Origin of the sequence: Streptomyces sp. 1222.5, assembly GCF_900105245.1 — a bacterium.
GTDB classification, from domain to species: Bacteria; Actinomycetota; Actinomycetes; order Streptomycetales; family Streptomycetaceae; genus Streptomyces; species Streptomyces albidocamelliae.
On sequence record NZ_FNSZ01000001.1, the window covers coordinates 6922778 to 7038120 of the forward strand.

Annotated in this window: 106 protein-coding genes and 7 tRNA genes (2 of these 113 running past the window's edge); 90 read left to right on the forward strand and 23 right to left on the reverse strand. The window is 71.9% G+C overall.

The window, feature by feature from the left end; translation table 11 throughout:
• The 4 genes from argH to BLW57_RS31395 form a co-directional block, all read left to right on the forward strand.
• Window positions 1-1377 carry the 3' portion of an argininosuccinate lyase gene (argH, locus tag BLW57_RS31380; RefSeq protein ID WP_093479126.1) on the forward strand. The gene continues 57 nt to the left of window position 1, outside the view, so only the last 1377 of its 1434 coding nucleotides appear in the window; its start codon lies off the left edge, out of view; its stop codon occupies window positions 1375-1377.
• 83 nt (window positions 1378-1460) lie between these two features.
• Entirely contained in the window at window positions 1461-2432 is a 972-nt protein-coding gene (locus BLW57_RS31385) for an aldo/keto reductase (RefSeq protein WP_093479127.1), read from the forward strand.
• A gap of 83 nt (window positions 2433-2515) precedes the next feature.
• On the forward strand, window positions 2516-3064 hold the full coding sequence (locus BLW57_RS31390) for a TetR/AcrR family transcriptional regulator (RefSeq protein WP_256339628.1): 549 nt from the start codon (window positions 2516-2518) through the stop codon (window positions 3062-3064).
• A gap of 63 nt (window positions 3065-3127) precedes the next feature.
• On the forward strand, window positions 3128-4651 hold the full coding sequence (locus tag BLW57_RS31395; RefSeq protein ID WP_093479129.1) for an MFS transporter: 1524 nt from the start codon (window positions 3128-3130) through the stop codon (window positions 4649-4651).
• Window positions 4652-4724: 73 nt separating this feature from the next.
• On the opposite strand, the gene BLW57_RS31400 is transcribed toward BLW57_RS31395, so the two are convergent.
• Both BLW57_RS31400 and BLW57_RS31405 read right to left on the reverse strand, forming a co-directional pair.
• A complete protein-coding gene (locus tag BLW57_RS31400; protein WP_093479130.1) occupies window positions 4725-6368 on the reverse strand; it encodes a multicopper oxidase family protein in 1644 nt (547 codons plus the stop codon).
• 125 nt (window positions 6369-6493) lie between these two features.
• The gene (locus tag BLW57_RS31405; RefSeq protein WP_093479131.1) at window positions 6494-7165 is read right to left on the reverse strand and encodes a lysophospholipid acyltransferase family protein; all 672 of its coding nucleotides are present in this window, start codon (window positions 7163-7165) and stop codon (window positions 6494-6496) included.
• A 424-nt stretch (window positions 7166-7589) separates the two neighbouring features.
• Between BLW57_RS31405 and BLW57_RS31410 the strand changes: the two genes are divergently transcribed.
• The 3 genes from BLW57_RS31410 (at window position 7590) to BLW57_RS31420 (ending at window position 9910) form a co-directional block, all read left to right on the forward strand.
• The gene (locus BLW57_RS31410; protein WP_093479132.1) at window positions 7590-8768 is read left to right on the forward strand and encodes a glycerophosphodiester phosphodiesterase; all 1179 of its coding nucleotides are present in this window, start codon (window positions 7590-7592) and stop codon (window positions 8766-8768) included.
• 93 nt (window positions 8769-8861) lie between these two features.
• On the forward strand, window positions 8862-9368 hold the full coding sequence (locus BLW57_RS31415; RefSeq protein WP_093479133.1) for an RNA polymerase sigma factor: 507 nt from the start codon (window positions 8862-8864) through the stop codon (window positions 9366-9368).
• Window positions 9369-9412: 44 nt separating this feature from the next.
• Window positions 9413-9910 carry a GNAT family N-acetyltransferase gene (locus tag BLW57_RS31420; RefSeq protein ID WP_093479134.1) on the forward strand — a complete coding sequence of 166 codons (498 nt, stop codon included), beginning with the start codon at window positions 9413-9415 and terminating at the stop codon, window positions 9908-9910.
• 70 nt (window positions 9911-9980) lie between these two features.
• Here the strand turns inward: BLW57_RS31420 and BLW57_RS31425 are convergent, their stop codons facing one another.
• Complete coding sequence (locus BLW57_RS31425) at window positions 9981-10400, reverse strand: hypothetical protein (RefSeq protein ID WP_093479135.1); 420 nt, start codon at window positions 10398-10400, stop codon at window positions 9981-9983.
• Window position 10401: 1 nt separating this feature from the next.
• Window positions 10402-10761, reverse strand: coding sequence for a hypothetical protein (locus BLW57_RS31430; protein ID WP_093479136.1), 360 nt, complete (start codon window positions 10759-10761; stop codon window positions 10402-10404).
• A gap of 69 nt (window positions 10762-10830) precedes the next feature.
• Between BLW57_RS31430 and BLW57_RS31435 the strand changes: the two genes are divergently transcribed.
• From BLW57_RS31435 to BLW57_RS31475, 9 genes are all read left to right on the forward strand, one after another.
• Complete coding sequence (locus BLW57_RS31435) at window positions 10831-11481, forward strand: HAD family hydrolase (protein WP_093479137.1); 651 nt, start codon at window positions 10831-10833, stop codon at window positions 11479-11481.
• Between the two features lie 396 nt (window positions 11482-11877).
• Window positions 11878-12921, forward strand: coding sequence for a methionine ABC transporter ATP-binding protein (locus tag BLW57_RS31440; protein WP_093479138.1), 1044 nt, complete (start codon window positions 11878-11880; stop codon window positions 12919-12921).
• On the forward strand, window positions 12918-13661 hold the full coding sequence (locus tag BLW57_RS31445) for a methionine ABC transporter permease (RefSeq protein WP_093479139.1): 744 nt from the start codon (window positions 12918-12920) through the stop codon (window positions 13659-13661). Before BLW57_RS31440 ends, BLW57_RS31445 begins: the two co-directional genes overlap by 4 nt.
• 72 nt (window positions 13662-13733) lie before the next feature.
• Window positions 13734-14567 (forward strand): MetQ/NlpA family ABC transporter substrate-binding protein, encoded by an 834-nt coding sequence (locus BLW57_RS31450; RefSeq protein WP_093479140.1) that lies wholly within the window; start codon window positions 13734-13736, stop codon window positions 14565-14567.
• 201 nt (window positions 14568-14768) lie between these two features.
• Complete coding sequence (locus BLW57_RS31455) at window positions 14769-15407, forward strand: GNAT family N-acetyltransferase (protein ID WP_093479141.1); 639 nt, start codon at window positions 14769-14771, stop codon at window positions 15405-15407.
• A gap of 122 nt (window positions 15408-15529) precedes the next feature.
• Window positions 15530-16750, forward strand: a complete 1221-nt coding sequence (gene cbiE / locus BLW57_RS31460) for a precorrin-6y C5,15-methyltransferase (decarboxylating) subunit CbiE (protein WP_093479142.1) — start codon at window positions 15530-15532, stop codon at window positions 16748-16750.
• Window positions 16751-17094: 344 nt separating this feature from the next.
• The gene (cobT, locus tag BLW57_RS31465; RefSeq protein WP_093479143.1) at window positions 17095-21129 is read left to right on the forward strand and encodes a nicotinate-nucleotide--dimethylbenzimidazole phosphoribosyltransferase; all 4035 of its coding nucleotides are present in this window, start codon (window positions 17095-17097) and stop codon (window positions 21127-21129) included.
• 158 nt (window positions 21130-21287) lie between these two features.
• The gene (gene cobA, locus BLW57_RS31470) at window positions 21288-22520 is read left to right on the forward strand and encodes a uroporphyrinogen-III C-methyltransferase (RefSeq protein ID WP_093479144.1); all 1233 of its coding nucleotides are present in this window, start codon (window positions 21288-21290) and stop codon (window positions 22518-22520) included.
• 96 nt (window positions 22521-22616) lie between these two features.
• Window positions 22617-23435, forward strand: a complete 819-nt coding sequence (locus BLW57_RS31475) for a TrmH family RNA methyltransferase (protein WP_073899513.1) — start codon at window positions 22617-22619, stop codon at window positions 23433-23435.
• Window positions 23436-23451: 16 nt separating this feature from the next.
• On the opposite strand, the gene BLW57_RS31480 is transcribed toward BLW57_RS31475, so the two are convergent.
• Window positions 23452-24882 (reverse strand): serine/threonine-protein kinase, encoded by a 1431-nt coding sequence (locus BLW57_RS31480; RefSeq protein ID WP_176985791.1) that lies wholly within the window; start codon window positions 24880-24882, stop codon window positions 23452-23454.
• A 604-nt stretch (window positions 24883-25486) separates the two neighbouring features.
• Here BLW57_RS31480 and BLW57_RS41575 point away from each other — a divergent pair.
• From BLW57_RS41575 to BLW57_RS31495, 3 genes are all read left to right on the forward strand, one after another.
• Window positions 25487-25663, forward strand: a complete 177-nt coding sequence (locus tag BLW57_RS41575) for a hypothetical protein (RefSeq protein ID WP_023552040.1) — start codon at window positions 25487-25489, stop codon at window positions 25661-25663.
• A 531-nt stretch (window positions 25664-26194) separates the two neighbouring features.
• Window positions 26195-27202 carry a phosphotransferase family protein gene (locus tag BLW57_RS31490; RefSeq protein ID WP_218138119.1) on the forward strand — a complete coding sequence of 336 codons (1008 nt, stop codon included), beginning with the start codon at window positions 26195-26197 and terminating at the stop codon, window positions 27200-27202.
• Window positions 27203-27282: 80 nt separating this feature from the next.
• A complete protein-coding gene (locus BLW57_RS31495; protein ID WP_073899509.1) occupies window positions 27283-27585 on the forward strand; it encodes a TFIIB-type zinc ribbon-containing protein in 303 nt (100 codons plus the stop codon).
• 52 nt (window positions 27586-27637) lie between these two features.
• Here the strand turns inward: BLW57_RS31495 and BLW57_RS31500 are convergent.
• The 5 genes from BLW57_RS31500 to BLW57_RS31520 form a co-directional block, all read right to left on the reverse strand.
• Window positions 27638-27709: transfer RNA gene (locus BLW57_RS31500), tRNA-Val, on the reverse strand.
• A gap of 29 nt (window positions 27710-27738) precedes the next feature.
• Window positions 27739-27810: transfer RNA gene (locus tag BLW57_RS31505), tRNA-Val, on the reverse strand.
• Window positions 27811-27858: 48 nt separating this feature from the next.
• Window positions 27859-27930, reverse strand: a tRNA-Val gene (locus tag BLW57_RS31510).
• 1 nt (window position 27931) lies between these two features.
• A tRNA-Cys gene (locus BLW57_RS31515) sits at window positions 27932-28005 on the reverse strand.
• Window positions 28006-28043: 38 nt separating this feature from the next.
• Window positions 28044-28116 (reverse strand) — tRNA-Gly (locus tag BLW57_RS31520).
• Between the two features lie 178 nt (window positions 28117-28294).
• Between BLW57_RS31520 and BLW57_RS31525 the strand changes: the two genes are divergently transcribed.
• The 3 genes from BLW57_RS31525 (at window position 28295) to BLW57_RS31535 (ending at window position 31124) form a co-directional block, all read left to right on the forward strand.
• Window positions 28295-29362, forward strand: a complete 1068-nt coding sequence (locus BLW57_RS31525) for a chorismate-binding protein (protein ID WP_093479147.1) — start codon at window positions 28295-28297, stop codon at window positions 29360-29362.
• On the forward strand, window positions 29359-30180 hold the full coding sequence (locus BLW57_RS31530) for an aminotransferase class IV (RefSeq protein ID WP_093479148.1): 822 nt from the start codon (window positions 29359-29361) through the stop codon (window positions 30178-30180). The genes BLW57_RS31525 and BLW57_RS31530 overlap by 4 nt, the downstream gene beginning before the upstream one ends.
• Before the next feature lie 119 nt (window positions 30181-30299).
• Entirely contained in the window at window positions 30300-31124 is an 825-nt protein-coding gene (locus BLW57_RS31535; RefSeq protein ID WP_093480983.1) for a GNAT family N-acetyltransferase, read from the forward strand.
• A 62-nt stretch (window positions 31125-31186) separates the two neighbouring features.
• Here the strand turns inward: BLW57_RS31535 and BLW57_RS31540 are convergent, their stop codons facing one another.
• The gene (locus BLW57_RS31540) at window positions 31187-31711 is read right to left on the reverse strand and encodes a DsbA family protein (protein ID WP_176985792.1); all 525 of its coding nucleotides are present in this window, start codon (window positions 31709-31711) and stop codon (window positions 31187-31189) included.
• 245 nt (window positions 31712-31956) lie between these two features.
• Here BLW57_RS31540 and BLW57_RS31545 point away from each other — a divergent pair, with 245 nt between their 5' ends.
• Both BLW57_RS31545 and BLW57_RS41580 read left to right on the forward strand, forming a co-directional pair.
• The gene (locus tag BLW57_RS31545) at window positions 31957-32400 is read left to right on the forward strand and encodes a hypothetical protein (RefSeq protein WP_093479150.1); all 444 of its coding nucleotides are present in this window, start codon (window positions 31957-31959) and stop codon (window positions 32398-32400) included.
• A gap of 154 nt (window positions 32401-32554) precedes the next feature.
• Entirely contained in the window at window positions 32555-32707 is a 153-nt protein-coding gene (locus tag BLW57_RS41580) for a hypothetical protein (RefSeq protein WP_167345734.1), read from the forward strand.
• Window positions 32708-32789: 82 nt separating this feature from the next.
• On the opposite strand, the gene BLW57_RS31550 is transcribed toward BLW57_RS41580, so the two are convergent.
• A complete protein-coding gene (locus tag BLW57_RS31550; protein WP_093479151.1) occupies window positions 32790-33350 on the reverse strand; it encodes a CGNR zinc finger domain-containing protein in 561 nt (186 codons plus the stop codon).
• A gap of 309 nt (window positions 33351-33659) precedes the next feature.
• Window positions 33660-34073, reverse strand: coding sequence for an SsgA family sporulation/cell division regulator (locus BLW57_RS31555; RefSeq protein ID WP_004002642.1), 414 nt, complete (start codon window positions 34071-34073; stop codon window positions 33660-33662).
• Between the two features lie 191 nt (window positions 34074-34264).
• Here BLW57_RS31555 and BLW57_RS31560 point away from each other — a divergent pair, with 191 nt between their 5' ends.
• The 4 genes from BLW57_RS31560 (at window position 34265) to BLW57_RS31575 (ending at window position 35860) form a co-directional block, all read left to right on the forward strand.
• Window positions 34265-34729, forward strand: coding sequence for a TIGR02611 family protein (locus BLW57_RS31560; protein WP_093479152.1), 465 nt, complete (start codon window positions 34265-34267; stop codon window positions 34727-34729).
• Between the two features lie 84 nt (window positions 34730-34813).
• Window positions 34814-34885: transfer RNA gene (locus BLW57_RS31565), tRNA-Val, on the forward strand.
• 417 nt (window positions 34886-35302) lie between these two features.
• Window positions 35303-35749, forward strand: a complete 447-nt coding sequence (locus BLW57_RS31570) for an SRPBCC family protein (RefSeq protein WP_093479153.1) — start codon at window positions 35303-35305, stop codon at window positions 35747-35749.
• Between the two features lie 39 nt (window positions 35750-35788).
• A tRNA-Val gene (locus tag BLW57_RS31575) sits at window positions 35789-35860 on the forward strand.
• Between the two features lie 63 nt (window positions 35861-35923).
• Here BLW57_RS31575 and BLW57_RS31580 read toward each other — a convergent pair.
• The gene (locus BLW57_RS31580) at window positions 35924-36649 is read right to left on the reverse strand and encodes a 3'-5' exonuclease (protein ID WP_093479154.1); all 726 of its coding nucleotides are present in this window, start codon (window positions 36647-36649) and stop codon (window positions 35924-35926) included.
• A 168-nt stretch (window positions 36650-36817) separates the two neighbouring features.
• Between BLW57_RS31580 and BLW57_RS31585 the strand changes: the two genes are divergently transcribed.
• The 3 genes from BLW57_RS31585 (at window position 36818) to thrS (ending at window position 40701) form a co-directional block, all read left to right on the forward strand.
• Window positions 36818-37384, forward strand: a complete 567-nt coding sequence (locus BLW57_RS31585) for a DUF4365 domain-containing protein (RefSeq protein ID WP_093479155.1) — start codon at window positions 36818-36820, stop codon at window positions 37382-37384.
• Window positions 37381-38625, forward strand: coding sequence for a hypothetical protein (locus BLW57_RS31590; protein ID WP_093479156.1), 1245 nt, complete (start codon window positions 37381-37383; stop codon window positions 38623-38625). Before BLW57_RS31585 ends, BLW57_RS31590 begins: the two co-directional genes overlap by 4 nt.
• Window positions 38626-38724: 99 nt before the next feature.
• The gene (gene thrS, locus BLW57_RS31595) at window positions 38725-40701 is read left to right on the forward strand and encodes a threonine--tRNA ligase (protein ID WP_093479157.1); all 1977 of its coding nucleotides are present in this window, start codon (window positions 38725-38727) and stop codon (window positions 40699-40701) included.
• Window positions 40702-40729: 28 nt separating this feature from the next.
• Here thrS and BLW57_RS31600 read toward each other — a convergent pair whose 3' ends face one another.
• Window positions 40730-41389, reverse strand: coding sequence for a potassium channel family protein (locus BLW57_RS31600; RefSeq protein WP_093479158.1), 660 nt, complete (start codon window positions 41387-41389; stop codon window positions 40730-40732).
• A gap of 67 nt (window positions 41390-41456) precedes the next feature.
• Here BLW57_RS31600 and BLW57_RS31605 point away from each other — a divergent pair, with 67 nt between their 5' ends.
• Window positions 41457-42014, forward strand: coding sequence for an HIT family protein (locus tag BLW57_RS31605; RefSeq protein ID WP_093479159.1), 558 nt, complete (start codon window positions 41457-41459; stop codon window positions 42012-42014).
• 97 nt (window positions 42015-42111) lie between these two features.
• Here BLW57_RS31605 and BLW57_RS31610 read toward each other — a convergent pair whose 3' ends face one another.
• Complete coding sequence (locus BLW57_RS31610; protein ID WP_093479160.1) at window positions 42112-43758, reverse strand: DUF412 family protein; 1647 nt, start codon at window positions 43756-43758, stop codon at window positions 42112-42114.
• A 210-nt stretch (window positions 43759-43968) separates the two neighbouring features.
• Entirely contained in the window at window positions 43969-46167 is a 2199-nt protein-coding gene (locus BLW57_RS31615; RefSeq protein WP_093479161.1) for an elongation factor G-like protein EF-G2, read from the reverse strand.
• A gap of 251 nt (window positions 46168-46418) precedes the next feature.
• Here BLW57_RS31615 and pgsA point away from each other — a divergent pair, with 251 nt between their 5' ends.
• From pgsA to BLW57_RS31695, 15 genes are all read left to right on the forward strand, one after another.
• Window positions 46419-47147 carry a phosphatidylinositol phosphate synthase gene (gene pgsA / locus BLW57_RS31620; RefSeq protein ID WP_093479162.1) on the forward strand — a complete coding sequence of 243 codons (729 nt, stop codon included), beginning with the start codon at window positions 46419-46421 and terminating at the stop codon, window positions 47145-47147.
• Complete coding sequence (locus BLW57_RS31625) at window positions 47144-48052, forward strand: phosphatidylinositol mannoside acyltransferase (RefSeq protein ID WP_093479163.1); 909 nt, start codon at window positions 47144-47146, stop codon at window positions 48050-48052. The genes pgsA and BLW57_RS31625 overlap by 4 nt, the downstream gene beginning before the upstream one ends.
• On the forward strand, window positions 48049-49212 hold the full coding sequence (locus tag BLW57_RS31630; RefSeq protein ID WP_093479164.1) for a glycosyltransferase family 4 protein: 1164 nt from the start codon (window positions 48049-48051) through the stop codon (window positions 49210-49212). Before BLW57_RS31625 ends, BLW57_RS31630 begins: the two co-directional genes overlap by 4 nt.
• Window positions 49213-49580: 368 nt before the next feature.
• On the forward strand, window positions 49581-50123 hold the full coding sequence (locus tag BLW57_RS31635; RefSeq protein WP_093479165.1) for a hypothetical protein: 543 nt from the start codon (window positions 49581-49583) through the stop codon (window positions 50121-50123).
• Window positions 50124-50250: 127 nt separating this feature from the next.
• Window positions 50251-51156 (forward strand): pyridoxal 5'-phosphate synthase lyase subunit PdxS, encoded by a 906-nt coding sequence (gene pdxS / locus BLW57_RS31640; RefSeq protein WP_093479166.1) that lies wholly within the window; start codon window positions 50251-50253, stop codon window positions 51154-51156.
• A gap of 26 nt (window positions 51157-51182) precedes the next feature.
• Window positions 51183-51788 (forward strand): pyridoxal 5'-phosphate synthase glutaminase subunit PdxT, encoded by a 606-nt coding sequence (gene pdxT, locus BLW57_RS31645; RefSeq protein ID WP_093479167.1) that lies wholly within the window; start codon window positions 51183-51185, stop codon window positions 51786-51788.
• 49 nt (window positions 51789-51837) lie between these two features.
• Entirely contained in the window at window positions 51838-52590 is a 753-nt protein-coding gene (locus BLW57_RS31650) for a YebC/PmpR family DNA-binding transcriptional regulator (protein WP_020938873.1), read from the forward strand.
• Between the two features lie 130 nt (window positions 52591-52720).
• A complete protein-coding gene (gene ruvC, locus BLW57_RS31655) occupies window positions 52721-53260 on the forward strand; it encodes a crossover junction endodeoxyribonuclease RuvC (protein ID WP_093479168.1) in 540 nt (179 codons plus the stop codon).
• The gene (gene ruvA / locus BLW57_RS31660) at window positions 53257-53862 is read left to right on the forward strand and encodes a Holliday junction branch migration protein RuvA (protein ID WP_073899460.1); all 606 of its coding nucleotides are present in this window, start codon (window positions 53257-53259) and stop codon (window positions 53860-53862) included. The genes ruvC and ruvA overlap by 4 nt, the downstream gene beginning before the upstream one ends.
• Window positions 53863-53888: 26 nt before the next feature.
• On the forward strand, window positions 53889-54959 hold the full coding sequence (gene ruvB, locus BLW57_RS31665) for a Holliday junction branch migration DNA helicase RuvB (RefSeq protein WP_073899458.1): 1071 nt from the start codon (window positions 53889-53891) through the stop codon (window positions 54957-54959).
• A 189-nt stretch (window positions 54960-55148) separates the two neighbouring features.
• On the forward strand, window positions 55149-55682 hold the full coding sequence (gene yajC / locus BLW57_RS31670; protein ID WP_093479169.1) for a preprotein translocase subunit YajC: 534 nt from the start codon (window positions 55149-55151) through the stop codon (window positions 55680-55682).
• Window positions 55683-55819: 137 nt separating this feature from the next.
• Window positions 55820-57607 carry a protein translocase subunit SecD gene (secD, locus tag BLW57_RS31675; protein ID WP_176985794.1) on the forward strand — a complete coding sequence of 596 codons (1788 nt, stop codon included), beginning with the start codon at window positions 55820-55822 and terminating at the stop codon, window positions 57605-57607.
• A 3-nt stretch (window positions 57608-57610) separates the two neighbouring features.
• Window positions 57611-58717 carry a protein translocase subunit SecF gene (gene secF / locus BLW57_RS31680; RefSeq protein WP_093479171.1) on the forward strand — a complete coding sequence of 369 codons (1107 nt, stop codon included), beginning with the start codon at window positions 57611-57613 and terminating at the stop codon, window positions 58715-58717.
• A complete protein-coding gene (locus BLW57_RS31685; protein WP_093479172.1) occupies window positions 58714-59253 on the forward strand; it encodes an adenine phosphoribosyltransferase in 540 nt (179 codons plus the stop codon). Before secF ends, BLW57_RS31685 begins: the two co-directional genes overlap by 4 nt.
• 268 nt (window positions 59254-59521) lie before the next feature.
• Window positions 59522-62089, forward strand: a complete 2568-nt coding sequence (locus tag BLW57_RS31695; RefSeq protein ID WP_093479173.1) for a RelA/SpoT family protein — start codon at window positions 59522-59524, stop codon at window positions 62087-62089.
• A 68-nt stretch (window positions 62090-62157) separates the two neighbouring features.
• Here BLW57_RS31695 and BLW57_RS31700 read toward each other — a convergent pair whose 3' ends face one another.
• Together BLW57_RS31700 and BLW57_RS31705 are read right to left on the reverse strand one after the other, a co-directional pair.
• Window positions 62158-63387: a DUF349 domain-containing protein gene (locus BLW57_RS31700; RefSeq protein WP_093479174.1), complete on the reverse strand. Its 1230-nt coding sequence runs from the start codon at window positions 63385-63387 to the stop codon at window positions 62158-62160.
• A gap of 153 nt (window positions 63388-63540) precedes the next feature.
• Window positions 63541-64374: a peptidylprolyl isomerase gene (locus BLW57_RS31705; RefSeq protein ID WP_093479175.1), complete on the reverse strand. Its 834-nt coding sequence runs from the start codon at window positions 64372-64374 to the stop codon at window positions 63541-63543.
• A 166-nt stretch (window positions 64375-64540) separates the two neighbouring features.
• On the opposite strand from BLW57_RS31705, the gene BLW57_RS31710 reads away from it, so the two are divergent.
• The 5 genes from BLW57_RS31710 to rpsD all read left to right on the forward strand — a co-directional run bounded on the left by BLW57_RS31710 (window position 64541) and on the right by rpsD (window position 69826).
• The gene (locus BLW57_RS31710) at window positions 64541-65251 is read left to right on the forward strand and encodes an MBL fold metallo-hydrolase (RefSeq protein WP_093479176.1); all 711 of its coding nucleotides are present in this window, start codon (window positions 64541-64543) and stop codon (window positions 65249-65251) included.
• Window positions 65252-65262: 11 nt separating this feature from the next.
• Entirely contained in the window at window positions 65263-66525 is a 1263-nt protein-coding gene (gene hisS / locus BLW57_RS31715; protein ID WP_093479177.1) for a histidine--tRNA ligase, read from the forward strand.
• A 316-nt stretch (window positions 66526-66841) separates the two neighbouring features.
• The gene (locus BLW57_RS31720; protein ID WP_093479178.1) at window positions 66842-67498 is read left to right on the forward strand and encodes a vitamin K epoxide reductase family protein; all 657 of its coding nucleotides are present in this window, start codon (window positions 66842-66844) and stop codon (window positions 67496-67498) included.
• 56 nt (window positions 67499-67554) lie between these two features.
• Window positions 67555-68910, forward strand: coding sequence for a replication-associated recombination protein A (locus tag BLW57_RS31725; RefSeq protein WP_093479179.1), 1356 nt, complete (start codon window positions 67555-67557; stop codon window positions 68908-68910).
• A gap of 301 nt (window positions 68911-69211) precedes the next feature.
• Complete coding sequence (rpsD, locus tag BLW57_RS31730) at window positions 69212-69826, forward strand: 30S ribosomal protein S4 (RefSeq protein WP_018570215.1); 615 nt, start codon at window positions 69212-69214, stop codon at window positions 69824-69826.
• A gap of 20 nt (window positions 69827-69846) precedes the next feature.
• Here the strand turns inward: rpsD and BLW57_RS31735 are convergent, their stop codons facing one another.
• Entirely contained in the window at window positions 69847-72027 is a 2181-nt protein-coding gene (locus tag BLW57_RS31735) for an ATP-binding protein (protein ID WP_176985795.1), read from the reverse strand.
• Between the two features lie 154 nt (window positions 72028-72181).
• Here BLW57_RS31735 and BLW57_RS31740 point away from each other — a divergent pair, with 154 nt between their 5' ends.
• From BLW57_RS31740 to nusB, 13 genes are all read left to right on the forward strand, one after another.
• A complete protein-coding gene (locus BLW57_RS31740) occupies window positions 72182-72616 on the forward strand; it encodes a DUF948 domain-containing protein (RefSeq protein WP_093479181.1) in 435 nt (144 codons plus the stop codon).
• 16 nt (window positions 72617-72632) lie between these two features.
• Window positions 72633-72980, forward strand: coding sequence for a hypothetical protein (locus tag BLW57_RS31745; RefSeq protein WP_093479182.1), 348 nt, complete (start codon window positions 72633-72635; stop codon window positions 72978-72980).
• The gene (gene alaS / locus BLW57_RS31750; RefSeq protein ID WP_093479183.1) at window positions 72980-75652 is read left to right on the forward strand and encodes an alanine--tRNA ligase; all 2673 of its coding nucleotides are present in this window, start codon (window positions 72980-72982) and stop codon (window positions 75650-75652) included. Before BLW57_RS31745 ends, alaS begins: the two co-directional genes overlap by 1 nt.
• A 43-nt stretch (window positions 75653-75695) precedes the next feature.
• Window positions 75696-76160, forward strand: a complete 465-nt coding sequence (gene ruvX, locus BLW57_RS31755) for a Holliday junction resolvase RuvX (protein ID WP_093479184.1) — start codon at window positions 75696-75698, stop codon at window positions 76158-76160.
• A 122-nt stretch (window positions 76161-76282) separates the two neighbouring features.
• The gene (mltG, locus tag BLW57_RS31760; protein ID WP_176985796.1) at window positions 76283-77953 is read left to right on the forward strand and encodes an endolytic transglycosylase MltG; all 1671 of its coding nucleotides are present in this window, start codon (window positions 76283-76285) and stop codon (window positions 77951-77953) included.
• Window positions 77953-78780 carry a shikimate dehydrogenase gene (locus tag BLW57_RS31765; protein WP_093479186.1) on the forward strand — a complete coding sequence of 276 codons (828 nt, stop codon included), beginning with the start codon at window positions 77953-77955 and terminating at the stop codon, window positions 78778-78780. The genes mltG and BLW57_RS31765 overlap by 1 nt, the downstream gene beginning before the upstream one ends.
• A 164-nt stretch (window positions 78781-78944) precedes the next feature.
• Window positions 78945-80129 (forward strand): chorismate synthase, encoded by a 1185-nt coding sequence (gene aroC / locus BLW57_RS31770; RefSeq protein ID WP_093479187.1) that lies wholly within the window; start codon window positions 78945-78947, stop codon window positions 80127-80129.
• A gap of 32 nt (window positions 80130-80161) precedes the next feature.
• The gene (locus BLW57_RS31775) at window positions 80162-80644 is read left to right on the forward strand and encodes a shikimate kinase (RefSeq protein ID WP_093479188.1); all 483 of its coding nucleotides are present in this window, start codon (window positions 80162-80164) and stop codon (window positions 80642-80644) included.
• Complete coding sequence (gene aroB / locus BLW57_RS31780) at window positions 80641-81732, forward strand: 3-dehydroquinate synthase (RefSeq protein ID WP_093479189.1); 1092 nt, start codon at window positions 80641-80643, stop codon at window positions 81730-81732. The genes BLW57_RS31775 and aroB overlap by 4 nt, the downstream gene beginning before the upstream one ends.
• Before the next feature lie 241 nt (window positions 81733-81973).
• Window positions 81974-82834: a Pro-rich N-terminal domain-containing protein gene (locus BLW57_RS31785; RefSeq protein ID WP_093480985.1), complete on the forward strand. Its 861-nt coding sequence runs from the start codon at window positions 81974-81976 to the stop codon at window positions 82832-82834.
• An 82-nt stretch (window positions 82835-82916) separates the two neighbouring features.
• Window positions 82917-84023 carry an aminopeptidase P family protein gene (locus tag BLW57_RS31790; protein WP_093479190.1) on the forward strand — a complete coding sequence of 369 codons (1107 nt, stop codon included), beginning with the start codon at window positions 82917-82919 and terminating at the stop codon, window positions 84021-84023.
• A 56-nt stretch (window positions 84024-84079) separates the two neighbouring features.
• On the forward strand, window positions 84080-84646 hold the full coding sequence (efp, locus tag BLW57_RS31795; protein WP_093479191.1) for an elongation factor P: 567 nt from the start codon (window positions 84080-84082) through the stop codon (window positions 84644-84646).
• 2 nt (window positions 84647-84648) lie between these two features.
• Window positions 84649-85077, forward strand: coding sequence for a transcription antitermination factor NusB (gene nusB / locus BLW57_RS31800; RefSeq protein ID WP_073899409.1), 429 nt, complete (start codon window positions 84649-84651; stop codon window positions 85075-85077).
• A gap of 283 nt (window positions 85078-85360) precedes the next feature.
• Here the strand turns inward: nusB and bldD are convergent, their stop codons facing one another.
• Window positions 85361-85864, reverse strand: coding sequence for a transcriptional regulator BldD (gene bldD / locus BLW57_RS31805; protein WP_020938842.1), 504 nt, complete (start codon window positions 85862-85864; stop codon window positions 85361-85363).
• Between the two features lie 251 nt (window positions 85865-86115).
• Here bldD and pyrR point away from each other — a divergent pair, with 251 nt between their 5' ends.
• The 14 genes from pyrR (at window position 86116) to BLW57_RS31875 (ending at window position 102771) form a co-directional block, all read left to right on the forward strand.
• Window positions 86116-86685, forward strand: coding sequence for a bifunctional pyr operon transcriptional regulator/uracil phosphoribosyltransferase PyrR (pyrR, locus tag BLW57_RS31810; RefSeq protein WP_073899407.1), 570 nt, complete (start codon window positions 86116-86118; stop codon window positions 86683-86685).
• A 90-nt stretch (window positions 86686-86775) separates the two neighbouring features.
• Entirely contained in the window at window positions 86776-87756 is a 981-nt protein-coding gene (locus BLW57_RS31815) for an aspartate carbamoyltransferase catalytic subunit (protein ID WP_093479192.1), read from the forward strand.
• A gap of 5 nt (window positions 87757-87761) precedes the next feature.
• A complete protein-coding gene (locus BLW57_RS31820; protein WP_093479193.1) occupies window positions 87762-89048 on the forward strand; it encodes a dihydroorotase in 1287 nt (428 codons plus the stop codon).
• Window positions 89045-89605 (forward strand): PH-like domain-containing protein, encoded by a 561-nt coding sequence (locus BLW57_RS31825; RefSeq protein ID WP_093479194.1) that lies wholly within the window; start codon window positions 89045-89047, stop codon window positions 89603-89605. The genes BLW57_RS31820 and BLW57_RS31825 overlap by 4 nt, the downstream gene beginning before the upstream one ends.
• Window positions 89602-90744: a glutamine-hydrolyzing carbamoyl-phosphate synthase small subunit gene (gene carA / locus BLW57_RS31830; protein WP_093479195.1), complete on the forward strand. Its 1143-nt coding sequence runs from the start codon at window positions 89602-89604 to the stop codon at window positions 90742-90744. Before BLW57_RS31825 ends, carA begins: the two co-directional genes overlap by 4 nt.
• Window positions 90737-94045 carry a carbamoyl-phosphate synthase large subunit gene (gene carB / locus BLW57_RS31835; RefSeq protein ID WP_093479196.1) on the forward strand — a complete coding sequence of 1103 codons (3309 nt, stop codon included), beginning with the start codon at window positions 90737-90739 and terminating at the stop codon, window positions 94043-94045. Before carA ends, carB begins: the two co-directional genes overlap by 8 nt.
• Window positions 94046-94097: 52 nt before the next feature.
• On the forward strand, window positions 94098-95204 hold the full coding sequence (locus tag BLW57_RS31840; RefSeq protein WP_093479197.1) for a quinone-dependent dihydroorotate dehydrogenase: 1107 nt from the start codon (window positions 94098-94100) through the stop codon (window positions 95202-95204).
• Window positions 95201-96046: an orotidine-5'-phosphate decarboxylase gene (pyrF, locus tag BLW57_RS31845; RefSeq protein WP_073899391.1), complete on the forward strand. Its 846-nt coding sequence runs from the start codon at window positions 95201-95203 to the stop codon at window positions 96044-96046. Before BLW57_RS31840 ends, pyrF begins: the two co-directional genes overlap by 4 nt.
• 300 nt (window positions 96047-96346) lie before the next feature.
• Window positions 96347-96670 carry an integration host factor gene (locus BLW57_RS31850; protein ID WP_003977346.1) on the forward strand — a complete coding sequence of 108 codons (324 nt, stop codon included), beginning with the start codon at window positions 96347-96349 and terminating at the stop codon, window positions 96668-96670.
• Window positions 96671-96730: 60 nt separating this feature from the next.
• Window positions 96731-97288, forward strand: coding sequence for a guanylate kinase (gene gmk, locus BLW57_RS31855; protein WP_093479198.1), 558 nt, complete (start codon window positions 96731-96733; stop codon window positions 97286-97288).
• Window positions 97289-97340: 52 nt separating this feature from the next.
• On the forward strand, window positions 97341-97613 hold the full coding sequence (gene rpoZ, locus BLW57_RS31860; RefSeq protein ID WP_030810584.1) for a DNA-directed RNA polymerase subunit omega: 273 nt from the start codon (window positions 97341-97343) through the stop codon (window positions 97611-97613).
• Window positions 97614-97744: 131 nt separating this feature from the next.
• A complete protein-coding gene (gene coaBC / locus BLW57_RS31865) occupies window positions 97745-98947 on the forward strand; it encodes a bifunctional phosphopantothenoylcysteine decarboxylase/phosphopantothenate--cysteine ligase CoaBC (protein ID WP_093479199.1) in 1203 nt (400 codons plus the stop codon).
• 332 nt (window positions 98948-99279) lie between these two features.
• Window positions 99280-100488, forward strand: coding sequence for a methionine adenosyltransferase (metK, locus tag BLW57_RS31870; RefSeq protein ID WP_093479200.1), 1209 nt, complete (start codon window positions 99280-99282; stop codon window positions 100486-100488).
• Window positions 100489-100611: 123 nt separating this feature from the next.
• Window positions 100612-102771, forward strand: coding sequence for a primosomal protein N' (locus BLW57_RS31875; protein ID WP_093479201.1), 2160 nt, complete (start codon window positions 100612-100614; stop codon window positions 102769-102771).
• Window positions 102772-102874: 103 nt separating this feature from the next.
• On the opposite strand, the gene BLW57_RS31880 is transcribed toward BLW57_RS31875, so the two are convergent.
• The gene (locus tag BLW57_RS31880) at window positions 102875-103417 is read right to left on the reverse strand and encodes a hypothetical protein (RefSeq protein ID WP_093479202.1); all 543 of its coding nucleotides are present in this window, start codon (window positions 103415-103417) and stop codon (window positions 102875-102877) included.
• 264 nt (window positions 103418-103681) lie between these two features.
• Between BLW57_RS31880 and fmt the strand changes: the two genes are divergently transcribed.
• From fmt to BLW57_RS31925, 9 genes are all read left to right on the forward strand, one after another.
• Entirely contained in the window at window positions 103682-104614 is a 933-nt protein-coding gene (gene fmt / locus BLW57_RS31885; RefSeq protein WP_093479203.1) for a methionyl-tRNA formyltransferase, read from the forward strand.
• A 179-nt stretch (window positions 104615-104793) separates the two neighbouring features.
• Window positions 104794-106212: an RsmB/NOP family class I SAM-dependent RNA methyltransferase gene (locus BLW57_RS31890; RefSeq protein WP_093479204.1), complete on the forward strand. Its 1419-nt coding sequence runs from the start codon at window positions 104794-104796 to the stop codon at window positions 106210-106212.
• Between the two features lie 211 nt (window positions 106213-106423).
• Window positions 106424-107110 (forward strand): ribulose-phosphate 3-epimerase, encoded by a 687-nt coding sequence (rpe, locus tag BLW57_RS31895; RefSeq protein ID WP_093479205.1) that lies wholly within the window; start codon window positions 106424-106426, stop codon window positions 107108-107110.
• Between the two features lie 89 nt (window positions 107111-107199).
• Window positions 107200-108243, forward strand: a complete 1044-nt coding sequence (locus BLW57_RS31900) for a sugar-binding transcriptional regulator (protein WP_073899375.1) — start codon at window positions 107200-107202, stop codon at window positions 108241-108243.
• 51 nt (window positions 108244-108294) lie between these two features.
• On the forward strand, window positions 108295-108702 hold the full coding sequence (locus BLW57_RS31905; protein WP_093479206.1) for a guanyl-specific ribonuclease: 408 nt from the start codon (window positions 108295-108297) through the stop codon (window positions 108700-108702).
• A complete protein-coding gene (locus tag BLW57_RS31910; protein WP_093479207.1) occupies window positions 108699-109028 on the forward strand; it encodes a barstar family protein in 330 nt (109 codons plus the stop codon). The genes BLW57_RS31905 and BLW57_RS31910 overlap by 4 nt, the downstream gene beginning before the upstream one ends.
• Before the next feature lie 123 nt (window positions 109029-109151).
• Window positions 109152-110603 carry a GuaB1 family IMP dehydrogenase-related protein gene (locus BLW57_RS31915; protein WP_093479208.1) on the forward strand — a complete coding sequence of 484 codons (1452 nt, stop codon included), beginning with the start codon at window positions 109152-109154 and terminating at the stop codon, window positions 110601-110603.
• 364 nt (window positions 110604-110967) lie between these two features.
• Window positions 110968-112455: an amino acid permease gene (locus BLW57_RS31920; RefSeq protein ID WP_093479209.1), complete on the forward strand. Its 1488-nt coding sequence runs from the start codon at window positions 110968-110970 to the stop codon at window positions 112453-112455.
• Window positions 112456-112482: 27 nt separating this feature from the next.
• Entirely contained in the window at window positions 112483-112935 is a 453-nt protein-coding gene (locus BLW57_RS31925; RefSeq protein WP_073899367.1) for an Lrp/AsnC family transcriptional regulator, read from the forward strand.
• Between the two features lie 90 nt (window positions 112936-113025).
• Here BLW57_RS31925 and BLW57_RS31930 read toward each other — a convergent pair whose 3' ends face one another.
• Window positions 113026-113766, reverse strand: coding sequence for a GntR family transcriptional regulator (locus BLW57_RS31930; RefSeq protein ID WP_093479210.1), 741 nt, complete (start codon window positions 113764-113766; stop codon window positions 113026-113028).
• 210 nt (window positions 113767-113976) lie between these two features.
• On the opposite strand from BLW57_RS31930, the gene BLW57_RS31935 reads away from it, so the two are divergent.
• Together BLW57_RS31935 and BLW57_RS31940 are read left to right on the forward strand one after the other, a co-directional pair.
• Window positions 113977-115137 carry an ABC transporter substrate-binding protein gene (locus tag BLW57_RS31935; protein ID WP_093479211.1) on the forward strand — a complete coding sequence of 387 codons (1161 nt, stop codon included), beginning with the start codon at window positions 113977-113979 and terminating at the stop codon, window positions 115135-115137.
• A protein-coding gene (locus BLW57_RS31940) for an ABC transporter permease (protein ID WP_093479212.1) crosses the window boundary here: on the forward strand, window positions 115134-115343 show its 5' end (the start). It continues 690 nt past the right edge of the window; the window shows 210 of its 900 coding nt (coding positions 1-210); it begins with the start codon at window positions 115134-115136; its stop codon lies beyond the right edge, outside the window. Before BLW57_RS31935 ends, BLW57_RS31940 begins: the two co-directional genes overlap by 4 nt.

The window sequence follows — 115343 nt, forward strand, 5'->3', positions numbered from 1 at the left end:
GCCGAGGCCCTGGCCAAGCTGTCCGCGTCCGTCCACTTCGACTGGCGGCTCGCGCCCTACGACATCGCCGGTTCGCGTGCCCACGCGCGCGTGCTGCACAAGGCGGGCCTGCTCACCGAGGACGAGCTGACGCGCATGATCGCCGGGCTCGACCGGCTGGAGGCGGACGTCGCCGACGGCTCCTTCGTGGGCACGATCGCCGACGAGGACGTCCACACCGCCCTGGAGCGCGGCCTGCTGGAGCGGCTCGGCCCGGACCTCGGCGGCAAGCTGCGCGCCGGCCGCTCCCGCAACGACCAGGTCGCGACGCTCTTCCGGATGTACCTGCGGGACCACGCCCGGATCGTCGGCGGCCTCGTCGCCGACCTCCAGGACGCGCTGATCGGCCTCGCCGAGGCCCACCCGGACGTGGCCATGCCCGGCCGCACCCACCTCCAGCACGCCCAGCCGGTGCTCTTCGCCCACCACGTCCTCGCCCATGTGCAGTCCCTGTCCCGGGACGCCGAGCGGCTGCGCCAGTGGGACGAGCGGACGGCCGTCTCGCCGTACGGCTCGGGCGCGCTGGCCGGCTCGTCCCTCGGCCTGGACCCGGAGGCGGTGGCCAGGGACCTCGGCTTCGAGCACGGCAGCGTCGGGAACTCCATCGACGGCACGGCGTCCCGGGACTTCGTGGCCGAGTTCGCCTTCATCACCGCGATGATCGGCGTGAACCTCTCCCGGATCGCCGAGGAGATCATCATCTGGAACACGAAGGAGTTCTCCTTCGTGACCCTGCACGACGCCTTCTCCACGGGCTCGTCGATCATGCCGCAGAAGAAGAACCCGGACATCGCCGAGCTGGCGCGCGGCAAGTCCGGCCGGCTGATCGGGAACCTCACCGGGCTCATGGCGACCCTCAAGGCCCTGCCGCTCGCCTACAACCGCGACCTCCAGGAGGACAAGGAGCCGGTCTTCGACTCCTGCGACCAGCTGGAGGTGCTGCTGCCCGCCTTCACCGGCATGGTCGCCACCCTCACGGTCCACCGCGAGCGCATGGAGGAACTGGCCCCGGCCGGGTTCTCGCTCGCCACCGACATCGCCGAGTGGCTGGTCAAGCAGGGCGTGCCGTTCCGCGTGGCCCACGAGGTCGCCGGCGAGTGCGTGAAGGCCGCCGAGGCCGAGGGCAAGGAACTGGACGACCTCACGGACGAGCAGTTCGCGAAGATCTCCGCGCACCTCACGCCCGAGGTCCGTACCGTCCTGAACGTCCCGGGCGCCCTCGCCTCCCGCAACGGCCGCGGCGGCACGGCCCCGAGCGCCGTCGCGATCCAGCTGGCGGAGGTCAAGGCGGACGTGGCCGGCCAGCACACCTGGGCGACGGCCCGGCAGCAGGCCTGACCTCCCTCCGCACCCTGAGGCGAAGGGCGTCACGGGTTACGTTGGTCGCGAGCCGTACCGTGCCCGACCGAACGGAGCCCGCGATGCCCTTCGCCCGCCTGGCCGCAGCGACGACCCCCACCTGTCACATCGGACTGGGCCTCGCCGCGGTGGGCCGTCCCGGCTACATCAACCTCGGCCGGGACCGCGACCTCGGGGACAACCGCAGCGCGGACGCCCTGCGCGCCCGCACCCACGAACTCCTCGACGCCGCCTACGCCCAGGGCGTCCGCTACTTCGACGTCGCCCGCTCCTACGGCCGTTCGGAGGAGTTCCTCGCCGACTGGCTCCACGCCCGCCCCGACGTCGACGACGTGGTCGTCGGCAGCAAGTGGGGCTACACCTACACGGCGGGCTGGTCCACCGACGCCGACAAACACGAGGTCAAGGACCACGGCCTGGCGACCTACGAGCGCCAGCGCGCCGAGTCCGACACCCTGCTCGGCGACCGGCTCGACCTCTACCAGATCCACTCGGTGACCCCGGACAGCCCCGCGCTCACCGACAAGGAACTCCATGCCAGGCTCGCGGAGGCCGCCGCCGGAGGCCTGACCGTCGGCTTCTCCACCAGCGGCCCCGCCCAGGCCGAGGCCGTCCGCGCCGCCCTCGCCGTCACGGTCGGCGGCGAACCGCTCTTCCGGACCGTGCAGTCGACGTACAACGCTCTGGAGACCTCCGTGGCCCCGGCGCTCGCCGAGGCGTACGACGCCGGCCTCACCGTGATCGTCAAGGAGGGCATGGCCAACGGCCGGCTGGCAGCACCGCATGCCCCGCAGGCGCTGCGGGCCGTGGCCGAGGAGTCCGGGCTCGGCTGCGACGCCGTCGCCCTCGCGTGGATCCTGCGCCGGCCGTGGACCGGTGTCGTCCTCTCCGGCGCCGCGACCGTCGGCCAGCTCGTCTCCAACCTGCACGCCCCGGCGGTCGACCTCGACGAGGAGCAGCTGGACCGCCTCGACGCGCTGGCCGAGGAGCCGCGCGTCTACTGGGAGCGGCGCGGACAGCTGCCCTGGCACTGACGAGAACCGCCGATCACCAGCGGCGATGATTCACGCATGCCTATTGTGAGACAAAGATGTCTCACATGGGCTACGCTTGTCTCATGGCCCTCGATCGTGACCACGTGCTGCGCAGCGCAGCCGCCCTGCTGACCCGCAAGTCCACCGCCACCATGGACGAGGTCGCCAAGGCCGCGGGCATCAGCCGGGCCACGCTTCACCGCCACTTCGCCGGCCGCGACGCGCTCGTACGGGCGCTGGAGGCGCTCGGCATCGCCGAGTGCGAGGCGGCGCTGGACGCGGCCCGCCCGGACGAGGGCCCGGCGGGCGAGGCCGTCCGCCGCCTGGTCCGCGCGATCGAACCCTCGGCGGCCCTGCTGGCCTTCCTCTACACCGAGAACCAGCTGTTCGAGGGCGAGGGGCAGAACCAGGGCTGGGCCCGCATGGACGAACGCCTCATGGCCCTGTTCCGGCGCGGCCAGGAGAGCGGCGAGTTCCGCATCGACCTCACGCCGGCCTGGCTCACCGAGGCGCTGTACGGCCTGCTGGCCTCCGCCGCCTGGGCCGTGTGCGAGGGCCGCGTGGCCCCCAAGGACTTCACCCACTCGATCGTCGAGCTGCTGCTCGGCGGCGCCCGCCGCCCGAACGCCTGAGGCGACGCACGGCGCGGGAACAGCACAGGCGACAAGCGCAGCGCACGCAAGAAGAGAGGAATCATGACCAGCACCCTGCAGCCGGCTCGCGCGGCGGAGGTGGAGAAGCGCCCGGGCCGCTGGCTCGCGCTCTCCGTCCTCGTCCTCGCCGTGCTGCTGGTGGCCGTCGACGCCACCGTCCTCGGCCTGGCGACCCCCTACATCAGCGAAGACCTGAACCCCTCCGGCACCCAGCTGCTGTGGATCGGTGACGTCTACTCCTTCGTCATCGCCGGCCTGCTGGTCTCCATGGGCAGCCTCGGCGACCGCATCGGACGCAAGCGGATCCTGCTCGGCGGTGCCACCGCGTTCGGCGCCGTGTCCGTGCTGAACGCGTACGCGACGACCCCGGAACTCTTGATCCTGGCCCGGGCGTTGCTGGGCGTCGCGGGTGCGACCCTGATGCCCGCCACCCTCGCCCTGATCCGCAACCTCTTCCACGACGCGCGCGAGCGCAGCCTCGCCGTCGGCATCTGGGGCGCCACCGCCTCCGCCGGTACGGCCGTCGGGCCCATCGCGGGCGGATTCCTGCTCGAGCACTTCTGGTGGGGGTCGGTCTTCCTGATCAACCTGCCGGTCATGGCGGTCCTGGTCCTCGTGGGCATCCGCACCCTGCCCGAGTCCCGCAATCCGAACCCCGGCCCCTGGGATCTGCCGAGCGTGCTGCTGTCGCTGGTCGGCATGATCGGCATCGTGTACGCGGTCAAGGAGCTGGCCACGCACGGCCTCACCTGGTCCACCGTCGCGGCGGCCCTGCTGGGCGCCGCAGCGCTGTACGGGTTCGTCCACCGCCAGCTCACGATGCCGACGCCGCTGCTGGACATGCGGTTGTTCCGGCGCCGGGGCTTCAGCGGGGCGGTCCTCGCCGACCTGCTGACCGTGCTCGGCATGTCCGGCCTGGTGTTCTTCCTCTCCCAGTACCTGCAACTCGTCCAGGGCAGGCGCCCGTTCGAGGCGGGCCTCGCGGAACTGCCCGCGGCCGTCGGCGCGGTCGCGGCCGGTCTGGTCGCCGGCCGCGCGGCCCGGCGCTTCTCGGTCCGCGCCGTGGTCGCGGGCGGTCTGGCGGCCGTCGGCCTGGCCCTGGCCGTGCTGACCATGCTCGGCCGGACCACCGGCTACCCGGTCCTCGGCGCCGCCCTGCTCGTCGTCGGTGTCGGCGCGGGCTTCTCCTTCACGGTCACCGCCGACGTGATCCTCTCCAGCGTGCCGAAGGACCAGGCGGGCGCCGCCTCGGCGGTCTCCGAGACGGCGTACGAACTGGGCGCGGCCCTGGGCATCGCCCTGCTGGGCTCGATCGTGACCGGCGTCTACCGCGGCTTCGCCGGCCCGGCCGGCACCCCGGCCCAGGCCCACGAGTCCCTGGGCGCGGCGGTGGAGTCGTCGGCCCACCTGCCCCCGCACTCGGCGGAGGCACTGCTGACGGCGGCCCGCGACTCCTTCGTCCACGGCCTGCAACTGGCCTCGGGCGCCGGAGCGGCGGTCCTGCTGGGCACGGCGGTCGCGGCCTGGTTCCTGCTGAAGGGCCAGAAGCTGGAGGGCGCGGAGTAGGCCGGACACCTCAGGGGCGCGGGAAGCAGCGTGCGCGAGCACGCCGCACCCGCGCCCTGTCGTGCCCCGCTCCTCAGCGCTTGTAACCCAGCACCGTCATCATCCCGCTCTCCGAGTGGTACTGGTTGTGGCAGTGCAGCATCCACAGCCCGGGGTTGTCGGCGTCGAAGTCGACGACCAGCTTGCGGTGCGGCAGCACGATCGCGGTGTCCTTGCGGGCGCCGACCGCGTCCAGACCGGTCATCGCGAAGGTGTGCCCGTGCAGGTGCAGGGGATGCCACATGTCCGTGGCGTTGATGAGGGTGAGCCGTACCCGCTCACCGGCGCGGACCGGGTGGCGCTGCCGCACCGAGTAGGGCTCGTGGTCGAAGGCCCAGTCGAACTTCTTCATGCCGCCGGTGAGCCTGATGCGCATCTCCCGGTCGGGGCGGCGGTCGTGGAGGGCCACGGAGTCGTGGGGCAGCAGGCGGCGGGCGGGCACGGTGTTCCCGTCGAGTTCGTCCGGGTGGACGTCGGCCGGCGGGAGGTTCTTGTTCCCCTTCGAGGTGCGCAGGACCGCCACGGCCCTGCCGTTCTTGCCCTCGGGAAGGGCGACCAGCGGGAACACACCGTCCTTGGCGGTGATCAGCACGTCGTAGCGCTCGGCCATGCCGACGAGGAGGGCGTCCGTCGTCTTGTGCTTCACGGGGTAGCCGTCGGTGTGCGTGACCGTCATCCGGTGACCGCCCAGGGCGACCCGGAAGGCGGTCTCGGAGCCGGCGTTGATGATGCGCAGCCGGACCCGGTCGCCGGGACGGCAGCGGAACACCGACGGGTCCTTGGGCAGCCGCCCGTTGACGAGGTAGTGCGGGTAGGCGACGCTGCCGCCCTCGCCGTGCAGCATGCGGCTGTGCGAGTCGTGCAGCACCCGGGAGGGACCCGTGGGCTTCTTGGGCTTCTTGGCCTTCTTGGACGGTGCGGGATGCGCGGAGTGCCCGCCCGGGCTCGGGCTGCCGTGACCGGGACCCATCGCCATGCCGCCCATGTCCATGGCGCCACCGGGCTTGAGCTGCTCCAGGACCTGCTCGGGGGTGGAGCCCTCCACTCCGTCCAGCCAGTCGTCGAGGACCAGGACCCACTCCTTGTCGTAGGAGAGGGGCTCCTTGGGGTCGTCGACGACGAGCGGCGCGTACAGCGCCCGGTCGGCCTGCATGCCGACGTGGGAGTGCAGCAGGTAGGTCCCCGGATGCGGGACGGTGAACCGGTAGCCGAACTCGTCCCCGGGCCGGATGGCCGCCTGGGTCAGGTCCGGGACGCCGTCCATGTCGCAGCGCAGCCGCACCCCGTGCGAGTGCAGGGTGGTGGTGGCGGGCAGCCGGTTGGCGAACGTCAGGTCGAGCACGTCACCGGCGGTGACCCGGACCAGCGGGCCCGGAACCGTCTCGTTGTACGCCCAGGTGTGGACCGACCGCCCGCCCAGGTCCAGCTCGGCCTCGGCGGCGGTGAACCGGTAGGTGCGCACGCGGCCCGTCCCGCGCTTCCGTTCGGCGGCGAGGACCTCGGGATCCGACGGATTGACGTACCCCCGTGGCCCCTCTGGGACGAACGCCTTCTCGCCACCCGTGTGTTGGGGGCCGGAGCTGGGCTCGGATCCGGAGCCGGTGCAGGAGGCGAGGAGTCCTGCGCCGGCGGCGGCGATCGGGGCACGGAGAAGGGTACGCCGAGAAGGTTTGTACATGTCTGAATCAGACATGTTATGTGGTCATATGGCTTGTAGATGCGGCCGAATGCCCGATGTGTCGGCGACAGATTCCACCGGCAGGCGGACGGTCCGGGCCGTCGCGTCCGTCCGGGCGGACGATCTCAGGCGGCCTTGGCCTTCGTGGCGTACATGTCGACGTACTCCTGGCCCGACAGCCGCATGACCTCGGCCATGACCGAGTCGGTCACGGCCCGCAGCACGTAGCGGTCCCGGTCCATGCCGTCGTACCGGGAGAACTCCATGGCCTCGCCGAACCGGACGGTCACCCGGCCGGGCCGCGGGATGCCCCGCCCGCCCGGCTGCAGCTTGTCGGTGCCGATCATGGCGAACGGGACGACCGGCGCGCCGGTCATCAGGGTCAGCCGGGCGATACCGGTGCGCCCGCGGTAGAGCCGGCCGTCGGGGGAGCGGGTGCCCTCGGGGTAGATCCCGAAGACCTTGCCCTCCTCCAGGATCCGGCGCCCGGTCATCAGCGCGGCCACGCCGCCGTTGGCGCCGTCCCGGTCCACCGGGATCATGCCGACGCCGGTGAAGAACCACGCCATCAGCCGGCCCTTCACGCCCTTGCCGGTGACGTACTCGTCCTTGCCGATGAAGAGCACCTGCCGCTTGGTGACGATCGGCAGCACGATCGAGTCGATGAACGTGAGGTGATTACCGGCCAGGATCACCGGACCGTCCCCCGGGATGTTCTCCACGCCCTCCACCTGTGGGCGGAACATCAGGCGCATGATCGGTGCGAGCACTGCCTTGATGAGCGCGAAGCGGGACAACGGTCCTCCGATGTCGAGGGGAGCGATATGAGTCTGTGCAGGTGAGGACATTACTCGCGGCGCGTGGCCGAACGCACATCGGGTGCGGCCGGTTCACCGAGGTCTTACGTACTGTTGACACGGGTTTACCTGCGGTGACGCCTCGGGGACGGCCCGTCACCTCGTGAAGAGGATGTGACGGACATCGCGCCGGGTCCTCACTCTTCCGGCTACCCGGCCCCCGCCCGGCGATGCCGACGGGCCGTCATGTTCCGCCGCACGGCGGACACACGGCGGCACCCGGGTGTTCCGGTCGAGGACTCCCGTCCGTCATGTGCACACCCCTACGATCGGCCCGCACGAAAGGCGCGAGCCGTACCGCACGGTGCGGACCGCGAAGGGTGCGCCGACGGTACGGCGCGGCGCGGACGGCAGGAGGACGCCCATGGGCGGCGACCAGGCGAACGAGCGGACACAGGGCATCACGGGGCGGCGGGCGATCCTCGGCGCTGCGGTGCTCGGCGCGGGCGGAGCGGTCCTCGGACTGCCGGGTGCGGCCAGAGCCGCCGAGTCCCGTACGGCCGGGCACGGCGGCCGCGGACTGAAGGGCCTGCCGGTGCCGACGATCATCGGCCACCGGGGAGCCAGCGGCTACCGCCCCGAGCACACCTTCGGTTCGTACGAGCTGGCCCTCGACCTCGGCGCCGACATCGTCGAGGCGGGCGACCTGGTCCCGACGAAGGACGGGCACCTGGTGTGCCGGCACGAGCCGGAGATCGGCGGCACCACGGACGTCGCCTCCCACCCCGAGTTCGCCGGCCGCAGGACCACCAAGGTCCTCGACGGTGTCTCCACGACCGGCTGGTTCACCGAGGACTTCACGCTCGCCGAGCTGAAGACGCTGCGTGCGGTCGAGCGGATCCCCGCCAACCGGCCGCACAACACCCTCTACAACGGGCGCTGGGAGATCCCCACGTTCGAAGAGGTCCTCGCATGGCAGGACGAGCAGACCCGCAAGCGCGGCCGGCAGGTGTGGATCTACCCCGAGACCAAGCACCCCACCTACTTCCGCAAGCTCGGCCTCGGCCTGGAGGAGCGGGTCGCCAAGCTGCTGCGCAAGCACGGCAAGGACGGCCGGAAGTCGCCGGTCATCCTGCAGTCCTTCGAGCCCACCAGCATCCAGAAGCTGAACCAGCTGGTCGACAACCCGCTCGTCGTCCTGCTCTCCTCGGCCGGCAGCCGCCCCTACGACTTCGTCGAGACGGGTGACCCGCGCACGGTCGCCGACCTGATCACGCCCAAGGGTCTCCGGGAGATCGCCGGCTACGCCCAGGGCATCGGCCCGACCCTGGACCTGGTCATCCCGAAGAACGCGGACGGCACCCTGGCGCAGCCGACCACCCTGGTCGCCGACGCGCACAAGGTGGGCCTGATCCTGCACCCGTACACCATGCGCAACGAGAACCCCTTCCTGCCGGCCGAGTACCGCAAGGGCAGCGCGGCCGACGCCTACGGCGATGCCTTCGGTGCCTTCAAGACGTACTTCGCCACCGGGATCGACGGCGTCTTCACCGACAACGCCGACACCGGCCTGCTCGCCCGGACCGACTTCCTCAACGGCTGATCCGCGTCAACCGGCCGCCATGCCGGCACCCCGTTCGGGGTGACTACGGGCCGTCCCGGCAACCCGCCGCCGGGGCGGTTCGTCGTTTCGCACATGACACACGAACTGGTAGCCGACCTGCGTCCGCTGCTCACCGCCGAGGCCCTGGCCGAGGCGCATGCCTCCGGGGGCGAGCCGGACGATCTGGAGCAGGCCGTCTGGCTCCGTCTGCTGGAGCGGCTGGAGAGCGACGGGCCGCCGCCGGACCCCCAGGGCTGGCTGCGCAAGGCCGTCCGCGCCGAGGCCCGCCGCACCCGCCGCACCACCCGCCTCGAACGTCCCTACGGCGCCGAGCCGGTGGACGACGACCGGCCCGGTCCCGAGCAGCTCGCCCTCAGGGCCGCCCGGCACCGCGCGCTGCGGGACGCGGTGCGCCGGCTGCCCGGCCGCTGCCCCCGTCTCCTGGAGGCCCTGCTCTCCCCACAGGACCTCACATACCGGGAGATCGCGGGGGAGTTGGGTATCTCACAGGGCGGTCTCGGCCCGGAACGCTCCAGATGTCTTGGTTGTCTGCGTCGTTTGCTCACCCCGGAGGTTGCTTCCCGCGAAGCGCGGGGATAGGAGTGGGGACGACAGGTGATCAGGTGAGCGGGAGGCGTGCGCACATGGGCATGAGCGTGACCATCTCGGTGGCGACCGAGCAGGACACGGAGCAGATCTTCAAGCTCCAATACCTGTGCTTCCAGAGCGAAGCGGCGCTGTACGGCAACTACCGCATCGACCCGCTCGTCCAGACGCTGGACTCCGTCCGTCAGGAGGTCGCCGCCGACTGCGTCTTCGTCGCCCGGCTCGGCGACGAGGTGGTCGGCTCCGTGCGCGGCAAGGTCACCGAGGACGGCGCGGCCGCCATCGGCAAGCTCTGCGTCCACCCGCGCCTCCAGGGCCACGGCATCGGCGCCCGGCTGCTGCGCGCGGCCGAGACGGCCCTGTCCGAGCAGCGCGGCGCCACCCGGTTCCGCCTCCACACCGGCCACCGCAGCGAGGGCAACCTCCGCCTGTACCGCCGCTCCGGCTACCAGACGGTGGGCCGGTCGCAGGGCGCCGACGGCGTGGAGATGATCGTGCTGGAGAAGCAGGCCGGTACGTACGCCCAGACCGCCTGAGCCGAACGCCTGGAAGCGGCGCGGGACGGCGCGCGGAGAGCGCGGCGCGTCCGCGCCCGGCCGGACCTCCTCAGCCGGCCCGGCGCTCCCGCGCCTTCCGCAGCCAGTACAGGGCGGAGAGCGGCAGGAGCACGGGGATGAACACGTAGCCCATGCCGTAGTCCGACCACACGGTGGCGTCGGGGAACGCGGACGGCTCGACCAGGGTCCACGTGCCCACGACCAGCACGCCCACGAGCTCCGCCGCGCAGCAGACCAGGGCCGCCCGGCGGGCCGTCTCGCCGCCGCGGACCAGCGTGTACGTGATGAAGCCGTACACCACGCCGGCCATCGCCGACAGGGAGTACGCCAGCGGCGCCCGGCCGAAGTCCGTCGCGATCTGGTAGGCCGACCGCGACACCGCGCCGACCACCATCACGCCGTAGAACCAGACGAGCAGCATGCCCGGCCCGCCGATCAGCCGGGCCGGCTTCTCCTCCACCGCCGTCACCTCAGCCTCCCCAGATGTCGTAGAGCCGTACTTCGAGCACCGCGAGGACCACGCCGCCCGCCGCGGCCGTCACCGAGCCCCAGCGCGTGCGCTCGGACAGGGACATGAACCCGGCCGCGGGGACGCACGCGAAGGCGCCGAGCAGATAGGCCACGAAGATCACCGTGCCCTGGTCCGGCTTCTCGCCCCGCGCCAGCTGCACGATCCCGACGACCAGCTGGATCACCGCCAGCAGCGACACCACGGCCATGCCGATGAAGTGCCAGTCCTTGGTCGGCTGGTCCCGGTGGGCGGCCCAGCCGCACCAGGCGGCGAGCAGCAGCGCGGCGACACCGGTCACCAGCGTCAGGGCATTGAGCATGCGGTGACCTTATTACGGCGGAATCGGGCCCCCGCCGCCGCCCCCGTCGTACGCCGTAGGGTCTAGACCATGACGATCCACGCACACGCCCTCCTGTTCGACAACGACGGCACCCTGGTCTCCTCCCTCGACTCCGTCGAGCGCTGCTGGACCCGCTGGGCCGGCGAGTACGGGATCACCGCCGAGCAGTTCGGGCGCGTGGAGCTGCACGGACGCACCGCGGTGGAGATAGTCGGCGACCTGCTGCCCGCCCACCTGGTCCCCGAGGCCGTCGCCCGCGTCGAGCAACTGGAGGTCGAGGACGTGCCGAACGGGGGAGTACGGCTGCTGCCCGGCACCCGGGACTTCCTGGACTCCCTGCCCGCCGACCGCTGGGCCGTGGTCACCTCCGCCACCGGCCGCCTCGCCGAGGCCCGCCTCGACGCCGTGGGCATACGCCCGAAGTCCCTGGTCTCCGCCGACGACGTCACCCGCGGCAAGCCCGACCCCGAGCCCTATCTGCTCGCGGCCCGCCGGCTCGGCGTGGACCCGGCACGCTGCGTCGTCTTCGAGGACGCCCCCGCCGGACTCCGGGCGGGCCGGGCGGCCGGTATGACCACCGTGGCCTTGGCCACAACCCACCGCGCGCAGGAGCTGGACGCCGACCTGGTGGTGAAGGACCTCTCGGCCCTGTCCGCACTGGTCACCCCCGCCGGAGTCGAGATCGCCGTCCGCCGCTGAGCCCACGCCCCGGGTGTCCGCCGCTGTCCACTATGCGGACAGCGGTCACCGGTCAGCACCGTACGTCTGCTTTACTGATCGCATGACCACCACGAGCAGCCGCATCCCTGCGACCGAGGCGACCACGACGCCCGGTGCTCGTCGTATGTGTCCGTGCCGAATGTGCGCCTTCTAGAGGGCCCCCGCACCACCTGAGCCTCGCGCCCCGAAGCGAGAGCCACGGCCTGCCCCGCGCCGATTCACGAGCGCGATCGCCGGCCGCCCCGCGCACGCGGCGTTCTCCCCGGTCGCACCGCCTCCGCGAGAACCGTGCCGCGTCCCTGAACGAACGCACGCAATGCACCCGTGCCAGGGCACACCCATGCCCCGCGCACTCGACAGTGACGGAAAACCCACGTGATCACCACCTCGGGCCTGACCAAGGTCTACCGCTCCCGCGGCCGTGAGGTCACCGCCCTCGACGGCGTCGATCTCCATGTCCGCGAAGGCGAGGTCTACGGCGTCATCGGACAGTCCGGCGCCGGCAAGTCCTCCCTCATCCGCTGCGTCAACCTGCTGGAGCGCCCCACCACCGGCACCGTGACCGTCGCCGGACAGGACCTCACCGCCCTGGCCGGCCGCGGAGCGCGCGCCGGCCGGGAACTTCGCCGGGCCCGCAGCAGCATCGGCATGGTCTTCCAGCACTTCAACCTGCTGTCCTCGCGCACCGTCCAGGACAACGTCGAACTGCCCCTGGAGATCCTCGGCAGGTCCGGCCGGGAACGCTCCCGCAAGGCCCTGGAACTGCTGGACCTGGTCGGCCTGGCCGACAAGGCCAAGGCCTACCCCGCCCAGCTCTCCGGCGGGCAGAAGCAGCGCGTCGGCATCGCCCGCGCCCTCGCCGGCGACCCCAAGGTGCTGCTCTCCGACGAGGCCACCAGCGCCCTCGACCCGGAGACCACCCGCTCCATCCTCCAGCTGCTGCGCGACCTGAACCGGCAGCTGGGCCTGACCGTCCTGCTCATCACCCACGAGATGGACGTCGTGAAGTCGGTCTGCGACTCCGCCGCCCTCATGGAGCGGGGCCGGATCGTGGAGTCCGGCACGGTCAGCGAGCTGCTGGCCACCCCGGGCTCCGAGCTGGCCGCCGCACTGTTCCCGGTCGGCGGCGAGGCCTCCGGTCCCGAGCGGACCGTCCTGGACGTCACCTTCCACGGCGAGGCCGCCACCCAGCCGGTCATCTCCCAGCTCTCGCGCACCTACAACGTCGACATCTCGATCCTCGGCGCCGCCATCGACACCGTCGGCGGTCTCCAGATCGGCCGCATGCGCATCGAGCTGCCCGGCCGGTACGAGGACAACGTGGTGCCGGTCGGCTTCCTGCGCGAACAGGGCCTGCAGATCGATGTCGTCGGCCACGAGGGCGCTGCGCCCCTGCTGGTCAAGGAGGGTGCGAAGTGACCTGGTCCGAGATGCAGCCGGTGCTGTCCCAGGCGTGTTGGGACACGCTCTACATGGTCGGCTGGTCCACGCTGATCGCCGTCGTCGGCGGACTCCCGCTCGGCATCCTCCTCGTGCTCACCGACCGGGACGGGCAGCTCCGCAACGTCGTGGTGAACAAGGTCATCGGGCAGATCGTGAACGTCGCCCGCTCGATGCCGTTCATCATCCTCATGGTCGCGCTGATGACCTTCACCCGGTGGATCACCGGCACCACCATCGGCCGCGAGGCCGCGATCGTGCCGCTCGCCATCGGCGCCATCCCGTTCTTCGCCCGCCTGGTGGAGATGTCCGTCCGGGAAGTGGACGGCGGACTCGTCGAGGCCGTGCAGTCCATGGGCGGCAGCACCTGGAAGGTCGTCCGCAGCGTCCTCGTGCCCGAGGCGCTCCCCTCGCTCATCTCGGGTGCCACGACCACGATCATCGCGCTCATCGGCTACTCGGCCATGGCGGGCACGGTCGGTGCCGGCGGCCTCGGCGACGTCGCCGTCCGCTACGGCTACCAGCGCTTCGAGACCGGCATGATGTGGATCACCGTGGCCATCCTCGCGGTCGCCATCTCCCTGCTCCAGGTCGTCGGCGACTTCGCGGCCCGCTCCCTGCACCGCCGCAGCGGCAGTTCCGGCGGCCTGCTCCTCTTCAGGCCCCTGCGCGGCGTCCTCGCCGGCCCGGCCGCCGCCGACGCGGTCGGCAAGAGCTGAGCACCGCTTTCTCCCCAGACTCCCCGTCCACCCGACACGGGGTCGCACCACCCATCAGGAAAGGCACTTTTCGTGCGTAACACCGCCAAGATCACCGCCGCCGTCCTCGCCACCGGAGCCCTCACCCTCGGGCTGACCGCCTGCGGCTCCGGCAAGGACTCCGCCTCCTCCGCCGACTACAGCGGCCCGCTGGTCGTCGCCGCGAGCCCGACCCCGCACGCCGAGATCCTCGACTTCGTCAAGAAGAACCTGGCGTCGAAGGCCGGCCTCGACCTCGAGGTCAAGGAGTTCACCGACTACATCACGCCGAACACGGCGACCGAGGACGGCTCCGTCGGTGCCAACTACTTCCAGAACCAGCCGTACCTCGACGACTTCAACAAGAAGCGCGGCACCCACATCGTGCCCGTCGTCACGGTCCACCTGGAGCCGCTCGGCCTCTACTCCCACAAGGTGAAGAAGACCGACGCCCTGAAGAGCGGTGCGACCGTCGCCGTCCCCAACGACTCCGTCAACGAGGCCCGCGCCCTGAAGCTGCTCGCCGCCAACGGGCTCATCACCCTCAAGGACGGCGTCGGCACCGAGGCCACCCCGGCGGACATCACCAAGAACCCGCGGAACCTGAAGTTCAAGGAGGTCGAGGCGGCCCAGACCGCGCGCTCCCTGGACGACGTGGACGCGGCCGTGATCAACGGCAACTACGCCATCTCCTCCGGCATCAAGCCCGCCAAGGACGCGCTGATACTGGAGTCCGCGAAGAACAGCCCGTACGGCAACTTCCTCGCCGTGAAGAAGGGCGACGAGAAGGACCCGCGGGTGAAGAAGCTCGCGAAGCTCCTCACCTCGCCCGAGGTCAAGAAGTTCATCGAGGACAAGTACCAGGGCTCGGTCATCCCGTCCTTCTGATGATTCCGGTCGTTCCGGCTCCCTGGAGCCGACACCAGGCGTGAACGGCGTTTCGCGACGCACGGGGTCCACTCCCTCACAAGGAGTGGACCCCGTCGTGCGGTTCAGGGGTTTCATGCTGCATGCTGGGCAGTTCAGCGGGGTCGCCCCCGACGGTCCTGATGGCCCATCAACGTTTTCCCGAAGGTTACGGAGCGGCGCATGACTAGCACCTTCCCCAACATCTCCATCAGCACGGAGCGGTTGGTGCTGCGTCCCCTCGACGAGGACGACGTGCCCGCACTTGCCGAGATGATGAACGACGAGCAGATCGCCGCCTGGACCGACGTCCCCCAGCCGTTCACCGAGGCCGGCGCCCGGCACTGGATCACCCAGTACGCCCCCGCCGAACGCGCCTCCGGCCACGGCCTCGACCTCGCCGTCACCGAGTTCCTCACCCAGCGCCTGGTCGGCATCGTCCAGCTCACCAAGACCGACTGGCGGATCCGCGCCACCGAGCTGTCCTACATCGTCGCCCCCTGGGCCCGCGGCGAGGGGTACGCCTCCGAGGCCGCCCTCGCCACCGCGCAATGGCTCTTCGGCGACCAGAAGTTCGAGCGCATCGAGCTGCGCACCGCCGCGGACAACACCGCCTCCCAGCAGGTCGCCCAGAAGATCGGCTGCATCAGTGAGGGTGTCCTGCGCAACGCCTGCATAGTCCACGTGCGCACCGAGGACGGCACCTGGACCGACATGCGCACCGACTTCATCGTGTGGAGCCTCCTCCCGGAGGACCTCGAAGGCACCGACGAGCAGCTCGCCGACACCAGCGGCTTCACCTCCTACTCCGACTGGAACTGACGCCCGCTGCGCCCGCGGGCTCGGCCCGGCCGCGCGTCCGGCCGCCCCACCGGGTAGTCTCACGAAGCCCGACCGAGGGCCCCTGGCCCTGACGACCTGCGCACATCTGGAGAAACACGACGATGGCCGACCGGGTCACGGTGATCGGCTGGGACGGCTCGCCGCTGACCGCCGCGGCACGCTCCGCCCTCGGCGCCGCCACGCTCGTGGCCGGCGCGGCCCACCATCTGGCGCTGCCCGAGGTCCCGCCCGCCGCCGAACGCATCCGCCTCGGCAGCCTCGCCCTCGCCGCCCGCCGCATCGCCGCGCACCGCGGCACCGCCGTCGTCCTCGCCGACGGCGACCCCGGCTTCTTCGGTGTCGTACGCACCCTGCGCGCGCCGGAGTTCGGCCTGGAGGTCGAGGTCGTCCCCGCCGTCTCCTCCGTCGCCACCGCCTTCGCCCGCGCCGGCATGCCCTGGGACGACGCCCAGGTGGTCGTCGCCCACCCGCGCACCCTGCGCCGGGCCGTGAACGTCTGCCGCGCCCACACCAAGGTCGCCGTCCTCACCGCGCCGGGCGCCGGCCCCGCCGAACTGGGCCTGCTGCTGGAGGGCGTCCACCGCACCTTCGTCATCTGCGAGGAGCTGGGCACCGAACGCGAACAGGTCAGCGTCGTCACCTCCGACAAGGCGGCCGACCACAACTGGCGCGACCCCAACGTGGTCATCGTCATCGGTGGAGCCGCCCCACCGGCCGGCCCGGCCGAGGGCGGCGGCTGGATCGCCGGCCGCGACCCCGCCACCGGCCCGCGCGGCTGGGTCCAGCCCGACGAGACGTACGGCGGCGGCCTCGGGGAGGGCGAGACGGAACTGCTGCGGGCCGCCCAACTCGCCCGTCTCGGCCCCCGCGTCGGCGACCTCGTCTGGGACATCGGCTGCGGGTCCGGCGCGTTCGCCGCCGAGGCCGCCCGCGCCGGTGCCGCCGTCATCGCCGTCGACCGGCTGCCGCTGGCCTGTGAGCGGACCGACGCGGCCGCGCGTCACTTCGGCGTCCAGCTCCAGGTGATCCACGGCACCGCCCCGCACGTGCTCGAAAACCTGCCCGAGCCCGACGTCGTACGGGTCGGTGGCGGGGGAGCGGCCGTCGTCTCCGCGGTCGCCGACCGGCGCCCGCAGCGCATCGTCACGCACGCCGCGACCCGCGACGCGGCGGAACTCGTCGGCCGTGATCTGACCGAGCACGGATACCGCGTCGAGTGCGCCCTGCTGCAGTCCGTCGAACTCGACACCCGGGCCTGGACGGAGACCGAGCGGAACGTAGCGTTCCTGCTCAGCGGGGTACTGCCCGATCGCGCCCCGTGATCCTGTTGTCGTACCGGCGCGGTAGGCTGGCCGATCGTTGTACCGCACCGGGTGGCCTGGACTTCGTTCGCCAATGTCCGGATCGCGCCCCCGTTTTGGGGTGGGTGCGGTACTGCGCAACCGGAGGACGCGCAACGTGGCGCAGTCCACAGCGGGCTGTCGCGGATCATGCTGTCGCGACGGCCGAACGGCCGGGACAATGCCACTGAATGGCTTTGTCGCCTTTTTTGGGCGGGTCGTTCGTGCCGCTGGGCACGGACGCTCGTTCTTCACTACGGGGCGGTCGGTGCGCCGTTCCGGGTGAGCTGGTCGTAGGAGCACTAACCGATGGGCGAGGGGTACGCATGACGGACACCGGCCAGGTCCCGGGCGAGGGGCAGCCGGAGAGCGCAGGCATGGTGGAACAGCCGGGCGTTCCCGCGCCCGGTGCGTACACCTACCTGTCCGAGGCGCCGGCCGAGGACGAAGACCTGCTGCTGCCGGGTGCCCAGGGCGCGTGGGGCAACGAAGTGCCGCCACCCGCTCCGGAGCCGGTGGTCGAGGCCGTCCACCAGCCGGGCCCGCACGAGACGGCGGGCCGGGACAGCGGCTCGGTCGACCTCAGCGGTGTCCGCCTGCCCAGCCCGGCCCCGGCGTCCACGGCGTCGTCGCCCATCCTCTCGACGCCGCACGACCCGGCGGCCGCCCAGCAGCAGGCGCGCCGCCCGCTGCACCTCGGCCCGCCGATCCCCGACGCCTCCGCGAGTCCGGTCCGCTCCCTCGCCGACCGCGGACCCGCCGGAGCGCCGGTACGGCAGCCCGGGCAGACCGCCGGTCCCGAGTACTTCGACGCGCAGCCCTTGCGCGACATGGCCCCGCAGAGCGCCGCCCCGTGGGGTGCCGCGCCCGCCGCCCACGAACCGGCCGACGCGGGCACGACGCCCGTAGCCGCGGTACAGGTCGGCGCGCAGGCACCGGCTGCCGAAACGGTTGACCCGGCCGCCGTCCCGGTGGCCGACGCCGCCGCCGAGCAGGCCGAGCAGGCCGAGCAGACCGGCGCCGCGCAGGCCACCATCGCCCGTCTCGCCACCCAGGCCGCCGCCCAGGCACCGGCCCAGATCGTGCACGGTCACGACGGCGTGCAGCCCGCCCACGGTCACGACGGTGTGTACACGGCTCCCCCGGAGCAGGGCCCCGAGGTCCCCGCCGCCGAGGCCGTGCCGGCGGCCGGCGCTCCCGGCGAGGTCGAGGTCGCCGCGGCGCCCGAGGCCGCGCAGGGCGGGCAGCCGGTCGACGGTGCCGCAGCCGCGCCGGAAGAAGAAGTCACGCCCGTCGTCGCCGAGGCCGGGCAGACCGCCGACGCGACCGCCGCCGCCGAGGCAGCCGTGCCGGTCCAGGAGGCGGGTACGGCCGAGCCGGGTCCCGTCGTCCAGGAGGTGGACGCCCGGGACGTGCCGGCCGAGGCGATCGTGCCCGTTCAGCAGACAGGTCCCGCTCAGCAGGCGGATCTCGCTCAGCAGGCGGATCCCGCTCAGCAGCCGGACGCCGCTCCGCGGACGGTCCAGCAGGTCGAGGCCCCCGAGCAGGGCGTGAGCGAGCAGGACGCCGACGCGGCGCAGGCTCCGGTGCACGCCGCGGCCGTCGTCGTGGCCGAACCCGCGGCGGCCGGTTCCGGCCAGGTTGCCGCCGAGGCCACCATCGAGGTCGCCGACGCTCAGCAGCCCGAGCCGCCCGCGGTCGCCGCCGAGGATGCCGCGCAGGCCGGGGAGCTGGAGGCCGACCCCGCCGCCGGGGTGGGAGAGCTCCCCGAGGCGCAGCACGCGGCCGAGCAGCCGGTGACCGAAGCCGTCGCCCCGCAGGTGACCGAGCCGGTGCCGGTACAGCCCGCCGAGCCGTCCGAGTACGTCACCCCCGTCGCCGTACCGGAGGAGACCGGAGCCGAGGAGACCGCGGCCGGGGCTTCCGTGCCGGAGGCTCCCGTGGCCGTCCCCGCCGAGGACGCCGTACCGGTCCCGACCGCCGTCGAGGCCCAGGGCGTGCCCGAGCCGCATTCCCACGTCGCCCAGGCTCCGCAGCCGGCCGGCCCCGTCGAGCCCGCCGCCGAGGCGCTGCCCACCGCGCCGCAGCCCCAGCCGTCGGTCGCCCCGGAGCCGCAGGCCCACCCCGACACCGTGGTCCAGGCCACCCCCGAGCAGGCCGTCGAGCCCGTCGCCCCGGCCGGCCCGCAGACGCTGCCCGCCGAGGAGACGACCGCGCACCTCGGAACGGCCGCCGCCATCGCGGGCGCGCACCCGGAAGCCCCCGAGCAGCCGGCCCCCGCCGACGCGCCGGCCGCGGAGGTTCCGCCGGCGCCGCAGCCGGAGCAGCCGCTCGGCCGGTTCGTGCCGGTGGAGGGCCAGGTGCCGACCACCCCGCACCTCGCGCCGACCCCGCCGCAGCCCCTCGTCCTTCCCGCGGACAGGCTCCAGGACCTCCAGGGGCCGCAGGAGCAGCCGGAGCCGGTCGCCGCCACGGTGCCCCCGCCGCGCGAGGGCGAGCCGGCCGTCGTACCGGCCGCGCCGGACGCCGAGCACCCCGATGTCGTACAGCACGCGGACGACCTGCGAACCAGGGCGGCCGACCAGGAAGAAAGCACGGCCGACGTGGCAGAGGCAGAGCGGTCCACCGGCCCGGCGGCGCCCGGCTACGACGACGCCGAACGCGAAGCCGTGCTCAAGGTCATGCGTGAGCGCCGCGACATCCGCAACGGCTTCCGCGGCGACCCGATCCCGCACGAGGTGCTGCTGCGCGTCCTGGAGGCGGCCCACACGGCGCCCTCCGTGGGGCACTCGCAGCCCTGGGACTTCGTCGTCATCCGGTCCGCCGAGACCCGGCGCACCATGCACGAACTGGCGATGCGGCAGCGCGAGGCGTACGCCAAGTCGCTGCCCAAGGGCCGGGCGAAGCAGTTCAAGGAACTGAAGATCGAGGCCATCCTCGACACCCCGGTCAACATCGTCGTCACCGCCGACCCCACCCGCGGCGGCCGGCACACCCTCGGCCGGCACACCCAGCCGCAGATGGCGCCCTACTCCTCGGCGCTCGCGGTGGAGAACCTCTGGCTCGCCGCCCGCGCCGAAGGCCTCGGCGTCGGCTGGGTCAGCTTCTTCGACGAGCGGGAGATGGTCCGCTCGCTCGGCCTGCCCGAGCACCTGGAGGTCGTCGCCTACCTGTGCGTCGGGTACGTCGACGAGTTCCCGGACGAGCCCGAGCTGATGCAGGCCGGCTGGTCCAAGCGGCGCCCCCTGTCCTGGGTGGTGCACGAGGAGACGTACGGCCGTCGCGCCCTGCCCGGAGAGGAACCCCACGACCTGCTCGCCGAGACCGTCGCACAGATCCGCCCGCTCGACGCCAAGGCGCTCGGCGAGGCGTGGGAGCGCCAGAAGCGCATGACCAAGCCGGCCGGCGCGCTCGGCATGCTGGAGATCATCTCCGCGCAGCTGTCCGGGCTGTCCCGGCAGTGCCCGCCGCCGATCCCGGAGCCCGCCGCCGTCGCGATCTTCGCGGGCGACCACGGCGTGCACGCCCAGGGCGTCACCCCGTGGCCGCAGGAGGTCACCGCCCAGATGGTGGCCAACTTCCTGGGCGGGGGAGCGGTCTGCAACGCCTTCGCCAACCAGGTCGGCGCCGAGGTGTGCGTCGTGGACGTCGGTGTCGTCGCCGACCTCCCCGCCACCCCGGGTCTGCTGCCCCGCAAGATCCGCGGCGGCACGTCCGACATGACCACCGGTCCCGCGATGACCCGCGAAGAGGCCAAGGCGGCCATCGAGGTGGGCATCGAGACCGCCCGCGACCTGGTGGCGGCCGGCAACAAGGCGCTGCTCACCGGAGAGATGGGCATCGCCAACACCACCGCGTCCGCGGCGCTGATCTCCGTCTTCACCGGCGCCGACCCGGCGGAGGTGACCGGACGCGGCACGGGCATCAACGACGAGACGCTCGCCCGCAAGACCGACGTCGTCCGCCGCGCCCTGGAGTTCCACCAGCCGGACCCGGCGGACCCCGTCGGCGTCCTCGCGGCCATCGGCGGCTTCGAGCACGCGGCCATGGTCGGACTGCTCCTCGGCGGCGCCTCGCTGCGTACGCCGGTGATCCTGGACGGCGTCAGCGCCGGTGCCGCGGCCCTGGTCGCCCGTGCCATCGCCCCCGAGGTCCTCGCGGCCTGCATCGCGGGCCACCGCAGCGCGGAGCCCGGGCACGTGGCCGCCCTCAACAAGCTCGGCCTGCGCCCCCTGGTCGACCTCGACCTCCGCCTCGGCGAGGGCACGGGCGCCCTGCTCGCCCTGCCGCTGGTGCAGAGCACGGCACGGGCCATGCACGAGGTGGCCACCTTCGACTCGGCGGGCGTCACGGAGAAGTAGCCGTCGCGCGACGGGGTGGTCCGGTGTTCAGCTGCCGGACCGCCCTGCCGTCCGCCGTGCCCACGGCATAAAATCCGCACGTCAGGGCCGCTCCGGAGTTGCAGCGCGCCCATCTCACCAGCGCGCCCGTCCCACAGCTGCACGAGGAGCCGTACCTCATGGCCGAACACCCCGCCTACCCCGTAGGCCTCCGCCTCTCCGGCCGTCGCGTGGTCGTCCTCGGTGGCGGTCAGGTGGCGCAGCGACGCCTGCCGGCGCTCATCGCCGCGGGTGCGGACATCGTGCTCGTCTCTCCCGAGGCGACTCCCTCCGTCGAGGCCATGGCGGACACCGGCGAGATCACCTGGGTGCGGCGGGGGTACGAGGACGGCGACCTCGCCGACGCCTGGTACGCCCTCATCGCCACCAGCGACCCGGACGCCAACACCGCGGCCTCCGCCGAGGCGGAACGGCACCGCGTCTGGTGCGTCCGCTCCGACGACGCCGACCGGGCGACCGCCTGGACCCCGGCGACCGGGCACAGCGAGGGCGTCACCGTCGCGGTGCTCACCACCGACGCGCGCGGCCGCGACCCCCGCCACACCGCCGCCATCCGGGACGCGGTCGTGGAGGGCCTGCGCGACGGCACGCTCGTCGCCCCGCACCACCGCACCCGCACGTCCGGCGTCGCCCTGGTCGGCGGCGGCCCCGGCGACCCCGACCTGATCACCGTCCGCGGCCGCCGGCTGCTCGCCGAGGCGGACGTGGTCATCGCCGACCGGCTCGGCCCGCGCGACCTGCTCGCCGAACTCCCCCCGCACGTCGAGGTGATCGACGCGGCGAAGATCCCGTACGGCCGCTACATGGCCCAGGAGGCCATCAACGACGCGCTGATCGAGCACGCCAAGCAGGGCAAGTCGGTCGTCCGTCTCAAGGGCGGCGACCCGTTCGTCTTCGGCCGGGGCATGGAGGAGGTCCAGGCGCTCGCCGAGGCCGGCATCCCCTGCACGGTGGTCCCCGGCATCTCCAGCTCGATCTCGGTACCGGGCGCCGCGGGCATCCCGGTCACCCACCGGGGCGTCGCCCACGAGTTCACCGTGGTCAGCGGGCACGTGGCCCCCGACGACGAGCGTTCCCTGGTCGACTGGCCGTCCCTGGCCAAACTCACCGGCACGCTGGTGGTGCTGATGGGCGTGGACAAGATCGGGAAGATCGCCGAGACCCTCGTCGCGCACGGCAGGTCCCCCGGCACGCCGGTCGCCCTGGTCCAGGAGGGCACCACGGCCGCCCAGCGCCGGGTGGACGCCACCCTCGCCACCGTCGCCGATACCGTACGGACCGAGGACGTGAAGCCCCCGGCGGTCATCGTCATCGGCGAGGTCGTCCAGGTCGGCCCCGGCACTCCCGCCTGACTCCCGGGCCGCGCGCGGCTCGATCACGCGTAACCCCGGGTAACCCACCCGCTCCCAGCCGTTGGCACCACACCCAGGACAAGGCAGTATCACCCTGTGGCCGATCTCATCACCGTCGACGACCCCGACGACCCCCGCCTCTCCGACTACACGGGCCTGACCGACGTCGAGCTGCGCCGCAAGCGCGAACCGGCCGAGGGCCTGTTCATCGCCGAGGGCGAGAAGGTCATCCGCAGGGCCAAGGAAGCGGGCTACGAGATGCGCTCCATGCTGCTCTCGGCCAAGTGGGTCGACGTCATGCGCGACGTCATCGACGAACTCCCGGCCCCGGTGTACGCCGTCAGCCCCGACCTCGCCGAACGCGTCACCGGCTACCACGTCCACCGCGGGGCCCTCGCGTCCATGCAGCGCAAGCCCCTGCCGACGGCCGCCGAGCTGCTCCGCTCGGCCCGCCGGGTGGTGATCATGGAGTCGGTCAACGACCACACCAACATCGGCGCGATCTTCCGCTCGGCCGCCGCCCTCGGCATGGACGCGGTCCTGCTCTCACCGGACTGCGCCGACCCGCTGTACCGCCGCAGTGTCAAGGTCTCCATGGGCGCGGTGTTCTCCGTGCCGTACGCCCGGCTGGAGACCTGGCCGAAGGGGCTGGAGTCGGTCCGCGAGGCGGGCTTCACCCTGCTCGCGCTCACCCCTGACGAGAAGGCCCGCAGCCTCGACGAGGCCGCCCCGCACCGGATGGACCGGGTGGCGCTCATGCTCGGCGCCGAGGGTGACGGGCTGTCCACCCAGGCCCTGGTCGCCGCCGACGAATGGGTCCGCATCCCCATGTCCCACGGCGTCGACTCCCTCAACGTGGGCGCCGCGGCAGCCGTGGCCTTCTACGCGGTGGCGACCGGCCGGCCGGAGTCCTGAGCCGCCCCTCCGGCGCTCACCTGCCGAGATCCAGGCCCGGCGCCGACCCGGCACCGCCGGCCGTCGGCACACCGCCGTCGAGCGGCCCGGAGCTTTCGAGCGGCGTGGCGCCGTCGAGCGGCGCGTGGCTCGGCTGCGCCTGCCGTCGGCCGCCGTCACCGCCGAGCCCGCGCGCCGGACCCTGGCAGCCCTGCGCCACCGCGATGCCGAGCGCCACGAGCAGCGTCACCACCACGAACACGAACAACCGCTGCCGCAGCAGCCGCGGGTTGGCCGGCCGCCGCCCGGTGCCCGTCGCGCGCTGCTGCCCCGGACGCCGCGCACCACCGCGCTGAGCGGGACGGCTGCCGGTGTGGGAGCGCGCGCCACCGCCGCGCGGCGCCGGAGTCGTACGGGCGCCACCCGGGCGGGAGGCCGGGCCTCCGCCCCGTGTGCCGCCACCCCGGGAGGGCACCCCGCCCCGTGACGGAGCGCCGCCGCGGGCCGGGACACCGCCACGCGGCACCGGAGTATGGGGAGAGGCGCGCCGCTGCTGGTCCGGATAGGTGTCGGTGAGCCGTCCGGTGGGCCGGTCCGCCTCCTCCGCGCGTGGCCCCGGTGGCCTCGCGTCGGCCAGTCCCTGCGCCTCCCGGGCGGCGATCTCCTTCAGCCGCAGCGACAGCTGCAGGGTGCTCGGCCGGTCCTCGGGGTTCTTCGCCAGGCAGGCCCGCACCAGCGGGGCGAGCGCGTCCGGCACGCCGTACAGCTGGGGCTCCTCGTGCACCACGCGGTACAGCATCACCTCGGAACTGCCGTGCCCGAAGGGGGAGTCACCGGTCGAGGCGTACGCCAGCGTCGCGCCCAGCGAGAAGACGTCCGTCGCCGGGGTCACCGCCGCGCCGCGCACCTGCTCCGGGGCGAGGAAGCCGGGGGAGCCGACCGCGGTGCCCACGTGGGTGAGCGTGGAGGCGCCCGTGGCCCAGGCGATGCCGAAGTCGATGATCCGCGGTCCCTTGGGGGACAGCAGGATGTTGGAGGGCTTGAGGTCACGGTGGACGACACCGGCCTCGTGCACGGCGACCAGCCCCTCGGACAGGGCGGCGCCGATCGCCGCCGTGTCCGCGGCCCCGAGCGGCCCCGCGTCGGCGACCTTGTCGTGCAGGGAGGGGCCGGGCACGTACTGGGTGGCGAACCAGGGCCGCTCGGCGTCCAGGTCGGCGGCGACCAGCCGGGCCGTGCAGCCGCCCCGGATCCGCCGGGCCGCCGAGACCTCGCGCGCGAACCGGGACCGGAACTCCTGGTCCTCCGCGAGATCGGGCCGGATCACCTTGAGCGCGACCCGCTGGCCCTTCTTGTCGGACCCGAGGTAGACCACGCCCATTCCGCCCGCGCCGAGCCGTCGGTGAAGCCTGAACGAGCCGACGACGCGCGGGTCCTCGCGCCTCAGGCGCATCATCGCCATGTTCATCCCCGCTGCCCGGTCCCTGTGACGTGGCACAGCTTACGTTTCCGTGGCCGCCTGCGCGCAGAGGCCGCGCCCTCGGGGCCGAACGGATTGTGGCCGCCGCACGTGCCACGTGAAAAGCGGTCAGGAACCCGTAGTGCACGCCGGCCTTGAGCGGGCCGAGTGAGCAACGGGGCGGCAGCAAGGGGAGGTTGGGATCACGGCGGCGGTGAGTCGGCGGGGTGGGGCGCCCGCCGCCGGACCGACGCGAACGGTTCGGCGAACCGCGCCCGAAGTGGATCACGCGTCTCCTACGGCCCCCCTCCCGCCCCCGGTGCGAGTGATCGAAGTCACTCCGTCCGGCCCGCCGGACGGATCCGACATGACGGGACACCGAGGGTGCCCCCTCGGGGAAGACCCCGAGACGCATGACCGCGTCTCCACCCTGGGGAGTACCTCGCGGGTCGTGGCTCATCCTCCGGGAGGCCCGCCAATCGGTACGAAGGCATGACGCCCCGGATCGGCCCCACGCCTAGATTTGAGGTCAAGCGGCGGGTGCAGCACTCGTCCCCCGAGGTCGGTCACCCGCCGCTTGCCGAGAACCACACAGACGGTCAGGAGAGGGACCATGGCCCACACGGCACCGCGACGCACGACGTTCGCCCCACGCCGGACGGGCCGTCGCCACCCCCTGGTGGCGACACTCATGGCCCTTCCCCTGGCGGCCCTGCTCCTCCTCGTCTTCGACGGCTGGGAGACGGTGGCCACACAGGCGTCGTCCGTGGGTGCGATGCTGGGGCGCTGAGCGGCGACCCCAGGCCCGGAAGAGCGGTCCGGGCGGGGACATCCATCCATGAAACCCCGTGGGGACGGGGGTGCGGCGGACGGCACGAATGCCGGCGCAGCTGGGAAGCTGCGCCGGCATTGCGCCGTTCCGGCCCCGGCCGCGGGCTGCCGTGCGGCTGGGGCGGCACGGGCGGCCGCAGCGGCACCCCGCGAGCACGGGCGGCCCGAGCGCCGCCCGACAGCAGTACCGGTCACCGCGCGGCCTTCGTCGGGTGTCGGCGCAGCGGCACCGGTCACCGCACAACCCGCGCCAGGTGTCCGCCCAGCAGCTAGGGTCACCACACAATCGCGCCAGGTGTCCGCCCAGCGGTTCCGGTCACCGCGCGGCCCGCGTCAGCGTCCGCGCAGCGGCACCGGTCGCCACGCAGCCTCGCCAGGTGTCCGCCCAGCAGCTCGGGTCACCGCGCAACCCGCAGCACCGGAGCCCGTGCGCCCCGCGCCCCCGCCCGCGTACGCTCACCCCGCACTCCCGCCCGACCCCGAGGGACCCGTGAGCCTCCTTCCCGCACTCACCGCGCAGGCCGAAGCCGCCGCCCACCGCCACACCGGCGCGGCCGCCTGCGCGTGCGGCGCACCCGTGACCCTCGCCGACCGTCCCGACGCCACGGTCGTCCGGCACGCCGGCACCGTCGCCAAGGCCCATGCCCCCGACACCGAGCCCGCCGAGCTGGACCTCCGCCTGGCCGTGGCGGCGCGCCTCCCCGACGTCCTTCTCGCCCCGCTCACCCCCGCCCCGGTTCCCCTGCGCGACCGCCTGGTGACGTTCTGGCCGTACGGCGCCCCCGTCGACCCGGACGACCCCGACGCGGCCCCCTGGGAGGCCGCCGCCACGCTGCTGGCCCGCCTGCACGGCACCGATCCGCTTGCCCCGGGGGCCGGCGGTCCGAGCCCCGGCCGCCCGGTGGGCCCCGGCACCGCCCTGCCCCCCATGCGGGGCCCCGTGAAGGCCGCCCGTGCCGTCCGCCGGCTCCGCACCGCCCTGCGGGGCAGCCCCCACGAGGCCGCCGCCCACGCGGCCGGCGCACCCGTGCTGCGGGCCTGGACCGGACTCCCCGCCTGGGCCAGGGCGGAGGTGCCCATGCCCGGACCGGCCGCCCTCTGCCACGGCGATCTCCATCTCGGCCAGCTCGTCCGGCACCCGGCCCCCGACGGGCCCTGGCGGCTCATCGACGTGGACGACCTGGGCGTCGGCGTCCCGGCCTGGGACCTCGCGCGCCCCGCCGCCTGGTACGCCTGCGGACTCCTCCCGCCCGACGAGTGGACCCGCTTCCTGACCGCCTACCGGCGGGCGGGCGGCCCGGCCGTGCCCCCGGACGGCGACCCGTGGGCCGCCCTGGACGTCCCGGCCCGCGCGCTCACCGTGCAGACGGCCGCCCTGACGATCACCAAGGCGCTCGCCGCGGACCGCCCGCTGGACGAGGTGGAGCAGGCCCTGGTCGACGCCTGCGAGCGAATGACGTCCGTCCCCCGCCAGTTGACCCCCGGATTGTCGGACTAGGCTGCAACCGCCCGGGGCCGGACGGAGTCTGTCCTGGGGAAACACGAAGCACGACCGACCGGCGAGGAGTTGAGCCGACCATGCAGTGTCCGAAGTGCCATGCGCCGATGCACACCTACAACCGCAATGGCGTCCAGATCGAGCAGTGCAGCGGCTGCCGCGGCATCTTCCTCGACTACGGCGAGCTGGAGTCGCTGACCCGCCTGGAGTCCCAGTGGACCCAGCCCGCGCCGCCGCCCCCGCCGGCCCCGCAGGCGTACCCGGCCGCTCCCTCCGCGCCCGCCTGGGGAGCACCGCACGGCGGCGGTCACCACGGCGGCGGCCACGGCCACTACGGGCACCACCGTCACAAGAGCTTCGGCCACATGCTCTTCTCCAGCTGAGCGCGCACGACGAAGCCCCCGGCCGTACGAGACGGCCGGGGGCTCCGGTGTGTGGACGATACTGGGATTGAACCAGTGACCTCTTCCGTGTCAGGGAAGCGCTCTCCCGCTGAGCTAATCGTCCGCGGGCTGTGACCCTGGAGTCACAGTCGGTGCGCGATACTGGGATTGAACCAGTGACCTCTTCCGTGTCAGGGAAGCGCTCTCCCGCTGAGCTAATCGCGCGGGGTGCGGATCTTCGAGAAGACCCTCGGACCTTCGAAGAAGATCCAGTGGACGATACTGGGATTGAACCAGTGACCTCTTCCGTGTCAGGGAAGCGCTCTCCCGCTGAGCTAATCGTCCTTGGAGGTGGAGACGGGATTTGAACCCGTGTAGACGGCTTTGCAGGCCGTTGCCTCGCCTCTCGGCCACTCCACCAGGAGTGTAGGGGATCGGGATGACCCCTTCTTCCTTCGAGCGGACGACGAGGCTCGAACTCGCGACCTCAACCTTGGCAAGGTTGCGCTCTACCAACTGAGCTACGTCCGCCTGTCGTTTCGGTCCGCTTCCGCGTCCCGGCGACGTGTTGAACTCTAGCGGATTCCCGGGCCAGTACAAAAACGCGTTTGCGCAGCGTGCTGCGGTGCTTCCGGCGGACCCCGTGGTCAGGGCCCCCGCCGGGACATCCCCGGGCCACCTGTCCGACACCCGACCTAGACTCGACCATGTGCTCCACCACCCTTCCGGCCCCGCTTCCCGGCTCTCTCCGCTGGCCCGCTTCGGTGACCGCGTCGCCACCGGCCTCCTCGATGTCACGAGCGATCCGGCCGCCCTGGACTCCACCGGTTTCTGGGCCGTCTGCGCGGACTTCGAGGGCCGCCTCACCTGCGCCCGCTTCGCCGACGTACGGGAGGAACCGGTGCCCGCGCCGGTGCCGGGCGGCTGGCGGGGACCGGCCGTGGGGGAGTGGACCACCTCCCTGGACCGCCCCGCGTACACGGCCGCCGTCCGCCGGATACGCGAGCACATCGCGGCCGGCGAGGTCTACCAGGCCAACCTCTGCCGGGTGCTCAGCGCGCCCGTCGCCCCCGACGCCGACGTGGACGCCCTGACCTCGCTGCTCGCCCGCGGCAACCCGGCGCCGTACGGGGGGACGATCCGTCTGCCGGAGCACGGCGTGGAGATCGCCACCGCCTCGCCCGAACTGTTCCTGCGCCGGGACGGCAGGGTCGTGGAGTCCGGCCCCATCAAGGGCACCGGGCGCACCGAGGCGGATCTCCTGGAGAAGGACTACGCCGAGAACGTGATGATCGTGGACCTCGTCCGCAACGACATCGGACGCGTCTGCGCGACCGGCAGCGTCTCGGTGCCCGACCTGTGCGCGGTGGAGAAGCACCCCGGCCTGGTCCACCTGGTGTCCACGGTCCGGGGCGAGCTGGGGGAGGACGCCGGATGGCCCGAGCTGCTCGCGGCGGCCTTCCCGCCCGGTTCGGTGACCGGTGCGCCGAAGTCGAGCGCGCTGCGGATCATCGAGGCCCTGGAGACGGCCCCGCGCGGTCCGTACTGCGGCGGCATCGGCTGGGTGGACGCCGACCGGGGCACCGGCGAGCTCGCGGTCGGCATCCGGACCTTCTGGATCGACCGGGCCGAGGGCGTCCTGCGCTTCGGCACCGGCGCCGGCATCACCTGGGGGTCGGACCCCGACGGCGAGTGGCGGGAGACCGAGCTGAAGGCGTCCCGGCTGCTGGCGGTAGCGTCGGGGACGTACGAGGAGAGCGGAAGGGCGTTCGCATGAAGATCTGGCTGGACGGCGAGCTGCGGGACCTGGAGTCCGCGCGTGTCTCCGTCTTCGACCACGGACTGACGGTCGGCGACGGCATCTTCGAGACGGTGAAGGCGGTCCACGGCAAACCCTTCGCCCTCACCCGGCACCTGGACCGGCTGACCCGGTCCGCCCGTGGCCTCGGGCTGCCCGACCCCGACCACGACGAGGTGCGCGAGGCCTGCGCGGCCGTCCTGGAGGCCAACCCGATGCCGCTCGGCCGGCTGCGGATCACCTACACCGGCGGCCACGGCCCGCTCGGCTCCGACCGCGGCGAGCACGGCCCGACCCTGTTCGCCGCCGTCGGCGAGACCACCCGCCGGCCGGACGTCACGGCCGTGATCACGGTCCCGTGGACGCGCAACGAGCGGGGCGCCCTGACCGGCCTGAAGACCACCTCGTACGCCGAGAACGTGGTCGCCCTGGCCCGCGCCCACCAACACGGCGCCTCCGAGGCGCTGTTCGGCAACACGGTCGGGCAGCTCTGCGAGGGCACCGGCTCGAACGTCTTCGTCGTCCTGGACGGCGAGATCCACACCCCGCCGGTCGCCTCGGGCTGTCTGCCCGGCATCACCCGCGCCCTGGCGATCGAGTGGACGGGCGCCAGGGAGACGGACCTGCCGCTGGACGTGCTCGACCGGGCCGACGAGGTCTTCCTGACCTCCACCCTGCGGGACGTGCAGGCGGTGCACCGGGTGGACGACCAGGAGCTGGACGGCGCCCCGGGCCCGGTGACCGCCAAGGCCATGCGGATCTTCGACGAGCGGGCCGGGCAGGACCTCGACCCCTGATCCCGGCGGGCGCGGGAGGGGCGTCACCGGGCCCGTGAACCGGCAGTGGCGCGCGAACGCCCTTTCCCGGGGCGGAAAACGAGCTGACGGGACCGGCCGGTGCGGGTAGAACACCAGTGATGACCACGACCCTGCGGCCGAACGAGCCGCTCCGGCACCACCCCGACGGGACCCGTTCACGCCGTTTCCAGGTGTGTGTGAACAGCCGTCCCGTCGGCGAGATCCATCTCGGCACCTCACTCTCCCTCGGCGCCTCCGTGGCCCGCGTCCTGGAGCTGCGGGTCGAGGAACCGGACCGGCGGCGCGGCCGGGGAACGGTGGCCGCGCTCGCCGCGGAGGAGGTGGCGCGCGGCTGGGGCTGCCGGCAGATCGAGACGGTCGTCCCCGCCGCCGCGGAGGCCGCCCTGCGGCTGTTCGACACCCTGGGGTACACCGTGCGCAACCGGGGCATGGAGAAGCGCCTCGGCACCACCCCGCCCGAACTGCCGCCCGGCAGCCGGGCGCGGCCCATGACGGGGGCCGAGTTCGAGGCGTGGCGGGAGCACGAGGGCGAGACCTACGCCCGCCAGTGGATCGAGCGGGGCGTCCCCGAGGCCGTGGCCCGCGCCAAGGCGGCCGACGACCACGCGCGGCTGCTGCCGCGGGGCCTCGCCACCGACGGGGTGGTCTTCAGCGCTCTGGAGCACGACGGGACCCCTGTCGGCACGCTCTGGCTGGCCCTCCAGGAGGCCGCGGCCTTCGTGTACGACGTCCGGATCGACGCGGTGTACCGCGGCCGGGGCCACGGCCGCACGCTCATGCTGCTGGCCGAGCGCCAGGCGATCGAGGCCGGCCGCCCGGTCCTCGGCCTCAACGTCTTCGCGGGCAACACCCCGGCCGAGCGCCTGTACGCCTCACTCGGCTATGAAACGGTGACCCACTCCCTCGCCAAGCCTCTGCTGTAGGCCCCTGCCGCCGACGGCCCACGGCACTGCGCGCGGGCCACGACGCCCGGAGCTCCGCCGACTCAGGCCTCCCGCTCGGCCAGCAGCCGGTCGGTGATCTCCTCGATCCGCTCGCGCAGCCCCTCCTGGCTCTTGCCGCCGTCGAGGCGTTCGCCGCCGATGACGTACGTCGGGGTGCCGGTCACACCGATGGCCTTGCCCTCGGCCTGGTCGGCGTCGACGATCAGGATGTGCCGGCCGTCGATCAGCGCGGTGTCGAACTCCTCGGCGTCCAGACCGAGTTCACGGGCCACCTCGACCAGCAGGGACTCGCCCTGCCGATCCAGCTCCGCCACCCGCTCCAGCACGGCCTCCACGTACGGCCAGCCCTTGCCCTGCTCCAGCGCCTCCTCGGCGGCCTGCGCGGCGGCGAAGGCGTGCTTGTGCTTCTCCAGCGGGAAGTGCCGCAGACGCAGCTCCAGCCGGTCGCCGTAGCGGGCGCGCAGGGCGCGGACGTCGTCCAGGGCGGTGCGGCAGTCGGGGCACTGCAGTTCGCACCAGACGTCGAGGACGAGGGCATCGGTGCGGGCCGGGGAGGAGTCGCTCATGCGCACCAGTGTTCCAGGCCGGGTGCGGCCGACCCAATCGGGACGCCGCAGGGCCCCGGGCCGGAGCGGGGGAGGGGGCGACCGGCACTCCGGTAGGAGTCGACCCGGAGATGTCCCTGATGTCCGCCGGGACCGTGGCCTCACGGCGACCGGGCGGTGCAGGATGGAAGGGACGAAGCGCATCCGCGGACGCCGGTGTGCGCTTGGCCGCACCGCCACCGAACCGAGCCCGCCAGGAGGACCGGATGATTGCCGAGACCGTCTGTTCCGCCGTGTCCGCGGCGGGCCTGGGCATCGCGGTGGTCACGGCCTACCGCAGGCGCTTCCTGTCGGCGGCCCGCATCGCGGCCTACTCCCTCGTACCGGTCGGCCTGGTGATGACCGGAGTCGTCGGCTGGCTCGCCGACACCGCGTTCAGTCCCACGGCCTGGGCGGGCTTCGGGCTGCTGGGCGCCGCCTGGCTGCTGCTCACCGGCACCCGCGCGGTGGAGCGCCGGCGCGGCGGCGCCGGCGCGGAGCGCAAGGCGGCCAAGGACGACCGGCGGGACGCGGTGGCACCCGCGGCCTCGGCGCCCTCCCTGGGGCAGGGCTCACGCCCCGCGTCACGACCGGCCGCCGCCCCCCGCCCCGCCGACTCGGCCGACGACTTCAGCGACATCGAGGCCATCCTCAAGAAGCACGGCATATGACAGTCACACCATTCACGGAAACGACACAGTGAGTCCCGGGACGTCCGGAATCGTTCATGAGACGAACGAGAGATCACGGTTTCGGTGAAGTCCCGCAAGATCCCCGAGTGCTGATCGCGTCCGGGGCGCCGAGTGGGTCATCATCGGCCGCGAGATGCTGGACACAACACAGAGCGAGGCCGCGCCGCCCAAGGACGAGCCGCGCGGATGCCTCTTCGCCCTTTCCCAGCCACCGCTGATGATCTTCCTTGCGGTGATCGGGTGTCTGCTGCTCATGGCTGCGCTGCACGACCTGCTGCTGCTGTGAGCCGTACGCGTCGGTCCCGGCGCCACCCGCCGGGACCGACGTCGCCACGGACCGGAAGGGGGCCGCCCCCGGCCCGGCCGGGTCAGCCCGCCGCTTCCTTGCGCCGCGCCCGGTAGGCGGCGACATGCAGCCGGTTCCCGCAGGTCCGGCTGTCGCAGTAGCGGCGCGAGCGGTTGCGGGACAGATCGACGAAGGCGCGCCGGCAGTCCGGTGCCTCGCAGCGCCGCAGCCGCTCCTGCTCCCCGGCGACCACGAAGAAGGCGAGCGCCATTCCGCAGTCCGCGGCGAGGTGATCGGCAACGGACGCCCCGGGGGCGAAGTAGTGCACATGCCAGTCGTAGCCGTCGTGGTCCGTGAGGCGCGGAGTGGTGCCGGCCGCGGCCACCAGCTCGTTGATCATCCCCGCGGCGGCCCGGGCGTCCGGGGCCGCGAAGATCCCCGCGAACCGGCCGCGGATCTTGCGCACCGCCGACAGGTCGAACTCGGACAGCACGCCGACATCGCTGATTTCGTGGTTTCGCACGAAGTCGGCGAGAGCCGCGACATCCTGCAGTCCGTCCGAGGCGGTGTCGTCCTCCGGCGCGGAGTTCACCAGATCGACCACGGTGTCGAGTGCGCACCGGGTGTCGTGGGTGATCAGCACGTTTCGCTCCCTGGCCTGGTGGTCGGGCGGGCGCCCGCCGATGCTGGCCGATGGTAGCGACAACGCGCCCACCGCACCGGTCCCGGCCGACCTCGACTGCCGGTAGAACGCCTCCGTGCCGCAGGCGGTTCCCGGAAGCACGGCCGAAGGGCCGAGCGCCGTCCAGACGTGCCGGAGACACACGGGCACAGGCCGACACCGTCCCGCGAACGCTCACGGTGACGGCGCCGGCCTGTGCCGTATGCGGTTGTCTTGGCCCGAGCCGTCTCCCCGAGTGGACGGCGCCGGGCTGCTTCGGAGGGCGGCGACCTAACTCTCCGCCAGGATGTGCGAGAGCTCCTGATCCAGATCGAAGTGCCGGTGCTCCGTGCCGGGCGGCACGGCGGCGTCGGTTCGCTTCAGGAAGGACTCCAGGGCCCGCGCCGGGGCCTCCAGCAGAGCCTCTCCCTCAGGCGAGCTGAGGGCGATGCAGACGACGCCCTGACCATGGCTGCGCGATGGCCAGACGCGGACGTCGCCGGTGCCGGTGGGCCGGTGCAGCCCCTCGGCGAGGAGGTCGCGGGCGAACACCCACTCGACGGTCTCCTCGGCTCCGGTGTGGAAGGTGGCGTGCACGGCGTAGGGGTCGGCCGTGTCGTACCGCAGGCCTGCGGGGACAGGCAGGGAGGACTCGCTCGACACAACGAGGCGCAGGTGCAGCTCGCAGCTGACCGTGGTGTTCATAAGCGCCAGGGCCTTTCGCTCAGTGTGCGCTCGGGGATTCGCACGTCGGCGAAATCGACATGCCACCTACGGTGCCGTTGTAAACCCCTCTGGGAGTTTTGCCTGGCTTTACGTAACTCTTCCGGCCGAGAACTCGTACCAGATCTACGACCATTCCAGTGACTGGATTCACTCCGGTAGGGTTTGTCTGTATGAATACGGGGAGTGACGAGCCGGGTGAGGTCGCAGTGGCCGGGGACGAGAGGAAGGCGGACGATCGAGTGAGTGACGCCGACGCCGAGCGGGGCCTCGGCTCCCGTGCGCCGGAATTCGTCAAGGCCCGCCGGGCCCTGCACGTGAGCTGGCAGGTCGGTGTCTTCGTGATCGGCCTGGCGGTCGTTGCCCTGGGCATCGTGATGCTGCCGCTGCCAGGACCCGGCTGGGTGGTGATCTTCGGCGGCATGGCGATCTGGGCGACCGAGTTCGTCTGGGCCCAGCTGGTCCTCCGCTGGACGAAACGCAAAGTCACCGAGGCCGCCCAGCGGGCCCTCGATCCCAAGGTGCGCCGGCGCAACATCACCCTCACCGTGATCGGTCTGGTGATCGTGGGCGTGCTGGTGGGGATCTATCTGTGGAAGTTCGGCGTCGTCATGCCGTGGAAGATCAAGGACCAGTGATCCGCCGCCCGGGGCCCGGCCGCCACCGGTCCGGCCCCTGGTCGGGACCACCCCCTGACATCGGGTAATGTTCTTCCTGCGCCCGGGCGATTAGCTCAGTGGGAGAGCGCTTCGTTCACACCGAAGAGGTCACTGGTTCGAACCCAGTATCGCCCACCCGGACCGACGGCCCATCTGCTTCGAGCAGGTGGGCCGTCGTCGTCCCCCCTGGCTCACGCGGTGGGCTGCTTCGGGCGTGGCAAAGCCTCCGGGAGAAGTTCCTGACGCAGGCGGCCGGCGGAAATACCGCGGACGTCTTCCGGAATGCCGTCGCATTTCTTCGCAAGTACGACAAGCGCGGAATTCCCGCGCGCCTCAAGTCCCGAGTGCCGGCCCAAATCTGAGCCCCAGTCACTTCGGTCGGCTCGCACGCCGTGTCGCTCTTCGGCATATTCCGCTTCGGCGCGTCGAACCCGAACCCGGCGCCGCCCGGCGGGGAGACGCCCGCACGGCGGCGAAGGGTGGCCCGTGTCGCGGCGGGGCGCATGAGGACCCGTACTCGGATCACCGAGCCCGGCCGGGCAGACTCGGACCATGGACTGGAACCACTACCGCTTCCGGACCCTGTGGTCCCTGCCCGTCCCGTCCGCCGCGGTGTACGCGGCGCTGGAGCGGCCCGAGGACTACCCCCGATGGTGGCCACAGGTGCGGACGGTGACCCGACTGGACGACGAGACCGGCGTGATCACCATCCGCTCCCTGCTGCCGTTCGCCATGACCTTCACCGCCCGCACCGCCGACCGTGACCCGGCCGCGGGCATCCTGGCGGTGCACATGACCGGGGACATCGAGGGCTGGGCGCGCTGGACGGTCACCACCGCCGGTCCCGGCGCGCTCGTCCGGTACGACCAGGAGGTCGACGTGTGCAAGCCGCTGCTCAGACGGCTGGCCGTACCCGGACGGCCCGTCTTCCGCGCCAATCACCGGCTGATGATGCGGGCCGGACGGCGCGGACTGCTGCGGTACCTGCGAGCGGTTTGAACGAACGGCGCCGGGACCTGTATTGTTCAGTGCGTTCCCGGGCGATTAGCTCAGTGGGAGAGCGCTTCGTTCACACCGAAGAGGTCACTGGTTCGAACCCAGTATCGCCCACCGGGAAAGAGCCGGTCCGCAGCAGCGGACCGGCTCTTTTGACGTGAGCGACCGGTACCGGCGCTACGCCGCCGCCGGCAGCTCCGGCCGCAGCGGCCACTCCGTGTTGACGATCTCCTCCGAACCGCTGCGCGCGAACCAGGCCTGGAGCCCACGGGCCTGCGCCGCGTGCCAGTTGGCCTGGAGAGTGTGCAGGTCCGCCGGGGACAGTCGCTCCAGCCGGGTCGCGAACCGCCGGCCCAGAGCCCGTACGACGTCCAGCGCGGCCAGTGCGTCCGCCGCCGCGTCGTGCGCGTCCTGCAGCGTCACGCCGTAGTGCCCGCACAGGTCGGTCAGCGTACGGCGGCCCTTGCGGTAGCGGTCCAGATGCTTGTCCAGCACCCTCGGGTCCAGCACCCGCAAGGGCACCGCCTCCAGCCAGCGGTCCAGCCCGGCCGCCCGGTGCCGGCGCAACTCCCGGTCCAGCAGCGTCAGATCGAACGGCGCGTTCATCACCACCACCGGCCGCCGCATCGCCGCCTGCTCCGCCAGCTGCTCGGCTATCTCGTACATCACCGGCGCCGGCCAGCGGCCGTTGCGCTGAAGGTGCTCCTGCGTCAGCCCGTGCACCGCCGTCGCCGCCTCGGGCACCACGACCCCCGGATTCACCAGCCAGCGAGTGATCCGGGGCCGGGTGCCCGGCGCATCCTGGACGACGACGGCGGCCGACACGATCCGGTCGGTCTCGACGTCCACGCCCGTCGTCTCCGTGTCGAAGGCCGCCAGCGGCCCCTCGTACCAGGTCGTCATCCGCACACAACTCCTCGTTCACCCATGGCAGGTGACGTTCCGTCTTCTGCCTGTTTGGTGATACCCGGGCCGTTTGCGACGTACGCCGGAAGGAGACAACAGGAATACGGGTCTTAGCAGTTCAGCGGCCCGCAGCGGGAAGACCCATTGCTTGGAAGGCTGTTGGTCATGGCCATAGCGCAGCCCGAGCGGGGCGGGCTGCTGCCCGACCGCCCGGGCACCCTCCGCGGCACGCTCGCCACCACCGCCTGCATGGAGACACTGCAGGTCGGCTATCTGCACGCGGTCGCCGCCGCGGCCGGCTGCTCGCTGTCCCAGCCCTTCCCGGACAACGGCATCGACTGGCACGTCAGCCACAGCGCACCCGGACACACCGTCGACGACGAGGTCACCATCAAGGTGCAGCTGAAGTGCACCTACCAGGTCCCGCCCAACCCGCCGGGCCGCTTCTTCTCCTTCACCCTCGACAACGACCACCTGCGCAAGCTGGCCCGCACACCCGTCTCGGTGCACAAGATCCTGGTCGTCATGCTCGTGCCGCGCGCGCAGGACGACTGGCTGCGCGCCGGCCACGACCGGCTCGACCTGCGGCACTGCTGCTACTGGGTCAACCTGGCCGGCCGGCCGGTCACCGGCCGGCACCGGACCACCGTGCGGATACCGACCGCGCGCATCTTCGACGACCGGGCGCTGTGCGAGATCATGACGCGGGTCGGGACGGGAGGCAGGCCATGAGGAGCCGTCCGTACGAGGAGCCGGCCCGGCAGGTCCGGCAGCACCCCGACGACCTCCCCTGGAACCGCCCCCCGGAGCCCGCCGAGGTCGACCCGGCCGTGCTCGGCGCCCTGCTGCGCCGGCACGGCTGGCAGCGGCGCGGGGGAGCCGCCGGCCGGTACGGCCGCTGGACCCCGCCCGGCCCGGGCGCCGGCGGCACCAGCCTGCTCGTGCCGGAGAACCGCGGCTTCCCGGACAGCGACGACCTGCTCGGCGAGGCCCTCGACGCCCTGGCCCGCAGCGACACCCCCTCCGCCCGCGAGGTCCTCATCTCCCTGGCCGTACCGAGCGACGAGATCCGCTGGTGGCGAGACACCCCCAGGGGACCCGTGGGAGCCGCGCACTGGACGGCCGACATGCAACTACGCGGCGCCGCACGGCAGATGCTGCTCGCCGCCGCGCTCGCCACCCGGGCGCGTGCCGGATACCACGGCGCCCGCCACCGCAGACCGGCCGCCGCCCTCATGGAGGACGTCCTCGTCGGACCCGCCACCGAGGGCCGCACCCTCACCGCCTTCGTGCCCGCGGCCACCGGCCGGCACCTCGCCGTACGGCTCCACCAGGCCCTGTTCGCCACCCGGGAGGCCATCGACTACCGGCGGGCCACCGGCGGGATGGACGCCTTCGACGGCGCCGTCGAGGCCGGCGTCAGCCGCGAGCTCACCGAGGCGCTCGGCGCGCTCGTGCGGGGCACCGAGGGCGCCCGCGTCGCCGTCGCCTGGGCCCCAGGGTCCGGTGTACCCGAGGGCTGCGCCGCCTCCGCCGAACCCGTCGAGTTCTCACCGGGCGACCTGCCCGTGCTCCGCGAGGCCGCGGCCCGCTACCTGCGCGAGGAACCCTCCGTGCCGGTCCGCGTCACGGGTGCCGTCGTCCGCATGCGCCGCTCCGGCCCCACCGGCGAGGGCACCGTCCGGCTGCGCGTCCTCGCCGGCGTCGAGGTCCCGCACCTCCGCGTCACCCTCGACGAGGAGGACTACCGCATCGCCGGCCACGCCCACCTCGTCGGACTGCCCGTCCGGGTGCACGGCCGGCTGGAGCGGCGGGGCGGCTTCCGCCGGCTCACCGGCGCCTCCGGCGTCGTACCCGTGCAGGTGGACGACGCCGAGCGGGACCGGCTGATGAAGGCCCTCCAGGAGAACCTCGACTTCTTCGAGGAGGCGTGCGGAGAGGGGGAGGCGGGAGCGTACGGGGACGAGGACTGACGGTGACCGTTTCGCGGTCGGTGCCGTCGGGTCGGTACGATCGCCTGTGCGCGCGCTCCTGGTATGGCGCCGCATCCCACCTTCAGTCAGGAGAGACCGGTGTCAGACGTCCGTGTGATCATCCAACGCGATTCCGAGCGGGAAGAACGCGTGGTGACGACGGGCACTACGGCCGCCGACCTCTTCGCGGGCGAGCGCTCGATCATCGCCGCGCGCGTGGCCGGCGAGCTGCGGGACCTCAGCCACGAGCTGGCCGACGGTGACGAGGTCGAGGGCGTCGAGATCTCCTCCGAGGACGGCCTGAACATCCTGCGCCACTCCACCGCGCACGTCATGGCGCAGGCCGTGCAGGAGCTGTTCCCCGAGGCCAAGCTGGGCATCGGCCCGCCCGTCAAGGACGGCTTCTACTACGACTTCGACGTCGAGAAGCCCTTCCACCCCGATGACCTCAAGGCCATCGAGAAGAAGATGCAGGAGATCCAGAAGCGCGGCCAGCGCTTCTCCCGTCGTGTCGTCACCGACGAGGCCGCGCGCGAGGAGCTGGCCGACGAGCCGTACAAGCTGGAGCTGATCGGCCTCAAGGGTTCCGCGTCCCACGACGACGGCGCGGACGTCGAGGTCGGCGCCGGCGAGCTGACGATCTACGACAACCTGGACGCCAAGACCGGCGAGCTGTGCTGGAAGGACCTCTGCCGCGGTCCCCACCTGCCGACGACCCGGCTGATCCCGGCGTTCAAGCTGATGCGCAACGCGGCCGCCTACTGGCGCGGCAGCGAGAAGAACCCGATGCTCCAGCGCATCTACGGCACCGCCTGGCCGTCCAAGGACGAGCTGAAGGCGCACCTGGACTTCCTCGCCGAGGCCGAGAAGCGCGACCACCGCAAGCTCGGCAGCGAGCTGGACCTGTTCTCCATCCCGGAGCAGATCGGCTCCGGCCTCGCCGTCTTCCACCCCAAGGGCGGCATCGTCCGCCGCGTGATGGAGGACTACTCGCGCCGCCGCCACGAGGAAGAGGGCTACGAGTTCGTCTACACCCCGCACGCCACGAAGGGGAAGCTCTTCGAGACGTCCGGGCACCTGGACTGGTACGCCGACGGCATGTACCCGCCCATGCAGCTCGACGAGGGCGTGGACTACTACCTCAAGCCCATGAACTGCCCGATGCACAACCTGATCTTCGACGCGCGCGGCCGCTCCTACCGCGAACTGCCGCTGCGCCTGTTCGAGTTCGGCACCGTGTACCGGTACGAGAAGTCCGGCGTCGTGCACGGCCTGACCCGCGCCCGCGGCTTCACACAGGACGACGCGCACATCTACTGCACCCGTGAGCAGATGTCGGAGGAGCTCGACAAGACGCTCACCTTCGTCCTCGGCCTGCTGCGCGACTACGGCCTGACCGACTTCTACCTGGAGCTGTCCACCAAGGACCCGGAGAAGTTCGTCGGCTCCGACGAGGTCTGGGAGGAGGCCACCGAGACGCTGCGCCAGGTCGCCGAGAAGCAGGGCCTGCCCCTCGTGCCCGACCCGGGCGGCGCCGCCTTCTACGGCCCGAAGATCTCCGTGCAGACCAAGGACGCCATCGGCCGCACCTGGCAGATGTCGACCATCCAGCTCGACTTCAACCTGCCCGAGCGGTTCGACCTGGAGTACACCGGCCCCGACGGTGCCAAGCAGCGCCCGGTCATGATCCACCGCGCGCTGTTCGGCTCCATCGAGCGGTTCTTCGCCGTGCTGCTGGAGCACTACGCGGGCGCCTTCCCGGCGTGGCTGGCCCCCGTGCAGGCGCTCGGCATCCCGATCGGCGACGCGCACGTGGAGTACCTGGAGAAGTTCGCGGCCGCGGCCAAGAAGCAGGGTCTGCGCGTCGAGGTGGACTCCTCCTCGGACCGCATGCAGAAGAAGATCCGCAACGCCCAGAAGCAGAAGGTGCCCTTCATGGTCATCGCGGGTGACGAGGACATGTCGAACGACTCGGTGTCCTTCCGCTACCGCGACGGCTCCCAGGAGAACGGCATCCCCTTCGACGAGGCGATCGCCAAGATCGCGAAGATCGTGGAGGAGCGGTCCCAGGTCTGAACCGCCTGAGCCGCGAGGGCCCCCGGGATCACCGTCCCGGGGGCCCCTTTCTGTCGCTCTCCCGCGTGAACGTCTGCATCAGCCAGGACGAGAACGAACCTGTCACCGCGCCGAGCAGGCCGATCCCGCAGGCCATCATCCCCATCGCGATCGTCCGGCCCAGCTCGGTCACCGGGGTGATGTCGCCGTAGCCGACCGTGCTGAGCGTCGAGGCGGCCCACCACACCGCGTCCCCGAAGGTCGTCATGGTGGCACCGGGCGCCCCGCGCTCCTGCTGGAACACCGCGAGCGCCCCGGCGAAGCCCAGCAGCAGCGTGGACAGGCTCGCGTAGGAGATCACGCGGGCGTACAGGGAGAGCCGGGGCTCTCCCTGCCGGCGCTGGATGACGTCGTAGAGCGGGACGATCCGCAGCGGGCGCAGCAACGGCAGGATGACCACGACGGTGTGCAGGAAGTGCGTGCTGACGAAACGCAGGAAGCGCTGCCCGCCCAGCCGCCACCGCACCACATAGTCAGCGGCGAACACCACCCAGAGGACGAGCATCACCCACAGGCACAGGTCCCGCCAGGCCGCCAGGCTCACCGCCAGGACCCGGGTCGCGTACGCGGCCATGAAGACCAGCGACGCCACGAAGAGCGGAATCTCGGTGCGCTGCTCCCAGCGGGCCGCGCGGCTGTCGACGTCCACCGGCCAAGCTTGGCCGGTGGACGTCATCGAGGCGCCCCGGCGACACGCCGCGAACGGGCGAAGCCATATGCTGCCTAGCATGACGAGTGAGCCGGAGCAGCAGATCGGAGTGGGGACGCAGGACGCGTTCCAGCGCCTGTGGACGCCCCACCGGATGGCCTACATCCAGGGCGAGAACAAGCCCACCGGTCCGGGAGCCGACGACGGCTGCCCCTTCTGCTCGATACCGGCCAAGTCCGACGAGGACGGGCTGATCGTGCGCCGCGGCGAGCACGTGTACGCGGTCCTCAACCTGTACCCGTACAACGGCGGCCACCTCATGACCGTGCCCTACCGGCACGTGGCCGACTACACCGAGCTGACCGGGCCGGAGACCGCTGAACTCGCCGAGCTGACCAAGCAGGCGATGCAGGCCCTGCGCGCGGCCTCCGGTGCGCACGGCTTCAACATCGGCATGAACCAGGGCACGGTCGCGGGCGCCGGTATCGCCGCCCACCTGCACCAGCACGTCGTCCCGCGCTGGGGCGGCGACACGAACTTCATGCCGGTGGTCGGGCACACCAAGGTCCTGCCGCAGCTCCTGGCGGACACCCGCAAGATGCTGGCGGAGGCCTGGCCGGCCTAGGGACCGGGGGAGCCCGGGGGCGGCGGCGCGGCTTCCGGACCACCGCCGAGGACACCCCGACCGGGCGGCTGGGCCCGACGGCCGGGCCGGCGGACGCCTACGCGTCGTACACGTCGGCCTTCCTCGGCGTCGGGTCCTGGACGTTGCCGCTGAGGAACGCCGAGCGGGCACCGAACTTCTCCGTGTCCACGCCGTTCTCCTTCAGCACCCTGATCGCCGCCGAGTGCACCACCCGCAGCACCGGTGTGGCCGCGCGCAGCGCGTCGTCGGCCATGAAGCGGTGCCGCCACGGCTGATCGGCCCAGGCGTGCCGCAGACCGAACGGCTCGGGCAGTCCGAGCGAGCCGCCCAGCCAGTTCAGCAGCGGCGGGTACCAGGTCAGCGGGGCGCGCGCGGCGAGCCGTACCACTTCGTCGGTGGTGACCAGCGGCAGCTTGATCGTGCGGTTCTCCCACGGCTTGAAGGACTTGGCGACCTCCTTGACCGGCGCCTCCGGCTTCGTGGTGAACAGCGGGTTCACCGGCCCCAGGGCGTGCCCGGTGACCTCGATGCGCAGCGTCTCGTGCAGCACGGTCACCGTGATCAGCATGGTGATGACCAGCTGGCCGTCCCACAGCGTCCACTGCACGCCCAGATAGTGCCGGTCACCGCTGCCGAACTGCTGCTTGTTGCAGATCTCCTGTATGGCGTGCGGTTTGATCTGGAAGGCCTCGACGTCGGTGCCCTCGGGCCGGGACACCGCGACTGCCTTCTCGCCGATCGGCGTGACGATCCAGTGCTTCACGGACGGCTTGGGGAAGCCGCCCGTGTTCAGCGGGCCGCGCTCCAGCATGGCCAGCTGGTCGTGGATCGCGCGTATGACGTCCCAGCTGCGGAAGGGGTGGATCTCCCGGGTGCCGTCGGCGGGCACCAGTTCCTCGGCGAGCTGCCAGGCGCCCCACCGGGTGCCCATGCCGAGTATGCCCTTGGGTCCGGCGTAGAAGACCGAGTTGGACTGCTGCTCGGCGCTCAGCCGGGCCAGCGACTGGCGCAGCTCCTCCGCGGCCGTCTGGCCGGGCCCGCGCGGCACGGCCTCCGGGACCTTGGCGCCGACGCTGGTGCCCGACAGCAGGCCGTCCCAGCGGGCCCGCAGATCCTGGGCGGCGCTCTCGCAGACCCGCTTGGCCCAGAACCAGCCCAGCACGGGCAGGACGACGCACGCACGGGCGTACCACGCCCAGAGTCCGCCGAACGGCATCTTGATGAAGAACAGCGCGGCGAGCACGCCGACACCGAGGAGCAGGGCCGTGGCCAGTGGCCCGGCCCGCTTGTCGTCACTCCGGGCGACGAACATGCGCAGCTGGAAGACGAGCAGCCAGACGATCAGGCCGGGCAGGAAGAGCAGACCGCACAGCACCGTCACGGCCGTCAGGCGGTTGTCGCGCTCGCGGCGGATGTTGTTCGCCGCCAGACAGTGCTCCACCACGAACTGCGGCTCGGAGCCGAAGGACTGGATGAGCGGTTTGCGGCCGGGGGCGAGCATCCGGTCGATCACGGCACGCGAGAACGACTCACCGAGATTGGGCCGCAACAGCTTCATCCGGCCGGCCTTGACGGTCGACTGGTGCCATTCGTTGTCGGCCTTCTTGATCTCCTCGACCGGGCTGTCCCGGTACGCGGCGGAAGCCAGCGCGGAGGTCGCCGCCTGTCCCTCGTCGCCCGAGACGGGCACCTGCGGCCCGTCCCACTCCGTTCCAAACGACATTCCCGCCCCCATCACCGCCGGCGTCGCTCCTGCGGCCTTCCCGACTTCCCTGCCCCGCACACCTGTTGACCCGGCCCTCGTGCCAAAACCACCCCCACGACCGGACGGCGGCGGCACCACGTGATCAGGTGATCAGCGTATCCGCCGCCACCGACAACCGGCGGGCGGACGGCCGAAGCCGCCCGCCCGCACCGACCGGACGCGGCCGGACTACCCGCCGTCGCCCGCCTGTTCGCGGATCCGCTCGGCGATCTGCGGCGGCATCGGCTCGTGCCGGGCGTACGCCCGGTCGAACCGGGCCGTGCCGTGCGACAGCGAGCGCAGGTCCACGGCGTACCGGCCGATCTCGAACTCCGGCACCTCGGCCCTGATCAGCGTCCGCCCGGTACCCACCTGTTCGGTGCCGAGCAGGCGGCCGCGCCGGCTCGACAGGTCGCTCATCACCGGGCCCACGTAGTCGTCGCCGACGAGGACGGTCACCTCGGCGACCGGTTCCAGCAGATGGATCCGCGCGCCCGCGGCGGCCTCGCGCAGCGCCAGCGCACCCGCCGTCTGGAAGGCGGCGTCGGAGGAGTCCACCGAGTGCGCCTTGCCGTCCAGCAGCGTGATCCGGACGTCGATGAGCGGATACCCGGCGGCCACACCCTTGGCCGCCTGCGCCCGGACGCCCTTCTCGACGGACGGGATGAACTGCCGGGGCACCGCCCCGCCGACCACCTTGTCCACGAACTCGATGCCCGAACCGCCCGGCAGCGGCTCCACCTCGATCTCGCAGATCGCGTACTGCCCGTGCCCGCCGGACTGCTTCACATGCCGTCCGCGCCCGCCGGCCTTGGCCGCGAACGTCTCCCGCAGAGAGACCCGGTGGGGGACGACGTCGACCTGGACGCCGTAGCGGCTGCGCAGCCGTTCCAGGGCGACGTCCGCATGGGCCTCGCCCAGACACCACAGGACCACCTGATGGGTGTCCTGGTTCTGCTCCAGGCGCATCGTCGGGTCCTCGGCGACCAGCCGGGACAGGCCCTGGGACAGCTTGTCCTCGTCGGCCTTGCTGTGCGCCTGGATGGCGAGCGGCAGCAGCGGGTCCGGCATCTGCCAGGGCTCCATCAGGAGCGGGTCGTCCTTCGCGGACAGCGTGTCACCGGTCTCCGCGCGGCCCAGCTTGGCCACGCACACCAGGTCGCCGGCGACGGCGTGCGTCACCGGACGCTGCTGCTTGCCGAAGGGCATGGACAGGGCGCCGATCTTCTCGTCGACGTCGTGGTCCTCGTGCCCGCGGTCGGCGAGACCGTGCCCGGAGACGTGCACCGTCTGGTCCGGGCGCAGCGTCCCGGAGAACACGCGGACGAGGGAGATGCGGCCGACGTACGGGTCGGAGGAGGTCTTGACGACCTCGGCGACCAGCGGACCGCCGGTGTCGCACGGCTTCAGCTCGCGCTGCTTGCCGTCGACGGTCGTGACGCCGGGCAGGGGATGCTCGAACGGGGTCGGGAACCCGCCGGTGATCAGCTCCAGCAGCTCGACCGTGCCGAGCCCCTGGCGGGCGCCCTCGGCGGCGGGCGCGGCGGCGAGGACGGGGAAGAAGCTGCCGCGGGCGACGGCCCGCTCCAGGTCCTCGATCAGCGTCTTGACGTCGACCTGCTCACCGCCGAGATAGCGGTCCATGAGGGTCTCGTCCTCGCTCTCGGCGATGATCCCCTCGATGAGCCGGTTGCGGGCCTCCTCGATGTCCGACAGCTGGTCCTCGCCGGGCTCGGAGTCCTTGCGCTCACCGGCCGAGTAGTCGAAGAGCTTCCGGGACAGCAGCCCGATCAGCCCGGTCACCGGCGCGTGTCCGTCCGGGCCCTCGGGGCCGCGCAGCGGCAGGTACAGGGGCAGTACGGCGTCGGGGTCGTCGCCGCCGAAGGCCTCCGCGCAGATCCGCGTGGTCTCCTCGAAGTCCGCGCGCGCGGACTCCAGGTGCGTGATCACGATCGCGCGGGGCATGCCGACCGCCGCGCACTCCTCCCACAGCATCCGGGTCGAGCCGTCCACCCCGTCCGAGGCCGAGACGACGAAGAGGGCCGCGTCCGCGGCGCGCAGACCGGCCCTGAGCTCACCGACGAAGTCGGCGTATCCGGGGGTGTCGAGCAGGTTGACCTTGATGCCGTCCCATTCGACCGGCGCGAGGGAGAGCTGTACGGAGCGTTGCTGCCGGTGCTCGATGTCGTCGTAGTCGGACACGGTGCCGCCGTCCTCGACGCGGCCCGCCCGGTTCACCGCCCCCGCGGTCAGCGCGAGGGCTTCCACCAGAGTGGTCTTGCCCGATCCGCTGTGGCCGACCAGCACCACGTTCCGGACGGACGTGGGTTGGTCGGCCGCCAGAGCCCTGCCGGCGGCTCCGGGGTGTGTCTGTGTCTTGTCGCCCATGATCCTGCCTCCCGTGCACGGTGAGGTCACTGTGGGCGCGGACACGCGGGACCCGCGTGCTCTGGCGGCTCCGGCGACGCCCGCGGTTATTCGAGCTTTCCACTCCCGTCATGCCGCGTCCATACGAACGACCACGAAGGCCGCGGACCGGTACCGATCGCGCCACACACGCCCCGAGTGCGGCCGTGGGCACCGGCTCGCGGCACGAGCCGCGGGTGCCCGCCCGTCGAGCGCGCGCGTGCGTGACTACGATGGGCCAGCCGGCGGCCACCAGGGCCGCGGCCACACCGACCGTCGGGAAGGCCATGCTGAACAAGTACGCGCGTGCATTCTTCACGCGTGTCCTCACGCCGTTCGCCGCGTTTCTCATCCGCCGGGGCGTCAGCCCCGACACGGTCACGCTCCTCGGCACGGCGGGTGTGGTCGCGGGAGCGCTGGTCTTCTATCCCAGGGGCGAGTTCTTCTGGGGCACGGTCGTCATCACCCTGTTCGTCTTCTCCGACCTCGTCGACGGCAACATGGCCCGCCAGCTGGGCCGCTCCAGCCGCTGGGGCGCCTTCCTCGACTCCACCCTGGACCGGGTCGCCGACGGCGCCATCTTCGGCGGCTTCGCGCTCTGGTACGCGGGCAACGGCGCCGACAACGTCCTGTGCGCCGTCTCGATCTTCTGCCTGGCCAGCGGCCAGGTGGTGTCGTACACGAAGGCGCGTGGCGAGTCCATCGGGCTGCCTGTGGCGGTCAACGGGCTCGTGGAGCGCGCCGAACGGCTGGTGATCTCGCTGGTCGCGGCCGGTTTCGCGGGACTGCACAAGTTCGGGGTGCCGGGCATCCAGTGGCTGCTGCCGGTCGCCCTGTGGATCGTCGCCGTGGGCAGCCTCGTCACGCTGATCCAGCGGGTCGTCACCGTCCGCCGCGAGTCCGCCGAGGCCGAGGCGGCCGCCGGGCAGAACACCTCCCAGGGGAGCGAGGCCGCGAAGTGAGCAGCGCCGACCGGCTCACCGACTCGCTGTACGGGCTCGGCTGGAGCACCGTCAAGAGGCTCCCCGAACCGGCCGCCGTCCGGCTCGGCCGCACCATCGCCGATCTCGCCTGGAAGAAGCGCGGCAAGGGCGTCCTGCGCCTGGAGTCCAACTACGCGCGCGTGCTGCCCGACGCCACGCCCGAGCGCCTGGCCGAGCTGTCCCGCGCGGGCATGCGCTCCTACCTGCGCTACTGGATGGAGTCCTTCCGGCTCCCCGCCTGGAGCGCCGAGCGGGTGCGGACGGGCTTCGACCCCAAGGACCTCCACTTCCTCACCGACGGCCTCGCCTCCGGCCGGGGCGTCGTCCTCGCCCTGCCCCACCTGGCCAACTGGGACCTGGCCGGCGCCTGGGTCACCACCAAGCTCGAGACGCCCTTCACGACGGTCGCCGAGCGCCTGAAGCCCGAGACGCTGTACGACCGCTTCGTCGCCTACCGCGAGGGCCTCGGCATGGAGGTCCTGCCGCACAGCGGGGGCTCCGCCTTCGGCACCCTCGCCCGCCGGCTGCGCGACGGCGGCCTGGTCTGCCTGGTCGCCGACCGCGACCTGTCCGCCTCCGGCGTGGAGGTCGACTTCTTCGGCGAGACGGCACGGATGCCCGCCGGCCCGGCCCTGCTCGCCCAGCAGACCGGCGCCCTGCTGCTGCCGGTCACGCTCTGGTACGACGAGTCGCCCGTCATGAAGGGCCGGCTCCATCCCCCGATCGAGGTGCCGGAGTCAGGCACGCGGGCCGAGAAGACGTCTGTGATGACACAGGCGCTGGCGAACGCCTTCGCCACCGGCATCGCCCACCATCCGGAGGACTGGCACATGCTCCAGCGCCTGTGGCTCGCCGACCTCGACCCCGCGAAGGGACCCTCGTGAGAATCGGGATCGTCTGCCCGTACTCCTGGGACGTGCCCGGTGGCGTCCAGTTCCACATCCGCGATCTCGCCGAGTACTTCATCCGGCTCGGCCACGAGGTCTCCGTGCTCGCCCCGGCCGACGACGACACGCCCCTGCCGCCGTACGTCGTCTCGGCCGGCCGCGCGGTCCCGGTGCCGTACAACGGCTCGGTGGCCCGCCTCAACTTCGGTTTCCTGTCGGCCGCGCGGGTGCGGCGCTGGCTGCACGACGGGGCCTTCGACGTGGTCCACATCCACGAGCCGACCTCGCCCTCGCTGGGACTGCTGACCTGCTGGGCGGCCCAGGGGCCCATCGTCGCGACCTTCCACACCTCCAACCCGCGCTCGCGCGCCATGATCGCCGCGTACGCGATCCTGCAGGCCGCGCTGGAGAAGATCAGCGCGCGGATCGCCGTGAGCGAGTACGCCCGGCGCACGCTGGTCGAGCACCTCGGCGGGGACGCGGTGGTCATCCCCAACGGCGTCGACGTGGACTTCTTCGCCAAGGCCGAGCCGAGGCCCGAGTGGCAGGGCGACACGATCGGCTTCATCGGGCGCATCGACGAACCCCGTAAGGGCCTGCCCGTCCTGATGCGGGCCCTGCCGAAGATCCTCGCGGCCCGCCCGGGGGCGAGGCTGCTGGTCGCGGGACGGGGCGACGAGGAGGCGGCCGTCGAGGAACTGCCGAAGGAGCTGCGCTCGCGCGTGGAGTTCCTCGGCATGGTCAGCGACGAGGACAAGGCGCGCTTCCTGCGCAGCGTCGACCTGTACGTCGCGCCCAACACCGGCGGCGAGAGCTTCGGCATCATCCTGGTCGAGGCGATGTCGGCGGGCGCGCCCGTCCTCGCCTCCGACCTGGACGCGTTCGTCCAGGTCCTGGACAAGGGCGCGGCGGGCGAGGTCTTCGCCAACGAGGACGCGGACGCCCTGGCCGAGGCGGCCGTACGGCTGCTCGGCGACCCCGAGCGGCTGGCCGAGCTGGGCGACCTCGGAAGCGCCCACGTGCGGCGCTTCGACTGGTCGACGGTCGGCGCGGACATCCTGTCCGTCTACGAGACGGTGACGGCCGGCGCGGCGGCGGTGGCGGCGGACGAACGCACGACGGGCCTGCGAGCACGGTTCGGCCTGGCCCGGGACTGAGGCAGTTCCGGTCGGGCCGGGCAGGCCGTGGGGACTGTTGGTGCGGTGGCCGGGAGCCGCTGCCGGTCGGCACCCCGTCGATCCGGGCCGATACGGCTCACGCGCGGTCGGCGCGGCTCGGCGGGGCGACGCGGCAGTCGTTCCGGTCGGCACCGCGTCGAGCCGGGGCGGTCCGGATCGGACTGGCACGGGGAGTCATGGGGGAGGCCGGTCGTCTGGGCCCGACGTCTACTCCGGCCGGCAGGGCTCTGTGGCGGCTCCCGCCCGACGGTGAGCACCCGGTGGGCGGGGCGCCCCGCCCGGGGCCCATGCGAGCCTTCGGTCACCGGCCCGGACGCGCGCCTGGCCCGCCCCGATAACCTTCGCCCGTGACCGCAACCCTCATCTGGATCCTTGTCGCGCTCCTCGCCATCGGCGTCTACCTGAGCTGGACGGCCGGGCGGCTGGACCGGCTGCACGTCCGGATGGACGCCGCCCGCGCCGCGCTCGACGCACAGCTGCTGCGGCGGGCCTCCGTGGCGCAGGAACTCGCGACCTCGGGCGTGCTCGACCCGGCCGCCTCCATCGTGCTGTACGAGGCCGCGCACGCGGCCCGGCAGTCCGAGGAGGAGCAGCGGGAGGTGGCCGAGAGCGAGCTGAGCCAGGCGCTGCGCGCGGTCTTCGAGGACGCGCAGCAGGTCGAGGCCGTACGGGAGGCCCCCGGGGGCGAGGAGGCGGCCCACGAGCTGGCCGAGGCCGTACGGCGGGTCCCCATGGCCCGCCGCTTCCACAACGACACCGTGGGAGCGGCCCGGCGGCTGCGCGAGCACCGCAAGGTCCGCTGGTTCCGGCTCGCCGGCCACGCCCCGTTCCCGCTGGCCTTCGAGATGGACGACGAGCCGCCCGCCGCCCTGGTGGAACGGGTCTCGTGAACGGCCGCCGACGGGCCCATGAGCGAAAAGGATCCACCGGCTCACCATTGGCCCTTGCTGTGGCCTGGTCCACTCACGTTTCCTCGATGCTGCAGAGAAACCCTCTTTCCCTTCAGTGAGGTCACCCGTGTCCACCACCGAGAACCAGGCTCCCGAGACCGGCACCGCCCGTGTGAAGCGCGGCATGGCCGAGCAGCTCAAGGGCGGCGTGATCATGGACGTCGTCACGCCGGAGCAGGCGAAGATCGCCGAGGACGCGGGCGCCGTCGCCGTCATGGCCCTGGAGCGGGTCCCGGCCGACATCCGCAAGGACGGCGGCGTGGCCCGTATGTCCGACCCGGACATGATCGAGGGCATCATCGACGCGGTCTCCATCCCGGTGATGGCCAAGTCCCGCATCGGCCACTTCGTCGAGGCCCAGGTCCTGCAGTCCCTCGGCGTCGACTACATCGACGAGTCCGAGGTCCTCACCCCGGCCGACGAGGTCAACCACTCCGACAAGTGGTCCTTCACCACGCCGTTCGTGTGCGGTGCCACCAACCTGGGCGAGGCCCTGCGCCGTATCGCCGAGGGCGCCGCGATGATCCGCTCCAAGGGTGAGGCCGGTACCGGCAACGTCGTCGAGGCCGTCCGCCACCTGCGCCAGATCAAGAACGAGATCGCCAGGCTGCGCGGCTTCGACAACCACGAGCTGTACGCCGCCGCCAAGGAGCTGCGCGCCCCCTACGAGCTGGTCAAGGAGGTCGCCGAGCTGGGCAAGCTCCCGGTCGTCCTCTTCTCCGCCGGTGGCGTGGCCACCCCGGCCGACGCGGCCCTGATGCGTCAGCTCGGCGCCGAGGGCGTGTTCGTCGGCTCCGGCATCTTCAAGTCCGGCGACCCGGCCAAGCGCGCCGCCGCCATCGTCAAGGCCACCACCTTCTACGACGACCCGAAGATCATCGCGGAGGCGTCCCGCAACCTCGGCGAGGCCATGGTCGGCATCAACTGCGACACCCTCCCCGAGACCGAGCGCTACGCGAACCGCGGCTGGTAAGCGAAGGCCCACAGGTACACCACCCCATGAACACTCCTGTCATTGGCGTCCTGGCCCTCCAGGGCGACGTACGGGAGCACCTCATCGCCCTGGCCGCGGCCGACGCCGTGGCCAGGCCGGTGCGGCGCCCCGAGGAACTCGCCGAGGTCGACGGTCTCGTGCTGCCCGGCGGCGAGTCCACCACCATCTCCAAGCTCGCCGTGCTGTTCGGCGTGATGGACCCCCTCCGCGCGCGCGTGCGGGACGGCATGCCCGTCTACGGCACCTGCGCGGGCATGATCATGCTCGCCGACAAGATCCTCGACCCCCGCTCGGGCCAGGAGACCATCGGCGGCATCGACATGATCGTGCGCCGCAACGCCTTCGGCCGGCAGAACGAGTCGTTCGAGGCAGCGGTCGACGTGCGGGGTGTCGCGGGCGATCCTGTGGAGGGCGTCTTCATCCGCGCCCCCTGGGTCGAGTCCGTGGGCGCCGGAGCCGAGGTGCTCGCCGAGCACGAGGGCCACATCGTCGCCGTCCGCCAGGGCAACGCGCTCGCCACGTCGTTCCACCCGGAACTGACCGGCGACCACCGCGTGCACTCCCTGTTCGTCGACATGGTGCGCGCCGACCGGACCCCCGACTCCTTGTAGGATCGCTGGGGTTCGTTACAGAGTTGGGTTACGCGAAGGAGACAGGCAGATGTCCGGCCACTCTAAATGGGCTACGACGAAGCACAAGAAGGCCGTGATCGACGCCAAGCGCGGCAAGCTCTTCGCGAAGCTCATCAAGAACATCGAGGTCGCGGCGCGTATGGGCGGCGTCGACCTCGAGGGCAACCCGACCCTCTACGACGCCGTACAGAAGGCCAAGAAGCAGTCGGTTCCGAACAAGAACATCGACTCGGCCATCAAGCGCGGCGGCGGCCTCGAGGCAGGCGGCGCCGACTACGAGACGATCATGTACGAGGGCTACGGTCCGAACGGTGTCGCGGTGCTCATCGAGTGCCTCACCGACAACCGCAACCGCGCCGCCTCCGACGTCCGCGTCGCCATGACCCGCAACGGCGGCAACATGGCGGACCCGGGTTCGGTGTCCTACATGTTCAGCCGCAAGGGCGTCGTCATCGTCCCCAAGGGCGAGCTGAGCGAGGACGACGTCCTCGGGGCCGTCCTGGACGCGGGCGCCGAGGAGGTCAACGACCTCGGTGAGACCTTCGAGGTCATCAGCGAGGCCACCGACCTGGTCGCGGTGCGCACCGCCCTCCAGGAGGCCGGAATCGACTACGACTCCGCCGACTCCAGCTTCGTGCCGTCCGTCCAGGTCGAACTGGACGAGGAGGGCGCCAAGAAGATCTTCAAGCTCATCGACGCGCTCGAGGACAGCGACGACGTGCAGAACGTCTTCGCCAACTTCGACGTGAGCGACGAGATCATGGAGAAGGTCGACGCGTAACGCCTCGCGGCTCCGACACGCGTTTTCCGGCGGGCCGGTGGGACACGTCCCACCGGCCCGCCGCGCTGTTCGGCGTTGTCAGTGACACCCGATAGCCTGCACGAACAGGTTGTCGACGGGAGGGGCGCTCGTGCGTGTACTGGGGGTGGACCCCGGCCTGACGCGGTGCGGTGTCGGCGTGGTCGAGGGAGTCGCCGGGCGGCCGCTCACCATGATCGGGGTCGGCGTGGTCCGGACCCCCGCGGACGCCGAGCTGAGCCGGCGGCTGCTCGCCGTCGAGCAGGGCATCGAGGAGTGGCTGGACGAGCACCGGCCCGAGTTCGTCGCCGTCGAGCGCGTCTTCAGTCAGCACAACGTGCGCACGGTCATGGGCACCGCCCAGGCCAGCGCGGTCGCCATGCTGTGCGCAGCCCGGCGCGGCATCCCCGTCGCCCTGCACACCCCCAGCGAGGTCAAGGCCGCCGTCACCGGCAGCGGCCGGGCCGACAAGGCGCAGGTCGGAGCCATGGTCACCCGGCTGCTGCGGCTCTCCGCACCGCCCAAGCCGGCCGACGCCGCCGACGCCCTCGCGCTCGCCATCTGCCACATCTGGCGCGCACCCGCGCAGAACCGGCTCCAGCAGGCCGTCGCCCTGCACACCGCCCACGCAACGAAAGGCCGGACGGCATGATCGCCTTCGTCAGCGGCACGGTCGCCGCGCTCGCCCCCGACGCCGCGGTCGTCGAGGTCGGCGGGGTCGGCATGGCCGTTCAGTGCACGCCGAACACCCTGTCCACGCTGCGCACCGGACAGCCCGCCAAGCTGCACACGTCCCTCGTCGTCCGCGAGGACTCGCTCACCCTGTACGGCTTCGTCGACGACGACGAACGCCAGGTCTTCGAGCTCCTGCAGACCGCGAGCGGCGTCGGCCCGCGCCTCGCCCAGGCCATGCTCGCCGTGCACACCCCGGACGCGCTGCGCCGCGCGGTCGCCACCGCCGACGAGAAAGCTCTCACCGCCGTGCCCGGCATCGGCAAGAAGGGCGCCCAGAAACTGCTGCTGGAACTGAAGGACCGCCTCGGCGAGCCCGTCGGCGCCCCCGCGATCGGCGCCCCGGTCACCCAGGGCTGGCGCGACCAGCTGCACGCGGCCCTGATCGGCCTCGGCTACGCCACCCGCGAGGCCGACGAGGCCGTGACCGCCGTGGCACCACAGGCCGAGGCCGCGGGCGGCACGCCCCAGGTCGGCCAGCTGCTGAAGGCCGCCCTGCAGACCCTGAACCGCGCCCGCTGACCCGCGCCACCCGCTAGGAGATCTCCGTGAACCGGCACGACCCGACCGACACCCCCGCCGAGGAGCGGCTGGTGGGCTCCGTCGCCGACCGGGAGGACCAGGCCGTCGAGGCCGCCCTGCGCCCCAAGGACCTCGGCGAGTTCATCGGTCAGGAGAAGGTCCGCGAGCAGCTCGACCTCGTCCTGCGCGCCGCACGCGCGCGCGGCGCCACCGCCGACCACGTGCTGCTCTCCGGCGCGCCGGGCCTCGGCAAGACCACCCTGTCGATGATCATCGCGGCCGAGATGGGCGCCCCCATCCGCATCACCTCGGGCCCCGCCATCCAGCACGCCGGCGACCTCGCCGCCATCCTCTCCTCCCTCCAGGAGGGCGAGGTCCTCTTCCTCGACGAGATCCACCGCATGTCCCGGCCGGCCGAGGAGATGCTGTACATGGCGATGGAGGACTTCCGCGTCGACGTGATCGTCGGCAAGGGCCCCGGTGCCACCGCCATCCCGCTGGAGCTGCCGCCGTTCACCCTGGTCGGCGCCACGACCCGGGCGGGTCTGCTGCCGCCCCCGCTGCGCGACCGCTTCGGCTTCACCGCGCACATGGAGTTCTACGAGCCGCACGAGCTGGAGCGCGTCGTGCACCGCTCGGCGCACCTGCTCGACGTCGAGATCGAGCCGGACGGCGCCGCCGAGATCGCCGGCCGCTCCCGCGGCACGCCCCGTATCGCCAACCGTCTGCTGCGCCGCGTCCGCGACTACGCGCAGGTCAAGGCGGACGGCGTGATCACCCGCGAGATCGCGGCGGCCGCCCTCGCCGTGTACGAGGTCGACGCGCGCGGACTCGACCGGCTCGACCGCGCCGTGCTGGAGGCCCTGCTCAAGCTGTTCGGCGGCGGCCCCGTCGGCCTGTCCACCCTCGCCGTCGCGGTGGGGGAGGAGCGGGAGACCGTCGAGGAGGTCGCCGAACCGTTCCTCGTCCGGGAGGGACTGCTGGCCCGCACCCCGCGCGGCCGTGTGGGCACGCCCGCCGCCTGGGCGCACCTCGGGCTGACCCCGCCCAGGTCCGCGACGACGGGAAACGGACAAGGGGACCTGTTCGGGGCGTGAGGGCGATGTGATCGCTTCGTGACGGCGAGGGCATTGGCCTGAGCAGGAACCCAGGTGCCATGCTGAGCGTTGTTCCATGCGCGCGGACTCGCTTAGACTCCGCCGATGCCGCCCTTGCGGGTGGCGCCGACCCACACCCCCGTCAACAGGCCGCTCTCCGTCGCGGTCGCGCGAAGGAAACCCCGTCCCGTGAATGCCTTTACCCTTCTCCCCTTCATCGTGCTCATCGCGGCCATGTTCCTGATGACGCGCTCGGCCAAGAAGAAGCAGCAGCAGGCCGCCTCCATGCGGAACGAGATGCAGCCCGGCTCCGGCGTCCGCACCATCGGGGGGATGTACGCGACGGTCAAGGAGGTCAACGAGGACACCGTCCTCCTCGACGCCGGACCGGGCGTCGACCTCCTCTTCGCCAAGAACGCCATCGGTGCCGTGCTCACCGACGACGAGTACAACCGCATCGTGCACGGCATCGAGCACGATCTGAAGTCCGACGCCTCCGTCGTCCCCGACGACGCCTCCTCCCTCACCGAGAGCGACGAGACCGACGGGCCCGCCGCCGCTGCCGCCGCCGACGAGAAGATCGAGCTCGGTAAGAAGGACGCCGCCGAGCGCGGGGACGACGCCATCCAGGCCGCCGAGGACAAGGCCGAAGCGGCCCAGGCCGCCGACGCCAAGGCGGAGGACGAGCCGAAGAAGACCGACGGCGACTCCGACGCGAAGTAGTCACGCCCCGGGACGCGCGGCGGCGGCACCCCGCCCCGCGCAGCCCGGGCGCGTCTGTTTCGCACGGGAGCCCGACACCATGTCATGGCCGACCGCGCCGACCGGGCGCGGGGCGGCCCGAGAGGGAGTACGAGAAGGTGGCAGCACCTAAGAGGGGCCGGAGCGCGAGCGCCCAGAGCAAGCCAGGGCGCTCGCTGGCCCTCATCCTGATCGCCATCGTGGCGCTGACCGGAGGCATGTTCCTCTCCGGGCACAAGACTCCGCGTCTCGGCATCGACCTCGCCGGTGGCACGAGCATCACGCTCAAGGCGAAGGCCGACCAGGGGGCCGCGATCAACAAGGCCAACATGGACACCGCGGTCGACATCATGAACCGCCGGGTCAACGGCCTGGGCGTCTCCGAGGCGGAGGTGCAGACCCAGGGGACCGACAACATCATCGTCAACATCCCCAAGGGCACCAACTCCAAGGAAGCCCAGCAGCAGGTCGGCACCACCGCCAAGCTGTACTTCCGGCCGGTCCTGGCCAGCGAGCCCAGCGCGGGCGCCGCGAAGAGCCCCTCGCCGAGCGCCACCTCCAGCGGCAGCTCCTCGCCGAAGCCGAACGCGAGCCCGTCGGCGAGCGGCTCCTCCGGCCAGAAGGCCTCCTCGTCCGGCTCCGGGTCCCCGACGGCCACGGCGACCTCTCAGGGCCGCGCCGTCAGTGACGCGCTGAAGGCCGACTCGACCCCCTCGCCGAGCGGTTCCGCGTCGGGCGGCGCCAAGCCGTCCGGCACCCCGTCGGCCTCCGCCAGTGCCAGCGCCGAGGCCGCCAAGCTCCAGGCCCAGTACGCGGCCCTGGACTGCTCCAAGCCCGCCACCCGCGCGGCCGCCGGCAAGAATGCCAAGCCGAGCGAGTCCACCGTGGCCTGCGGCGAGATCGACGGCACCTGGTACAAGTACGTGCTCGGCCCCGCCGCCGTGGACGGCACCGAGGTGAAGAAGGCGCAGGCCGTCTTCGACACCCAGGGCGCCGCCGGCTGGCAGGTCCAGATGACCTTCACCAAGAGCGGCGCCGACAAGTTCGCCGACATCACCGGTCAACTGGCCAAGAACCAGCGGCCGCAGAACGAGTTCGGCATCGTCCTCGACGGGGAGGTCGTCTCCAGCCCGTTCGTGCAGCAGGCCATCACCGGCGGCCAGGCGGAGATCTCCGGCAGCTTCAAGCAGGAGGAGGCGCAGAGCCTCGCCAACATGCTGTCGTACGGCGCGCTGCCGCTGTCCTTCAAGGAGGACACCGTCACCACGGTGACCGCCGCGCTCGGCGGCGAGCAGCTGCACGCCGGTCTGCTCGCGGGCGCGATCGGCCTCGCGCTGGTCGTGCTCTACCTCGTGATCTACTACCGCGGCCTGTCGCTCGTCGCCATGGCCTCCCTCCTGGTCTCCGCGATCCTCACCTACGTGATCATGGCGCTGCTCGGCCCGGCCATCGGCTTCGCGCTGAACCTCCCGGCCGTCTGCGGTGCCATCGTCGCCATCGGTATCACCGCGGACTCGTTCATCGTGTACTTCGAGCGCATCCGGGACGAGATCCGCGAAGGCCGTACCCTGCGCCCCGCCGTCGAGCGGGCCTGGCCGCGCGCCCGGCGCACCATCCTGGTCTCCGACTTCGTGTCGTTCCTCGCCGCCGCGGTGCTGTTCATCGTCACCGTCGGCAAGGTCCAGGGCTTCGCGTTCACCCTGGGTCTGACCACCCTGCTCGACGTCGTCGTGGTCTTCCTGTTCACCAAGCCGCTGATGACGCTCCTGGCCCGCCGCAAGTTCTTCGCGAACGGCCACAAGTGGTCCGGACTCGACCCCAAGGGCCTGGGCGCCAAGCCGCCGCTGCGCCGCACCCGCCGTCCCGGTGGTCCCGCCGCCGGCCCCGTCGACCCGAAGGAGGCCTGAGCCATGTCGAAACTCGGCAGCCTCGGCGCTCGACTGCACCGCGGTGAGATCTCGTACGACTTCGTCGGCAAGCGCAAGATCTGGTACGGCGTCTCCATCCTGATCACCATCACGGCCATCGTGGGCCTCGCGGTGCGCGGCCTGAACATGGGCATCGAGTTCCAGGGCGGCGCGGTCTTCACGACGCCCACCAAGATGAGCGCCTCGGTGGCGCAGGCCGAGCAGTACGCCACGGACGCCTCCGGCCACGAGGCGATCGTGCAGAAGCTGGGCAACGGCAGCCTGCGCATCCAGATCGCCGGCATCGACACCGACCAGTCCGACAAGGTCAAGCAGGAGCTGGCCAAGGACCTGAACCTCGACCCCGAGAAGCTCGCCGCCGACCTGGTCGGCCCGAGCTGGGGCGAGCAGGTCGCCAACAAGGCCTGGGAGGGCCTGGCGATCTTCATGGTCCTTGTCGTGATCTACCTGGCGATCGCCTTCGAGTGGCGCATGGCGGTCGCGGCCCTGGTCGCGCTGATCCACGACATCACGATCACGACCGGTATCTACGCGCTCGTCGGCTTCGAGGTCACGCCCGGCACGGTCATCGGTCTGCTGACCATCCTCGGTTACTCGCTCTACGACACGGTCGTCGTCTTCGACAGCCTCAAGGAGCAGACGAAGGACATCACCAAGCAGACCCGCTTCACCTACAGCGAGATCGCCAACCGGTCGATCAACGGCACCCTGGTCCGCTCCATCAACACCACGGTCGTCGCGCTGTTGCCGGTGGCCGGCCTGCTCTTCATCGGCGGCGGCTTCCTCGGCGCCGGCACGCTGAACGACATCTCGCTGTCGCTGTTCGTGGGTCTCGCGGCCGGTGCGTACTCGTCGATCTTCATCGCCACCCCGCTCGTCGCCGACCTCAAGGAGCGCGAGCCGGCGATGAAGGCGCTCAAGAAGCGGGTCCTGGCCAAGCGCGCCCAGGCGACCACGGAGGACGACCTCACCGAGGAGCGTTCCACCGGGGACGACGCCGAGGGCGCCACTCCCGCCGTCGTCGGCCCGCGCAACCAGCCCGCGTCCCGCAACCGGGGCCGTGGCCGGACGCCGGGGAAGCGCCGATGACCGACATCAAGGAGCTGCTGCTCAGCCGCATCCGTGACGTCGCCGACTACCCGGAGCCGGGCGTGATGTTCAAGGACATCACCCCGCTGCTGGCCGACCCGGCCGCGTTCACGGCCCTCACCGACACCCTGGCCGAGATCGCCGCCGGCACCGGCGCGACCAAGGTCGTCGGACTGGAGGCCCGCGGCTTCATCCTCGGCGCGCCGGTCGCCGTCCGCGCGGGCCTGGGCTTCATCCCGGTCCGCAAGGCCGGCAAGCTGCCCGGGGCCACCCTCCGGCAGGCGTACGACCTCGAGTACGGCTCCGCCGAGATCGAGGTGCACGCCGAGGACCTGGCTGCCGGCGACCGCGCGCTGATCGTGGACGACGTCCTGGCCACCGGCGGTACCGCCGAGGCCGCGGTCCAGCTCATCCACCGCGCCGGCGCCGAGGTCTGCGGCGTCGCCGTCCTGATGGAACTGGGCTTCCTGAGCGGGCGCGCCCGCCTGGAGCCGGTCCTGGACGGGGCACCGGTCGAGGCACTGCTCCAGGTCTGAAGCGAGCGACAGCGCAGCGGCGGCCGCCCCGGTACCACCGGGGCGGCCGCTCGCGTCACCGGACCCGGCCCGGCGGATCGCCGTACCGGCATCCGCCGCACCCTCGCGGGAAGCCCCGGGACACCTCCCGGAATCCCACGGGAGCCTCCCGTGTTGCAGGGGTAGACGGTCCTCAGAGCCGCCTGCGGGCGATGACCACGCGCAGGATCGCTACCATGGGATCTCCGGAGCCTGACCGGGGGACCCGGAACGCGCACGAGGAGTCCTCTTGCCAGACGAGGCCCAGCACCTGACCGCCGCCAAGCCCGAGTCCGCCTCGGCAGCCGCGGCCAAGCCCGCGCCCAACGCGCCCCACGCGAAGAACGACACCCGCGGGCCGGTCGAGCACGCCCAGTCCGCGCCCGTCGAGAAGAGCGCCGAGGCCTCGCGTCCCAAGCCCGCCCCCGCTCCCGAGAACACCCGGTCCGGGGCAGCCCCGGCGGAGCGCCCGGCACAGCCGCCCGTGGTGCGCCAGCCCGCCACCCCGCCGGCCCGCAGCGGCTCGTCGAACCGCGTCCGCGCCCGCCTCGCCCGCCTCGGCGTCCAGCGCGCGAACCCCTACAACCCGGTCCTGGAGCCGCTCCTGCGGATAGTCCGCAGCAACGACCCCAAGATCGAGAACGCGACGCTCCGCCAGATCGAGCGCGCCTACCAGGTCGCCGAGCGCTGGCACCGCGGCCAGAAGCGCAAGAGCGGCGACCCGTACATCACGCATCCCCTCGCCGTCACCACCATCCTCGCCGAGCTGGGCATGGACCCGGCCACCCTCATGGCGGGGCTGCTGCACGACACCGTCGAGGACACCGAGTACGGCCTGGAGGACCTGCGCCGAGACTTCGGCGACGTCGTCGCCCTGCTCGTCGACGGCGTGACCAAGCTGGACAAGGTCAAGTTCGGCGAGGCGGCCCAGGCCGAGACCGTGCGCAAGATGGTCGTGGCGATGGCCAAGGACCCGCGCGTCCTGGTCATCAAGCTCGCCGACCGCCTGCACAACATGCGCACCATGCGCTACCTGAAGCGCGAGAAGCAGGAGAAGAAGGCGCGCGAGACCCTGGAGATCTACGCGCCGCTCGCCCACCGCCTGGGCATGAACACCATCAAGTGGGAGCTGGAGGACCTCGCGTTCGCGATCCTCTACCCCAAGATGTACGACGAAATCGTCCGGCTGGTGGCCGAAAGGGCACCGAAGCGTGACGAGTACCTGGCCATAGTGACCGACGAGGTCCAGGCCGACCTGCGCGCCGCCCGCATCAAGGCGACCGTCACCGGCCGCCCGAAGCACTACTACAGCGTCTACCAGAAGATGATCGTGCGGGGCCGCGACTTCGCCGAGATCTACGACCTGGTGGGCATCCGCGTCCTCGTCGACACGGTCCGCGACTGCTACGCCGCCCTCGGCACGGTGCACGCGCGATGGAACCCGGTCCCCGGCCGGTTCAAGGACTACATCGCGATGCCCAAGTTCAACATGTACCAGTCGCTGCACACGACGGTCATCGGGCCCAACGGCAAGCCGGTCGAGCTGCAGATCCGCACCTTCGACATGCACCGCCGCGCCGAGTACGGCATCGCCGCGCACTGGAAGTACAAGCAGGAGGCCGTCGCCGGCGCCTCCAAGGTCCGCACCGACGTGCCGAAGGCCGGCAAGGACAAGGACGCCATCAACGACATGGCGTGGCTGCGGCAGCTGCTGGACTGGCAGAAGGAGACCGAGGACCCCGGGGAGTTCCTGGAGTCCCTGCGCTTCGACCTGTCGCGCAACGAGGTCTTCGTCTTCACCCCCAAGGGCGACGTCATCGCGCTGCCCGCCGGGGCGACCCCGGTCGACTTCGCGTACGCCGTCCACACCGAGGTCGGCCACCGCACCATAGGAGCACGGGTCAACGGCCGCCTCGTACCGCTCGAGTCCACCCTGGACAACGGGGACCTGGTCGAGGTCTTCACCTCCAAGGCGCCCGGCGCCGGCCCGTCCCGCGACTGGCTCGGCTTCGTCAAGTCGCCCCGGGCGCGCAACAAGATCCGCGCCTGGTTCTCCAAGGAGCGCCGCGACGAGGCGATCGAGCAGGGCAAGGACGCCATCGTCCGCGCCATGCGCAAGCAGAACCTGCCGATCCAGCGCATCCTCACCGGCGACTCGCTCGTCACGCTCGCGCACGAGATGCGCTACTCGGACATCTCCGCGCTGTACGCGGCGATCGGCGAGGGCCATGTCTCCGCGCCGAACATCGTGCAGAAGCTGGTCCAGGCGCTCGGCGGCGAGGAGGCGGCCACCGAGGAGATCGACGAGGCGGTCCCGCCGTCCCGCAGCCGCGGCCGCAAGCGCCGCTCCAGCGCCGACCCCGGCGTCGTGGTCAAGGGCGTCGACGACGTGTGGGTCAAGCTGGCCCGCTGCTGCACGCCCGTGCCCGGTGACCCGATCATCGGCTTCGTCACGCGCGGCAGCGGTGTGTCGGTCCACCGCAGCGACTGCGTCAACGTCGACTCGCTGTCCCGCGAGCCCGAGCGCATCCTCGACGTCGAGTGGGCGCCCACCCAGTCCTCGGTCTTCCTGGTCGCCATCCAGGTCGAGGCCCTGGACCGCTCCCGGCTGCTGTCGGACGTCACGCGCGTCCTGTCCGACCAGCACGTCAACATCCTGTCGGCGGCCGTCCAGACCTCCCGCGACCGGGTGGCCACCTCCCGGTTCACCTTCGAGATGGGCGACCCCAAGCACCTCGGTCACGTCCTGAAGGCCGTACGCGGTGTCGAGGGCGTGTACGACGTCTACCGCGTGACCTCCGGACGCAGCCGGTCGTAGTCGCCGACGGACGTGCGAAAGGGCCCCGTACGACCGTACGGGGCCCTTTCACACAGCCGGCGAACCGGTCAGCCGCCGAACTCCTGCAGGCCCTTCAGGGCCTGGTCCAGCAGCGCCTGGCGGCCTTCCAGCTCCCGCTCCAGCTTGTCGGCCCGGGAGTTGTTGCCCTGGGCGCGCGCCTGCTCGATCTGTCCGCGCAGCTTGTCCACGGCGGCCTGGAGCTGCCCGGTCAGACCCTCGGCACGCGCACGCGCCTCCGGGTTCGTCCGGCGCCACTCGGCCTCCTCGGCCTCCTGGATCGCCCGCTCGACCGCGTGCATCCGGCCCTCGACCTTCGGGCGCGCGTCCCGCGGGACGTGGCCGATGGCCTCCCAGCGCTCGTTGATCGAGCGGAAGGCGGCCCGGGAGCCCTTGAGGTCCGAGATCGGGAGGAGCCTCTCGGCCTCCTCGGCCAGCTCCTCCTTCAGCTTCAGGTTCTCCGCCTGCTCCGCGTCCCGCTCGGCGAACACCGAGCTGCGGGCGGCGAAGAAGACGTCCTGGGCGCCGCGGAAGCGGTTCCACAGGTCGTCCTCGTGCTCGCGCTGGGCGCGGCCGGCCGCCTTCCAGTCCGCCATCAGCTCGCGGTACCGGGCCGCCGTCGGACCCCAGTCCGTGGAGCCGGACAGCGCCTCGGCCTCGGCGACCAGCCGCTCCTTGATCCGGCGGGCGTCCTCGCGCTGCGCGTCGAGCTGCGCGAAGTGTCCCTTGCGGCGCTTGGAGAACGCCGACCGGGCGTGCGAGAAGCGGTGCCACAGCTCGTCGTCGGACTTGCGGTCCAGACGCGGCAGCCCCTTCCACGTGTCCACCAGGGCCCGCAGCCGCTCACCGGCCACCCGCCACTGGTCGGACTGCGCAAGCTCCTCCGCCTCGGCGACCAGCTCCTCCTTGGCCCTCCTGGCCTCGTCGGACTGCTTGGCCCGCTGCTGCTTGCGCTCCTCACGGCGCGCCTCGACGGTCTGGACGAGCTTGTCCAGCCGCTTGCGCAGCGAGTCCAGGTCGCCGACCGCGTGGTGCGCCTCCACCTGCTCGCGCAGGTGGTCGATCGCCGTCTGGGCGTCCTTCGCCGACAGGTCGGTGGTCTGGACTCGCTTCTCGAGGAGGCCGATCTCGACAACCAGGCCCTCGTACTTGCGCTCGAAGTAGGCAAGCGCCTCCTCAGGGGAGCCGGCCGCCCAGGATCCGACGACCTGCTCGCCGTCGGCCGTACGCACGTACACGGTCCCCGTCTCGTCGACGCGGCCCCACGGGTCGCTGCTCACAGCGCCTCCTCCACATGATGCCTGCGGGGCCTCAGCACCCCCGGGCATCGTCCACAGTTTCGTCACGGCCAACATAGGCGACCAGCGGGTTGCCTGTCCGCATCCAGCACGACCGAAAATTGGGCAGCCCGCCGTTCCCGGGCCACGGTGACGTCAGGACTTGGTGACGGTCGCCTTGTTGATCACCACGGTCGCGTTCGGCGCGGTGTTCCCCGTGGTCGGGTCGGCCGCCTGCGCGCCCGCGTCGGCGATCTTCTTCAGCACCTTCATGCCCGCCGCGTCGATCGTGCCGAACGGGGTGTACTGGGGCGGCAGCGGGCTGTCCTTGTAGACGAGGAAGAACTGGCTGCCGCCGGTGTGCTTCTGGCCGGTGTTGGCCATCGCCACCGTGCCCGCCGGGTACGTGTTGCTCTTCAGGCTCTTGTCCTTGAGGTTCTCGTCCGGGAGCGTGTAGCCGGGACCGCCCATGCCACTGCCCTGCGGGTCGCCGCACTGGAGCACGAAGATGTCCTGCGGGGTGAGCCGGTGGCACTTGGTGTGGTCGAAGTAGCCCTGGCCGGCGAGGAAGGCGAACGAGTTCACCGTGTGCGGGGCCGCCGACGTCTTCAGGTCGACGCCGATGTCACCGCACGTCGTCGCGAGCTTCATCGTGTACTTCGCCGACGTGTCGATCGACATCGCCGGCTCCTTCTTCCAGCTGAGCTTCTTCACCGAGCCCGCCGCCGGCTTGGCGCACGGGTCCGGGGCCTTGCTCGTCGGCGCGGCGCTGGGGGTGACCTCGGCACTGGCGTTGGCCTTGCCGCCGTCGTCGTCCTTCATCACCCCGGTCGTGTACAGGGCGACGCTGCCGATCACGACCACGCCCAGCACCGACGCGATCACGGAGTTGCGCAGGTTGGCCTTGCGCCGCGCCTGGGTGCGCCGCTGCTGCTGCCGCAAGAACTTCTCCCGGGCGAGCTGACGCCGCCGCTGCTCCTGGGTGACCACCGGGTTCTCTCCTCATGCGTCGTGTGTCGGGCGGCACGCGTGCGTCCTGCTGAGCCGATCGCTGCGTGTAGCCCCGTACCGTATATGGGTTCGCTGAGTAAACGGCAGCGCCGGTAGGCTCTGACGCAGCTGAAGCCGCCTGTAATCGACACAACGAAGGACGATCGTGCTCATTGCCGGGTTCCCCGCCGGGGCCTGGGGGACGAACTGCTATCTCGTCGCCCCCGCCGCCGGTGAGGAGTGCGTGATCATCGACCCCGGCCACCAGGCCGCCGAAGGCGTCGAGGAAGCGCTGAAGAAGCATCGGCTCAAGCCAGTCGCCGTCGTCCTCACCCACGGACACATCGACCACGTCGCCTCGGTCGTCCCCGTGTGCGGTGCCCACGACGTACCGGCCTGGATCCACCCGGAGGACCGGTACATGATGACCGACCCCGAGAAGGCGCTCGGCCGGTCCATCGGCATGCCGCTCATGGGCGAGCTGACCGTGGGGGAGCCGGACGACGTCAAGGAGCTGACCGACGGCGCGCGGCTGTCGCTCGCGGGCCTGGAGTTCTCCGTCGCGCACGCGCCGGGCCATACCAAGGGGTCGGTGACGTTCCGGATGCCCGAGTCGAGCGACATCCCGTCGGTCTTCTTCTCCGGGGATCTGCTCTTCGCCGGCTCCATCGGACGCACCGACCTGCCCGGCGGTGACATGGCCGAGATGCTCGACTCGCTGGCCCGCGTGTGCCTGCCGCTCGACGACTCGACCGTGGTGCTGTCCGGCCACGGCCCCCAGACGACCATCGGCCAGGAGCGCGCCACCAACCCGTATCTGCGGCAGGTGGCCGCCGGCCCGGGAGCGGATGTCGACGCTCCCCGACGAGGAATGTGACGAGAGCTTCCGTGAGCACCTTCAAGGCCCCCAAGGGCACCTACGACCTGATTCCGCCGGATTCGGCCAAGTACCTCGCGGTGCGTGAGGCGATCGCCGCGCCGCTGCGCAACTCCGGCTACGGCTACATCGAGACGCCCGGATTCGAGAACGTCGAGCTCTTCGCGCGTGGTGTCGGCGAGTCCACCGACATCGTGACCAAGGAGATGTACGCCTTCGAGACCAAGGGCGGCGACCGGCTGGCCCTGCGCCCCGAGGGCACCGCGTCCGTACTGCGCGCGGCCCTGGAGGCCAACCTGCACAAGGCGGGCAACCTCCCGGTCAAGCTCTGGTACTCCGGCTCCTACTACCGCTACGAGCGCCCCCAGAAGGGCCGTTACAGGCACTTCTCCCAGGTGGGCGCCGAGGCGATCGGCGCGGAGGACCCGGCGCTCGACGCCGAGCTGATCATCCTGGCCGACCAGGCGTACCGCACGCTGGGCCTGCGCGACTTCCGCATCCTGCTGAACTCGCTGGGCGACCAGGAGTGCCGGCCGGTGTACCGCGCCGCGCTCCAGGAGTTCCTGCGGGGGCTCGACCTGGACGAGGACACCCTCCGCCGCTCGGAGATCAACCCGCTGCGCGTCCTCGACGACAAGCGCGAGTCGGTGCAGAAGCAGCTCACCGGCGCCCCGCTGCTGCGGGACTACCTGTGCGACGCCTGCAAGGCGTACCACGAGGAGGTCCGTGATCTGATCACGGCGGCGGGAGTGGCCTTCGAGGACGACCCGAAGCTGGTGCGCGGCCTGGACTACTACACCCGCACCACCTTCGAGTTCGTGCACGACGGCCTGGGCTCCCAGTCCGCCGTGGGCGGGGGCGGCCGCTACGACGGCCTGTCCGAGATGATCGGCGGCCCCGCGCTGCCGTCCGTCGGCTGGGCCCTCGGGGTGGACCGCACAGTGCTGGCCCTGGAGGCCGAGGGCGTCGAACTGGACATCCCCGCCGCCACCAGCGTCTTCGCCGTGCCGCTCGGCGAGGAGGCCCGCCGGGTCCTGTTCGCGAAGGTCACCGAGCTGCGCAAGGTCGGCATCGCGGCGGACTTCTCCTACGGCGCCAAGGGCCTGAAGGGCGCCATGAAGAACGCCAACCGCAGCGGCGCCCGCTACACGATCGTCGCGGGCGAGCGCGACCTCGCCGACGGCGTCGTACAGCTCAAGGACATGGAGTCCGGCGAGCAGGCGGCGATCGGCGTCAACGAGATCGTGGCGGAACTGGAGTCACGGCTCGGCTGAGCGACGGGCCACCGAGGGGCGCCGGGTCTTCCCGGCGCCCCTTTCCCGTACCCGTCGTCAACTCGGCGGCCCCGTGTTCGCCCTGCCGGACGATCCCCGAAAGAGACTTCCGCGCAAGGGGAGCCGTCGCGGGGGCCGGACCGGGATTCCGGCCGTCCACCCGCGGTCGCGGCCTCCCGAGCGGCGGCCGGAACCGAACGGTCCGTGACCGCCGTGCGTACCTCCTTATGTTCACCGAACGGTGGACACACCAGGCTGTGCGGCACAATGGCCCTGCCCGAAGATGGTCCAACTCTCAAGTGACGGAATCGGCGTGATGAGCAAGACGACAGTGAAAGACGTCTCCACCGAGCCCGGTCCCGAGCGTGCCGCCGACGCCCCGCGCACGGTGGGCGGCAGCCGCGCCTTCGCCCTGCTGCTGGTGATCACCGGCGCGGCCGGACTGCTGGCCGCGTGGGTCATCACGATCGACAAGTTCAAGCTCCTCGAGGCCAAGGTCGCGGGCAAGACCTTCACCCCCGGGTGCAGCCTTAACCCGGTCGTCTCCTGCGGCAACGTCATGGAGAGCAAGCAGGCCGCCGCGTTCGGCTTCCCGAACCCGATGCTCGGCCTCGTCGCCTACGGCATCGTCGTCTGCGTCGGCATGAGTCTGCTGGCCCGCGCCCGGTTCCCGCGCTGGTACTGGCTGACCTTCAACTTCGGCTGCCTCTTCGGCGTCGCCTTCTGCACCTGGCTGCAGTTCCAGTCCCTTTACCGGATCAACGCCCTGTGCCTGTGGTGCTCGCTGGCATGGGTCGCGACGATCACCATGTTCTGGTACGTGACCTCGTTCAACATCCGCAACGACTTCCTGCCGACCCCGCGCCGGCTGAAGAGCTTCTTCGGCGAGTTCACCTGGGTCGTGCCCGTGCTGCACGTCGGCATCATCGGCATGCTGGTCCTCACGCGCTGGTGGGACTTCTGGACCAGCTGAGGCGCCCGCTCCCGGGCCCCGGAGGGATTGTCGGTGGGGTGATTTAGGGTTTCAGCGTGGAACCCGACCTCTTCACCGCCGCAGCAGAAGAACGCCAGGAGAAGGACCCGTCAGCGAGTCCCCTGGCGGTGCGCATGCGCCCGCGCACGCTCGACGAGGTCGTGGGCCAGCAGCATCTCCTCAAGCCCGGCTCGCCGCTGCGCCGGCTGGTCGGCGAGAGCGGCGGCGGCCCGGCCGGACCGTCCTCCGTGATCCTCTGGGGCCCGCCCGGCACCGGCAAGACGACCCTCGCGTACGTCGTCTCCAAGGCCACCGACAAGCGGTTCGTCGAGCTGTCCGCCATCACCGCGGGCGTCAAGGAGGTCCGCGCGGTCATCGACGGCGCACGCCGCGCCACCGGCGGTTTCGGCAGGGAGACCGTCCTCTTCCTCGACGAGATCCACCGCTTCAGCAAGGCACAGCAGGACTCCCTCCTGCCCGCCGTCGAGAACCGCTGGGTGACGCTGATCGCGGCCACCACGGAGAACCCGTACTTCTCGGTGATCTCCCCGCTGCTCTCCCGCTCCCTGCTCCTCACCCTCGAACCGCTCACCGACGACGACGTCCGCGGCCTGCTGAGACGCGCGCTGAGCGACGAGCGCGGCCTCAAGGACGCCGTCGCCCTCCCCGAGGAAACCGAGGAACACCTGCTCCGGATCGCCGGCGGCGACGCCCGCCGTGCCCTGACGGCCCTGGAGGCCGCCGCCGGGGCCGCCCTGGACCAGGGCGAGTCCGAAATCGGCCTCGCGACGCTGGAACGGACGGTCGACCGCGCCGCCGTGAAGTACGACCGCGACGGCGACCAGCACTACGACGTCGCCAGCGCACTCATCAAGTCCATCCGCGGCTCGGACGTCGACGCGGCCCTGCACTACCTGGCCCGCATGATCGAGGCCGGCGAGGACCCCCGGTTCATCGCCCGCCGCCTGATGATCTCCGCCAGCGAGGACATCGGCCTGGCCGACCCGAACGCCCTGCCCATCGCCGTGGCCGCGGCCCAGGCCGTCGCGATGATCGGCTTCCCCGAGGCCGCGCTCACCCTCAGCCACGCGACCATCGCCCTGGCGCTCGCCCCCAAGTCCAACTCGGCGACCACCGCGATCGGCGCCGCGCTGGAGGACGTGCGCAAGGGGCTGGCCGGTCCGGTCCCGCCCCACCTGCGCGACGGCCACTACAAGGGGGCCGCCAAGCTCGGCCATGCGCAGGGGTACGTGTACCCGCACGACCTGCCCGAGGGCATCGCCGAGCAGCAGTACGCCCCCGACGCCCTCAAGGACCGCGCGTACTACGCCCCGACCCGGCACGGCGCCGAGGCCCGCTACGCGGACGCGGTGGAGTGGACGAGGAACCACCTCGGTCGCAAGCGGTCATGAGCACCCTGTAGAATCCGTCGGAGTGCTGCGTCCCGTGTCCGGCTTCGGTCGGCGCCTCAGGCGGGACATCCAGCCGGATCTTTCGATCCAGGAGCGTCGCGCACCGTCGTAGGTGTCGCGGGCAGCCCACCACCACCCGGAGTTCCGGGACCGGTCGGTGGGCCGTTCGTGTGCTGCACGTATGTGCCCAGATCAGGGGAGCGGCTGCCTGACACGTCCCGCGTGGACCTGTCGGGAATTCCCCGGCTGCGGATGCGACCTCCCGTAACCCTGAGGCAGCCGAAAAGGAAAAGGAAAACAAGTGGCGAACCAGTCCCGCCCCAAGGTCAAGAAGTCGCGTGCCCTCGGCATCGCGCTGACCCCGAAGGCCGTCAAGTACTTCGAGGCCCGTCCCTACCCGCCGGGCGAGCACGGCCGTGGCCGCAAGCAGAACTCGGACTACAAGGTCCGTCTGCTGGAGAAGCAGCGTCTGCGCGCGCAGTACGACGTGTCCGAGCGCCAGCTCGTCCGCGCCTACGAGCGTGCCTCCAAGGTCCAGGGCAAGACCGGTGAGGCCCTGATCATCGAGCTCGAGCGCCGTCTCGACGCGCTGGTCCTGCGTTCGGGCATCGCCCGCACGATCTACCAGGCCCGTCAGATGGTCGTGCACGGCCACATCCAGGTCAACGGCCAGAAGGTCGACAAGCCGTCCTTCCGTGTCCGTCCGGACGACGTCGTGCAGGTCCGCGACCGCTCCAAGGAGAAGACGCTCTTCACGATCGCCCGTGAGGGTGGCTTCGCCCCCGAGGGTGAGACCCCGCGCTACCTCCAGGTGAACCTCAAGGCCCTGGCGTTCCGCCTGGACCGCGAGCCGAACCGCAAGGAGATCCCGGTGATCTGCGACGAGCAGCTCGTCGTCGAGTACTACGCCCGCTGACCCCGGTCACGGCGTAGGCCTCAGCCCGCCGTCTCCCCGCCCTTCCGGGTGGGGGAGGCGGCGGGTTCGCGTTTTCCGGACTCCGCGCACCCCTGGTCCACGGGCCCCCGCGGAGCCGGCAGGGCGCCCAGCGGCCGTACCCCGTCGTGCCGCAGCGCCCGGGCCACGGCCGCCTCCCGGCCCAGCCGCGCCCCCACCCGTACGCACTCCTCGTACCGCGCGTCCCCCAGAGCCTGCCGGGCGGCCGCCTCGCACTGCTCGTGCGGGGCGTTGAAGTACGCCGAGCCGAACAGCGGCAGCCCCACGGACGACCACATCCCGGCCGCCGCGCCCTGCAGCACCGCCGCCTCCGCCGGGTCGCCCTGGGAGACCGTCACCAGCGCCAGCAACTCGATCGCCAGCACCGAGCCCAGCAGGTCGTGGAAGGCGTGCACATGGCGCAGGCAGTCCGCCAGCTGCTCCCGCGCCCGCCCGGCGTCGCCGTCCAGCCAGGCCGCGTACGCCAGTACATAGAGCGCGTACGACCGCGCCCAGCGCTCCCCGTGGTCCTCGCACACCCGGCGCACGTCCTCGCACAGCCGCACCGCGTCCGCCAGGTCCCCCTGGAAGGCCCGGGTCATCGCCAGCTCCACCTGGCCCATCAGCACATTGCTGTTGAGCTCCCCGATCTCCCGGTAGCGGTCCAGCGCCGACCGCAGCAGCGTCTCCGCGCGGGCCATGTCGTCCGTGACCAGGGCCAGGCAGCCGGAGCGGTGCTCCGCGTAGGCCGCCGCCGTCGCATCGGCCGACCGCTCCGCCTGCTCGCGGCACTCCCGCAGCGCCTGGAACGCGGGCACGGTGTCGCCCTGGAGGATCGCCACGTAGCCCAGCACCCACAGCGCCTTGAGCCGCGACTGCTCGTACTCCGAGTCCAGCTCCACGCTGCGCTCCAGCCAGCGGCGCCCCTCCGCCAGCCGCCCGCAGCCCACCCAGCAGAACCACAGCGAACCCGCCAGGTACTGCCCGAGATGCGCCTCCTGCGGCTCGGTCAGGCAGAACTCCAGCGCGGTCCGCAGATTGGGCAGCTCCGCGTCGACCCGAGCGGCCACCTCCCGCTGCCGGGGCGAGAACCAGTCCAGCTCGCACCAGGTCGCCAGGCCCAAATACCAGTCGCGGTGCCGCCGGCGCAGCCGGGCCGCGTCCCCCGTCGCCTCCAGCCAGTCGGCGCCGTAGGCGCGCACGGTGTCCAGCATCCGGTAGCGGGGGCCCGTCGAGGTCTCCTCGCGGGCGACCACGGACTGGGCGAGCAGCTCCGACAGCACGTCCAGCACGTCCTCGGCGGCCAGTCCGTCCCCGCTGCACACGTACTCGGCCGCCTCCAGGTCGAAGGTCTGCGCGAACACCGACAGCCGGGCCCACAGCAGCCGTTCGGCGGGCGTGCACAGCTCGTGGCTCCAGCCGATCGCGGTGCGCAGCGTCTGGTGCCGGGGCAGCGCGTCCCGGCCGCCGCCGGTCAGCAGCCGGAACCGGTCGTCGAGCCGCTGGAGCAGCTGGGCCGGGGACAGGGCCCGCAACCGCCCCGCCGCCAGCTCCAGCGCCAGCGGGATCCCCTCGAGGCGCCGGCACAGCTCCCGCACCTCGGGGCCGTCGGTCATCCGCAGCCCCTGCTCCCGGGCCCGGCCGGTGAACAGCTCCGCCGCCTCGTCCGTGCCCAGCGGGGCCAGCGGGAACAACCGCTCGCCGGCCAGCCCCAGCGGACGCCGGCCCGCGGCCAGCACCCGCAGCTCCGGCAGTCTGCGCAGCAGCTCCGCCGCCAGCCCGGCGCAGGCCTCCACCAGGTGCTCGTACCCGTCCAGCACCAGCAGGACCCGGCGGCCGGCGAGATGCTCCAGCAGCACCTGGCGGGGCGTCCGGGCGGTGTGGTCGGTCAGCCCCAGCGCCTCCAGGACCGCGTACTCCACGAACTGCGGATCCCGCACCGGCGCCAGCTCCACCCGCCCCCCGACCGCGCCGCCCGCCGGGGCGGCGGCCGCCCACCGCGCCGCCGCCCGCACGGCCAGCCGGGACTTGCCGACGCCGCCGACCCCGGTCACCGTCACCAGCCGGGCCCCGTCGAGCGCCGCCGTCAGCGCGGCGAGCTCGGTCGAGCGCCCGACGAACGCGGTCAGTTCGAGGGGCGGATCGGCGTCCGTCCAGGGGCCGGGGCTCTGAGGACCTCGCATGGGACACGGAGCGTACTGAAGTGTGTTCATTCCGTACAATCGCTTCTCGCGACCGCGTGCGCGGCACCGAGGAATCCGGTACGGAGCCCCGGCCCCGGCGCGATAGGCTCGGGGCCACGACTTTTTCGATGCTCAGGCACGTTTGAGGGAGTGGGTGCGCACAGTGTCCGGTGGAGAGGTGGCCGGGATCCTGGTGGCCGTCTTCTGGGCGATCCTGGTCTCCTTCCTCGCCGTCGCACTGGCGAGGCTGGCCCAGACGCTCAAGGCGACCACCAAGCTCGTGGCGGATGTGACCGACCAGGCCGTCCCGTTGCTCGCCGACGCCTCCGCGACCGTGCGCTCCGCGCAGACCCAGATCGACCGGGTCGACGCGATCGCCTCCGACGTCCAGGAGGTCACGTCGAACGCCTCCGCGCTGGCCGGCACCGTCGCCTCCACCTTCGGCGGGCCGCTGGTCAAGGTCGCGGCTTTCGGGTACGGCGTGCGCCGTGCGCTGGGCGGCCGCAAGGAGGACGTGCCGGCCAAGTCGCCCCGGCGTACCGTGATCGTGGGCCGCACGGTTCCCGCCGCACGACGCAAGCGGAAGTAAGGACAGAGACCGAGCGATGTTCCGTCGTACGTTCTGGTTCAGCACGGGCGTCGCCGCCGGTGTGTGGGCCACCACCAAGGTCAACCGCAAGCTCAGGCAGCTCACCCCGGAGAGCCTCGCCGCGACCGCGGCGAACAAGGCGCTGGAGACGGGGCAGCGCCTGAAGGACCGCGCGGTCGGCTTCGCGCTCGACGTCCGCGACAACATGGCGCAGCGGGAGGCCGAGCTGGAGGAGGCCCTCGGCATCCAGGACGACCCCGAACTCCCCGCGCCCCGGCGGTACACCGCCATCGAGAACGACCGCAGCAACCCGAAGTACATCGAGAACACGACGTACTCGTACAACCGGAATGAGGACCACTGATGGAGTCGGCCGAGATTCGCCGCCGCTGGCTGAGCTTCTACGAGGAGCGCGGGCACACCGTCGTGCCTTCGGCGTCGCTCATCGCGGACGATCCGACCCTGCTCCTCGTCCCCGCCGGCATGGTCCCCTTCAAGCCCTACTTCCTGGGTGAGGTCAAGCCGCCCTTCGCGCGCGCCACCAGCGTGCAGAAGTGCGTGCGCACGCCCGACATCGAAGAGGTCGGCAAGACCACGCGCCACGGCACGTTCTTCCAGATGTGCGGCAACTTCTCCTTCGGCGACTACTTCAAGGAAGGTGCCATCAAGTACGCCTGGGAGCTGCTCACCACGCCCCAGGACAAGGGCGGTTACGGCCTGGAGCCGGAGAAGCTCTGGATCACCGTCTACCAGGACGACGACGAGGCCGAGCGCATCTGGCACGAGGTCGTCGGGGTGCCGAAGGAGCGCATCCAGCGCCTCGGCATGAAGGACAACTACTGGTCCATGGGCGTCCCCGGCCCGTGCGGCCCCTGCTCCGAGATCAACTACGACCGCGGCCCCGAGTTCGGCGTCGAGGGCGGCCCGGCCGTCAACGACGAGCGGTACGTGGAGATCTGGAACCTCGTCTTCATGCAGTACGAGCGGGGCGAGGGCATCGGCAAGGACAACTTCGAGATCCTCGGGGAACTGCCGAGCAAGAACATCGACACGGGCCTCGGCCTGGAGCGGCTCGCCATGATTCTGCAGGGCGTGCAGAACATGTACGAGATCGACACCTCCATGGCCGTCATCGAGAAGGCCACCGCGCTGACCGGCGTCCGCTACGGCGACGCCCACGACTCCGACGTGTCGCTGCGCGTCGTCACCGACCACATGCGCACCGCCACCATGCTCATCGGCGACGGTGTCACCCCGGGCAACGAGGGCCGCGGCTACGTCCTGCGCCGCATCATGCGCCGCGCCATCCGCAACATGCGCCTGCTCGGCGCCACCGGTCCGGTCGTCCGCGACCTGATCGACACCGTGATCGGCATGATGGGCCAGCAGTACCCCGAGCTGATCACCGACCGCGAGCGCATCGAGAAGGTCGCCCTCGCCGAGGAGAACGCCTTCCTCAAGACGCTGAAGGCCGGCACCAACATCCTCGACACCGCCGTCACCGAGACCAAGCAGTCCGGCGGCACCGTCCTCTCCGGCGACAAGGCCTTCCTGCTCCACGACACCTGGGGCTTCCCGATCGACCTCACCCTGGAGATGGCCTCCGAGCAGGGGCTCTCCGTGGACGAGGACGGCTTCCGCCGCCTGATGAAGGAGCAGCGGGAGCGCGCCAAGGCCGACGCCCAGGCCAAGAAGACCGGGCACGCCGACATGGGCGCCTACCGCGAGATCGCCGACGCCGCCGGTGCCACCGACTTCATCGGCTACAGCGACACCGAGGGCGAGAGCACGATCGTCGGTCTGCTCGTCGACGGCGTCTCCTCGCCGGCCGCCTCCGAGGGCGACGAGGTCGAGGTCGTCCTCGACCGCACCCCGTTCTACGCCGAGGGCGGCGGCCAGATCGGCGACACCGGCCGGATCCGCGTCGACACCGGTGCCGTCATCGAGGTCCGCGACTGTCAGAAGCCGGTCCCGGGCGTGTACGTCCACAAGGGTGTCGTCCAGGTCGGCGAGGTCACCGTCGGCGCCAAGGCCCACGCCTCCATCGACGCCCGCCGCCGCACGGCCATCGCCCGCGCCCACTCGGCCACCCACCTGACCCACCAGGCGCTGCGCGACGCCCTCGGCCCGACGGCCGCCCAGGCCGGCTCCGAGAACCAGCCCGGCCGCTTCCGCTTCGACTTCGGCTCCCCGTCCGCGGTCCCGACGGCCGTGATGACCGACGTCGAGCAGAAGATCAACGAGGTGCTCGCCCGCGACCTCGACGTGCACGCCGAGGTCATGGGCATCGACGAGGCCAAGAAGCAGGGCGCGATCGCCGAGTTCGGCGAGAAGTACGGCGAGCGCGTCCGCGTGGTCACCATCGGCGACTTCTCCAAGGAGCTGTGCGGCGGCACCCACGTGCACAACACCGCCCAGCTGGGTCTGGTGAAGCTCCTCGGCGAGTCCTCCATCGGCTCGGGTGTCCGCCGTATCGAGGCCCTCGTCGGCGTGGACGCGTACAACTTCCTCGCCCGTGAGCACACGGTCGTGGCCCAGCTCCAGGAACTGATCAAGGGCCGCCCCGAGGAGCTGCCGGAGAAGGTCTCCGCCATGCTCGGCAAGCTGAAGGACGCCGAGAAGGAGATCGAGAAGTTCCGCGCCGAGAAGGTGCTGCAGGCCGCCGGCGGTCTCGCCGAGTCCGCCAAGGACGTGCGTGGTGTGGCGTTGGTCACCGGACAGGTCCCGGACGGCACCACCCCGGACGACCTGCGCAAGCTGGTCCTCGACGTGCGCGGCCGCATCCAGGGCGGCCGGGCCGCCGTGGTCGCCCTGTTCACGGTCAACAACGGCAAGCCGCTGACCGTCATCGCCACCAACGAGGCCGCCCGCGAGCGCGGCCTCAAGGCCGGTGACCTGGTGCGCACGGCCGCCAAGACCCTCGGCGGCGGCGGTGGCGGCAAGCCGGACGTCGCCCAGGGCGGCGGCCAGAACCCGGCCGCCGTCGGTGACGCCGTGGACGCCGTGGAGCGTCTCGTCACCGAGACCGCCAAGTAGGACACGTAAGAACAAGTAGGACACGTAAGAAACGGTCGAGAAGATGCGCAGAGGACGTCGGCTCGCCATCGACGTCGGGGACGCCCGGATCGGGGTCGCCTCGTGCGACCCCGACGGGATCCTCGCCACCCCGGTCGAGACCGTCCCCGGCCGGGACGTCCCGGCCGCCCACCGCCGGTTGCGGCAGCTGGTGGAGGAGTACGAACCGATCGAGGTCGTCGTCGGCCTCCCTCGCTCCCTCAAGGGGGGCGAGGGCCCGGCCGCCGTCAAGGTCCGTGCCTTCGCACAGGAGTTGGCCAAGGGCATCGGGCCGGTGCCGGTGCGGCTGGTCGACGAGCGGATGACGACCGTGACGGCCAGTCAGGGGCTGCGGGCCTCGGGGGTGAAGTCCAAGAAGGGACGGTCGGTCATCGACCAGGCCGCCGCTGTGATCATCCTGCAGCAGGCCCTGGAATCCGAACGGGTGTCAGGCCAGGCACCCGGCGGGGGCGTCGAAGTGGTCATCTGATCGCGATACGGTAACGTTCCGCGCGATGCGCCGGTGTTCGAACAGCCGGGGCACAACAAGAGGCGGAACGGAAGCCGGCCCACCGGCCGCGAGTCCGTCGGCCTCGCGGCTCTAGGGGATCGATGACTGAGTATGGCCGGGGCCCAGGCTCCGAACCGTGGCATCCGGAGGACCCGTTGTACGGGGACGGCGGATGGGAAGGGCAGCAGGCGCACGTCGGCCGGCAGCCTGCCTACGGCGGCCAGCCGCAGCAGCCCTACCCGCAGGAGCCGCAGTACGGCGACTGGAACCAGGAACAGCAGGCCGGGTACGGCGGACAGCAGCAGCATCAGCACTACGACGGCCAGGGCCACTCGCAGTACGACCAGAACTACGCAGGTCACACTCAGCAGCAGCACTTCCACCAGGGCACCTGGGACGCCAGCGGCAGCCACGGCCAGGTGCCCTATGCCGCCGATCCCGGTGATCCGTACGGCCAGCAGCCGGCGGCGTACGGCGCGCAGCAGCCCGACCTCTACGGCACCGAGGACGCCTACCCGCCGCCGGTGCCGCCCGGCCGCCGCCGCCCCGAACCGGAACCGCAACCGGAACCCGCGGCCGAGGAGGAGGAGCACGCCTTCTTCGCGGGAGACGGCGGCGAGGACGACGAGGAGCACGAGCTCCAGAGCCGGCGCGAGAAGCGGGGCAAGGGCCGCAAGCCCGTCAAGAAGAAGAAAGGGCGCACCGGGTGCGCCTGCATGGTGGTCGTCCTCGTCTTCGGCGGTGGCCTCGGCGGGGTCGGCTACTTCGGCTACAAGTTCTACCAAAATCGTTTCGGCGCGGCCCCGGACTACGCGGGCAGCGGCAACGGCGAGCAGGTCACGGTCACCATCCCCAAGGGCGCCGGCGGCTGGGCCATCGGCGAGAAGCTGAAGGAGGCGGGGGTCGTCGAGAGCGCGGCCGCGTTCGTCTCCGCGCTCCAGGCCAACCCCCGGGGCAAGGGGCTCCAGGACGGTGTCTACACGCTCCAGAAGGAGATGTCCGCCGCGAGCGCGGTGGAGCTGATGCTCAGTCCGAAGAGCCGCAGCAACCTGATCCTCGCCGAGGGGCTGCGCAACGCCGCGATCTACAGCATGATCGACAAACGGCTCGGCGTGAAGGCGGGCACCACCGCACGCGTCGCGAAGAAGGACTACAAGCACCTCGGCCTGCCGGCCTGGGCGCTGAACCACCCGAACCTCAAGGACCCGCTCGAAGGCTTCCTCTACCCCTCCAGCTACCCGGTCACCAAGGGTCAGGAGCCCGAGGCCGTGCTGAAGAACATGGTGTCCCAGGCCGCCTCGACGTACCAGGAACTGGGTCTGGAGAAGAAGGCCAAGGTCCTCGGCCTCGACAGCCCCTGGGAACTGCTCACCGTGGCGAGCCTGGTGCAGGCCGAGGGCACGAGCCACGACGACTTCCGCAAGATGGCCGAGGTCGTCTACAACCGCCTCGAACCGGGCAACCCGCAGACCTACGGGCGGCTGGAGTTCGACTCCACGTACAACTACGTGAAGAACCAGAGCAAGATCGACCTGAGCATCGCCGAGCTGCGCAAGTACAACAACCCGTACAACACGTACTTCTCCAAGGGCCTGCCGCCGGGGCCCATCAGCAACCCCGGCGAGGAGGCGCTCAAGGGCGCGCTCGACCCGACCGACGACGGCTGGTACTACTTCATCTCGATGGACGGCAAGACCAGCAAGTTCACCAGGACGCTCGAGGAGCACGAGAAGCTCGTGAACGAGTGGAACGCGTCGCGGAAGAAGAACTGATGACTGTGACACGCCGGGCCGCCGTGCTCGGCTCGCCCGTCGCCCACTCCCTCTCCCCGGTGCTGCACCGGGCCGCGTACGACGAGCTCGGACTCGCCGACTGGTCCTACGACCGCTTCGAGGTCGACGAGGCGGCCCTGCCCGGGTTCTTCGAGGAGCTCGGGCCGGAGTGGGCGGGGCTGTCGCTCACGATGCCGCTCAAGCGGGCCGTCATCCCGCTGCTGGACGGGATCAGCGACACGGCCGCCTCCGTCGACGCGGTCAACACGGTGGTCCTCACCGACGACGGCCGCCGCCTCGGCGACAACACCGACATCCCGGGCATGGTCGCCGCCCTGCGCGAGCACGGGATCGAGGAGGTCGGCTCCGCCGCGATCCTCGGCGCAGGCGCCACCGCCTCCTCCGCGCTGGCCGCGCTGGCCCGGATCTGCACCGGCGAGATCGTCGCCTACGTCCGCAGCGAGGCCCGCGCCGCGGAGATGCGCGAGTGGGGCGAGCGGCTGGACGTGGACGTACGCACCGCGGACTGGGCGGACGCGGCCGAGGCCCTGCGGGCCCCGCTGGTGATCGCCACGACACCGGCCGGTACGACCGACGCCCTCGCCGCCGCCGTGCCCGAGCGCCCCACCACCCTCTTCGACGTGCTCTACGACCCCTGGCCCACCGAGCTGGCGGCCCGCTGGTCCATGTTCGGGGGAGCCGTGGTCAGCGGTCTCGACCTGCTCGTCCACCAGGCCGTCCTTCAGGTCGAGCAGATGACCGGCCGCTCGCCGGCCCCGCTGGAGGCCATGCGGCACGCCGGCGAGAAGGCGCTCGCCGCCCGCTGACCGCCGCCGTACCGTCCGCCTGCTGGACCGGCGGCCGGACACCGGCCCCGGACGTGGGAGGATCGGAGGTGGCGTGCCGGGGTCGCGCACCCGGCCGCGCCGTCGCCGTACGCGCGGACACGCGTACTGAGGGCAGTACCGGGCGCGAACACTGAGGAGCACCGTTGAGCAGGCTGCGTTGGCTGACCGCGGGGGAGTCCCACGGTCCGGCACTGGTCGCAACGCTGGAGGGCCTTCCCGCCGGCGTGCCGATCACCACGGAGATGGTGGCGGACCACCTGGCACGGCGACGGCTCGGTTATGGCCGCGGTGCGCGGATGAAGTTCGAGCGGGACGAGATCACCTTCCTGGGTGGCGTCCGGCACGGCCTGAGCCTCGGTTCCCCGGTGGCGATCATGGTGGGCAACACCGAGTGGCCCAAGTGGGATCAGGTCATGGCGGCCGACCCGGTCGATCCCGAGGTGCTGGCCGGGCTCGCCCGCAACGCGCCGCTGACCCGGCCCCGGCCCGGCCACGCCGACCTGGCGGGCATGCAGAAGTACGGCTTCGACGAGGCCCGCCCGATCCTGGAGCGCGCCTCGGCGCGTGAGACCGCGGCACGGGTGGCGCTGGGCGCCGTGGCCCGCTCCTACCTGAAGGAGACCGCGGGCGTCGAGATCGTCTCGCACGTGGTGGAGCTCTGCTCCGTGAAGGCCCCGCAGGGCGTGTACCCCACGCCGGCCGACGTGGAGAAGCTGGACGCCGACCCGCTGCGCTGCCTGGACGCGGACACCTCGAAGGCGATGGTCGCGGAGGTCGACCAGGCCCACAAGGACGGCGACACCCTCGGCGGTGTGGTCGAGGTGCTGGCCTACGGCGTTCCGGTCGGTCTCGGCTCGCACGTGCACTGGGACCGCAAGCTGGACGCCCGTCTCGCCGGCGCCCTGATGGGCATCCAGGCGATCAAGGGCGTCGAGATCGGTGACGGCTTCGAGCTCGCCCGGGTGCCGGGTTCCCAGGCGCACGACGAGATCGTGCGGACCGACGAGGGCATCCGGCGGACCTCCGGACGCGCGGGCGGCACCGAGGGCGGCCTGTCCACCGGTGAGCTGCTGCGGGTGCGTGCCGCGATGAAGCCGATCGCGACCGTGCCGCGGGCGCTGCGGACGGTCGACGTGACCACCGGCGAGGCGGCCCAGGCGCACCACCAGCGCTCGGACGTGTCCGCCGTGCCGGCCGCCGGCATCGTCGCCGAGGCCATGGTCGCGCTGGTCCTGGCCGACGCGGTCGCGGAGAAGTTCGGCGGCGACAGCGTGGCCGAGACCCGCCGCAACGTGCGGTCGTACCTCGACCACCTGCAGATCCGGTGAGCGCCGTGCCTGCTCTCGTACTCGTCGGTCCGATGGGCGTGGGCAAGTCCACCGTGGGCCGGCTGCTGGCCGAGCGGCTCGGCACCGGGTTCCGGGACACCGACGAGGACATCGTCGCCGCCGAGGGCCGCAGCATCGCCGACATCTTCGTGGGGGAGGGCGAGTCCGCCTTCCGCGCCATCGAGAAGCGGGCGGTGCGGGACGCGCTCACCGGGCACGAGGGCGTCCTCGCGCTCGGCGGCGGTGCCGTCCTCGACGCGGAGACTCGGGCACTGCTCGCCGGGCACCGGGTGGTCTACCTCTCCATGGACGTGGAGGAGGCCGTCAGGCGCACCGGCCTCAACGTGGCCCGCCCGCTGCTGTCGGTCAACCCGCGCAAGCAGTGGCGCGAGCTGATGGAGGCGCGGCGGCACCTGTACGAGGAGGTCGCCACCGCCGTCGTGGCGACGGACGGCCGCACCCCCGAAGAGGTCACCCGAGCAGCGCTGGACGCACTGGAGTTGAAGGAAGCATGAGCGAGTCAGTCACCCGGATCCAGGTCGCAGGCAGCGCCGGGACCGACGCCTACGAGGTGCTGGTCGGCCGGCAACTCCTGGGCGAGCTGGCCGGGCTGATCGGACCGAGGGCCAAGCGGGTGGCGGTGATCCACCCGGAGGCGCTGGCCGAGACCGGCGACGCGCTCCGCGCCGACCTGGCCGGGCAGGGCTACGAGGCCGTCGCCATCCAGGTGCCCAACGCGGAGGAGGCCAAGACCGCCGAGGTCGCCGCCTACTGCTGGAAGGCGCTGGGCCAGTCCGGCTTCACGCGCACCGACGTCGTCGTCGGCGTGGGCGGCGGCGCGACCACGGACCTGGCCGGTTTCGTGGCCGCGACCTGGTTGCGCGGGGTGCGCTGGATCGCCGTCCCGACCACCGTGCTGGCGATGGTCGACGCGGCGGTCGGCGGCAAGACCGGCATCAACACCGCCGAGGGCAAGAACCTGGTGGGCGCCTTCCACCCGCCGGCCGGTGTGCTGTGCGACCTGGCCGCGCTGGACTCCCTGCCGGTGCACGACTACGTCTCCGGTCTCGCGGAGGTCATCAAGGCGGGCTTCATCGCCGACCCGGCGATCCTGGAGCTGATCGAGTCCGACCCCGAGGCCGCCCGGACCCCGGCGGGTCCGCACACGGCCGAGCTGATCGAGCGGTCGATCCGGGTGAAGGCGGAGGTCGTCTCCTCGGACCTGAAGGAGTCGGGTCTGCGGGAGATCCTCAACTACGGCCACACGCTCGGCCACGCCATCGAGAAGAACGAGCGCTACAAGTGGCGGCACGGCGCCGCGGTCGCGGTCGGCATGCACTTCGCCGCCGAACTGGGCCGCCTCGCGGGCCGTTTGGACGACGCGACCGCGGACCGGCACCGCACGGTCCTGGAGTCCGTCGGCCTGCCGCTGCACTACCGCTACGACCAGTGGCCCAAGCTGCTGGAGGCGATGAAGGTCGACAAGAAGTCGCGCGGCGACCTGCTGCGCTTCATCGTCCTCGACTCGATCGGCAAGCCGACCGTCCTGGAGGGCCCCGACCCGGCCGTCCTGCTCGCCGCCTACGGAGAAGTGGGCCAGTAGGTCCCGCACTGTTCCGTACGCCCGTTTCCCCTCGGTCCGATTTCCTTTGCGGAACGGGCACTTCGGGCCGCCCCCGGCCGTTTCACCAAACGACGGCGGGGGACGGTACCGTTCGGTACGGCGCGGGGTGTACCCCCGCTGCCAGCACCAACTGCCCGCAGCGGGTGTGCCGGAGGGGCGCGACACCGCCTCGGGCGCCCCGGCGGCGGACGAGCCGAGTGACGAGACGGAGTGGCAACGGATGCAGCACGCAGTGGGGTCTGAGCTGCCTCCGCCCCACCGGCCGGGGCAGGTGCCGCACGCCGGGTGGGCGCCGGCCGGCCACCACCCGGGCCCGCATCAGGGCAGCCCCCAGGGGCCCGCACCGGTCCCCCCGCCACCCCCGGCGCCGAGCTTCCCGGCCGCGTCCACTCCTGTGCCACCGCCCCCGCCGCACACGCCCGCTCACGCGGCCCCCGATACCACCGGTCACCTGTCCCTGCCACCCGGCGGTCCGGTCGGAGTGCCCATGGCGCCGCCCGCCGCGGTGGTCCCGGACCCGACGGCCACGACCCTGGCCGTCCTGCTGATCGGCCCGGCGGGCGCGGGCAAGACGAGCGTGGCCAAGTACTGGGCGGACCACCGGCGCGTCCCCACCGCCCACATCAGCCTGGACGACGTCCGCGAATGGGTCCGCTCGGGCTTCGCCGACCCCCAGACCGGCTGGAACGACAACTCCGAGGCCCAGTACCGCCTGGCCCGCCGCACCTGCGGCTTCGCCGCCCGCAACTTCCTGGCCAACGGCATCTCCTGCATCCTGGACGACGCCGTCTTCCCGGACCGTCCGGTCGTCGGGCTCGGCGGCTGGAAGCGCCACGTGGGTCCCGGGCTGCTGCCGGTCGTCCTGCTGCCGGGCCTGGACATCGTCCTGGAGCGCAACGCGGAGCGCTCCGGCAACCGCCGCCTCACCGACGAGGAGGTGGCCCGCATCCACGGCCGCATGGCCGGCTGGTACGGCTCGGGCCTCCCGATCATCGACAACTCCCAGCTCGACGTCCCGGGCACCGCGCGGGTGCTGGACGAGGTCCTGGCCAGGGCGATCGCGAGCCCGCCGAGCTGGTGAGTCGGGGGTGCGGATCTCCGCGCGGACCCCACTCGGCCCCACCCAACCGGCACAAATCGGTCAAAACTCCTACGCTCATCTCATGTCAGAGGTGTACGCGAACCGCCGATCCCGCCTGAGGGAACACTTCAACGCGGCCGGTACCGCGGCAGCGCTCGTCACCCGCCCCGCCAACGTGCGCTATCTCGCGGCCGCAGCCCCTCGGGGCGCCGTCCTGCTCCTCGGCAGGCGCGAGGACCTGCTCGTCTGCGCCGGCCCACCCGAGGACCGCCCCTACGAGGGCCGGCCCGACGAGAACCTGCGGCTGCACGTCCTGCCCACGCCGGCCGGTGACGCTGCGGTCGCCGCGGCCGGTCTCGCCGCGGCCCAGGGCGCCGATTCCCTGGCGGTGGAGGAACACCACCTCACCGTGGCCCGGCACAGAACGCTGACGTCGGTCGCCCCCGCCGTGCGTCTCGCCGACATCGGCGGGGCCGTGGAACAGCTCAGGGTCGTCAAGGACGAGGAGGAGATCTCCTGCCTGCGCATCGGCGCGGAGATCGCCGACCAGGCGCTCGGCGAGCTGCTGGAGTCCATCCTGGTCGGCCGCACCGAGCGGCACCTGGCGCTGGAGCTGGAGCGGCGTCTGGTCGACCACGGCGCCGACGGCCCGGCGTTCCCCACCTCCGTGGCCACCGGACCGCACTCCGGCCGGCGCGGCCACCGCCCCACCGACCGGCGGGTGGAGGAGGGCGACTTCCTCTCCGTCTGCCTGGGCGCCACCTACCGCGGCTACCGCTGCGAGATCGGCCGCACCTTCGTCATCGGGACCTCGCCCGCCGACTGGCAGATCGAGCTCTACGACCTCGTCTTCGCCGCTCAGCGCTCCGGACGCGAGTCCCTGGCGCCGGGTGCCGCCTACCGGGACGTCGACCGCGCGGCACGGCAGGTCCTGGACTCCGCCGGCTATGCGGAAGCACTGCCACCGCTGACCGGACACGGTGTCGGACTCGAAATCGACGAGGACCCGCAGCTGGCCCCCGCGGCCATGGGTAAACTGGACGCTTGCGTGCCGGTCACCGTCGAACCGGGGGTCCACCTCCCGGGCCGGGGCGGTGTCCGGATCGATGACACGCTCGTCGTACGCCCCGAGGCGGACGGCGGACCCGAGCTACTCACCATCACGACCAAGGAGCTGCTCGCGCTCTAGCCTCTCGCTGGGCGCGAGACCCGGGGTCGTACGTCAGTCCAGGAGATTCCGCAACCGTGGCTTCCACGAACGACCTCAAGAACGGCATGGTGCTCAAGCTCGAAGGCGGCCAGCTCTGGTCCGTCGTCGAGTTCCAGCACGTCAAGCCCGGCAAGGGCCCGGCCTTCGTGCGCACCAAGCTCAAGAACGTGCTCTCCGGCAAGGTCGTCGACAAGACCTTCAACGCCGGCGTCAAGGTCGAGACGGCCACTGTCGACAAGCGCGACATGCAGTTCTCGTACATGGACGGCGACTACTTCGTCTTCATGGACATGGAGACGTACGACCAGCTGATGGTCGACCGCAAGGCCGTCGGCGACGCCGCCAACTTCCTCATCGAGGGCTTCACGGCCACCGTCGCCCGGCACGAGGGCGAGGTGCTCTTCGTCGAGCTGCCGGCCGCCGTCGAGCTGGTCGTCCAGGAGACCGAGCCGGGCGTCCAGGGCGACCGCTCCACCGGTGGCACCAAGCCCGCCACCCTGGAGACCGGCCACCAGATCCAGGTCCCGCTCTTCATCACCACCGGTGAGAAGATCAAGGTCGACACCCGCAGCAGCGACTACCTCGGCCGGGTGAACAGCTAACCGTGGCTGCCCGCAACACGGCCCGCAAGCGCGCCTTCCAGATCCTCTTCGAGGGCGACCAGCGCGGCGCCGACGTCCTGACGGTCCTCGCGGACTGGATCCGGCTCTCCCGGTCCGACACGCGGCAGCCGCCGGTCAGCGAGTACACGATGCAGCTGGTCGAGGGCTACGCGGAGCACGCGCGGCGCATCGACGAGCTGATCGCCCAGTACGCCGTGGGCTGGACGCTCGACCGGATGCCGGTGGTCGACCGCAACATCCTGCGGCTGGGCGCGTACGAGTTGATCTGGGTCGACGAGACCCCGGACGCCGTCGTCCTGGACGAGATGGTGCAGCTGGCGAAGGAGTTCTCGACGGACGACTCGCCCTCGTTCGTCAACGGCCTGCTGGGGCGCCTGAAAGAACTGAAGCCCACGCTCCGCCGGGCCTGACCCCACCGCCCCGCCGGGGTGGCCGACGTCGTACGAGGGGCGCCGGGAGACTGCAGTACGCCGGCCGCGGGACGTCCGCGGCCTGTCGCGCAGTCCTCGCGCCCCTCAGGCGTGTCGGCGGCCTGCCGGTGCCGGGAGCGGCCCCGTGGCCGCCGCGGGGCGCCCTCCCGGCGTTCCCGTACCAGGGGCGCGCCTCCGCTGTCGTGAAACGCCGCCGGGGCGGCCGGAACCACATGGTTCCGGCCGCCCCGGCGGCACGTTTCTGCTGAGGTATTCGGCGGGGTCAGGCGTCTTCGTGGGTGGCCACCGCGCGGCGCGCGTCCGCGTCCAGGACACCCCAGCTGATCAGCTGCTCGGTGAGGACCGAGGGGGACTGGTCGTAGATGACGGCGAGAGTGCGCAGGTCGTCCTGGCGGATCGACAGCACCTTGCCGTTGTAGTCGCCGCGCTGGGACTGGATCGTCGCCGCGTAGCGCTGCAGCGGGCCCGCCTTCTCGGCCGGCACCGTGGCGAGCCGCTCAAGGTCCAGGACGAGCTTCGGCGGCGGCTCGGCGGCACCGCCCGGCGTGGTGCCCGGCAGCAGTTCCTGCACCGGGACACCATAGAAATCGGCCAGCTCGGCGAGACGCTGGACGGTCACGGCACGGTCACCGCGCTCGTAGGAACCGACCACCACGGCCTTCCAGCGACCCTGGGACTTCTCCTCGACACCGTGGAGGGAAAGGCCCTGCTGGGTGCGGATGGCCCGGAGCTTGGCCCCGAGCTGTTTGGCGTATTCGCTGGACATATAGCTCCCCGGACACTGTGTCGACGCGGCCGGCTGTCTTCCCGCCGCGCGGCTGGTAACTCACTGTGAGGTTACGCAGCGTGACTCTCATGCGTCAAGCCGAATGGTCCACCCCGACTCTTCCGTGGTAGTGGCGACTGATTAGGCCAAGCGGGTGATCGAGACCTCCCGGGGACCTGCTACGGTGGATGGCGCAAATCCGACGTCCTTTAAGGTCCGTCCCGTGAGGCGGAGAAGGAGGTCCGTTTCGTATGGACACGCACGCCAGCGCACAGGCAGCCGATGCGCGACCCGTTCTCGAGGGTCCCGACATCGCGCGGGTGCTGACCCGCATCGCCCACGAGATCGTCGAGCGCGCCAAGGGCGCGGACGACGTGGTGCTCCTCGGCATCCCGACCCGCGGCGTCTTCCTCGCCCAGCGGCTCGCCGCCAAGCTGGAGCAGATCACCGACCGCAAGGTCCCCGTCGGCTCGCTCGACATCACCATGTACCGCGACGACCTGCGCATGCACCCGCCGCGTGCGCTGGCCCGTACCGAGATCCCCGGTGACGGCCTCGACGGCAAGCTCGTCGTCCTCGTCGACGACGTGCTCTTCTCGGGCCGCACCATCCGCGCCGCCCTCGACGCCCTGAACGACATCGGGCGCCCGCGCGCGGTCCAGCTCGCGGTCCTGGTCGACCGCGGCCACCGCGAACTGCCCATCCGCGCCGACTACGTCGGCAAGAACCTCCCCACGTCGCTGCGGGAGACGGTCAAGGTCCAGCTCGCCGAGGAGGACGGTCGCGACACCGTGCTGCTCGGTGTGAAGGCCGACCAGTAGCAACTCAGGCGCCGCGCCGCTTCGGCGTGCCCGCACCCGCGCCCGTTTGCCCCATATCTCCCGAATGAACTGCCTTACGGAGCCTGACAGATGCAGCGTCATCTCATCTCGGCCGCCGACCTCACCCGCGACGACGCCGTCCTGATCCTCGACACCGCCGAGGAGATGGCCCGGGTGGCCGACCGGCCTATCAAGAAGCTGCCGACCCTGCGCGGCCGCACGATCGTCAATCTCTTCTTCGAGGACTCCACCCGCACCCGGATCTCCTTCGAGGCCGCCGAGAAGCGCCTCTCCGCGGACGTGATCAACTTCTCCGCCAAGGGGTCCTCGGTGTCCAAGGGCGAGTCCCTGAAGGACACCGCCCAGACCCTGGAGGCGATGGGGGTGGACGCCGTCGTCATCCGGCACGGCGCCTCCGGTGCCCCCTACCGCCTGGCGAACTCCGGCTGGGTCGACGCCGCGGTCATCAACGCCGGCGACGGCACCCACCAGCACCCGACCCAGGCCCTGCTGGACGCCTTCACCATGCGCCGTCGGCTGGTCGGCCGGGACGCCGGACTCGGCCAGGACCTGTCCGGCAGGCGGATCACCATCGTCGGGGACGTCCTGCACAGCCGGGTGGCCCGCTCCAACGTCGACCTGCTGCACACCCTCGGCGCCGAGGTCACCCTGGTCGCCCCGCCCACCCTGGTGCCGGTCGGCGTCGAGAACTGGCCCTGCGAGGTGTCGTACGACCTCGACAGCACCCTGCCCAAGTGCGACGCGGTGATGATGCTGCGGGTCCAGCGCGAGCGCATGAACGCGGCCTTCTTCCCGACCGAGCGCGAGTACGCCCGGCGCTACGGCCTCAACGGCGACCGCATGGCCAGGCTGCCCGAGCACGCCATCGTGATGCACCCCGGCCCCATGGTCCGCGGCATGGAGATCACCGCCGAGGTCGCCGACTCCGACCGCTGCACCGCCATCGAGCAGGTCGCCAACGGCGTCTCCATCCGGATGGCCGTCCTGTACCTGCTGCTCGGCGGCAACGAACCCGCCGTCACCCGCCCCACCGGTTCCGAGGAGAAGTAACCAGCATGAGCAAGATCCTGATCCGTGGTGCGAAGGTGCTCGGCGGCGAGCCGCAGGACGTCCTGATCGACGGCGAGACCATCGCCGAGGTGGGCACCGGGCTGTCCGCCGAGGGCGCCGAGGTCGTCGAGGCCGCCGGCCAGGTGCTGCTGCCGGGCCTGGTCGACCTGCACACCCATCTGCGCGAGCCGGGCCGCGAGGACTCCGAGACCGTCCTCACCGGCACCCGTGCCGCGGCGAGCGGCGGCTACACCGCCGTCTTCGCCATGGCCAACACCTTCCCGGTCGCCGACACCGCCGGCGTGGTCGAGCAGGTCTACCGGCTCGGCCGCGACCACGGCTACTGCGACGTGCAGCCCATCGGCGCCGTCACCGTCGGCCTGGAGGGCAAGAAGCTCGCCGAGCTGGGCGCCATGCACGAGTCCGCGGCCGGCGTCACCGTCTTCTCCGACGACGGCAAGTGCGTGGACGACGCCGTGATCATGCGCCGCGCCCTGGAGTACGTGAAGGCCTTCGGCGGCGTCGTCGCCCAGCACGCGCAGGAGCCGCGGCTGACCGAGGGCGCCCAGATGAACGAGGGCGTCGTCTCCGCCGAGCTGGGCCTCGGCGGGTGGCCGGCCGTCGCCGAGGAGTCGATCATCGCGCGGGACGTCCTGCTCGCCGAGCACGTCGGCTCCCGCGTCCACATCTGCCACCTCTCGACCGCCGGCTCGGTGGAGATCGTCCGCTGGGCCAAGTCCCGCGGCATCCAGGTCACCGCCGAGGTCACCCCGCACCACCTGCTCCTCACCGACGAGCTGGTGCGCACCTACAACCCCGTCTACAAGGTCAACCCGCCGCTGCGCACCGAGCGGGACGTGCACGCCCTGCGCGAGGCGCTCGCCGACGGCACGATCGACATCGTCGCCACCGACCACGCCCCGCACCCGCACGAGGACAAGGACTGCGAGTGGGCCGCGGCCGCCATGGGCATGGTGGGCCTGGAGACCGCGCTGTCGGTGGTCCAGGAGACGATGGTCGCCACGGGCCTGCTGGACTGGGCCGGCGTGGCCGACCGCATGTCCGCCAGGCCCGCGCAGATCGGACAGGCCACCGGCCATGGACGTCCCGTCTCGGCAGGTGAGCCCGCCAACCTCACCCTCGTCGACACGGAATACCGTGGCCGGGTGGACCCCGCGGGCTTCGCCTCGCGCAGCCGCAACACCCCGTACCAGGGGCGTGAGCTGCCGGGCCGTGTGACGCACACGTGGCTGCGGGGCAAGGCCACGCTCGTCGACGGGAAGCTCACGTGACACCTGTAATCCTGCTGGCCGAGGCCGAGAAGTCGGCCGACGTCACCAACTGGCCCGGCCGTATCGGCTGGCTGGTCGGACTCGCCCTCTTCGTCGCGCTCGTCTACTGGCTGATGCGCGAGGGCTGGAAGTGGCGCGGCACCCTCCAGGGCGACCTCCCGGCCCTGCCCGCCGCGCCGGACGAGACCGGCCCGGTGAGACTGAGCATGAGCGGCCGCTACCACGGCTCCACCACCGCCGGGCAGTGGCTGGACCGCATCGTGGTCCACGGCCTCGGCACCCGCAGCCGGGCCGAGCTCACCCTGACCGACGAGGGCCTGGAGGTCGAGCGTCCCGGAGCGACCGACTTCTTCGTCCCCACCGCCGCGCTGCGCGGCGCCCGGCTCGACAAGGGCATCGCCGGCAAGGTCCTCACCGAGGGCGGACTGCTGGTGGTGACCTGGGCGCACGGCGACAAGCTGATCGACTCCGGCTTCCGCTCCGACCGCTCGGCCGAGCACACCGAATGGGTCGACACCCTGAACCAGATGACCAACGACACGGAAGGCGCACGATGACGACCTCCACCAGGGGAGCCGCGAAGACTCCCGCCGTACTCGTCCTGGAGGACGGCCGCACCTTCCGCGGCCGTGCCTACGGGGCCGTGGGGGAGACCTTCGGCGAGGCCGTGTTCTCCACCGGCATGACCGGCTACCAGGAGACCCTCACCGACCCGTCGTACGACCGGCAGATCGTCGTCGCGACCGCCCCCCAGATCGGCAACACCGGCTGGAACGACGAGGACGACGAGTCCGCGCGCATCTGGGTCTCCGGCTACGTCGTGCGCGACCCCGCGCGCGTGCCGTCCAACTGGCGCTCGAAGCGCTCCCTGGACGACGAGCTGGTCGCCCAGGGCGTCGTCGGCATCAGCGGGATCGACACCCGCGCCCTCACCCGCCACCTGCGCGAGCGCGGCTCCATGCGCGCCGGCATCTTCTCCGGCGAGGCGATCGCCCCCGAGTCCGAGCTCCTCGCGCGCGTGCAGTCCCAGCCGCACATGAAGGGCGCGAGCCTCTACGAGGAGGTCGCGACGAAGGAGGCGTACGTCGTCCCCGCGGTCGGCGAGAAGCGCTTCACCGTCGCCGCCATCGACCTCGGCATCAAGGGCATGACCCCGCACCGCATGGCCGAGCGCGGCATCGAGGTGCACGTGCTCCCGGCCACGGCCTCGGCCGAGGACGTCTACGCCGTCGGCCCGGACGGTGTGTTCTTCTCCAACGGACCCGGCGACCCGGCGACCGCCGACGGCCCGGTCGCGCTGATGAGCGCCGTCCTGGAGCGGAAGACGCCGCTGTTCGGCATCTGCTTCGGCAACCAGATCCTCGGCCGCGCCCTCGGCTTCGGCACCTACAAGCTGAAGTACGGCCACCGGGGCATCAACCAGCCGGTCCAGGACCGGACGACCGGCAAGGTCGAGGTCACCGCGCACAACCACGGCTTCGCCGTCGACGCGCCGCTCGACAAGGTCAGCGACACCGACTTCGGCCGCGCCGAGGTCTCGCACGTCTGCCTGAACGACAACGTCGTGGAGGGGCTCCAGCTGCTCGACCAGCCGGCCTTCTCCGTCCAGTACCACCCCGAAGCGGCAGCCGGTCCGCACGACGCCGCCTACCTGTTCGACCGCTTCGTATCCCTGATGGAGGGCCAGCGTGCCTAAGCGCACCGATATCCAGTCCGTCCTGGTCATCGGCTCCGGCCCGATCGTCATCGGCCAGGCCGCCGAGTTCGACTACTCCGGCACCCAGGCGTGCCGCGTGCTCAAGGCCGAGGGCCTGCGTGTGGTCCTCGTCAACTCCAACCCGGCGACGATCATGACCGACCCGGAGATCGCCGACGCCACCTACGTCGAGCCGATCACCCCGGAGTTCGTCGAGAAGATCATCGCCAAGGAGCGCCCCGACGCCCTGCTGCCCACCCTGGGCGGCCAGACGGCCCTGAACACCGCCATCGCGCTGCACGACAACGGCGTGCTGGAGAAGTACGGCGTCGAGCTGATCGGCGCCAAGCCCGAGGCCATCCACAAGGGCGAGGACCGCGACCTGTTCAAGGACGTCGTGGAGGAGGTCCGCCGCAAGACCGGGCACGGCGAGTCCGCCCGCTCGGTCATCTGCCACACGATGGACGACGTCCTCGAGGGCGTCGAGACCCTCGGCGGCTACCCGGTCGTGGTCCGCCCGTCCTTCACCATGGGCGGCGCCGGCTCCGGCTTCGCGCACGACGAGGAGGAGCTGCGCCGCATCGCCGGCCAGGGCCTCACGCTCTCCCCGACCACCGAGGTGCTCCTGGAGGAGTCCATCCTCGGCTGGAAGGAGTACGAGCTGGAGCTGATGCGCGACAAGCACGACAACGTCGTGGTCGTCTGCTCCATCGAGAACTTCGACCCCATGGGCGTGCACACCGGCGACTCGATCACCGTCGCCCCGGCGATGACGCTGACCGACCGCGAGTACCAGGTGCTGCGTGACGTCGGCATCGCGATCATCCGCGAGGTCGGCGTCGACACCGGCGGCTGCAACATCCAGTTCGCGGTGGACCCCGAGGACGGTCGCGTGATCGTCATCGAGATGAACCCGCGGGTGTCGCGCTCCTCGGCCCTGGCCTCCAAGGCGACCGGCTTCCCGATCGCCAAGATCGCCGCCAAGCTCGCCGTCGGCTACACGCTGGACGAGATCCCGAACGACATCACGCGGGAGACCCCGGCCTCCTTCGAGCCCACGCTCGACTACGTGGTGGTCAAGGCCCCCCGCTTCGCCTTCGAGAAGTTCCCGCAGGCCGACTCCACGCTGACCACCACCATGAAGTCCGTCGGCGAGGCCATGGCCATCGGCCGCAACTTCCCCGAGGCCTTCCAGAAGGCGCTGCGCTCGCTGGAGAAGAAGGGCAGCCAGTTCACCTTCGTCGGCGACCCCGGCGACAAGGACACCCTGCTGCGGGAGGCCGTGCGACCCACCGACGGCCGGATCAACACCGTCATGCAGGCCATCCGCGCGGGCGCCACCCCCGAGGAGGTCTTCGAGTACACGAAGATCGACCCGTGGTTCGTGGACCAGCTCTTCCTGATCAAGGAGATCGCGGACGAGCTGGCCGGCGCGCCCGAGCTGACCGGCGAGCTGCTCGCCGAAGCCAAGCGCAACGGCTTCTCCGACCAGCAGATCGGCGAGATCCGCGGCCTGCGCGAGGACGTCGTCCGCGAGGTCCGGCACGCCCTCGGCGTCCGCCCGGTCTACAAGACGGTCGACACCTGCGCCGCCGAGTTCGCCGCGCGCACGCCGTACTTCTACTCCTCCTACGACGAGGAGTCCGAGGTCGCGACCCGCGAGAAGCCCGCGGTGATCATCCTGGGCTCCGGCCCGAACCGCATCGGCCAGGGCATCGAGTTCGACTACTCCTGCGTCCACGCCTCCTTCGCGCTGTCCGACGCCGGGTACGAGACCGTGATGGTCAACTGCAACCCGGAGACCGTCTCCACGGACTACGACACCTCCGACCGCCTCTACTTCGAGCCCCTGACGCTGGAAGACGTGCTGGAGATCGTCCACGCGGAGTCCCTCGCCGGCCCGATCGCCGGTGTGATCGTGCAGCTCGGCGGCCAGACCCCGCTCGGCCTCTCGCAGGCCCTGAAGGACAACGGCGTGCCGATCGTCGGCACGTCCCCCGAGGCCATCCACGCGGCCGAGGACCGGGGCGCCTTCGGCCGCGTCCTGGAGGAGGCGGGCCTGCCGGCCCCGAAGCACGGCACGGCCACCACCTTCGAGGGCGCCAAGGCCATCGCCGACGAGATCGGCTACCCGGTCCTGGTCCGGCCCTCGTACGTCCTCGGCGGCCGTGGCATGGAGATCGTCTACGACGAGACCCGCCTCGCCGCCTACATCGCCGAGTCGACCGAGATCAGCCCCTCCCGGCCGGTCCTCGTCGACCGCTTCCTCGACGACGCCATCGAGATCGACGTCGACGCCCTGTACGACGGCGAGGAGCTCTACCTCGGCGGCGTCATGGAGCACATCGAGGAGGCCGGCATCCACTCCGGCGACTCGGCGTGCGCCCTGCCCCCGATCACCCTCGGCGGCTTCGACATCAAGCGCCTGCGCGCCTCCACCGAGGCCATCGCCAAGGGCGTCGGCGTGCGCGGCCTGATCAACATCCAGTTTGCGATGGCCGGCGACATCCTCTACGTGCTGGAGGCCAACCCGCGCGCCTCCCGTACGGTCCCCTTCACCTCGAAGGCGACCGCGGTGCCGCTGGCCAAGGCCGCCGCCCGCATCTCGCTCGGCGCGACCGTCGCCGAGCTGCGCGCCGAGGGTCTGCTGCCGAAGAACGGCGACGGCGGCGAGCTGCCGCTGGACGCGCCGATCTCCGTCAAGGAGGCCGTCATGCCCTGGTCGCGCTTCCGCGACATCCAGGGCCGCGGCGTCGACACCGTCCTCGGCCCGGAGATGCGCTCCACCGGCGAGGTCATGGGCATCGACTCGGTCTTCGGCACCGCGTACGCCAAGTCGCAGGCGGGTGCCTACGGCCCGCTGCCCACCAAGGGCCGCGCCTTCATCTCGGTCGCCAACCGCGACAAGCGCTCGATGATCTTCCCGGCGCGCGAGCTGGTCGCCCACGGCTTCGAGCTGCTCGCCACCTCCGGAACCGCGGAGGTCCTCAAGCGCAACGGCATCCACGCCACCGTGGTGCGCAAGCAGTCCGAGGGCACCGGCCCGAACGGCGAGCGGACCATCGTCCAGCTCATCCACGACGGCGAGGTCGACCTCATCGTCAACACCCCGTACGGCACCGGCGGCCGCCTCGACGGCTACGACATCCGTACGGCCGCCGTGGCGCGCTCGGTCCCGTGCCTGACGACCGTCCAGGCGCTCGCCGCGGCCGTCCAGGGCATCGATGCCCTCAACCACGGCGACGTGGGCGTCCGCTCGCTCCAGGAACACGCGGAACACCTGACCGCGGCCCGCGACTAGCAGCCCCGAGGGGGACACCGGAAACGGTGTCCCCCTCTTCACGAGGACACCCATGTACAAGATCTTCTTCAATCTCGTCTTCAAGCGCATGGATCCCGAGAAGGCCCACTACCTGGCCTTCCGCTGGATCCGGCTGGCGGTCCGCGTCCCGGTGCTGCGCACCTTCGTCGCGGCCGCCCTCGCGCCCCGCCACAAGGAGCTGCGCACGGAGGCCCTCGGGCTGCGCATGCACGGCCCCTTCGGGCTCGCGGCGGGCTTCGACAAGAACGCCGTCGCGATCGACGGCATGTCCATGCTGGGCTTCGACCACGTCGAGATCGGCACCGTCACGGGCGAACCGCAGCCCGGCAACCCCAAAAAGCGGCTGTTCCGCCTCGTCGCCGACCGGGCGCTGATCAACCGCATGGGCTTCAACAACGACGGCTCGCTGGCCGTGGCGGCCCGCCTGGCCACGCGCACGCCGGTCTTCCGGACCGTCGTGGGCGTCAACATCGGCAAGACCAAGGTCGTCCCGGAGGCGGAGGCCGTCGGCGACTACGTGAAGTCGGCCGAGCGCCTCGCCCCCTACGCGGACTACCTGGTCGTCAACGTCTCCTCGCCGAACACGCCCGGCCTGCGCAACCTCCAGGCGACGGAGGCGCTGCGGCCGCTGCTGACGGCCGTGCGCGAGGCCGCCGACCGCACGGTAGCGAACCGGCGCGTCCCGCTGCTGGTGAAGATCGCCCCCGACCTCGCCGACGAGGACGTCGACGCCGTCGCCGACCTGGCCGTGGAACTGGGCCTGGACGGCATCATCGCCACCAACACCACCATCGCGCGCGAGGGTCTCGGCCTGAAGTCGGCGGCCTCGCTGGTGAAGGAGGCCGGCGGATTGTCCGGCGCCCCCCTCAAGGAGCGCTCCCTGGAGGTCCTGCGCCGCCTGTACGCGCGCGTGGGCGACCGGATCACCCTGGTGGGCGTCGGCGGCGTCGAGACCGCCGAGGACGCCTGGCAGCGCATCCTGGCCGGTGCCACGCTGGTCCAGGGGTACAGCGCCTTCGTCTACGAGGGCCCCTTCTGGTGCCGGGCCGTCCACAAGGGCCTCGCCGCCCGCCTGCGCACCAGCCCGTACGCCACCCTCGCCGACGCGGTCGGCGCCGACGTGAGGAAGTCCGCATGACCGTTCTGGAGCCCTTCGGCGCCCGGCTGCGCCGTGCCATGGACGAGCGGGGCCCGCTCTGCGTCGGCATCGACCCGCACGCCTCCCTGCTCGCGGAGTGGGGCCTGAACGACGACGTGGCCGGTCTGGAGCGGTTCAGCCGCACGGTCGTGGAGGCGGTGGCCGACCGGGTCGCCGTCATGAAGCCGCAGAGCGCCTTCTTCGAGCGGTTCGGCTCTCGCGGCGTCGCCGTCCTGGAGAAGTGCGTCCAGGAGGCGCGCGCGGCCGGCACGCTGGTCGTGATGGACGCCAAGCGCGGCGACATCGGCTCGACCATGGCGGGCTACGCCGAGGCCTTCCTGCACAAGGACGCCCCGCTGTTCTCCGACGCCCTCACCGTCTCGCCGTACCTCGGCTACGGGTCGCTCAGCCCCGCCGTCGCGCTGGCCCGGGAGAGCGGCGCCGGTCTGTTCGTGCTCGCCCTGACCTCCAACCCGGAGGGCCCCGAGGTCCAGCACGCGGTGCGCGCCGACGGGCGCAGCGTCGGCGCGACCATGCTCGCCCACCTGGCGGCGGAGAACGCGGGGGAGGAGCCGCTGGGTTCCTTCGGCGCGGTCGTCGGCGCCACGGTCGGCGACCTGTCGTCGTACGACCTCGACATCAACGGACCGCTCCTCGCCCCCGGCATCGGCGCCCAGGGAGCGACCCCGGCGGACCTTCCCGGGGTCTTCCGGTCGGCCGTGCGCAACGTGGTGCCCAACGTCAGCCGGGGTGTGCTGCGGCACGGTCCCGACGCCGGCGCGCTGCGCGGGGCCGCCGAGCGCTTCGCCGAGGAGATCCAGGCCGCCGTCGCGGGTGCCTGAGACCCGTGCCGAGCGTCCGCCCGGCCGTCGACGAGCCGACTTGAGTGTGAATACATCCTCAAATCGGGGGCAGTATGTCTGAAATGTCCGGCCTGGCGGAGGCTGACCAGGACTTTTCCGCTGTTCTCGCTGACTCTGGCGAACTTGCCCGCTAGTCTCCGAGCAGTGGGGCCACCTCCCACGCCCTTCCAGGCAGTGGGGGAGAACGGGCAGCGTGTTGCTCGTGGCTCCCCAGGTGTGGGGCGACTAGGTTCCTCACCGGTCCGTATCCGACAGTTCGACATCCGAGGTGACGTAGGCGTGGCTCTTCCGCCCCTTACCCCTGAACAGCGCGCAGCCGCGCTCGAAAAGGCCGCCGCGGCTCGCCGGGAGCGGGCCGAGGTCAAGAATCGACTCAAGCACTCCGGCGCCTCCCTGCACGAGGTCATCAAGCAGGGCCAGGAGAACGACGTCATCGGCAAGATGAAGGTCTCCGCCCTGCTCGAGTCCCTGCCGGGCGTGGGCAAGGTCCGCGCCAAGCAGATCATGGAGCGTCTGGGCATCTCCGAGAGCCGCCGTGTGCGGGGTCTCGGTTCCAACCAGATCGCCTCCCTGGAGCGTGAGTTCGGCAGCACCGGCTCCTGAGTCCGGGTCTTGCCGGACCAGGAGTCCCGGGCACTCCGGGATTGCTGGAATAATCGCTGCATGAGTGAACGTCCGCGGCTGACCGTGCTCTCCGGCCCTTCGGGGGTCGGCAAGAGCACGGTCGTCGCCCATATGCGCAAGGAACACCCCGAGGTCTGGCTCTCGGTGTCGGCGACCACCCGCAAGCCGCGCCCCGGCGAGCAGCACGGAGTCCACTACTTCTTCGTCACCGACGAGGAGATGGACAAGCTGATCGCCAACGGTGAGCTGCTGGAGTGGGCCGAGTTCGCCGGCAACCGCTACGGCACGCCCCGTGCGGCCGTGCTGGAGCGGCTGGAGAACGGCGAGCCCGTCCTGCTGGAGATCGACCTCCAGGGCGCCCGGCAGGTCCGGGAGTCCATGTCCGACGCCCAGCTGGTGTTCCTGGCTCCGCCCTCCTGGGAGGAGCTGGTGCGCAGGCTCACCGGGCGGGGCACCGAGCCGCCGGAGGTCATCGAGCGCCGCCTGGAGGCGGCCAGGACCGAGCTGGCGGCCGAGCCGGAGTTCGATACGACCTTGGTCAACACCTCCGTCGAGGACGTGGCTCGCGAGCTGCTAGCCTTGGTGGACGTTGTGTGATCACGAATGTGTGATCATGAATGATTCTTTCCCACCCATCGGAAGGTAGAGCGTGTCCTCTTCCATCACCGCGCCCGAGGGCATCATCAACCCCCCGATCGACGAGCTCCTCGAGGCCACCGACTCGAAGTACAGCCTCGTGATCTACGCGGCCAAGCGTGCCCGCCAGATCAACGCGTACTACTCGCAGCTCGGCGAGGGCCTCCTCGAGTACGTCGGTCCGCTGGTCGACACCCACGTGCACGAGAAGCCGCTCTCGATCGCCCTGCGCGAGATCAACGCCGGTCTGCTGACCTCCGAGGCCATCGAGGGCCCCGTCCAGTAGGACCGCGCGGTAGTACTTTCAGATTGCGTATGACTTATCCACAGGCCCGGCAGTCACTCTGCCGGGCCTGTGGTGTGTGATGGAGCCGTGCGTTCGTGTCCGGCGCACATGACACGAGTCCGGGAGAGACGGTGGACAAGCCGAGGGTCGTTCTGGGGGTCAGCGGTGGCATCGCCGCGTACAAGGCCTGTGAGCTGCTGAGAAGGTTCACGGAGTCGGGCCACGACGTCCGCGTGGTGCCGACCGCCGCAGCCCTGCACTTCGTCGGTGCGGCCACCTGGTCCGCCCTGTCCGGCAACCCGGTCTCCACCGAGGTCTGGGACGACGTCCACGAGGTCCCGCACGTCCGGATCGGCCAGCACGCCGACCTGGTCGTGGTGGCCCCGGCGACGACCGACATACTCGCCAAGGCCGCCCACGGCCTCGCCGACGACCTGCTGACCAACACGCTGCTCACGGCCCGCTGCCCGGTGGTCTTCGCCCCGGCGATGCACACGGAGATGTGGGAGCACCCCGCCACCCAGGAGAACGTGGCCACGCTCCGCCGCCGCGGCGCCGTCGTGATCGAGCCCGCCGTCGGCCGCCTCACCGGCGTGGACACCGGCAAGGGCCGGCTGCCCGACCCCGGGGAGATCTTCGAGGTCTGCCGCCGGGTGCTGGGCCGCGGCGCCGCCGAGCCCGACCTGCGGGGCAGGCACGTCGTCGTCTCGGCCGGCGGCACCCGCGAGCCCCTCGATCCGGTCCGCTTCCTCGGCAACCGCTCCTCCGGAAAGCAGGGCTACGCCCTCGCCCGTACGGCCGCTGCGCGCGGCGCCCGCGTGACGCTGATCGCGGCCAACACCGGCCTGCCCGACCCGGCCGGCGTGGACGTCGTCCAGGTCGGCACGGCGGTCCAGCTGCGCGAGGCCGTCCTGAAGGCGGCGGCGGACGCCGACGCGGTGGTCATGGCCGCCGCCGTCGCGGACTTCCGGCCCTCGGCCTACGCCACCGGAAAGATCAAGAAGAAGGACGGGCAGGAGCCCGCCCCGATCGTCCTGGTGCGCAATCCGGACATCCTCGCGGAGATCTCCGCGGAGCGCGCCCGCCCCGGCCAGGTGATCGTCGGCTTCGCCGCCGAGACCGACGACGTCCTCGCCAACGGCCGCGCCAAGCTCGCCCGCAAGGGCTGCGACCTGCTCGTCGTCAACGAGGTCGGGGAGCGCAAGACGTTTGGTGCGGAGGAGAACGAGGCGGTCGTGCTCGGCGCCGACGGCAGCGAGACCCACGTTCCGCACGGGCCGAAGGAAGCCCTCGCGGACACCGTCTGGGACCTCGTCGCCCCCCGTCTGGCGTGAGCGCGCCGTCGTTCCGGGCCGTTCCGCTTCGGCCCTTCGGGACCGTTCCGGTTCGGCCGTCCGAGACCGTCACGGTTGGGCCGTCCGGGCAGATTTGTGCCGGTCGCACGACGGCTCCGCACCAGGGGCACAATGTCGTGCGGCGGCCCTGGCCAAGGCCGTCCGGCATTGTGCAGAATGCCCGTGCCGCAGGTCACAGCGCTCCCGTCAGGCGAGACGGTGGCCCATCGGCCGAGCGCGACCGATAAACTGTTCACGGACGGCGCCGGGCTGCAGCCCTCGCGTCGTCCGCAAATGATCAGCCAGCAGCCGCTGCAACCCCAGGGAGCGTTGTGTCCCGTCGCCTGTTCACCTCGGAGTCCGTGACCGAGGGTCACCCCGACAAGATCGCTGACCAGATCAGCGACACCATTCTCGACGCGCTCCTGCGCGAGGACCCGGCCTCCCGGGTCGCCGTCGAGACGCTGATCACCACCGGCCTGGTGCACGTGGCCGGCGAGGTGACGACGAAGGCCTACGCGGACATCGCGACCCTCGTCCGCGGCAAGATCCTCGAGATCGGCTACGACTCCTCCAAGAAGGGCTTCGACGGCGCCTCCTGCGGCGTGTCGGTGTCCATCGGCGCGCAGTCCCCCGACATCGCGCAGGGCGTCGACACCGCCTACGAGACCCGCGTCGAGGGCGACGAGGACGAGCTGGACCGGCAGGGCGCGGGCGACCAGGGTCTGATGTTCGGCTACGCCTCGGACGAGACGCCGACGCTGATGCCGCTGCCGATCTTCCTGGCGCACCGCCTGTCCAAGCGCCTTTCCGAGGTCCGCAAGAACGGCACGATCCCCTACCTGCGCCCCGACGGCAAGACGCAGGTCACCATCGAGTACGACGGTGACAAGGCGGTCCGTCTGGACACGGTGGTGGTCTCCTCCCAGCACGCGTCCGACATCGACCTGGAGTCGCTGCTGGCGCCCGACATCCGCGAGTTCGTGGTGGAGCCGGAGCTGAAGGCGCTCCTGGACGAGGGCATCAAGCTCGACACCGAGGGCTACCGCCTCCTGGTCAACCCGACCGGCCGCTTCGAGATCGGCGGCCCGATGGGCGACGCGGGTCTGACCGGCCGCAAGATCATCATCGACACCTACGGCGGCATGGCCCGTCACGGCGGCGGTGCCTTCTCCGGCAAGGACCCGTCGAAGGTGGACCGCTCGGCCGCCTACGCGATGCGCTGGGTCGCCAAGAACGTCGTGGCGGCGGGTCTGGCCTCCCGCTGCGAGGTCCAGGTCGCCTACGCGATCGGCAAGGCCGAGCCCGTCGGCCTCTTCGTCGAGACCTTCGGCACGCACAAGGTGGAGACCGAGAAGATCGAGAAGGCGATCGAGGAGGTCTTCGACCTCCGCCCCGCCGCGATCATCCGCGACCTCGACCTGCTCCGCCCGATCTACTCCCAGACGGCTGCCTACGGCCACTTCGGCCGCGAGCTGCCCGACTTCACCTGGGAGCGCACCGACCGCGTGGACGCCCTCCGCCAGGCCGCGGGCCTGTAGCCCCCGCCCCGCCTTCCACCGAGGCCCGGCTCCCCAACGGGGGGCCGGGCCTCGGCGTGCGGGCCGGACGGCCGAGCGACGGGCGGGCGCCGGTTGTCGGTGCCGTTTGGTAAGAATGCAAGCGTGAGCAGCGAGAACGGGGTGCCCCGGGCGGACGGGGACGGTGGGGCCGAGGCGGCGCCGCCGGAACAGCTCGCGCTCATCCGGGAGAGCGTCCGCCGGGCGAAGGCGCCGCGGGCCAAGCCGCGGACCTGGCGTGGTGCCGAGCTCGCCAAGGAGCTGCCCGTCGCGCGGGTGCTGGTGGACAAGGGCGTGCTGCACCTCGACCGCTACTTCGACTACGCGGTGCCCGTGGAACTGGACGAGCAGGCGCAGCCCGGCGTCCGGGTCCGGGTGCGGTTCGGGGCCGGGCGCGGCCGGGTGCGCGGGGGCCGCCGCGAGGGGGGCGGGCTCATCGACGGATTCCTCGTCGAGCGGCGCGCCGAGTCGGACTACTCCGGACCCCTGGCCGCCCTCGCCCAGGTCGTCTCGCCGGAACCGGTGCTGAGCGAGGAACTGCTGGGGCTCGCGCGGGCCGTCGCCGACCGGTACGCCGGCAGCCTCGCCGACGTCCTCCAGCTGGCCGTGCCGCCGCGCAGCGCCCGCGCCGAGCAGCGGCCGTCCCCGGCGCCGCTGCCACCGCCCGAGGCGCCGGACGCGGGCTCCTGGGGGCGGTACGAGCACGGTGGCGCCTTCGTCGAGGCGCTGGCCTCCGGCGGCACCCCCCGGGCCGTGTGGAACGCGCTGCCGGGCCCGCTGTGGAGCGAGGAGCTGGCGAGGGCGGTGGCCGCCACGCTCGCCTCGGGACGCGGTGCGCTGGTCGTCGTACCGGACGGCCGGGCCGCCGCGCGGGTCGACGCCGCGCTCACCGCGATGCTCGGCGAGGGCCGGCACGCGCTGCTCACCGCCGACGCCGGACCCGAGAAGCGGTACGCGCAGTGGCTCGCGGTGAGGCGCGGTTCCGTGCGGGCGGTCGTCGGGACGCGCGCGGCCATGTTCGCGCCCGTGCGGGACCTGGGGCTCGTCGCCGTCTGGGACGACGGCGACGACAGCCACAGCGAGCCGCACGCCCCCCAGCCGCACACGCGGGACGTCCTGCTGCTGCGCGCCGCCCTGGACGGCTGCGCCTTCCTGCTGGGCGGCTTCGGCTGCACCGTGGAGGCCGCCCAGCTCGTCGAGAGCGGCTGGGCCCGTCCGCTGGTCGCCGGCCGCGAGCAGGTCCGCCGCACCGCGCCCCTGGTGCGGACCGTCGGTGACGAGGACCTGGCGCGGGACGAGGCCGCCCGCGCCGCCCGTCTGCCGTCGCTGGCCTGGCAGGCGGCCCGCGAAGGGCTGCGGCACGGACCGGTGCTGGTCCAGGTGCCCCGGCGGGGCTACGCGCCCCGGATGGCCTGCGCCCAGTGCCGGGCACCCGCGCGGTGCCGGCACTGCTCCGGCCCGCTCGAAGGGCAGGACGCGGGCGTCCTGAAGTGCGGATGGTGCGGCCGCGAGGAGGGCTCCTGGCACTGTCCGGAGTGCGGCGGCTTCCGGTTGCGCGCCCAGGTCGTCGGCGCGCGGCGGACCGCGGAGGAGCTGGGCCGGGCCTTCCCCGCCGTACCGGTGCGCACCTCGGGGCGGGAGCACGTGCTGGACACCGTGCCGGGCACGCCCGCGCTGGTCGTCAGCACCCCGGGGGCCGAGCCGGTCGCCGAGGGCGGCTATGCGGCGGCCCTGCTGCTGGACGGCTGGGCCATGCTCGTACGCCCCGATCTGCGGGCCGGTGAGGACGCGCTGCGCCGCTGGATGGCGGCGGGGGCACTGGTACGGCCGCAGGGACAAGGGGGCACGGTGGTCGTGGTGGCGGAGCCGACCCTGCGGCCCGTGCAGGCGCTGGTGCGCTGGGACCCCGTCGGACACGCGGTGCGGGAGCTGGCCGAGCGTGCCGAGCTGGGCTTTCCGCCGGTGTCCCGGATGGCGGCCGTGTCCGGCGTACCCGAGGCGGTCGCCGAGTTCCTGGCGGCGGTCGACATGCCGCCGGACGCCGAGGTGTTGGGCCCGGTCCCGGTGGCTCCGACCTTGCCCGGCCGACCGCGCCGACCCGGCGCCCCACCACCCGGCGAGCAATGGGAGCGGGCGCTCGTGCGGGTGCCCCCGGGCAGTGGGGCGGCGCTGGCCGCCGCCCTGAAGACCGCGCAGGCCGCGCGCATGGCACGGGGGAGCGGGGAGGCGGTGCGGGTGCGCATCGATCCGCCGGACATCGGGTGACGGGCCGGTGCGTACGGTGCGGCGGCGGGGGCCGGGCGCAGGCCCGGGGCATACGTCCGCCCTCCCGGACGCGGACCGGGAGGGCAGGGGTGGTGGCAGGGCGTCAGCCGTTGCGCGGGCCGGGGAAGGCGGTCGGCCGGGCGTCCTCGCGCAGGGCCGGGCTGCCCGCGGTCGGCTGGGTGGGCATGGAGCGGGCCGCGGGGACCGTCGGTACCGTGGGCAGGGCGGTGTTCACGTTGAGCGGGTGGGTGGCGGACGGGTCCGTCGTCCGCTCGGCCTCGGCGGCGGCCTGGGCCGCGGCCCTGCGGGCGCCGTAACGGCGGTGCACCGCCTGCTTGGTGACGCCGAGGGCCGAGCCCACCGCGTCCCACGAGAAGCCGAGCGAGCGGTCGAAGTCCACGGCGGCCGTGACCAGGGTCTCGACACTGTCCCGGAGTTCCTGGGCCAGACGCACCGTCGGGGCGGGGGCCCGTCCGTAGACGACGAAGCCCGTGGACGGGCCGGAGCGGCGCGGGCGGTAGACGTTGCCCAGCTGGGCGGTGAGTGTGCGCAGGGCGTCCACCTGCCGGCGGACCCGCTCGATGTCCCGCACCAGCAAGTGCAGGCTGGCCCGGGCCTGGGCGTCGTGGGTTGCGTGGTCGGCCATGAACAAGCCTCTCGAACCGGCGTTGAAAGGAATTGGGCCGCCGAAGCGGCCCGATGTGGTCAACTCTTTCTTGACCAACGCGTGTGCGCTCCGCTGGTCACGGGGTGGGGGCGTACGGGCATATGCGTACGCCGCCCTCCGGTCCGTGCGCCGCCCGTTCCCGGACGAAACCTCGGGGCCGTTCGCCGTCGGCGCCTTCGCGGTCATGGTCATAGACTGGTGCGCTGCCCGCCCGACCCCCGCCCGAGAGGCCCGATCCCGCCCATGAAGCTCGTCTTCGCCGGTACCCCCGAGGTCGCCGTTCCCGCTCTGGACGCCCTGATCGCCTCCGGGCGGCACGAGGTGGCCGCCGTCGTCACGCGGCCCGACGCGCCGGCCGGGCGCGGGCGCAGGCTGGTCGCGTCGCCCGTGGCCCAGCGGGCGGAGGAGGCCGGGATCGAGGTGCTCAAGCCGCTGAAGCCGCGGGACCCGGAGTTCCTCGAGCGGCTGAGGGAGATCGCCCCGGACTGCTGCCCGGTCGTCGCCTACGGCGCCCTGCTGCCGAAGGCCGCCCTGGACATCCCCGCCCACGGCTGGGTCAACCTGCACTTCTCGCTGCTGCCCGCCTGGCGCGGGGCGGCACCGGTGCAGCACTCCCTCATGGCGGGTGACGAGATCACCGGTGCCTCCACCTTCCTCATCGAGGAGGGGCTGGACTCCGGGCCCGTCTACGGGACCGTGACGGAGGAGATCCGGCCCACCGACACCAGCGGCGACCTGCTCACCCGGCTCGCATTCGCCGGCGCGGGGCTGCTGGGCGCGACCATGGACGGCGTCGAGGACGGCACGCTGAAGGCCGTTCCGCAGCCGTCGGAGGGCATCTCCCTCGCGCCGAAGATCACCGTCGAGGACGCCCACGTGGACTGGGCGGCCCCCGCGCTGCGGGTGGACCGGATGGTGCGCGGCTGCACCCCGGCGCCCGGCGCCTGGACGGCCTTCCGCGGCGAGCGGCTCAAGCTCATCCAGGTCACGCCCGTGCCCGAGCGGACCGACCTCGCCCCGGGCCGGCTCGCGGTGGGCAAGAACAGCGTGCACGTCGGCACCGGCTCGTACGCCGTCGAACTGCTGTGGGTGCAGGCCCAGGGCAAGAAGCCGATGCGCGCGGCCGACTGGGCCCGCGGTGTTCGCATCACGGAGAACGAGACACTCGGCGCCTGAACCCCGCCCGGACGCCGGGCGGCGCGGCGGCGGCACCGGGCGCCGGGCCCTTGCGGACGCGGCCGCGGGCCGGGGACCGCAGGCGCGGCGGCGGCCCGGACCCGGACGGTGGGAGGGGCGGTGGGGCGACGTAGGCTGGACGGTGCAGCCACCTTCTTCACATCCGGAGCACCTTTTTCGTGAGCGAGCAGTCCCGGCGGCCCCACAAGCCCGCCAAGCCCTACCGCCGTCCCCAGAAGGACCCCGTCCGCATGCTGGCCTTCGAGGCGCTGCGCGCGGTCGACGAACGGGACGCCTACGCCAACCTCGTGCTGCCGCCGCTGCTCAGGAAGGCGCGGGAGAAGGGCGACTTCGACTCCCGGGACGCGGCCCTCGCCACCGAGCTGGTGTACGGCACGCTGCGTCGGCAGGGGACGTACGACGCCGTCATCGCCGCCTGTGTCGACCGGCCGCTGCGCGAGGTCGACCCGCCGGTCCTCGACGTACTCAGCCTCGGCGTGCACCAGCTGCTCGGCACCCGCATCCCGACGCACGCCGCCGTGTCCGCCTCCGTCGAACTGGCGCGGGTGGTGCTCGGCGACGGCCGTGCCAAGTTCGTCAACGCCGTGCTGCGCAAGGTCGCGCAGGACGACCTCCAGGGGTGGACGGAGAAGGTCGCGCCGCCCTACGACGAGGATCCCGAGGACCACCTCGCCGTCGTGCACTCGCACCCCCGCTGGGTCGTCTCCGCGCTGTGGGACTCCCTCGGCGGCGGGCGCGCCGGCATCGAGGAGCTGCTGACCGCCGACAACGAACGGCCCGAGGTGACGCTCGTCGCCCGCCCGGGACGGTCCGGCACCGAGGAGCTGCTGCGCGAGGAGTCCGCGGTACCGGGACGCTGGTCGCCGTACGCCGTGCGGCTCGCCGAGGGCGGTGAGCCGGCGGCGGTCGACGCCGTGCGCGAGGGCCGGGCCGGCGTGCAGGACGAGGGCAGTCAGCTGGTCGCCCTCGCGTTGGCGAACGCCCCGCTCGACGGGCCCGACGAGAAGTGGCTCGACGGCTGTGCCGGGCCCGGCGGCAAGGCGGCGCTGCTGGCCGCCCTGGCCGCCGACCGCGGCGCCGCCCTGCTCGCCGCCGAGAAGCAGCCGCACCGCGCCGGCCTGGTGGCCAAGGCCCTGCACGGCAACCCGGGGCCGTACCAGGTCGTCACCGCCGACGGGACCCGGCCGCCGTGGCTGCCCGGCAGTTTCGACCGGGTGCTGATGGACGTGCCGTGCACCGGCCTCGGCGCCCTGCGCCGGCGCCCCGAGGCCCGCTGGCGGCGGCGCCCCGAGGACCTCGACAACTTCGCGCCGCTCCAGCGGACCCTGCTGCGCACGGCGATCGAATCCGTGCGGGTCGGCGGGGTCGTCGGGTACGCCACCTGTTCGCCGCACCTCGCCGAGACCCGGGCGGTCGTCTCCGACGTGCTCAAGCAGCGCCCGGGCACCGAGATGATCGACGCCCGCCCGCTGCTGCCGGGGGTCCCGGACCTCGGCGACGGCCCCGACGTCCAGCTCTGGCCGCATCTGCACGGCACCGACGCGATGTACCTGGCGCTGATCCGCCGGACCGGCTGACCCGGCCCGCGGGGCACACCCCGCGGCACCCGGAGTGCGACACCGCGGACAGCTCCGAGCGTCACGGCCCGCTCACCGAGTGTCGCGGAAGCGCTCCGGCTACGCCGCGTGTCGACCACAGGCGGCCGCCCGCGGTCGTACAAATACGACGAACGGCCTCGCCTGTGGACCGGTGCGAACATCAGTGCTTCGGACATGGCAGGCTTGGGTCATGGCCGCGCAGATCAACCCCAGCATCCTGTCCGCCGACTTCGCCCGCCTCGCGGAGGAGGCCAAGGCGGTCCAGGGCGCCGACTGGCTCCATGTCGACGTCATGGACAACCACTTCGTCCCGAACCTCACGCTCGGTGTACCGGTGGTGGAGTCCCTGGCACGGGCGACGGGCACCCCGCTGGACTGCCACCTGATGATCGAGGACCCCGACCGATGGGCGCCCCAGTACGTCGAGGCGGGGGCCTCGTCGGTCACCTTCCACGTGGAGGCCGCCGCCGCGCCCGTGCGACTCGCCCGCGAGATCCGCGCCAAGGGTGCCCGTGCCTCGATGGCGCTCAAGCCGGCGACGCCGATCGAGCCGTACGAGGACCTGCTGCCGGAACTCGACATGCTGCTGATCATGACCGTGGAGCCGGGCTTCGGCGGCCAGGCCTTCCTCGACATCATGCTGCCGAAGATCCGCCGCACCCGGGAGCTGATCGGCAAGCACGGTCTCCAGGTGTGGCTCCAGGTCGACGGCGGCGTGTCGGCCTCGACGATCGAGCGGTGCGCGGACGCGGGGGCGGACGTGTTCGTCGCCGGGTCGGCGGTGTACGGGGCGCAGGACCCGGCGGAGGCGGTACGCGCACTGCGCACCCAGGCGGACGCGGCCACCGCCAAGGCGTCCTGGGCATGCGACCACTGAGCCACAGCTACGTGAACGGTTGAGAGTACGGCGCCCATCAGGGCGGATCAGTTGCGCCGAATCTGCAAGGATGAACGGCGAATCCAAGTGTGAACAGCAGTGAGGAGATCGCCGTGTCGGGTATGTCGGCGGGCCGGTCAGCCATGCGGATGGGACCCGCTGAGCTGGTCCAGGCGGCGGCCATGGCCCGCCGCTTCTACCTCGAGGGCAAGTCCAAGATCCAGATCGCGGAGGAGTTCGGCGTCAGCCGCTTCAAGGTGGCCCGGGTCCTGGAGACGGCTCTCGAACGGGATCTCGTGCGCATCGAGATCCGCGTCCCGGCCGAGCTGGACGCCGAGCGCTCCGACGCGCTCCGCGCCCGCTACGGTCTCAGACACGCCGTCGTGGTCGAATCCCCGGCCGACGCCGAGGAGACCCCCGACCCGGAGAACCTGGGCGAGGTCGCGGCCGACCTGCTCGGCGAACTCGTCAACGAGGGGGACGTGCTCGGGCTGGCGTGGGGACGCTCCACCATCCACATGGCGGCGGCGCTCGACCGGCTGCCGCCCTGCACGGTGGTGCAGCTGACGGGTGTGTACGACGCCGGGACCGCCGAGCGCGGTTCCGTGGAGGCCGTGCGCCGTGCCGCGCAGGTGTCCGGCGGCGACGCGCACCCCATCTACGCGCCGATGCTGCTGCCCGACGCGGCCACCGCGGCGGCGCTGCGCAACCAGACCGGGATCGCCCGGGCCTTCGAGTACTTCGACAAGGTCACGGTCGCCTGCGTCTCCATCGGCTCCTGGGAGCCGGGCATCTCGACCGTCCACGACATGCTCAGCGACGAGGAGCGCGCGCACTACGCCTCGCTCGGGGTCGCCGCCGAGATGTCCGCGCACCTCTTCGACGCCGACGGGCGTCGGATCGGGCGGGACCTCGGCGAGCGGTGCATCACGGTCAAGACCGACCAGCTGCGCCGTATCCCGGAGGTCGTGGCCATCGCCGGCGGGCAGCGCAAGGCGTCGGCGATCGACGCGGTGCTGCGGTCCGGCCTGGTCACCAGCCTGGTGACGGACACCTCCGCCGCGGACTACCTGATGACCGCGGGCCCGACGCCGAAGCCCGCGCTCAACCGCCAGGACCCCGACGGGCCCTGAGCGCGGGTCGCGGCAGCCGCGTAGCGGGACGGCCGTGGCAGCATCGTCCACATGCTGCTGCGGTTCGTCCCCCGCGCGCTCGCGGGACTGCTGGTCTGCCTCTCCGTCCTGCTGACGGGGTGCTCGCCCGGCCCGGTCACCACCACCGCGCCGGCGGCGTCCACCCCGGCGTGGGCCAGGGGCACGGGCACCGTGGCGGCCTCCCGGCTGCCCGCCGAGGCGCGCAGGACGCTCGCGCTCATCGACCAGGGCGGCCCCTACCCCTACGCCCGCGACGGCGTCGTCTTCGGGAACTTCGAGGGGCGGCTGCCGGCGCACCGGCGCGGCTACTACCACGAGTACACCGTGCCGACGCCGGGCTCCCGCGACCGCGGGGCGCGGCGCCTCGTCACCGGGCAGGGCGGGGAGATCTACTACACCGACGATCACTACGACACGTTCCGGGCGGTACTGAGATGAGCCAAGACCTGACGGGGCGTTTCGTGGTCGCACTGGACCTCACCGGCGTCACCGACAAGCCCGGCCTGATGGACCGCGTCGCTCGGGCCCTCGCGCTGCCCGACTGGTTCGGCCGCAACTGGGACGCGCTGGCCGACTCCCTGTGCGACCACACCGTCTGGCCCGAGGGCGCGGTCGAGCAGGGGATGCTCGTCGTCGTGCGGGGCTGGCAGCCGTACGCCGAGGCGAGCCCGCGGGAGTGGCGGACCGCCCAGGAGGTGTTCGCCGAAGCGGTGGACCGTACTCCCTCCCTCGCCGTCGTCCTCGCCCTTGGAGGAACCTCCTAGGTGATCGGCCGCGACCCTGGATGTTCTGTCGGGGCCTGACAGCCGCGGCGCCATGGGACAATGAAGTACGTGCTCTTTTCCCCTGGCGCACCCGTCGGGGGGTCACCTCTGATCGACTGGGATGTGCAGCACGTGCGTTTCCTCAATGACATCCAGCCCGCGTACGACCTGACGTACGACGACGTGTTCATGGTGCCGAGCCGCTCCGCGGTGGGCTCGCGTCAGGGCGTGGACCTCAGCTCCCCGGACGGCACGGGCACCACCATCCCGCTCGTCGTCGCCAACATGACCGCCATCGCCGGCCGCCGCATGGCCGAGACGATGGCTCGCCGCGGCGGCCTGGTGGTCATCCCGCAGGACATCCCGATCGACGTGGTCACCGAGGTCGTCTCCTGGGTCAAGAGCCGGCACCACGTGCTGGACACCCCGATCGTGCTGGCCCCGCACCAGACCGTCGCCGACGCGCTCGCCCTGCTGCCCAAGCGGGCCCACAACGCCGGGGTGGTCGTAGACGAGAACCAGCGGCCCATCGGTGTGGTCACCGACGCGGACCTGACCGGCGTGGACCGCTTCACCCAGCTCGAAGTGGTCATGTCCAAGGACCTGCTCCTGCTGGACGCGGACATCGACCCGCGCGAGGCCTTCCAGACGCTGGACACCCACAACCGCCGCTACGCGCCCGCCGTGGACAAGGACGGCAAGCTCGCCGGCATCCTCACCCGCAAGGGCGCCCTGCGGGCCACGCTGTACACCCCGGCCGTGGACGCGCAGGGCAAGCTGCGCATCGCCGCCGCCGTCGGCATCAACGGCGACGTGGCGGGCAAGGCCAAGCAGCTGCTCGACGCGGGTGTGGACACGCTCGTCATCGACACCGCGCACGGCCACCAGGAGTCGATGATCAGCGCGATCAAGGTGGTCCGCGCCCTCGACCCGCAGGTGCCGATCGTCGCGGGCAACATCGTCTCCGCCGAGGGCGTCAAGGACCTCATCGACGCCGGCGCGGACATCATCAAGGTCGGCGTGGGCCCCGGCGCCATGTGCACCACCCGCATGATGACCGGCGTGGGCCGGCCGCAGTTCTCGGCCGTCCTGGAGTGCGCGGCCGAGGCGAAGAAGCACGGCAAGCACGTGTGGGCGGACGGCGGTGTCCGCCACCCGCGCGACGTGGCCATGGCTCTCGCGGCCGGCGCGTCCAACGTCATGGTCGGATCCTGGTTCGCCGGCACCTACGAGTCCCCGGGCGACCTCCAGCAGGACGCGGGCGGCCGGCTGTACAAGGAGTCGTTCGGCATGGCCTCCGCGCGCGCCGTGGCCAACCGGACCTCGGAGGAGTCGGCGTACGACCGGGCCCGCAAGGCGCTGTTCGAGGAGGGCATCTCCACCTCGCGGATGTTCCTCGACCCGGGCCGCCCGGGCGTCGAGGACCTGATCGACTCGATCATCGCGGGCGTCCGCTCCTCCTGCACCTACGCCGGCGCCGGCTCCCTGGAGGAGTTCGCCGAGAAGGCGATCGTCGGCATCCAGAGCGCCGCCGGCTACGCCGAGGGCAAGCCGCTGCACGCCAGCTGGAGCTGACCCCAAGTACCTTCCGCACGGCCCCCGTTGTTCCCCTCCCGGGAACAGCGGGGGCCGTCGGCGTTCCCGGGCTCCGCGCGGCCGGCGGAGCCCGTCGCCAGGTCGTCGTGCAACGGTCGGCAGCCCGCGCGCAACGATTTGGCATTCCGGTCGGATGAACGCAATGATCATGCGGGCATGCGCAAGGTTGCTGCATTACGCCCGTAAAGCCCACCCCCGTAGGGTGCTGCGCTGTACGTGGCGTGGCGGGGACTCCGCTCGGCGGACTCCTGCTCTCGCGGGCTGCCGCCGGTCCCCGCCCCGAGGGTCCGGCGGCCATGCCGGACCCGACCCACCCAGACCGGCAGCGATAAGGAGCCCGTACGTGCTCGACCAAGGCGCACCCCCGCACAACGAGAGAGCGGCCGCCCCCGCGTCCCCGGGCGTCGCCGCGCGCCTCATGCGTCGCAAGCCCGTGGAACGCCTGGTCGCCGAGGGCGGCCAGGGCGAGGGAGGGCAGCTCCGGCGCTCCCTCGGACTGTGGCAGCTGACCATGATCAGCATCGGTGCCACGCTCGGCACCGGCATCTTCGTCGTCCTCGGCGACGCCGTCCCGAAGGCCGGTCCGGCGGTCACCCTGGCCTTCGTGATCGCCGGTCTCACGGCCCTGTTCTCGGCGCTGTCGTACGCCGAGCTGGCGGGCAGCATCCCGGTCGCCGGCTCCTCCTACTCGTATGCGTACGCAACGCTGGGTGAGCTGGTCGCCTGGGTCTGCGGCTGGTGTCTGGTGCTGGAGTACGGCGTGTCGGTGGCCGCCGTCGCCGTCGGCTGGGGCGAGTACCTCAACGAGCTGCTCGACGGCACCGTCGGTGTCACCATCCCGGGCGTCCTGTCCTCGGCGCCGGGCGAGGGCGGCATCATCAACCTGCCCGCCCTGATCGTCGTCCTGCTGGCGATGGTGTTCCTGCTCGGCGGTGCGCGCGAGTCCGCCCGCGCCAACACGATCATGGTCTGCGTGAAGATCGTCGCCCTCGTGCTGTTCTGCGCGGTGGGCTTCATGGGCTTCAAGTCCGGCAACTACGCCGACTTCATGCCGCTCGGCATGACGGGTGTCAGCGCCGCCGGTGCCACGCTGTTCTTCTCGTACATCGGTTTCGACGCCGCCTCCACCGCCGGTGAGGAGGCCAAGAACCCCAAGCGGGACCTGCCCCGGGCGATCATGCTCTCGCTGATCATCGTGACCGTGCTGTACGTGCTCGTCGCGGGCGTCGCCGTCGGCGCCTGGAACTGGAAGAAGTTCGACGGCTCGGAGGCGACCCTCGCCGCGATCATGGACGACGTCACCGGCCAGACCTTCTGGGGCACCCTGCTGGCGCTGGGCGCGGTCATCTCCATCGCGAGCGTGGTGCTCACCGTTCTCTACGGCCAGACCCGCATCCTCTTCGCGATGGCCCGCGACGGCCTGGTGCCGAAGGCGCTCGGCAAGGTCCACGCGAAGACCGGCTCGCCCCGCCTCAACACGGTGATCGTGTCCCTCTTCTGCGGTGTGCTCGCCGCACTCATCCCGTTGGGCAAGCTGGTCGACGCCACCAGCATCGGCACGCTGTTCGCCTTCGCCCTCGTCAACGTCGCGGTGATCGTCCTGCGGTACAAGCGGCCGGGGCTGGAGCGCACGTTCAAGGTGCCGTTCGGGCCGGTGCTGCCGGTGCTGGGCTTCCTGTTCTGCGCGTACAACATGTTCAGCCTCGACACCGTCACGTGGGTCGTCTTCGGATGCTGGATGGCCGTCGGGCTCGTGTTCTACTTCGTGTACGGCTATCGCCGTTCCCGTCTCGCGACCGACGACGTGCTCGCGGTGACGGCAGAGAAGTGATCGAACCGAAGAAGTGAACAACCCCCTGTGCTGAACGATCTCGACGAACGCATCGTGCACGCCCTCGCCGAGGACGCCCGCCGCTCCTACGCGGACATCGGGCAGATGGTCGGCCTGTCCGCGCCCGCGGTGAAGCGGCGCGTGGACCGGCTCCGCGCCACCGGAGCCATCACCGGGTTCACCGTCCGGGTGGATCCGGCGGCGCTCGGCTGGGAGACCGAGGGATTCATCGAGATCCACTGCCGGCGCAACACCTCGCCGGAGACCATCCAGCGGGGTCTGGAGCGCTACCAGGAGGTCGTGGCCGCGTCGACCGTCACCGGCGACGCGGACGCGATCGCCCAGGTCTTCGCCTCCGACATGCGCCACTTCGAGCGGGTCCTGGAGCGGATCGCGGGGGAGCCGTTCGTGGAACGGACCAAGTCCGTCCTGGTGCTGTCCCCGCTGCTGCGCCGCTTCTCCTCCGGCGCACCGGGATAGGCACGGGTCGCGGGGGCGGGGCGCAGGGCCTCAAGAGGCGCGAGCGACCGCCGCGGACCCGCACCCGGCGACCATCGCGCGCCCCGTTCTCTACTCCGCCGCCTTCCGCGCGAGCGGATTGTTACCGATCGAGTTGTGCACGCTGAAGCTCACCGCGTCCGGCCGGTAGCGGTCGTCCGACCACTCGACCGGCCGGCCCTCCCGTGTCGTCGTCACACGCCGCACCCGCAGCAGCGGGCTGGTCCGGCGCACCCCGAGCAACTCGGCGTCCAGCGCGCCGCAGGCCACCGCGTCGATGACGTGCTCGCCGTAGGCGAAGACCAGACCGGTGTCGTCGTACAGGCGCTGGGTGACCGACGGACAGTCGGGCTCGATCGCCTCGACCGCGGGGGAGATCCAGTCGGCGTACACGGTGCGCTCCAGCAGCACCGGCTCGCCGTCCAGGCCACGCACCCGCAGGACGTGCAACACCGGTGTGCCGACGGTGAGTTGCAGGCGCGCGGCGTCCTCGTGGCCGGCCGGGCGGTACTCCTGGGTCACGACGTGGCCGGTGGCCTCGTGGCCCATGGCCCGCGCCCACTGGGCGAAGCTGCGCAGTTCCTCGAAGGTCTGGCTGCGGCGGCTGGCCAGGACCACCCGGCGGGCGCCCTGCCGGGACCCGATGAGCCCTTCGGCGGTCAGGGCGGCGACGGCCTGGCGGACGGTGCCGCGCGAGACGCCGTAGTGCGCGGCGAGTTCCGACTCCGAGGGCAGCCTGCTGCCGACCGCGTACACCTCGCGGTCGATCGCGCGGCGCAGTTCGTCCGCGATCTCCTCGTGTCGCGCCGTCATGCTTCCCCTCTGCGTAGGCCGCTGTGCACAGCGTGACCAGCCTAATCGACGTTCCCCGGTGATCCGTGCCGGCCGGAAGTGTGCAGGGAATCAGGGGTTGCTGTTTCGCCGGTGTTCACGGACAGGACACCGACGCCGGGCGTACTGAGGCCAACTTGTTCATACAAGTTGCCCGCACTACTCCACCCTCGTGCGCCCCCTGGAGAGACCGTGACCGTGTCCCTGCCGAGAACCGCCGTCCTCGGCGGTTCCCTCGCCGTCGTCGCCGCGCTCGCGCTGAGCGCCTGCGGCGCCGCCCCCGACAACGCGTCCAGCACCACCAAGACCGGCAAGAACGCCGCCACCGCCACCTCCGCGGCCGACTTCGGCGGCATGGACGCCCTGGTCGAGGCGGCCAAGAAGGAGGGGAAGCTGCACATCATCGCGGTGCCCCGCGACTGGGCCAACTACGGCGCGATCATCGACGGCTTCCAGAAGAAGTACGGCATCAAGATCGAGGACGAGAGCCCCGACGGCTCCAGCCAGGACGAGATCAACGCCGTCACCTCCCGCAAGGGCCAGGACCGCGCGCCCGACGTCCTCGACCTCGGCAGCTCCTTCGCCCTCAGCGCCGCCCAGCAGGGCCTGCTCGCGCCGTACGAGGTGGCCTCCTACGGCGACATCCCCGAGGCCCAGAAGGACCCGCGGGCCCGCTGGTACAACGACTACGGCGGCTACATCTCCATCGGCTGCGACGCCAAGCGGGTGAAGTCCTGCCCCACCACCTTCAAGGACCTGCTCAAGCCGCAGTACAAGGGCCAGGTCGCCCTCAACGGCAACCCCACCAAGTCCGGCTCGGCCTTCGGCGGCGTCTACGCGGCCGCCCTCGCCGACGGCGGCTCCTTCGACGACATCCAGCCCGGCCTCGACTTCTTCGCCGAACTGAAGAAGAACGGCAACTACACGCCCGTCGAGTCCACCCCGGCCACCGTGGAGAAGGGCGAGACCCCGATCTCCATCGACTGGGACTACCTGAACGCCGGTTACGCCGACGAGTTCCGGTCCAAGGGCGTGGACTGGAAGGTCTCCATCCCGGCCGACGGCCAGTACGCCCAGTACTACTCCCAGGCCGTCAACAAGGACGCCCCGCACCCGGCGGCCGCCCGCCTGTGGCAGGAGTACCTGTACAGCACCGAGGGCCAGAACCTGTGGCTCAAGGGCTACGCCCGGCCCGCCCTGATGACCGCCATGGACAAGGCCGGCACCCTCGACAAGACGGCCGCCGCCAAGCTCCCGAAGGTCACCGGCACGCCCGCCTTCCCGACCGAGGACCAGCAGAGCAAGGCCAAGACGGCCCTCGCGCAGGGCTGGGGCAAGGCCGTCTCCGGATGACCGCCGCCCTCCCGCGCGCGGACGTGGCGCCCGCCGCTTCGGTGAAGCGGCGGCGCCGCGCCCCCGGCTGGCTCGCCGTGGTGCCGCTGCTGGCGTTCACGGCGATCGCCTTCGGGCTGCCGGCCCTGGCCGTCCTCGACGGCGCCTTCACGGCCGAGGACCCGGCGACCGGCGCCACCTCCTACACCGCCGGCAACCTCACCACC

Excerpts from the sequence above, each read along its gene's own strand:
- BLW57_RS31605 (WP_093479159.1), top strand. The coding sequence starts at position 41,457 with ATGCTGCCTAGCATGACGAGTGAGCCGGAGCAGCAGATCGGAGTGGGG.
- BLW57_RS31735 (WP_176985795.1), bottom strand. The coding sequence starts at position 72,027 with ATGCGAGGTCCTCAGAGCCCCGGCCCCTGGACGGACGCCGATCCGCCC.
- BLW57_RS31930 (WP_093479210.1), bottom strand. The coding sequence starts at position 113,766 with ATGACGGCGCGACACGAGGAGATCGCGGACGAACTGCGCCGCGCGATC.
- BLW57_RS31615 (WP_093479161.1), bottom strand. The coding sequence starts at position 46,167 with ATGGGCGACAAGACACAGACACACCCCGGAGCCGCCGGCAGGGCTCTG.
- BLW57_RS31590 (WP_093479156.1), top strand. The coding sequence starts at position 37,381 with ATGAGGAGCCGTCCGTACGAGGAGCCGGCCCGGCAGGTCCGGCAGCAC.
- BLW57_RS31415 (WP_093479133.1), top strand. The coding sequence starts at position 8,862 with ATGACACACGAACTGGTAGCCGACCTGCGTCCGCTGCTCACCGCCGAG.
- BLW57_RS31480 (WP_176985791.1), bottom strand. The coding sequence starts at position 24,882 with ATGAACATGGCGATGATGCGCCTGAGGCGCGAGGACCCGCGCGTCGTC.
- BLW57_RS31610 (WP_093479160.1), bottom strand. The coding sequence starts at position 43,758 with ATGTCGTTTGGAACGGAGTGGGACGGGCCGCAGGTGCCCGTCTCGGGC.
- BLW57_RS31420 (WP_093479134.1), top strand. The coding sequence starts at position 9,413 with ATGGGCATGAGCGTGACCATCTCGGTGGCGACCGAGCAGGACACGGAG.
- BLW57_RS31815 (WP_093479192.1), top strand. The coding sequence starts at position 86,776 with ATGCAGCGTCATCTCATCTCGGCCGCCGACCTCACCCGCGACGACGCC.
- BLW57_RS41580 (WP_167345734.1), top strand. The coding sequence starts at position 32,555 with ATGCTGGACACAACACAGAGCGAGGCCGCGCCGCCCAAGGACGAGCCG.
- BLW57_RS31720 (WP_093479178.1), top strand. The coding sequence starts at position 66,842 with ATGAGCAAGACGACAGTGAAAGACGTCTCCACCGAGCCCGGTCCCGAG.
- mltG (WP_176985796.1), top strand. The coding sequence starts at position 76,283 with ATGACTGAGTATGGCCGGGGCCCAGGCTCCGAACCGTGGCATCCGGAG.
- BLW57_RS31580 (WP_093479154.1), bottom strand. The coding sequence starts at position 36,649 with ATGACGACCTGGTACGAGGGGCCGCTGGCGGCCTTCGACACGGAGACG.
- BLW57_RS31650 (WP_020938873.1), top strand. The coding sequence starts at position 51,838 with ATGTCCGGCCACTCTAAATGGGCTACGACGAAGCACAAGAAGGCCGTG.
- BLW57_RS31785 (WP_093480985.1), top strand. The coding sequence starts at position 81,974 with ATGCAGCACGCAGTGGGGTCTGAGCTGCCTCCGCCCCACCGGCCGGGG.
- BLW57_RS31790 (WP_093479190.1), top strand. The coding sequence starts at position 82,917 with ATGTCAGAGGTGTACGCGAACCGCCGATCCCGCCTGAGGGAACACTTC.
- gmk (WP_093479198.1), top strand. The coding sequence starts at position 96,731 with ATGAGTGAACGTCCGCGGCTGACCGTGCTCTCCGGCCCTTCGGGGGTC.
- BLW57_RS31535 (WP_093480983.1), top strand. The coding sequence starts at position 30,300 with ATGACCACGACCCTGCGGCCGAACGAGCCGCTCCGGCACCACCCCGAC.
- BLW57_RS31880 (WP_093479202.1), bottom strand. The coding sequence starts at position 103,417 with ATGGCCGACCACGCAACCCACGACGCCCAGGCCCGGGCCAGCCTGCAC.
- BLW57_RS31430 (WP_093479136.1), bottom strand. The coding sequence starts at position 10,761 with ATGCTCAATGCCCTGACGCTGGTGACCGGTGTCGCCGCGCTGCTGCTC.
- cobA (WP_093479144.1), top strand. The coding sequence starts at position 21,288 with ATGGCCGAACACCCCGCCTACCCCGTAGGCCTCCGCCTCTCCGGCCGT.
- BLW57_RS31775 (WP_093479188.1), top strand. The coding sequence starts at position 80,162 with ATGGGCGTGGGCAAGTCCACCGTGGGCCGGCTGCTGGCCGAGCGGCTC.
- BLW57_RS31455 (WP_093479141.1), top strand. The coding sequence starts at position 14,769 with ATGACTAGCACCTTCCCCAACATCTCCATCAGCACGGAGCGGTTGGTG.
- pyrF (WP_073899391.1), top strand. The coding sequence starts at position 95,201 with ATGACCGTTCTGGAGCCCTTCGGCGCCCGGCTGCGCCGTGCCATGGAC.
- BLW57_RS41575 (WP_023552040.1), top strand. The coding sequence starts at position 25,487 with ATGGCCCACACGGCACCGCGACGCACGACGTTCGCCCCACGCCGGACG.
- cbiE (WP_093479142.1), top strand. The coding sequence starts at position 15,530 with ATGGCCGACCGGGTCACGGTGATCGGCTGGGACGGCTCGCCGCTGACC.
- secF (WP_093479171.1), top strand. The coding sequence starts at position 57,611 with ATGTCGAAACTCGGCAGCCTCGGCGCTCGACTGCACCGCGGTGAGATC.
- BLW57_RS31905 (WP_093479206.1), top strand. The coding sequence starts at position 108,295 with ATGCTGCTGCGGTTCGTCCCCCGCGCGCTCGCGGGACTGCTGGTCTGC.
- BLW57_RS31555 (WP_004002642.1), bottom strand. The coding sequence starts at position 34,073 with ATGAACACCACGGTCAGCTGCGAGCTGCACCTGCGCCTCGTTGTGTCG.
- aroB (WP_093479189.1), top strand. The coding sequence starts at position 80,641 with ATGAGCGAGTCAGTCACCCGGATCCAGGTCGCAGGCAGCGCCGGGACC.
- fmt (WP_093479203.1), top strand. The coding sequence starts at position 103,682 with ATGAAGCTCGTCTTCGCCGGTACCCCCGAGGTCGCCGTTCCCGCTCTG.
- ruvX (WP_093479184.1), top strand. The coding sequence starts at position 75,696 with ATGCGCAGAGGACGTCGGCTCGCCATCGACGTCGGGGACGCCCGGATC.
- BLW57_RS31745 (WP_093479182.1), top strand. The coding sequence starts at position 72,633 with ATGTTCCGTCGTACGTTCTGGTTCAGCACGGGCGTCGCCGCCGGTGTG.
- cobT (WP_093479143.1), top strand. The coding sequence starts at position 17,095 with ATGACGGACACCGGCCAGGTCCCGGGCGAGGGGCAGCCGGAGAGCGCA.
- bldD (WP_020938842.1), bottom strand. The coding sequence starts at position 85,864 with ATGTCCAGCGAATACGCCAAACAGCTCGGGGCCAAGCTCCGGGCCATC.
- pyrR (WP_073899407.1), top strand. The coding sequence starts at position 86,116 with ATGGACACGCACGCCAGCGCACAGGCAGCCGATGCGCGACCCGTTCTC.
- rpe (WP_093479205.1), top strand. The coding sequence starts at position 106,424 with ATGGCCGCGCAGATCAACCCCAGCATCCTGTCCGCCGACTTCGCCCGC.
- BLW57_RS31435 (WP_093479137.1), top strand. The coding sequence starts at position 10,831 with ATGACGATCCACGCACACGCCCTCCTGTTCGACAACGACGGCACCCTG.
- BLW57_RS31395 (WP_093479129.1), top strand. The coding sequence starts at position 3,128 with ATGACCAGCACCCTGCAGCCGGCTCGCGCGGCGGAGGTGGAGAAGCGC.
- BLW57_RS31840 (WP_093479197.1), top strand. The coding sequence starts at position 94,098 with ATGTACAAGATCTTCTTCAATCTCGTCTTCAAGCGCATGGATCCCGAG.
- BLW57_RS31495 (WP_073899509.1), top strand. The coding sequence starts at position 27,283 with ATGCAGTGTCCGAAGTGCCATGCGCCGATGCACACCTACAACCGCAAT.
- BLW57_RS31400 (WP_093479130.1), bottom strand. The coding sequence starts at position 6,368 with ATGTACAAACCTTCTCGGCGTACCCTTCTCCGTGCCCCGATCGCCGCC.
- BLW57_RS31585 (WP_093479155.1), top strand. The coding sequence starts at position 36,818 with ATGGCCATAGCGCAGCCCGAGCGGGGCGGGCTGCTGCCCGACCGCCCG.
- ruvA (WP_073899460.1), top strand. The coding sequence starts at position 53,257 with ATGATCGCCTTCGTCAGCGGCACGGTCGCCGCGCTCGCCCCCGACGCC.
- BLW57_RS31820 (WP_093479193.1), top strand. The coding sequence starts at position 87,762 with ATGAGCAAGATCCTGATCCGTGGTGCGAAGGTGCTCGGCGGCGAGCCG.
- pdxT (WP_093479167.1), top strand. The coding sequence starts at position 51,183 with ATGAACACTCCTGTCATTGGCGTCCTGGCCCTCCAGGGCGACGTACGG.
- BLW57_RS31570 (WP_093479153.1), top strand. The coding sequence starts at position 35,303 with ATGGACTGGAACCACTACCGCTTCCGGACCCTGTGGTCCCTGCCCGTC.
- BLW57_RS31385 (WP_093479127.1), top strand. The coding sequence starts at position 1,461 with ATGCCCTTCGCCCGCCTGGCCGCAGCGACGACCCCCACCTGTCACATC.
- pgsA (WP_093479162.1), top strand. The coding sequence starts at position 46,419 with ATGGGCCAGCCGGCGGCCACCAGGGCCGCGGCCACACCGACCGTCGGG.
- BLW57_RS31390 (WP_256339628.1), top strand. The coding sequence starts at position 2,516 with ATGGCCCTCGATCGTGACCACGTGCTGCGCAGCGCAGCCGCCCTGCTG.
- alaS (WP_093479183.1), top strand. The coding sequence starts at position 72,980 with ATGGAGTCGGCCGAGATTCGCCGCCGCTGGCTGAGCTTCTACGAGGAG.
- BLW57_RS31685 (WP_093479172.1), top strand. The coding sequence starts at position 58,714 with ATGACCGACATCAAGGAGCTGCTGCTCAGCCGCATCCGTGACGTCGCC.
- BLW57_RS31910 (WP_093479207.1), top strand. The coding sequence starts at position 108,699 with ATGAGCCAAGACCTGACGGGGCGTTTCGTGGTCGCACTGGACCTCACC.
- BLW57_RS31530 (WP_093479148.1), top strand. The coding sequence starts at position 29,359 with ATGAAGATCTGGCTGGACGGCGAGCTGCGGGACCTGGAGTCCGCGCGT.
- BLW57_RS31410 (WP_093479132.1), top strand. The coding sequence starts at position 7,590 with ATGGGCGGCGACCAGGCGAACGAGCGGACACAGGGCATCACGGGGCGG.
- carA (WP_093479195.1), top strand. The coding sequence starts at position 89,602 with ATGACGACCTCCACCAGGGGAGCCGCGAAGACTCCCGCCGTACTCGTC.
- BLW57_RS31765 (WP_093479186.1), top strand. The coding sequence starts at position 77,953 with ATGACTGTGACACGCCGGGCCGCCGTGCTCGGCTCGCCCGTCGCCCAC.
- BLW57_RS31560 (WP_093479152.1), top strand. The coding sequence starts at position 34,265 with ATGAATACGGGGAGTGACGAGCCGGGTGAGGTCGCAGTGGCCGGGGAC.
- BLW57_RS31545 (WP_093479150.1), top strand. The coding sequence starts at position 31,957 with ATGATTGCCGAGACCGTCTGTTCCGCCGTGTCCGCGGCGGGCCTGGGC.
- BLW57_RS31540 (WP_176985792.1), bottom strand. The coding sequence starts at position 31,711 with ATGAGCGACTCCTCCCCGGCCCGCACCGATGCCCTCGTCCTCGACGTC.